Raw genomic sequence first — 112,384 nt, 5'->3', positions numbered from 1 at the left:
CGAGCACGTCCGCGTCTTCCCGCTGTCCAACTGGACCGAACTGGACGTCTGGCAGTACATCGCCCGCGAGGGCATCCAACTGCCGGAGATCTACTTCGCGCACGAGCGTGAGGTGTTCTCGCGCTCCGGCATGTGGCTGACTCCCGGCGAGTGGGGCGGCCCCAAGGACGGCGAGACGGTCGAGAAGCGCCTGGTGCGCTACCGGACCGTCGGCGACATGTCCTGCACCGGTGCCGTCGACTCGGACGCGGTGACGCTGGACGACGTCATCGTCGAGATCGCCGCGTCCCGGCTGACCGAGCGGGGCGCGACCCGCGCCGACGACAAGATGTCCGAGGCCGCGATGGAAGACCGTAAGCGCGAGGGGTACTTCTAAGCATGAGCACGACCACGGAACTCTCCGAGACCACGCTCCTGCGGTTCGCCACCGCCGGCTCCGTCGACGACGGCAAGTCCACGCTGGTGGGCCGGCTCCTGCACGACTCCAAGTCGGTCCTCACCGACCAGCTGGAGGCTGTGGAGCGCGCCTCCGCCTCGCGCGGCCAGGAAGGCCCGGACCTCGCACTGCTGACGGACGGCCTGCGCGCCGAGCGCGAGCAGGGCATCACGATCGACGTGGCGTACCGCTACTTCGCCACCGCCAAGCGCCGGTTCATCCTCGCGGACACCCCGGGGCACGTGCAGTACACCCGCAACATGGTGACGGGTGCCTCCACGGCCGAGCTGACGGTGATCCTGATCGACGCCCGCAACGGTGTCGTGGAGCAGACCCGCCGGCACGCCGCCCTCGCGGCGCTGCTGCGGGTGCCGCACGTGGTCCTCGCCGTGAACAAGATGGACCTGGTCGACTACCAGGAGTCCGTGTTCGCCGCGATCGCCGAGGAGTTCACGGCGTACGCGCTCGAACTGGGCGTCCCGGAGGTCACCGCGATCCCGATCTCGGCGCTCGCCGGTGACAACGTGGTGGAGCCGTCCGCGAACATGGACTGGTACGGCGGCCCCACCGTCCTGGAGCACCTGGAGACGGTCCCGGTCATCCACGACCTGAGCCACTGCCACGCGCGGCTGCCCGTGCAGTTCGTGATCCGTCCGCAGACCGCCGAGCACCCCGACTACCGCGGTTACGCCGGTCAGATCGCCGCCGGTTCGTTCCGTGTCGGCGAGTCGGTGACCGTGCTGCCCTCGGGCCGCAGCTCGAAGATCTCCGGCATCGACCTGCTCGGCGAGCCGGTCTCCATCGCCTGGACGACCCAGTCGGTGACGGTTCTCCTGGAGGACGACATCGACATCTCGCGCGGCGACCTGATCGTGCCCAGCAAGGACGCCCCGCCGACCACCCAGGACATCGAGGCGACCGTCTGCCATGTGGCCGACGCGCCGCTGACCGTCGGTCACCGGGTGCTGCTCAAGCACGGCACCCGCACGGTGAAGGCGATCGTCAAGGACATCCCGTCCCGTCTCACGCTCGACGACCTGTCCCTGCACCCGCACCCGGGACAGCTCGTCGCCAACGACATCGGCCGGGTGAAGGTCCGCACGGCGGAGCCCCTGCCGGTGGACTCCTACTCCGACTCCCGGCGTACCGGTTCGTTCATCCTGATCGACCCCAACGACGGCACCACGCTCACCGCGGGCATGGTCGGCGAGTCGTTCGCGTCCCCGGAACCCGTCAAGGACACGTCCGAGGACGACGGGTGGGACTTCTGACATGAACTCCACCGACTACTTCTCCACGTTCGCGAAGGAGGGCGGCCGCGTCGGCAGCGGCGCGCTCGGCAGCGGGCAGGGCGGAGTGGCGCGATGTGTGCGTTGACGTACGCGCACCGCTTGCGCGCCCCGTCCCCCCACCCGACGTCCCGGACGAGACGAAGACCTGCCGACCTCCCGGCCACGACCTGAGAGACCGTGACCGCCGGGCCTCCGAGAGGAACACCTCCCGTGCCTGCAAAATCCGCTCTTCGCCGCACCCTCGCGGTCATAGCCGCGCTCCCCCTTCTCACCCTCGCCGCCTGCGGCTACGGCTCCGACGCCAAGGACGACGACACCGCCAAGGTCGCCGCGGGGGCGAAGAAGATCGACGGTCTCGACTCCGTCAAGATCGGCTACTTCGGGAACCTGACCCACGCCACCGCGCTGGTCGGCAACCAGAAGGGCTACTTCCAGAAGGCGCTGGGCGCCACGGAAGCGAAGTACCAGGTGTTCAACGCCGGGCCCTCCGAGATCGAGGCGCTCAACTCCGGCTCCATCGACATCGGCTGGATCGGCCCGTCCCCGGCGATCAACGGCTACACCAAGTCCAAGGGCACCAACCTGCGCATCATCGGCGGTTCGGCGTCCGGCGGCGTGAAGCTCGTCGTCAACCCGAAGAAGATCAAGTCCCTGAAGGACGTCAAGGGCAAGAAGATCGCCACCCCGCAGTTGGGCAACACGCAGGACGTGGCGTTCCTCAACTGGATCTCGGACCAGGGCTGGAAGGTCGACGCCGAGAGCGGCAAGGGCGACGTGTCGGTGGTCCGTACCGACAACAAGGTCACCCCGGATGCCTACAAGTCCGGTTCCATCGACGGCGCCTGGGTGCCGGAGCCGACCGCGTCGAAGCTGGTCGCCGAGGGCGGCAAGGTGCTGCTCGACGAGGCGGACCTGTGGCCGGACAAGAAGTTCGTGATCACGAACATCATCGTGTCGCAGAAGTTCCTCAAGGAGCACCCGAAGGCCGTCGAGGCGGTCCTGAAGGCCTCGGTCGAGGCCAACAAGTGGATCAACGCCAACCCGGACGAGGCCAAGGCAGCGGCGAACAAGCAGCTGGAGGCCGACTCGGGCAAGGCACTCCCGGCGGACGTCCTGGACCCGGCGTGGAAGTCCATCCAGTTCACCAACGACCCGCTGGCCGCCACCCTCAACACCGAGGCGGAGCACGCGGTGAAGGCCGGTCTGCTGGAGGACCCGCTGCTGGACGGCATCTACGACCTCACGCTTCTGAACAAGGTCCTCAAGGCCGCGGGTGAGAGCACGGTCGACGACTCCGGTCTCGGCGTCAAGTAAGTCCTGACCCCCTAAGTCCCCAGGAGGTGACGACCATGGCCACCGCGGTTGCCAAGGCCGAGCAGGCCGAGTCAGTCGAGTACGCCGCCCGGATCGAGCATGTCTCGAAGTCCTTCGCCGGTCCCGCCGGGCAGCAGCTCGTCCTCGACGACATCACCCTCGATGTCGCACCGGGCGAGTTCGTCACCCTCCTGGGGGCCTCGGGCTGTGGCAAGTCCACGCTGCTCAACCTGGTCGCGGGTCTCGACGACCCGAGCGCGGGCAGCATCAAGACGGACGGGCGCCCGGCCCTGATGTTCCAGGAACACGCTCTGCTGCCGTGGCTGACGGCGGGCAGGAACATCGAACTCGCCCTCAAGCTCAGGGGAGTTCCGAAGAGCGAGCGGCGCGAGAAGGCGGAGTCGCTGCTCGAACTCGTGCGGCTGCAGGGCGCGTACGGCAAGCGCGTGCACGAGCTGTCGGGTGGTATGCGCCAGCGCGCGGCGCTGGCCCGGGCCCTCGGCCAGGAGAGCAGCCTGCTGCTGATGGACGAGCCGTTCTCGGCTCTCGACGCCATCACGCGGGACGTGCTGCACGACGAGCTCACGCGTATCTGGCAGGAGACCGGGGTCTCCGTCCTGTTCGTCACGCACAACGTGCGTGAGGCGGTGCGGCTCGCCCAGCGCGTGATCCTGCTGTCGTCGCGCCCTGGCCGGATCGCGCGCGAGTGGACGGTCGGCATCCCGCAGCCGCGCCGTATCGAGGACGCGCCGGTCGCCGAACTGTCCCTCGAGATCACCGATGTACTGCGTGGGGAGATCCGCCGTCATGGCCAGCACTGACACGACACCGGTCCAGGACACCGGGAGCGTAGAGGCGGGCCTCGACGCGCTGGACACCCAGGTCACGGGCCGGCCGCCGTTCCGGCAGACCTTCCGCGAGAAGATCTTTCCGCCGCTCGTCGCGACCGCCGTGGTCCTGGTGATCTGGCAGGCGCTGATCTCGCTCGACATCGTCACCGACCCGACCAAGCTGCCCTCGCCCGGCGAGGTGGCGACCGAGTTCAAGGACGCCTGGCTGGAGGGCAAGCTCCTCGGCTACATCTGGACCAGCGTCGAGCGCGGTCTGCTCGGCTTCCTGCTGGCGCTGGCGATCGGCACCCCGCTGGGTCTGATCGTGGCCCGGGTGAAGTTCGTGCGTGCGGCGATCGGACCGGTCCTGTCGGGCCTCCAGTCGCTGCCGTCGGTGGCGTGGGTGCCGCCGGCGGTCCTGTGGCTGGGCCTGAACAACTCGATGATGTACGCGGTGATCCTGCTCGGCGCGGTCCCGTCCATCGCCAACGGTCTGGTCTCCGGCATCGACCAGGTGCCGCCGCTGTTCCTGCGGGCGGGCCGCACGATGGGCGCGACCGGGTGGAAGGGCGCCTGGCACATCGTCCTGCCGGCCTCGCTGCCGGGCTATCTGGCCGGTCTGAAGCAGGGCTGGGCGTTCTCCTGGCGCTCGCTGATGGCGGCGGAGATCATCGCCTCCTCGCCCGATCTGGGCATCGGTCTCGGCGCGCTGCTGGAGAACGGCCGCAACGCCAGCTCCATGCCGATGATCTTCGAGGCCATCTTCCTGATCCTGTTCGTCGGTATCGCCGTCGATCTGCTGGTCTTCAGCCCCCTGGAGCGGCGGGTGCTGCGCAGTCGCGGTCTGCTGGTGAAGAGCTGAGGTTCGCATGTACAAGAAGCCGGTCCGCCCCGTCCTTTTGGTGATCGCCCACGGCAGCCGTGATCCACGGCACGCCGCGGCGGTGCACGCCCTGGTGCGCCGGGTGCGCTCCATGCGCCCCGGTGTACGGGTGGAGACCGGCTTCCTGGACTTCAACATCCCCTCCGTCCAAGGGGTGTTGGAGTCACTGGCGGCGGAGGGCGTCCGTGACGTCGTCGCCCTGCCGCTGCTGCTGACCCGCGCGTTCCACGCGAAGGCGGACATCCCCGCGGTCCTCAGGGACGCTCCGCCGCAGCTGCGGATCCGCCAGGCGGAGGTGCTGGGCCCGTCCCCGCTGCTCCTGTCGGCGCTGGAACGGCGGCTGTACGAGGCCGGGTTGACGCCGGCCGACAAGTCCTCGACCGGGGTCGTACTGGCCTCGGCGGGGTCCACGGACCCGGAGGCGATCGCAGTGATCGCAGCAATCGCGCGGGAGTGGCGGCGCACCGGTTGGTGTGCCGTGCGGCCTGCGTTCGCCTCCGCCGCGTTGCCCCGCACGGAGGACGCGGTACGGGAACTCCGTTTCCTGGGCTGTTCCCGGGTGGCCGTCGCGCCGTACGTGCTCGCCCCCGGCTTCCTGCCGGACCGGATCGCGCGGGGCGCGGCCGAAGCGGATGTGCTGGCCGATGTGCTCGGCCCGTCGCCGGAGGTGGCGCGGGTGTTGTTGGAGCGGTACGACGAGGCGCGGGTGCCCGCGCTGGCGGTCGTCGGCGCGTAGCCGTCCGCGGGCCGGTGAGGGCCGGCCGCGCCCACGCGGCGGAGCCGCAGATCGATACAGCCCCGCGCCCCTTGGGTGGGTGTCGTCCAGGCACCTTCAACGGCACAGGTCGTCCCCCAGCCGCGTCCTCGCGTACCGTACGACCCTCCCGTTGCGCGTCCTGCTGAGCAGTCCCGCGTCGTAGAGCACCGCCAGGTGCTGGCTCACCGCGCCCGGGGTGACGTTCAGGCGGTGGGCCAGCTCGGTCGTCGAAGCCGGTTCCGCCAGGAGCAGCAGGAGCCTGGCTCTGGGACGGCCCAGCAAGCGGGCCAGGGCGTCGTCGGTGACCGGGGGCGGTTCCTCGGAGAGGGTGGCACGGCCGCGGGCCGGGTAGACGAGCGTCGGCGGGCGGTCGGGGTCGATCAGGGGCTGGGCGCCGCGGGCGAACATGGTCGGCAGCAGTACGAGGCCGCGCCCCGCGATGCTGGTGTCACCCCACGGTGCCTGCTGCATGAAGTCCTGTGTGGACAGCCTCAGCCGGCCGTCGGTCCAGGAGAGCCGCCGGTCGAGGTCCTCGAACATCGCGCCGGCCCCCTGCTCCGCCAGCACCCGTCCGTAGTGGGCGAGATCGGCCTCCAGGATGCTCTGCACGCGCGGCCACCAGTCGCCGGCCAGGCAGGTGTGCCAGTAGGCGGCGAGTGCGTCCACGATCCGGGCGAGGAAGGCGTCCGGATCGGCGAGCCCCCGGGCGACGACGGGCGGTAGCGCGTCCCCCGTCCGGTAGGCGGCGCGGAAGTCGGCCTCCAGGACGTCCCAGGGCGTACGGCGGACCCGGTCCAGTTCGTCCGCGAAGGCGGGGCGGGCCCGGTCGGGGCGCGGGGTGAGGAAGTCCGGCACCCACAGCCAGGGGGTGGTGAGGGCGGTGAGGAGTTCGTGGTCGAGGGCTTCGAGGCGAGGGCGCATCCGGCGCAGCCACGGCCGGTGGTGCGGGTAGCGGGCCGGGTCGTGCAGACAGCGCAGCGAGAACACCGTCTCCTGGAGCGGGGAGTACGCGAAGGAGGTGGTGGCGAGGTCGCCGACCTCGAAGCGGAACTCGATCATTGAGCTCCACGCTAAATCATTGTCGGCGCGGGCCGGCCGCCGGGTGGGATGTCCGCATGACCACGACACCCACCGCCGTGCCCGCCTCCGCGGGCCAGGAGCTACGCCCCTCGCGCCTCCCCACCGACCCGACCCTGCGCCGCGCGGCCCTGCTCACCGCCGTCAACTCCCTCGGCAACGGCCTCTACTTCCCGCTCGGCGTCCTCTACTTCACTCGCATCGTCGGCCTCGACGCGACCTCGGTGGGGCTCGGGATGACGGGCGCCGGCCTGGTCGGGGTGGCAGCCGGGGTGCCGGCGGGGCGGGCCGCGGACCGGTGGGGCGCCCGGCAGGTGGGGGCATGGCTGTGGGCCGGGACGGGGGTGGCGACGGCCGCGTACGTCCTGGTGCAGTCGTACGTCGGGTTCCTCGTCGCGGTGGTCTGCGCAACGGGGCTGCAGATGGCGAGCCGCGGGGTGCAGGGCGCGATCTACGCCGATGTGCTGCCCGCGGCGACCCGGGTGGAGGCGCGGGCCTATCTGCGGATGGTGACGAACGTCTTCATGGGCGTGGGCGGCGTGTTCGGCGCGATCGCCCTCCAACTCGACACCCGCGGCGCCTATATGGCGGTGATCGTGGTCAACGCCCTGTCGTTCGCGGGCCCCGCCCTGCTGCTCCCCCGGCTGCCGCTGGCACCGCACGCCCTGGAGCGGACGGCCCACGCGCCCGACGCCCCGGCCGCCGACCGCTGGCGGGCGGTGCGCGACCTGCCGTTTCTCGCGGTGACCGTGCTCAACGCGATCCTCGTCGCGCAATACACGCTGAGCGAGGTCGGGTTGCCGCTGTGGATCGTCGAGCGGACCGAGGCGCCTCGCTGGACGGCGGCCCTGCTGATGATCCTCAACTGTGTGCTGGTGGCCCTGCTCCAGGTGCGGGTGGCCCGGCGCGCCTCCCAAGTCCCTTCCGCGGTGCGGGCGATGGGCTTCTCGGGGCTGCTGCTCGCGGCGGCCTGTGCGGTGTACGCGCTGTCGGCGGGCCTGTCGCCGGTGTGGGCGGTGCTCGCGCTGGGCGTCGGCGCGGTGGTGCAGGTCTTCGCCGAGGTGCTGTCGGCGGCGGGTGGCTGGACGCTCGGCTACGAACTCGCCGACTCCCGTGCCCACGGCGTGTACCAGGGGGTGTTCGGCGCGGGCATGTCGGCGGGCATGATGGCCGGCCCCGCGCTGGTCACGGTGACCGCGATCCAGCACGGTTCGGCGGGCTGGGTGGTGCTCGGCGTCCTGTTCGCGGCCGCGGGGCTGGCGGTGGCACCCGCCGTCCGCTGGGCGCAGCGCAACGGCGAGTGGCGCGGCGACAAGAGCTGACGTCCCTCTCCTGTCCGGGGCGAGGCGCCGGGCGGCACTGCCCCAGGTCGTCAGCGCTCCGTTGCGTCGGCCTGCCGCGTCAGCTCGGCCACCGGCATGGACCCGGCCGCCCGGCGCTCCCGGGCGAAGGTGTTGGCGAGGCGCTGGAGCAGGTCGTTGAGCGGGGTCGGGACGCCGTGGAGGCGGCCGAGGAGGGCGATCTCGCCGTTGAGGTAGTCGGCCTCGATGGTGCCGGTGCCGCGGGTGAGGGACTGCCAGGAGGAGCCGCCGCCGCGCGGGGTGCCGTGGAGCGGGACGAGGAAGACCTTGTCGCCGCGGACCGCCTTCTGCTCCTCGGTGCCCGCGTACGGGATCCCGGCGGCTGCGAGGACGGCCGCGCCCTCGGCCTTCACCCTCTCGAAGAGCGTCACCGCCTCCGTGCTCTCCATCGGCCCGGTGACGGCCTCCAGCGCGTTCCCGAGGTTGGCCAGCAGCTTGGCGTACTGCCAGCGCGCCACGTCCGGCGTGACCGGCGCCTCGAAGTGCGACTTCTCCAGGTCCGCGGCGACCAGCCGGGCGGTCTCGTCGGTGCCGTGCGGGTAACGGCCGAGGTGGAGGATGCCGGTGAGCGGACTGCCGGCGGCGCTGACGACGCCCGGTTCGACGTAGGTGCAGGGCAGCCAGACGCAGACGCCGTACACGGTGCGGAAGACCCGCAGGGCGAGCCGCTGGCTCTCCACACCGTTCTGGGCGCAGAGGAGCGGCAGCCGCTCGGCCGCCGTGCCGCCGCCCTCGACCGGTGCCGGGCCCCAGGTCTGGAGGGCGGCCGCGCTGTCCTGGGTCTTCACGGCGAGGACGAGGACGTCGTCGGCGCGCAGCTCGCCGAGCCCGGCGGGTCCCTCGACGACCCGCAGCCGGTAGGTCAGTTCGCCCTCCGGCACCCTGAGCCGTAGCCCGCCGTCCTCCAGCGCCGCGCGATGGGCTCCGCGCGCGACCAGGACCACCTCGTGCCCCGAGCCCGCGAGCCGCCCGCCGATCGTGCCGCCGACCGCCCCTGCTCCGATGATGATGTAGCGCATAGGACGAGCCTCGCACGCTTGACCTTGTCCTTGGGTAAAGGCCGAGACTCCCCGGCCATGGACAGTTATCTGCGACAGACCCCGTACCGCGACCCGGGGAACCTGGACGTCACCGGCCTGCCGTGCGATCCGGGTGAACTCGCCCATGCCGTAAGGGATCTGATCATTCATCGGCTGGAGGGCCCACGGTTCGGGTACACCGTCCCCGACCAACGGCTGCACGAGGACGCCGAATCGCGGTACGTCACCGAGATCCTGCGGATCCTGCGCGAGCGCCGGGACGCGCCGCTCACCGAGGCACGCGCGCCGCATGAGCGGTTCGTGGGCACCTGCCGGGACTTCTCCCTGCTGCTGTGCTCACTGCTGCGGGCGACGGGGACGCCCGCGCGGATCCGCGGCGGCTTCGCGACCTACTTCGTGACGGGGTTTCACGAAGACCACTGGGTCACCGAGTACCGGCTCCCGGACGGGAGTTGGCGGCTGGTCGACCCGCAGGTCACGCACCCGTCGTACGACATCCCCTTCGATCCGCTGGACGTGCCGCGCGACCGCTTCCTCCTGGCGGCGGACGCCTGGCGGGCGTGCCGCGACGGGACCGCCGATCCCGCGACGTTCGGGTTCTGGAGCGTCGCGGGGCTGAGGGGTCTGTGGCTCGTGCGGGCCCGGCTCCTTCAGGACCTGGCGGCGCTGAACGGAGTGGAGCCGCTCCCCTGGGACGGCTGGGGCCCGCGGCAGGTCATGGACGACGCGGATCTCACCGCCGGCGACCTCGCCCTGATGGACGCGGTCGCCGCCGGCGAGGTGCCCGACGGAATGTCGTCCGTGCCGGACACGGTGACCTCGTACACCGTGTACTCGGGCCCGCGGCAGGTCACTCTGCGGCGGTCATCTCCACCAGCTTGACGACGGTGTTCCAGTTGCGGGTGGTGGCGGTCAGGCCCTTGTTCACGCGTGGCTTGGCGAGTTGTTCGGCGAGCTTGGAGCGGCCCAGGCCGTTCGGGGCGTAGAGGTACAGGGCACGGTCGCCGAGCTTGAACTCCTCCGGGAGGAACGCGGGTTGGTCGATCGCCGCGAAGCGGTCCGCGTCGACCGGCTGCGAGAAGTAGGTGACGTGGAGCTGCTTGGCCTCCAGTTCGGCGGCCGGGAAGGGGCAGGCGTCGGCGATCGCGGCGAGATAGGCGTGGTCGCGGACGATCACGTCGACCGAGAAGCCGAAGTGCTTCTCGATCGCGGCCGTGAGCTCGGCGGCGAGGGACTCCTCGTCGCCGTGGCCGGCGGTGAAGACGGCCTGGCCGCTCTGGAGGTGGCTGCGCACGCCGGCGTGGCCCAGGCCTTCCATCAGTGTGCGCAGTTCCGCCATCGGGACCTTCCTGGCCCCGCCCACGTTGATCCCCCGCAACAGCGCCGCATACGTCGTCATGCGCACACCCTAGGGCGGCCTCCCCCCGATGGCCTCCCCGCAGAGCCACCGGTAGGTGTAAGGGTCACCCTCCTCCTCAGTGAGGAGGGTCCGGGGGGTCCGAGCGGACGATCCCGCCCACCTCACTTCACCAGGCAGAACGACGAGAAGGCTTTATCCGCGCCATACCTTCGAATCGAACGGTGTGCGGCACGGGTCGCCATCGTCCGGTGGCGGCAGGGGGCCGTCACCTCGATCAAGGGGGCAAGCCCGTCATGGGGAACGGAGAAACACGCGTGCGGGGCCTCGCGGCCCGGGCCGGCGGCTGGAGCGCCCGGCATCGCTGGGCGGCGGTCGGCATCTGGGTGCTGTTCGTGGTCCTGGCGATGGGACTCGGTTCGGCGGCGGGCCGGGTCGACGTCGACGAGAGCGAAGGCCTGAAGGGCGAGACGCACACCGCGGCGACGATCATCAAGGACGCCGACATCGATGAACCGGCCGGTGAGACGGTCCTCGTCCAGGCGAAGGGCAGCGGGCTGAAGGCGACGGACGCCGAGTTCCGGGCCGCCGTGGACGCGGTCGTCAAGGCCGTCGACGCGACCGGGAAGGTCACGGACGTCCAGTCGCCGTACACCGCCGACACGATCTCGAAGGACGGCCGCAGCGCACTGGTGCAGTTCGACATGCGCGGCGACGCGGAGACCGCGGCCGAGCGGGTCGAGCCGGTGCTGAACGCGGTCGAGAAGGTCCAGCGGGACCACTCCTCGGTGCGGATCGAGGAGATCGGCAGCGCCAGCATGCAGAAGACGTTCGACGACGCGTTCGGCGACGACTTCAAGAAGGCCGAGTACTCCGCTCTGCCCGTGGCCCTCGGCATTCTGCTCGTGGCCTTCGGTGCGCTGGTGGCGGCGCTGGTACCGGTGCTGCTGGCGATCACCGCGATCATGGCGACGATGGGTCTGATGGGCATCGTCAGCCATGTGATGCCGATGGGCGATGTCGCCAACTCGGTGATGCTCCTGGTCGGTCTGGCCGTCGGCGTCGACTACTGCCTGTTCTATCTGCGCCGTGAGCGCGAGGAGCGCGAGGCCGGCCGGGACGCCCAGACGGCCCTGCGCATAGCCGCCGCCACCAGTGGCCGCGCGATCATCGTCTCCGGTGTCACGGTGTGTGTGGCGATGGCCGGCATGCTCTTCACGGGGATCGCCGACTTCGAGGCGATGGGCCTGGCTTCGCTGATCGTCGTCGCCGTCGCCATGGTCGGCTCGGTGACCGTGCTGCCGGCGGTGCTGTCGCTGCTGGGCCACCGGGTCGAGATGGGCAAGATCCCCTTCCTCCACCCGGAGAGCCGCCTTCGCCGCAACCGCGGGCCCGTCAACCGGGAGAGCCGGTTCTGGACGGCCGTCCTCGGCGGTGTGCTGAAGCGTCCCATGGTCTCGGTGGTCGTCGCGGCCGGTGTGCTGCTCGCGATCGCGGCGCCCGCGGTCGGCATGAAGACCCAGAACCTCACGCTGGACCAGGAGTTCGGCGACTCGCTGCCGATCGTGCAGACCTACGACCGGGTCAACGAGGCCTTCCCGGGCGGCTCGGAGCCCGCCGAGGTGATCGTCAAGGCGGACGACATCAACGCCCCGGAGGTGACGAGCGCGCTGGCCGCCTTCAAGCAGGAGGCGATCGCCTCGGGTGCCTCGCGCGGCCCGGTGGAGATCAAGCTGCACGACGCGCAGAACCTCGCCTTCGTGTACGTCCCGCTGGTCGGCGGCTCCGACCTCGACAAGGCGGGCGAGAGCCTGGACAAGCTGCGGGACGAGGTGCGGCCCGCGACGCTCGGCAAGGTGGACGGCCTCGAGGCGCCGATCACCGGTCAGGTGGCTGGTTCGAACGACTTCAACGACCAGCTGACCGGCGCGGTCGTCCCGGTCTTCGCGTTCGTCGTGGTCTTCGCCTTCCTGCTGATGCTGCTGTCGTTCCGCTCGCTGACGATCGCGATCACCTCGATCGTGCTGAACCTGCTGTCGGTGGGTGCGGCGTACGGCATCCTCGTCGCCGTCTTCCAGCACGGCTGGGGCGCGTCCCTGGTGGGCGCGGAGGGCGTGGGCGCCATCATCAGCTGGCTGCCGCTGTTCCTCTTCGTGATCCTGTTCGGCCTGTCGATGGACTACCACGTGTTCGTGGTCTCCCGGATCCGCGAGGCCCGGCTGCGCGGCCGTACGACGAAGGACGCGATCCAGCACGGTGTGGTCACCACCGCCGGTGTCGTCACCAGTGCCGCGGTCATCATGGTCGCCGTGTTCGGGATCTTCGGCACGCTGTCCATGCAGTCCATGAAGCAGATGGGTGTGGGCCTGGCGGCCGCGGTGCTCATCGACGCGACGATCATCCGGGGTGTGCTGCTCCCGGCGGTCATGGCACTGCTCGGTGAGCGCAACTGGTATCTGCCGAAGTGGCTGAACCGGCTGCCGGACCTCACGCACGACGAGGCGCCCGAGGCCGTGGTGCAGTCGGCGCGGGACGACGAGGGCGATCGCGTCCCTGTCTGATTCCGCCTCTTGACCGAAGGCCCGTTGGTATCCCGGGGGAACCAACGGGCCTTCGCCTGCCCTCCGGTCGATCGACGTTGTCGTTCGCGGAGGTCTCGACGCCCTGAACTAGCCCTGGCGGTCGGGCAGTTCGGCCTCGATGAGGTCGGCTGCCCGCCGGGTGCCGCCCTCGTCGGCCATCCCGGCCTGGATGTCCTTGAGCTTCCGCGCGACCTCGGGGTCGTCCACGAGGGCGAGGGCGGTGGCCCTCAGGGTCTCGGCGGTGGCCTCCTCGGTGGGGATGTGCCGGGCGACGCCGAGCGCCTGGAGCATGTCGGCGTTGCCGAACTGGTCCACCGCCTGCGGTACGGCGATCATCGGTGTGGCGGTGCCCAGCCCCTCCTGGCTGCCACCGGCGCCGGCGTGGGTGACGAACAGGTCGGCCTGGCGCAGGATCGCCAACTGCGGTACCCACGAGCGCACTTCGACGTTCGCGGGGATGTCGCCCAGTTCGGTCGGGTCCACGCTCCTGCCGATCTGGAGCACCAGATACCAGCCCGACAGGTCACCGAAGGCCTTCAGGCACTCCCGGTAGAAGCCGGGCTGCTTGGTGAAGGACGACCCGAGCGACACGAGCGCCACCTTCTCGGCGTCCGCGGGCCGCTGCCAGTCGCCCTCCGCGCCGCGGTCGCCCTGGCAGGCGCCGACGAAGCTGTGGACGGTCTCGTCGACGCGGTCGGCGTGGGGCTGGAGCGCCTTGGGGATCAGGACGATGGAGCGAGAGGGCCGGCCGGCGAAGTCGTCGGGGTGCCGAGTGATCCCGTTCTCCTCCAGCCAGGCGTGGAAGCGGGCGTAATAGGCCTGTCCGCGCTCGGTCTTCTTCGGCTCCGCCCACATCGGCTCGGCGACCTCCTCCTCGTAGCCCTCCCAGGCGACGAGGTTCGGCGAGAGCGAGACGGCGGGCACGCCCCAGCGGTGGGCGAGGACGCGGGCCGGGTACGAGGCGATGTCGTGCAGGACGAGATCCGGCTCGTCCCCGTCGTACGCCTCGATCAGCTGCGGGAGCGCCTGGACGGCATCGGCGAGGAACGGCTCCACGTTGTCCAGCAGGGTGCTGCCCCATGCCTCCGGGTCGGCGCCGGGGCCGGGCAGGGTGGAGTTCCAGAGCCTGGGCTCGGCGCCGGTCTCGGCGACCTTCTCCGCGAAGACCGGCGGGATGGCGTACGTGACGCGGTGGCCGCGTGCGACGAGCTCCCGGATCACTTCCAGGCTCGGGTTCACGTGGCCGTGGGCGGCGATGGAGAACATGGCGATGTGTGCGGGAGTGGTCATGACGTCGACCGTAGGCGAGACGATACGTCTCGTGCAATGTATTTTCGTGAACCTCGCAGCTAGCGCTGATAGCGGGCGAGCACCAGATTGCCGTCCTTCTCCAGCCGCTCACGCAGCTCGTCGAGTCCGATCGCCCCGCTGTAGTACTCCTGGAAGGCGGGCGTGGCGACCTTGTCCTTCCACTCGGGATAGCCGCGCACGGACTGGGCGGGCGCCGAGCGCAGTCGGCCGGCGAGCGCGGTCCCCGTGGCCCAGTCGTTCTCACCCGTGCGCAGGGCCGGGTCCTTCAGTGCCTCGGTGCCGGTGGGCAGCATCCAGTCGCCCAGCGCGAGGCGCACCATGTTCTTCGGCCGGAGCAGAAAGTCGACGAACTCGACGGCCGCCTTCTTGTGGGGGCTGTCCTCGGCGACGGAGAGCGTCTGCGGGCTGACACCCTGACTGAGCCCGTCGGCGCCGGCCGGGGCGGGCAGCACCTGCCAGTCGAAGCCCTTCGGCGCCTGCTGGGCGATCTGCTGGCGGTAGGAGAAGCCGAGCGGGACCATCGCGTACCGGCCGCCGAAGAAGCCGGGCAGGGTGTCCGAGCCGCCGCTGCCGAGGGTGGTGGGCGAGGCGCTGCGGTCGGTGTTCGCCTGCTCGTGGATGGTGCGCGGCACGACCTCGTCGCCCTCCTCGAACCGGATCGTCACCTTGCCGTCCGAGCCCCGGTGGAAGAGCCGGCCGCCCGCCGACAGGGAGAGGTTGAGCGTGGCCGAGACGGGCTCCTTGAGCGGCCAGGCGACGCCGTACTTCCCGTCGCCGCTCAGCCGGTCGGTGATCTGCCGGAACTCCGGCCAGGTCCAGGGGTCCTCGGGTGTCGGGATCCGTACGCCGGACTCCTTCAGCCATGTGGCGTTGGCGATCAGCACCCGTGGTTCCTGGAGGAAGGGCACTCCGTAGACGCCGTCGCCGAAGGTCGTCGTGTCCCAGCTCCGCTGCGGGATGTCCGACGTGAGGCGGGCGGGCAGCAGGTCGGTCAGGTCGGCGAGATAGCCGCCGTACGCGAAGTCCGCCAGATCGTCGGAGGCGTCATGGATGATGTCCGGCGCCTCGCCGCCCTCGAAGGAGGTGAGGAGCTGGTCGTGGACGCTGTCCCAACTGCCCTGGACGTACTCGACCTTGACGTCCGGGTGGGTCGCGTTCCACTCCGCCACCAACTGCCGGTTCGCCTCGACGGACTCCTCCTGCCAGGCCAGGGACTGGAAGCGCAGGGTGACGGTGCCGTCGTCGCTGTCACCGCCACCGGTGCAGGAGGTGAGCAGCAGGGTCAGGCACAGGGCGACGATCCCTCGCGTACGCATCAGCTCTTCACCGCCCCGGTCAGCATGCCGCCCGTGATCCGCCGCTGGATGATCGCGAAGACGACCAGGGAGGGCAGGGTCGCCAGGAACGCGGCGGCGGCCAGCGGGCCCAGGTCGGCGACGCCCTCGGCGCCGATGAAGTGGGTGAGGACGACCGGCAGGGTCTGTTTCTCCGGGATCTTCAGCAGGACCAGCGCGAAGAAGAACTCGTTCCACGCCGTGATGAACGCGAACAGTGCCGTCGCCACGATCCCCGGCGCCAGGAGCGGCGCGGTCACCGACACCAGCGTCCGCAGCTTCCCGGCCCCGTCGACGGCCGCCGCCTCCTCCAGCTCGACGGGCACCGCCCGGACGTATCCGACGAGCATCCACAGCGCGAACGGCAGCGCCCACACCACGTACACCAGCACCAGTCCGAACAGCGAGTTGATCAGCCGAAGGTTCTTCAGCACCAGGAACAGCGGGATGATCACCAGCACCAGCGGGAACGCCTGACTCACCACCACCCAGCCGGTCGCCGCCCGCGCGAGCCGGGTGCGGTGCCGGGCCATGACATACGCCAGCGGGGTCGCGATCAGCACGGCGACGAGGGCGGCGCCGAGCGCGGCGAGCAGGGAGTTGCCCGCGGCGCGCAGCAGCGGCTCTTCGTCGAAGGCCTGCCGGAAGTTGTCGAGGGTGGGGTCCTCGGGGATCCAGGTCGGGTGCAGACTGCCCAGTTCCCGGGGCGACTTGAACGCGGTGGAGAGCAGCCAGAGGAACGGGAACGCGAGGAAGACGAGATACGCGAGCAGGGCGGCGTACTGTCCGACGCGGCCCGCGGTGCTGGTCCTCATGCCTCGTCACCTCCCCTGATCCGGCCCACCAGGAAGACGGCGAGAAGGAGGGAGATCACCGCGACCATCACGCATCCCATGGCCGCCGCGTACCCGAACTGCCCGTAGCGGAAGGCCTCCTCGTAGGCGAAGAGCATGGGCAGCCGGGTGCGGCCGCCGGGTCCGCCGCTGGTGAGCACGTACACGAGGGCGAAGGAGTTGAAGTTCCAGATCAGGTTGAGGGCGACCATGGCGAGCGCGACCGGTCTCAGGGCGGGCCAGGTGACCGTCCAAAAGCGCCGCCAGGCACCGGCTCCGTCGACCGCCGCCGCCTCGTGCAGTTCGCGCGGGGTGTTCTGCAGACCCGCGAGCAGCGCGACCGTGGTGGTCGGCATGCCGGCCCAGATGCCGACGACGATCACCGCCGGCAGGGCCGTGCCCAGGCCGCTGAGCCAGTCGCGGCCGTCACCGAGACCGAGGTCGCGCAGGGTCTCGTTGAGGACGCCGGCGTCCGGGTTGTAGACGAGGCGCCACATCACACCGACGACGACCTCGGGCATGGCCCACGGAATGATCGCCAGCGCACGGGCCAGCCATCTCAGCCGCAGATCCTGGTTGAGCAGCAGGGCGAGACCGAGGGCCAGCAGGAACTGCGGCACGGTCACCCCGACGGCCCACACCAGACCGATCCGGAACGACTCCCAGAACAGCGTGTCGTGGAGCAGGTCCTGGAAGTTGAGGGTGCCGATCCACTGCGTGGACCGGGTCCGGCCGGACTGGGAGTCCGTGAACGCCAGCAGGATGCCGTACAGCAGCGGGCCGACGCTCAGCACCAGGATCGGGATCAGCGCGGGCAGCACCAGGAACCAGGCCCCGCGGTCCACCGTCCGCCGGTCCCCGCCGGCGCGTGGCGCACCCCGCGTCGAGCGCTTGGTCACGGTCACCGTTGTCACGTGATCGGCTCCTTCGCACGGCTCGTGACGGGGACCGGTCAGGCCCCGCCCCCGGTGGGCCTCCGTCATGGTCGTGAAGGGGTTATGGGTCGTCAAGGCACCGTGCACACCGTCCGACCTGTACGAATGCGAGACTGGCCGACGGATGGCGGGAAGTCGACGCCGTGTGCACGAGCACATCGGCATATCCGGGACATCCGGCACGGGCAGGGCCGAGGAGACGGAGGCGGACGATGGACGAGGCACGGGCGCGGGACGTACTGGCCGCGGCGGGAGTGCTGCCCGGGCCGGCCGCCGAGGCGCGGCTGCTCGCGCTGGGCGAGAACGCCGTGTTCGCCGCCGGTGACCTGGTCGTCAAGGTGGGCCGGGACGCCGAACTCCTGGACCGGGCCCGCCGGGAGCTGGACATCGCGGCGTGGCTCGCCGAGGCGGAGGTGCCCGCGGTGCGGGCGGCCGAGCCGAAGGCGCTGCTCGTCGAGGGACACCCGGTGACGGTGTGGCACCGGCTGCCCGATCCCGTACGGCCCGCCGAGCCCCGGGATTTGGCCGAACTCCTACGGGTGGTCCACGCTCTCCCCTCCCCCGCCTTCACGCTCCCGCCCCGCGAGCTGCTGGGGGGTGTGGAACGCTGGCTGCGTCTCGCGGGTGACGCGATCGACCCCGCGGACGCGGCGTACCTCCGGCAGCGCCGGGACGGCTTCGCGGCGGCCGCGGCCGCGCTCACCCCGCAGCTGCCGCCCGGCCCCATCCACGGCGACGCCCTCCCCCGCAATGTGCACATCGGCCCCGACGGCCCGGTCCTGGTGGACCTGGAGACCTTCTCCGCCGACCTGCGCGAGCACGACCTGGTGGTGATGGCCCTGTCCCGCGACCGCTACGGGTTGCCCGCGGCGGCTTACGAGTCCTTCACCGAGGCGTACGGCTGGGACGTACGCGAGTGGGAGGGCTGCGGCGTGCTGCGGGGCGCCCGGGAGACGGCGAGCTGCGCCTGGGTGGCCCAGCACGCACCCGTCAACCCGGCGGCGCTGGCCGAGTTCGAGCGTCGGGTGGCGTCGTTGCGGGACGGGGACGAGACGGTGCGCTGGTATCCGTTCTGAGCGGTTCGCCCCGGAGGGTCAGACCGTTTCGTCCGCCAACTCGCGCAGCGGCCACGTCCCGTCGACCACCGCGTCCGTCTCGCCCTTGCGGCGCAGGAAGCTCTGGAAGTCCGCCGCCCACTCCGCGTACCACTCGATCTGGCGGCGGTGCAGTTCCGCCGGGCCGAGGGAGGCGATCTTGGGGTGGCGGTCGGCTATCGCGTGGGCGAGCCGGGCCGCGGCGAGGGCGTCCGCCGAGGCGTTGTGAGCGGCGTCGAGCGGGACTCCGTACTCCCCGCACACCGCTTCGAGGTTGCGCTTGCCGCGGCGGTATCGGTCGATGGACCGGTCGATCGTGTACGGGTCGACGACCGGGGCCGGATCGACGCCGCCCAGGCGGTCCCGCAGCGAGGGCAGGCTGTGGCGGCGCAGCTCCGCCGAGAGCAGGGTCAGGTCGAAGGCCGCGTTGTAGGCGACGACCGGGACCCCCGTCTTCCAGTAGGTCGCCAGGACGTCGGCGATGGCGTCCGCGACCTGGTCGGCCGGGCGGCCCTCGGCGGCCGCGCGTTCATTGCTGATCCCGTGGACCGCCACCGCGTCCGCGGGGATCTCCACGCCCGGGTCCGCCAGCCATTCGCGGTGCCCTATGGGCTGTCCCGCCCTGACCTCGATCACGGCCCCCGTGACGATGCGCGCCTCGCGCGGATCGGTTCCGGTCGTCTCCAGGTCGAAGCCGATCAGCAGCTCCTGGTGCCAGCCCATGCGGCGGCCCCCCTTCTTGGTGGTGCTTTCCCCCAGTGGTCTCCACGATCCCATGCGCCACTGACAATCAGAGGACCGCGTTCCGCTTACGGAACTTTCAGGACACCGGTCGCGAATCCACCCAAGACGTCTCGAACTCCTCGCGGTAGGTCGGGAAGAGTCCGCTGTCGTCGATCTCGCCCGGCTTGACGACCTTGTTCCCGTTGCGCAGCACCAGCACCGGCGCCTCCATGCCCCGCGACCGCCGCAGATAGGACTGCACGACGGCGACCCCGTCCGCGCCGTCCCCGTCGACGAGGTAGGCGGTGAAGCGCGGTGTCTCGTCGTAGACCTGGATCTCGAAGGCGCCCGGGTCGCGCAGCCGGGACCGCACCCGGCGCATGTGCAGGATGTTCATCTCGACGGCACGGCTCAACTCACCGCGCTTGATCCCGAGTTCGCGCTCGCGCCGCTTGACGGCACTGGACGCCGGGTTCAGGAACAGCAGCCGCGCCCGGCACCCGGCCTCGGCGAGGCGCAGCAACCGGCGGCCGGAGAAGTTCTGCACGAGCAGGTTGAGGCCGATGCCGACGGCGTCGAGACGGCGGGCGCCGCCGAAGATGTCCTCGGCGGGGAACTGGCGCAGCAGCCGTACCCGGTCGGCGTGGACGGCGACCACGTCCGCGTACCGGTCGCCGACGAGGTCCTCGACCGCGTCCACGGGCAGCCTGCGCGCGGACGGCACGTCGCCGCCGGCGCCGAGTATCTCCAGCAGTTTCGCCGAGGCCCGCTCGGCCTGGCCCAGGACGGCCTCGGACAGGGCCCGGTTGCGCGAGACGACGTTCCGGGTCACTTCCAGCTCGTCCAGGGCGAGTTCGACGTCCCGGCGCTCGTCGAAGTAGGGCTCGAAGCACGGCCAGTGCTGCACCATCAGCTCGCGCAGCTGCGGCAACGTCAGGAAGCTCAGGACGTTGTCGTCGGCCGGGTCGAGCAAGTAACCCTTGCGGCGGCTGACTTCGCGTACGGCGACCGCGCGCTGCACCCACTCCTGACCGGCCGGTCCCGCGGCGGCTACCACCCAGTCGTCGCCGTGGACGGGTTCGTAGATGGGACGCAGAACAGCGGCCACGACCGCGCGCAGCCGCTGTTCGACGAGGTTCAGCCAGATGTAGGCCCGGCCGGCTCGCTGGGCGCGCGTACGCACCTCACGCCAGGCGTCGGCGTCCCAGTCCAGCTCCGGCCCGATGGAACCGGCGGCGTCCATGGGCCGTGCCAGCGACACCGTGCCGGGCGGGACGTCTGCGGAGTTCCCCTCGTGACCCTCGTCACCAGGGGGCAACTCCAGCCCTCCCGAGCCCACCCGCGCACCGCCTTCCGCTCCCCCGAGCACTGCCCTTGCCAACGATCAAGGAAGGGTACTCCGGGAGCGGTCGGCGGTGCAGCCGGATGGACAGGGTCGTTTCTCAACTACCGCGGTTCCAGTCGCCGTTCTGCCCGGCGAGGGCGGCGGGAGTGAGCGGATTCATAGCCGTGACGTCGCGCGGGGCGATGGAGAAGCCCTGCCAGTGGACCGGCATCGGCTGCTGGTCCTCGTCCCGGGCTATGTGGTGGAACCCGATGTTCATCCAGACCACGGGGTGGGTGAGGGCCTGTCCGTTCACGAACTTGTCGACGGACGAGCCCGATCCGGTGGCGCAGCCGGGCTGGTTCTCACTGGCGTACTTCTCGCACTTCTTGTACTCGGTGAAGTACACGTCGTGCTGGGTGAAGGGGCGGCCGGAGTACTTGCTGGTGGGACCGGGGACGAGCTCGTAGGAGCGCGGGTGGCCGTCCTTGTTCTTGCCCGCCGAACTCACCACGCGCCACCAGCGCATGTTCTTGCTGTCGCCGGCCAGTTCCTTGGTCACCGCGGTGCGGGTGGTCTTGGCGGTCGGGCCGTTGCCGGCGCCGGCCGGGGCGGTGACCTTCGAGTCGTACTGCTCGACCTTCGCCTTGGAGGAGCCGTCGAGGGCGAAGTCGAGCTTCCAGAAGACGTTGTGGCTGTGGCTGTCCGCCTTGGCCGCCGCGCCCTTGCCGATCGGCCAGCTGCGGCCGTCACCGGCGTCGTAGTCGTACGGCGAAAGGCTGCCGGTCGCGCCGACGTTCATGTGGACGGTGCCGTCGTCCTGGAAGCGCCACTCGGTGATGTACTCGTACCAGTCGACCTTGTTGACCGTGTAGACGAGCAGGTCCTTGCCCTGCGCCTGGTAGACCGTGTTGTTCTGGTCGTAGTTCATGAGGCGGTAGGCGTGGCCGCGGGTCTTGGTGGTGGTGCACAGGCCCTTGATGTTCGGGTCCTGGTAGTACGAGGTGTTCTTGACCTTGACCGTCTTGATCGTGCCGCCGGGGCACTCCGCGGCGGTCATGTTCATCAGACCGTCGCCGAAGTTGTACGTCGTCAGGTCGTTGTACTCGCTCCTGCCGTCGTCGTACGGCACGTGGATCTGGGCGAGCCTGGCGCTGTTGAGGACCTTGATCGGCTTGGTCTCGCCGGGCGGCTGGTAGGAGATGTCCTCCAGGACGATCCCGGCCTTGCTCTCGAAGCGCCAGCACATCCGCCAGGTGGTGCCGGAGGCGAGCTTCTTCTCGATCTGGTACGCCGTGCTGCAGTCGGCGGCCGCGGCGGGGGCGGCCTTCGGCTGGGCGGTGGCCGGGCCCGCACCGGTGGTCATGCCGGCCGCCAGGGCCATGACGGCGACACCCAGGAGCGTCCGCCGGCGGGCACGGCTCATTCTGTTCACGCGCATGAAGAGATGACTCCCTTACAGGAGGTGCGAAGGGGAAAAGTGAACGGGCGGGCGGCTCAGCCGCGGACGATCTCGACGACCTTGCGGGTGCTCAGGTCGATGACCAGGTCCCGGGTGTCGATCCACGGTCCGTTCTTGACCTTCGGGGTCAGCGTCGCGCAGCGGTGCTCGCCGCAGGCGGTGAGCGCGGCGGGCCGGATCCCCGGGTTCGCCCGGAAGACCATGCTGTTCAGCTGGAGCTGGTCCGGCGAGGTGAGTTCCTTGCCGGTGGCGTCCTTGTAGTCGCCCTTCAGCCCCGCGGACAGCGGGTCGGCGAGCAGCAGCCGGGCCGCCTCGGCCGTCTCGGCCCGGCTCAGCGGCGGCTGTACGCCGTGACTGGTGGAGGTCCCCTCGACCTTGCCGGTGTCGAGATTGACGGTCCGGGTGACGAGGGTGTCGTCCTTGTAGTCGTAGTACGTCACGTCGGCGCGTCGCGGCGCGTCCGGGTCGTCCAGCTCGCTCGTCTCGGGGTCGGCGAGGTCGATGCCGAGCTGCTGGGGGCCGCGGTCCCCGTCGACGTCCTCACTGGCGTTGAACAGCTGCCGGTTGAGGGCGAGTTTCGCGACCCGCTCCATCTCGTCGTCGGTCAGCGGGTCGCGGCCCTTGCCCTTGTCGCCCTCGGCGGGGGCTTCCTCGACGACGCCCGGCGCGCCGGCCGAACCCTGTGTCTCCTGGTCCTGCTGCTGCCCGGCGGCGGCCTGGCCACCCCCCTTGGCGCCTCCCGTTTCGTCGGCCCCTGCCGTGCCCGGCAGGGTGATTCCGACCATCACGGCGGTCGAGGCCACCGCGATGGCCGCACCGGCCACCACCTTGCCAAGGTGGCGGCGCACTATTTCGCGCACGTCTTTCCCCCTGCTCCCCCCGGTCACGGGAGTATGTGATTGCCCCACAGGTCTGTGCACACCACGTATGCACCGGTCGATCGGTAAGAGGGGCGTAAGTCATGGGTGGTTCCATCACTTTCGGGGAGACTCGAGGTCAAGGCGCCCCGGCGGCGGGCACGAGCTGAAAGAGTCGTATCCATGCAGGTCTGGCCTGGAGAGGCATATCCACTCGGTGCCACGTACGACGGCGCCGGCACCAACTTCGCGGTCTTCACCGAGGCCGCGGACCGAGTAGAGCTGTGTCTGCTGCACGACGACGGCTCGGAAACGGCGGTGGAGCTGAGGGAGAGCGACGCGTTCGTCCGGCACGCGTATCTGCCCGGCGTGATGCCGGGCCAGCGCTACGGATTCAGGGTGCACGGCCCGTACGCCCCTGAGCGCGGACATCGCTGCAACTCCGCGAAGCTGCTCCTCGACCCGTACGCGCGCGCGATCAGCGGGGCGATCCAGTGGGGCGAGGAGGTCTACGGCTACCACTTCGACTCGCCCGACAAGCGCAACGACCTGGACTCGGCCCCGCACACCATGAGCTCGGTCGTGGTCAACCCGTACTTCGACTGGGGCGACGACCGCCGCCCCCGCACCGACTACCACCACACGGTGATCTACGAGGCCCATGTGAAGGGCCTCACCATGCGCCACCCGGGCCTGCCCGAGGAACTGCGCGGCACCTACGCCGCCCTCGCGCACCCGGCGATCATCGAGCACCTGACGGAACTGGGCGTCACCGCGCTGGAGCTGATGCCGGTCCACCAGTTCGTGAACGACCACCGGCTGGTCGACATGGGCCTGAACAACTACTGGGGCTACAACACCATCGGCTTCTTCGCCCCCCACAACGCCTACGCCTCCTGGGGCGACCGCGGCCAGCAGGTCCTGGAGTTCAAGTCGGCTGTGCGGGCCCTGCACGAGGCCAATATCGAGGTCATCCTCGACGTGGTCTACAACCACACCGCCGAGGGCAACCACCTGGGCCCGACGCTGTCCTTCCGGGGCCTGGACAACGCGTCGTACTACCGGCTCACCGACGATCCCCGCTACTACATGGACACCACGGGCACCGGCAACTCCCTGCTGATGCGCTCCCCGCACGTCCTCCAGCTGATCATGGACTCGCTGCGCTACTGGGTCACCGAGATGCATGTCGACGGGTTCCGCTTCGACCTCGCGGCGACGCTGGCCCGGCAGTTCCACGAGGTGGACCGGCTGTCGTCCTTCTTCGACCTGGTGCAGCAGGACCCGGTGGTCTCCCAGGTGAAGCTGATCGCCGAGCCGTGGGACGTCGGCGAGGGCGGCTATCAGGTGGGCAACTTCCCGCCGCTGTGGACCGAGTGGAACGGCAAGTACCGCGACACCGTGCGGGACCTGTGGCGCGGCGAGCGGCGGGCGGTCGCGGAGTTCGCGTCGCGGCTGACGGGCTCCTCCGACCTGTACCAGGACGACGGGCGGCGCCCGTTGGCCTCCATCAACTTCGTGACCTGCCACGACGGGTTCACGATGCACGACCTCGTCTCGTACAACGACAAGCACAACATGGCCAACGGGGAGGAGAACCGGGACGGCGAGAGCCACAACCGGTCGTGGAACTGCGGAGCCGAGGGCGACACCGACGACCCGCACGTGCTGGAGCTGCGCGCCCGGCAGATGCGGAACTTCATCGCCACCCTGATGCTGTCCCAGGGCGTGCCGATGCTCAGCCACGGCGACGAGTTCGCCCGCACGCAACGCGGCAACAACAACGCCTACTGCCAGGACAGCGAGCTGGCGTGGGTGCGGTGGCCGGAGGAGGGCGAGGTCTTCGGCGATCTGCTGGCCTTCACGCGCGCGATGGTGTGGCTGCGCCGGGACCATCCGGTCTTCCGCAGGCGGCGCTTCTTCCACGGGCGGCTTGTGGAGGGCACCCATGACGAGCTCTCGGACATCGCCTGGTTCACCCACGAGGGCCGGGAGATGACCCAACGGGACTGGGACCGGGCGCAGGCGTCGGCCATCTCGGTGTTCCTCAACGGCAACGCGATCTCCGAACCGGGGCCGCGCGGGGAGCGCATCGCCGACGACTCGTTCCTGCTGATGTTCAACCCCTCGCACCGGACGCTGGACTTCGTGGTGCCGGTCAACCACGGCCGGCAGTGGGAGGTCGTCGTCGACACCGCCCTCGCCGACGGCGTCCCGCCGGGCACCGGCCCCAAGGTGCAGGCCGGGGACCGGCTGACGCTGGTGGACCGGAGCATGACGGTGTTGCAGCGGCCGGTCTAGGAGCGGCCCGGTCTGCTGCCCGGTCCGGGGACTGCCGGTGGCACGCGCGCGTGGAGCGTGCTTCCGGTGTCCCGGACGTACGGCGTCGGCCTCGCCGTCAGTGCGATCGCACAGGCGAGCGCCGCCGCCGCGCTCGCCGCGCCGAAGGCCGCCGCGGGCCCGTACGACTCGGCGAGACGCCCCGTGCCGGCGATCGCGAGGGCCTGGCCGCCGACCAGGGCGCTCGTCGCGAAGGCCATCGCCTCGGCGAGCCGCGCCGGCGGCACCGCCCGCTCGATGAGCCCGAACACCGTGATGAGGTGCGGGGCGTAGGCGACACCGAGGACGGTGACGACCGCGTAGAGGGCGACCAGGCCGTCCGTCCACAGCAGGGGCAGGGAGAGTGCGAACGCGGCCGCGGTGGCCGTCCGCCAGCGTGTCGCGAGCGGGACGCGCGCGGGTACGGCGGCCATGGACAGACCCGCGACGGCGCTCATCACTCCCATGGCGGCGTAGACGAGCCCCGCCTGGTCGGGCTGTCCGAGGCGTTCGGTCAGCGCGGTGATGCCGGCCTGGCAGGCGCCGAACATGGCGCCCTGGAGGGCGAGGGCGGCGCGCAGGGCGTGCACGGAGCGGGGGACACGGGGGCGGGCGGCGGGGGTGGGTGACGTGGCTGCCGTGGTGGCCTCTCGCGTCGCCGTCGGATGCAGCGCGAAGCCGGTTCCGCACACGGCCACCGACACCGCGGCGGCGCCCAGCGCGTGGGCCGGGTGGGCCAGGACCGCGGCGAGGCCGACCAGGGCGGGGCCGAGCACGAAGGAGATCTCGTCCAGGGTGCTCTCGAAGGACAGGGCCGTGGCGACCGTGGTCTCGGGGGCGTCCGCCGGCGGGCCAGGGCGATCAGCCGGGCCCGGGCCAGGGGGCCGATCAGCGGCACGGTCGCCCCCGCCGTCGCGCCGAGGACCGCGAGGAGCGGTGTGGACAGGCCGCCCAGCGCTCCGCCGACCAGCGCCGTGATCGCCAGGGCGGTGACGAGGGAGAAGACGAGCACGACCGTCCGCTGACCGTGCCGGTCGGCGAGCCGGCCCACCAGCGGCCCGCACGCCACCTGGCCGAGCGCCAGCGCACCGCCGGTCAGCCCCGCGGCGGTCAGCGAGCCGCTGGTGCGGGCGACGAGCAGCACGCTGCCGAACTGGACGGTCGCCGTCGGCAGTCGGCCCAGGAAGGACACGACCGGCAGCAGTGGCCCGGTCAGGCCGATGACCTCGCGGTAGGCGCGTCCCATGGTCCCCATCGCTCGAAGTCAGCCACGCGCGCGAGGGGACGTGCACGGACCGATGACACGAAAGACGGTGGGGCGGGTACGTAGGTTTGCATGACACCTGAGCGACCCGACCCGGTGGTGCCCACCGCCACATACCGGCTCCAGCTCCAGCCCGAGTTCCCCTTCGACGCCGCGGCGGCCGCCGTGCCCTACCTGGCCGCGCTCGGCGTCTCGCATCTGCACCTGTCCCCCGTCCTGGAGGCGGTCCCCGGCTCCGCGCACGGCTACGACGTCGTCGACCACGCGCGCGTACGGGCCGAACTGGGCGGCGAGGAAGGTCTGCGCGCGCTGGCCCGCACCGCGCGGGAGCACGGGCTCGGCCTGGTCGTGGACATCGTGCCGAACCACATGGCCATGGCCCCGCGCCACAACCGGGCCCTGTGGGAGGTGCTCAGGGAGGGCCCCAAGTCGCCGTACGCGCGATGGTTCGACATCGACTGGGAGGCCCAGGGCGGACAGGTGCTGCTGCCGGTCCTGGGAGGTCCGCTCGGCTCGGTCATCGGTGACCTGCGGGTCGACGGCGACGTCCTGCGCTACCACGACCACGTCTTCCCGTTGCGCGAGGGCACCGGGGAACTGCCGCTGCCGCGGCTCCTGGACGCCCAGTGGTACCGGCCGGCGTGGTGGCGGCTGGCCCGTACCGAGCTCAACTACCGGCGTTTCTTCAGCATCTCGGAGCTCATCGGGGTGCGGGTGGAGGACCCGGAGGTGTTCGAGGCGACCCACGCCAAGATCCTCCAGCTGCTCCACGAGGGCGTCGTCGACGGGCTGCGGATCGACCACCCCGACGGTCTCGCCGACCCCGACGCGTATCTGCGCAGGCTGCACGAGGCGACCGGCGGCCGCTGGACGGTGGTGGAGAAGATCCTGGCGGACGGCGAGCCGCTGCCGGCGTCCTGGCCGGTCGCGGGCACCACCGGGTACGACGCCCTGCGGCACATCGACGGCGTGCTCACGGACCCGGCCGGATTCGGCGAACTCCTCGGCCGGTACCGGCGGTTCGCGGCCCCGCAGACGGACCGGGGCGGCGACTGGCAGGCGACGGTGCGGCGGGCGGCGTACAAGGTGCTCACGCACGAGCTGGCCGCCGAGACCGAGCGGCTGACCCGGGTGGCGGCCCGGCTGTGCGCCACGTCCCCGGAGCCCGCGCTGCGCGACCGCGCGCCGTGGGCGCTGCGCACCGCTCTGCAGGAGCTGCTGGTCCGCATGGAGGTCTACCGGCCCTACGGCTCCGTCGACGCGGCCTCCGTCGTCACCGAGGAGGCCGCGGAGGAGGCCCGGCAGGCGTTCGTGGTGCCGGAGGAGGCCGGCGCGGTGGACGTGGTCCGTGATCTGGTGCTGGGGCGGGCGGGCGAGGGGCCCGAGCACGTGGAGTTCGGGACCAGGTTCGCGCAGACCTCGTCGGCGCTGCGGGCCAAGTCCGTGGAGGACACGGCGTTCTACCGCTATGTGCCGTTGCTGTCGGCGACGGAGGTGGGCGGGAATCCGGGCGCACCCGCGGTGTCCCCGGACGACTTCCACGCGTACTGCGCGCGCGTGCAGCGCGACTGGCCGGCGACCGGCACGGCCGTGTCGACGCACGACACCAAGCGCAGCGCCGACGTACGAGCCGCGCTGGCCGTGCTCACCGAGTGCCCGCAGCGCTGGGCCGACGTCCTGGCCGAGGTGACCCGCACCGGCGAGGGGGTGCCGGACGCGCAGGTGGCGTGGGCGGCCTGGCAGACGGTGTTCGGGCTCGGCCCGGCGGACGCGGAGCGGGTGCAGCAGACGCTGCTGAAGCATGTGCGCGAGGCCGGGCTGTACACGAGCTGGACGGAGCAGGAGCCACCGTACGAGGAGGCGGTGGCGGCCTTCGTCGCGGCGGGGCCGACCGGGGCGCCGGGCGAGCACGTGGCCGCCTTCCGGAGCGCGCTGGAGCCGTCCGTCCGGGCGAACATGCTCGGCACGGCGCTGCTCCATCTGACCATGCCGGGGGTGCCCGACATCTACCAGGGCACGGAGGCCGAATACCGGGCCCTGGTGGATCCGGACAACCGCCGGCCCGTGCGGTTCCCGCCGGAGGAGCCAGGCGAGAAGGGCGCGCTCACCGCGGCGGCGCTGCGGCTGCGCGCCCGGCGCCCCGCCGCGTTCGGCGACTCGGCGACGTACGCCCCGCTGACCGCCGAGGGCCCGGCGGCGGCCCACTGCCTGGCGTTCGCCCGCTCCGGGGAGGTCGTCACCGCCGTGACCCGGCTGTCGCTGCGACTGGCGGAGGAGGGCGGCTGGCGCGAGACCCGGTTGCCGCTGCCACCGGGCCGATGGGCCGATGTCCTGTCTCCGGAAAGGGAGTTCACGGGGCATGTGCGCGTGGCGGAGCTCTTCGAGGGACTGCCGGTGGCGTTGCTGGAGCGGGTGGAAGGGAACCGCGACTGAAGCGGCCACCGCGAACTCGCCCTGGGCGTGGGCGTCTTCACCGCACGCCGTCGTACGGCCCGGCCTCCGGCTCGCGAGCGCGTGCGCTCCCGGAGCCCGGGCCGGGCGGCCGGCGCACGGCGACGGGCGGCGGTGCGCGCTCGGCCACGCCGTGAACGGCCACCGGAACCCGTCCGGACGTACGCGCCGGCGCCCGTGCCCCGACCCGTCCGGCCCCGGCACCCCCGCTGGCACCAACGGCCCATCCCCCTGGCGGTAAATGCATCTGGGCGCCCCCTGGAGGCTCCCCCGGTGCGCGCTTGACACTTCACAGAGGGCGTGGGGTACTGCGGATTGCGAAGCCGGGCGGATGTGTCGGGGGTGAGTCTCCTGCCGGAGCTGCGCTACCCCACAGTGACCGAAGTCCTCATGTCCGCGCGGGCGTTGGCCGCTCACCGTCCCGCTCTCTGCACCCTGCGCCAGGTCGGCCGGTCCCGGGCGGGCAGACCTCTGCATCTGCTGTCCGTGGGCCATGCCCGGCGTGCCGTGCTCGTCGTCGCCGGCGCCCACTCCAACGAGCCGACCGGCGGTGCGACCCTCCTCGATGTCGCCGGACGTGTGCTGAACGAAAGGGAGTTGCGGTTCGGAACGTCCTGGCACTTCCTGCTGTGCGCGGACCCCGACGGGGCGAGCCTGCACCGCACGCCCGCGCCACGGACCCTGTTCGACTACCACCTCGGCTTCTTCCGGCCCGCCGGCCACGAGCAGCCGGAGTGGTCCCCGGCGGTGCTGCCGCCGGACCGGCTGCCACCGGAGACCCGGGCCCTGACCGGCGTCATCGACGAGTTGCGCCCCTACCTCCAGGTGACCCTGCACGGCACCGACCTGGGCGGCAGCTGGGTGCAGTTGACGCAGGACATCCCGGGCCTCGCGGAGCCGTTCGCCAAGTCCGCGGCGGAGTTGAACATCCCGGTGGAGAGGGGCGCCTCGGACGCCGCGGGCTGGCCCGCGTCCGGGCCGGGGGTCCATGTGATGCCCGCGCCGGGGGCGGGGGCGGCGTACCCGAGCATGCCGGACGACGCGCGCAACAGCACCTGGTACCACGCGCACCGGTACGGCGGGCTGACCGCGATCGTCGAGGTGCCGATGTGGGCGAGCGACCTGGTCGACGACCCGGCACCGCATCCGGCCCCGGCCGTCGCGCTGCGACGCCTGGCGGGGCGGCTCTTGCAGGACACGCGGCAGGTGGAGCGGGTGCTCGCCGAGGCCACGCCGCGGCTGCCGGACGTCGAGGGGCCGCTGCTGCGGGCCTCCAGGTGGGGCCTGGAGCTGGTGCCGGGACTGGCCGCGGACTGGATGCACACCCCGCCCGCCGACAACACGCGCGCGTACGTGGGCAGTGTGGACGCGTTCGCGCGCCGGCTGCCGCTGCGGGCGGCGTCGATGCTGCTGCGGGTGCTGCTGGAGCACGACGATCCTGCGGCGCCCCGTCTGGAGCGGCTGGTGGCGTCCTGGAGCGAGGCCTTCGCGGACCGTTTCCGGGCCCGCTGGGTGCCGTTGGAGCACCAGATCGAGCATCAGTCCCGCACGGTGGTGGCGGCGGCGGTCCACGCGCGCGCGAGGGGAGCCTGAGCCCCGCCGCCACCGGCCGGACTCAGGTGGCGAGGCCGTCGAGCGCGAACACCGATCCGGTCCGCCCGGCCATCACGCAGCCGTTGGAGAAGGTCTGCGCGTAGTCGACCGGCCGCCCGTTCCACTGCCCGTGCGCGCGTGCGGTCACCGGGGCGTAGTGCATCGGGCAGTAGGTGTGCTTCGCCGGGAGGGCGGCGAGGTCGCCGGTCACCGCCTCCAGTTCCGCGCAGGCCTCGGCCGCTTTCCCGTGTCCCTGGGGCGGGTCGCACAGCAGCAGGGTGCCGCGGGTGTCGCTGGACCGTGCGTCGCCCTTGGTGACCGTGAGGAAGAGCCAGTTGTCGGTGCTGAGGTCCTCGGGCGCCGCCTGCGCGGGGGCCGTGGTGGCGACGAGGAGGGCGGCCGCGGCGAGCAGAGTGCCTCGTACCGCCTTCGATGCGGTGCAGTTCTTCATTCCAGATGCATCGGCACGGCGGCCTGGGATCCCCACCCCGGCTCACCCGAACGGGAGCCCACGCGCGTGTGCCGCCCGGCCAGCTCGAACACGGTCTGCACCACCCGCGCCTGGTACTCCACCTGGCGCTGGACGGGGATCCAGCGTGCCCCGCAGTCGTCGCGGTAGTCGGCGCACCACTCGTCGATGAGGCGGTCCAGCTCGGGCAGGGCGTCGGCCGGATCGGTCCCGGCGGCCCTCACGAGCTGGTGCAGCAGGCCCGCGGTGCGCAGCGTCAGACGGCGGCCGGAGATCCGCAGGGCGGCCAGGTGGCCGGTGCTGAGGGGCGGCAGCGGATGGGAGCCGTCGTCGACATCGGGGTCCCAGGAGTCCGCGATGCCGGGGCAGACCAGTAAATAGTCGTCGACCGGCGCGAGCAGGCGCTCCGCGTCCGGGGCGGCGGTGACGAACGGGCGGACGCGCGCGTAGAGGCGCGCCAGGCGCTGGGTGTCGTGGCGCAGGGTGCGGCTGACGCCGCGCAGTACGGCGGCCGCGTCCAGGGGCGGGGAGCCGTCCTCGACGGCGGTCACGCCCCACATGGGCGCCTCGACGATCGCGGTGACGGTGCCGTACCGGTGCGGGTGGTACCAGGTCGACTCGACGGCGGCCTCGGTGATGGCGGCGGCCAGGTCGCCCCGGCGCGGCGGCGGGATACGGAAGACGGCGGGCCCCAGGACCGGCCAGTACAGGGTGTCGTACGGGCCGAGTTCGCGCGGGATGCCGAGGCGGGCCGCGTGGTGGGCGACGCGGCCCGCGAGGCCCGGCAGGTCATGGGTCAGTTCGACGAAGCCGCCGCCCACGTCGACGCCGTGCAGGGAGCACTGGAGGAAGGGCCGCAGTTCGTCCTGGACGTCGAGCAGGGCGCGGGTCTCCGGCAGCGTGACGGCGTCGGCGCCGTCGGGCAGCCACTCGGGCTGTTCCAGGAAGCCGGGCCGGAAGAAGTTCCGGAAGTGCCGGCCGAGGGTGTAGGGGCCGTGCAGCCAGCCCTCGTTGCGGCGCAGGCCGTCGGGGTCGAGGCTGAGCAGCAGGTTCCAGGTGGCGTCGGCGCCCTCGGTGAGCAGGGGGTCGGCGAGGGCGCGTTCGGCGAGCCGCAGCACGGTGCCGCCGCCCACGGGTTCGTTGGCGTGCGGGCCGGCGACCACGAGGGCCTGGCGGGTGCCGTGGCCGACGGACAGCAGCCACAGCGGTGTGCCCGCGCGGGACGTGCCGACCGTGCGGAGTCTGGCGTCGCCGGGGTGGCGGGCGACGAGTGCGGACGCCCGGGCGGCCAGCTCGTCGACGGTCGGGTAGCGGAGGAGTGGCGGCAGGGCACACCTCCACAAATGTGGTGCCGTCGGTTCACCTGATGTGCATGGTGTACGCACAGTGAGTCACGACTTGTGGGGTACGTCAACACCGCGGTCGGCAAAGGGATCTGAGCCCTCGACAGCACGTAAACCCCAGGCCAGAGCTAAGGTTCGGCTCAGTTCACGGACGCCCGGGCTCAGTCGGCGGAGAGCCGGAACCACATCCGTCCGAAGCCGATCTGGTCGCCCTCACGGACCACGGCGGCCCCGATGACACGCCGCCCGTTCACCGTCGTGCCATTGGTCGAACCGAGGTCCCGCAGCACCCACATACCGCCCTGGCGGCTCAGCTCGGCGTGCACCCGGGACACCGTCTCGTGGGTCAGCCTCAGTCCGTTGGCGGGGTCGCGGCCGATCCGCAGCGGGTATCCGTTGCCGGGGTGCGGCAGCAGCAGCTTGGGCAGCCGCTCGGCCTGCCAGGCGCGGCGCAGCCGCTGGGTGAAGCCGGAGACCGCCTCCACGGAGCCGAACACCAGCCGGGAGAAGCGTCCCTCCGAGGGCAAGTCGGCGGTGAGCGCCGCGAGTTCGTCCGAGCGGCGGGCGGCGAGCGCCAGCTCCATGCGCCGGATGAACGTGTCGTGCGACAGCCGGCCCATCGCGACGCCGTCACGGAGCACGTTCAGCGCCTTGTCGCGCTCCGCGTCGGAGAGCCGCGCGGGGTACGTGTTGAACTCGAAGGACGACGTCACGTTCGTGATTGTCGGGCAGTGAACGCCGGGTGTCCAGAAAACGTGAGAACAGCCGCCACGCGCGCGCACCTGACGCCACCTGCCACGACACCGGCCGCAAAAGGAAAGATTCAAAAGCGGGCCGGTCCCGTTTGAAGCACCATGGACGGGCTACATCACGGTGAGCAGACGAAGGGGAACCGTCCGTGCAGTTCGAGGTGTGGGCACCGCAGGCCGACCGTGTGACGCTCCAGTGCGACGGCGCCACGCGCGCGTTGGAGCGCGATCCGGAACGGACCGGATGGTGGCGAGGTGAGGCAGAGGCACAGGACGGCTCCCGGTACGGCTTCGCGGTGGACGGCGGCCCCGTGCTGCCGGACCCGCGCTCGCGCCGCCAGCCGGACGGCCCGGACGGGTTGAGCGCGGTCGTCGACCATGGGCGGCACACGTGGCGCACGGAGTGGGGCGGACGGCCGCTGCCGGGCGCGGTCCTGTACGAGCTGCACGTGGGCACGTACACGCCCGAGGGCACCCTGGAGGCGGCCGCCGAGCGGCTCGGGCATCTCGCCGAACTGGGCGTCACCCACGTCGAGTTGATGCCCCTGTGTCCCTTCCCCGGCCGGCACGGCTGGGGGTACGAGGGCGTCTCCCTGTGGGCCGTGCACGAGCCGTACGGCGGGCCCGAGGGGCTGAAACGGTTCGTCGACCGGGCGCACGAGCTCGGCCTCGGGGTGGTCCTGGACGTCGTGCACAACCATCTGGGGCCGTCGGGCAATTACCTGCCCGCGTTCGGGCCGTACTTCACCGACACCCACCACACACCGTGGGGTTCCGCGGTGAATCTGGACGCGCCCGGGTCGGACGAGGTGCGGGCGTATCTGCTCGGCAGTGCGCTGGCGTGGCTGCGGGACTACCGGATCGACGGGCTGCGCCTGGACGCGGTGCACGCGCTGGCGGACACGCGCGCGTTCCACTTCCTGGAGGAACTGTCGACGGCGGTGGACACGCTCTCCGCCGAGGAGGGCCGGCCACTGTTCCTGATCGCCGAGTCCGACCTGAACGACCCGCGGCTGATCACCTCCCGCGCGGAGGGCGGATTCGGGCTGCACGCGCAGTGGAACGACGACTTCCACCACTGCCTGCACACCGCGCTGACCGGCGAGTCCCAGGGCTATTACGCCGACTTCGGCCGCGCCCCCCTCGCCGCGCTGGCGAAGACGCTCATGGGCGGGTACTTCCACGACGGCACGTACTCGAGTTTCCGCGGGCGCGTGCACGGGCGTCCGCTGGACCGTTCACGGGTGGCCGCGCACCGTCTGCTCGGCTACAGCCAGACCCACGACCAGGTGGGCAACCGCGCCCAGGGCGACCGGCTCGCCGCGTCCCTCTCCCCCGGTCTGCTGGCCTGCGCGGCGGCGCTGACGCTGACCGCGCCGTTCACGCCGATGCTGTTCATGGGCGAGGAGTGGGCGGCGGGAACGCCCTGGCAGTTCTTCACCGACCACACCGATCCCGAGCTGGCGGAGGCCGTACGGCGGGGCAGGCGGCGTGAGTTCGCCGAGCACGGCTGGAAGGAGGAGGACGTCCCCGATCCGCAGGACCCGGCGACCCGGGACCGCTCCTGCCTCGACTGGTCCGAGCCCGCCCGCGAGCCCCACGCGCGCGTACTGGACTGGTACCGCCGGCTCCTCGCACTGCGCCACGAACAGGCCGACCTCACCGACCCGGACCTCGCCGACACGAAGGTGGCGTACGACGAGCAGGGACGCTGGCTGGCCTTCCGGCGCGGGGACGTGCGGGTGGCGGTGAATCTGGCCGAGAGACCCGCCGCGATCCCTCTGGGCCCGCGCCGGGCGCGTGTACTGGCCGCCTGGGAGCCCGTGGAGGGGCCGGGGGCGGACGGGGTGCTGCATGTGCCCGGGGAGTCGTGCGTGGTGCTTCTGCAGGAGTGAGGGGCCCGGAGCGGGTGAGCGTCAGTGGCCCGGCGCGGGTGAGGGGCCCGGCGCGGCTACTCCTCCGCCTCGTCGCCGTCCCGCAGCTCCGTCACCCGCTCCAGCAGGATCGCCTCCCAGGCGTGCCCGAGCCGCACCCGTAGCTCCGCGAGCGGTGTGGCGCCGCGGCCCTCCAGGCGTTCGGCGAGGCGGACGACCGCGTCGCAGCGGGCGAGCCACAGGCCGCGCAGACAGGGGCGGGCGCCGTAGCCGGCGAGGGTGGCGGCGCGGACGGCGGCAGGGGAACCGACGGCGAGGGCCAGCCCCGCGATGTCCTCGGCGGGATCGCCGACGATCGCCTCGGCCCAGCCGAGCACACCGCGTACCCGGCCGTCGGCGCTGACCACGAGGTGGTCGCCGGTGAGCCCGTGGTGGACGAGGACGGCCGTGCCGGACTGGGCGGCGAGCTGGACGGCGGCCGCCGAGGTGAGCTGGTGGAGGCGGCCCGCGTCGAACTCGTCGGCGGCTGCGAGGCGTCGGGCCGAGCGTTCGGCGGCTCGGCGCAGCGCCTCCAGGGAGCGCGGGGCGGTGCGCGGAACGCCCAGGGTCTCGGCCTGCCGGGCGGGCACCTCGCGCAGACCCGTCAGCAGCGCGGCCAGGTCGGCCTCGCCGACGGCGGAGACGTCGTGCTCGCGCGCCGAGCCGCCGGGGAGCAGGGCGTCCAGCGTGTAGGTCAGCCCGGGCGTCCACTCGCCGTGGGCCACGCTCGTCGGGACGGCGGCCGGGACGTGCGGTCGGACGAGGTCGCGCAGCCGCAGCTCGCGGCGCTGGCGCTGGGCGGCCTCGCGGTCGGGGGCGAGGCGCAGCACATGGCGGCTGCCGACCCACCAGGTGGCGGGTTCGGCGCTCTCGGCGACGGGCCGGACGTCGGGTCCGGCGCCGGCCGAGGCGTCCTTGAGGAGGGAACGGACCAGCCGGCGGACGGTGTCCGCGGTGGGTGTCGGTGCCTGGGTCATGGTCGCGCCGTAGTCACTCGGGGGGTGTGCCGGGGCTCCTGATGGCTGCTCAGTCCACTATGACCATGTCGCGGGTGGTGTCGTTGAGGCGGCGGCCGCCGTCCTCGGTGACCGTGACGATGTCCTCGATGCGTACCCCGAAACGTCCCGGCAGATAGACGCCGGGCTCGACGGAGAAGCACATGCCGGGGACGAGGGGCTGCTGTTCGCCCTCGATCATGTACGGCGGCTCGTGCGTGGTGACGCCGATGCCGTGACCGGTGCGGTGGATGAAGTACTCGCCGTACCCGGCGTCGGCGATGACCTTGCGGGCCGCCCGGTCGACCTCCTGGCAGGCCACGCCGGGGCGTACCGCGCGGAAGCCCGCCTCCTGGGCCTCGCGCACGAGGTCGTGGACCCGGCGTTCCTCGTCGGTGGGTTCGCCGACGTGGACGCTGCGGGAGGTGTCGGAGCCGTAGCCGTCCTTGAGGCCGCCGAAGTCGAGGACGACCATGTCGCCGCGCTCGATGACCCGTTCGCCGATCTCATGGTGCGGGTTGGCGCCGTTCGGGCCCGAGGCGACGATGGTGAAGTCGACCTGGGAGTGCCCGAAGCGGCGCAGCAGACCGGCGAGGTCGGCGGCGACCTCGGACTCCCGGCGGCCGCCGAAGGGAACCTTGCGGATCTCCTCGAACGCCGCGTCGGCGGCGGCTCCCGCGGCCGCCAGCAGCTCCAGCTCCGCCGCGTCCTTGACGGCCCGCAGCATGGGCAGGGCGTCGGTGAGGGAGGCGTACGAGGTGCCGGGGAGCGTCTTCTGCAGGCCCAGCAGGTGCATCGCCCAGGCGTTGTCGCTGATGCCGAAGCGGCCGCCGGAGTCCAGGAGGGCGGCGGTGGCGGCGTAGGGGTCCTTGCCGTCGGTCCAGTCGCGCAGGGTCAGCGCGGGCGCGCCGGTGGCGTGGGCGGCGTCCGGGGCCTCCAGGGTGGGGACGACGAGGACGGGGTCCTGGCCGGCGGCGAGGACCAGCAGGGTGAGCCGCTCGGTGATCGCGGTCGGGGTGTAGCCGGTGAGCCAGACCAGATCCGGGCCGGGTGCCACGAGGAGTCCGGCCAGTCCGGCGTCGGCGGCCGCGCGGGCGGCGCGCTCCATGCGGGCCCGGTAGTCGTCGGCGGTGAAGGGCGCGAGCGTACTGCCGGTCATCCGGGCCTCCCTGGGCGGACAGTGGGACAACAGGGGCTACGGGCAGCATCCTGCCCGTACAGCGGGGGCCGCGCGAGCCGGTTCGCGGTGTTTTCCGAGGGTGCGGCGGATGTGTGCGGGGGTGCGCCGGCCATGGCGTCAGTTCTCCAGGGCCAGGCGGACACCGAGCAGGAGCAGCACACCTCCGGAGACCTGCTCCAGACGCCGGCGCACTCCGGCACGGGACAGCAGGGTGCGCATCCGGCCGACGAACCACACGTACAGACCGTAGTAGCCGACCTCGTAGACGGCCCAGAGCGCGGCGAGTCCCACCATCGTGGGCAGGTGCGGGGCGCCGTCCGGCACGAACTGCGGCAGGAAGGACATGGCGAAGACGGCCGCCTTGGGATTGGCCAGGTTGAGCAGCAGCCCGCCGCGGTAGGCGGCCCAGCCGCTCTTCGCACCGCCCGCCCAGCCCTCGTCCGCCCGGCCCGCCCTGCTCCGGCGGGCCTGCCACAGCGCCTGGACGCCGAAGGCGACGAGGACGACCGCGCCGACGACGCGCATGACGTCGTAGGCCACCTCGGAGGCCGTCAGCAGTGCGGTCAGGCCGAACGCGGCGACGAGGCCCCAGACGAACACGCCGGTCTCGTTGCCGAGCACGGTCAGGAAGCCGGAGCGTCTGCTGCGCAGCGACTGCTTGATGATCAGCACGGTGCTCGGTCCGGGTGAGGCGGCGACGAGGGTACAGGCCCCGAGGAAGGCGATGAGGGTGCTCGGCATGGGGCTCATCGTGGCCCGGGGTGTGGAGGCCGACCACCGATTTTCCCGCCCTAACGGTTATGGATTGCTCAAGCATTAGCACTAATGCTCAGATTCACATACGCCATTAGGGTCGATCTCAGGGGGCAGCGGACCGTGCTCGTACTCGCGCACATCAGCGATCTGCATCTGGACGGAAGCGAACGGGCAACGGAGCGCGCGGAGCGGGTGCGCGACCGGCTGTGGGGCCTGCCGGGGCGGGTGGACGCCCTGCTGGTGACGGGGGACATCGCGGATCACGGCGCGGAGGCGGAGTACGAGGAGGTCGCGCGGATCCTGGGCGACGCGCCGTTCCCGGTGCTGGCCTGCCCGGGCAACCACGACAGCCGCGCCCCGTACCGCAAGGCCCTGCTGGGGCTGCCGGCGGCGGACGGGCCGGTCAACAGTGTGCGGGTCTTCGACGACGCCGCGGTGCTGATGTGCGACTCCAGCGTCCCGGGCAAGGACGAGGGCGCCCTGGAGGAGGAGACGTACGACTGGATCGAGGCGACGCTGGACGGACTCGGCCAGGAGCGCCGCGCGCTGCTCGCCTTCCACCACCCCCCGGTGGCCCTGCATCATCCGCTACCCGACGCGTACCCGTTGCGGGAGCCCGACCGGCTGGCCGCGCTGCTCGAACGCCGCCCCGAGATCGCCGGGATCATCACCGGTCACGCCCACACGCCCGCCGCGACCACCTTCGCCGGGCGGCCGCTGGTGGTCGGCCCGGGGGTGACGTGGACGCTGCGGATGCCCTGGGAGGGCGAGCAGATCGCGGACCGGGACGCGCCGGTCGGGTTCGCGTTCCACGTCCTCGACGACGAGGGGCGGCTCACCAGCCACTTCCGGGTGGTCAGGTGACGATGCCGGGCACGGCGGTCAACTGCTGGTAACCGCCGCTCTGGTGACGGACCGTCAACGTGATCTCCTTGCCGGGGCGGGCTCCGGAGACGGCGCGGGCGAGGTCGGCGGCCGAGTCGACGCGGGCCTTGCCGACCTGGAGGAGTACGTCTCCCCGGACCAGGCCCGCCGCGAAGCCGGGGCCCGGCACATGGACGCCGGTGATCAGGGCGCCCGCCTTCTCGGCGTCGACGGCCTCCACGCCGAGGGCGGCCGTGGGCGGGGCGGGCGCGGGGGTGGGTGACGCGGAGGACGGCGAGGGCGACGACGGGGCGGAGCGGGTCGAGGAGGGCGGGGTCCGCTCCGTCTGCCGCTGCAACTCGGCCAGTCTGCTCATGCCGATCACCGTGGCGCCGACCGTGCCGAGACCGACGCCGGACAGGACCAGGACCGCTCCGACGAACAGTCCGAGCAGCAGGGTCCGCAGCTTCCGGCCGCGGCGGGGCGCGGCGTGCGGATGCCGGGCGGCACGGGGTTTGCTGCCGCCGGGCTCCTGGCCGGGCATCGGCTTCGGACGCAACGCGGTCTGTTCCATGGCTTGCCTCCGGCTGGGGGCACCGCCCACGCCCTTGGGGCAGTGGGGGAACGGGGTCGCTCCCGGCTGGTGCTCTACCCGGGACGGCCGCGCCGGACGAGCCACGAACGAGTGAGACTGACCGGCGGTCAGGAACGGGAAGCCATGGGTGTTCGGGCCGATCGACAACACACAGGTTCGAGCTCAACCCGTCAGCACGTCCGCCAGCGCCGCCGCCGCTCCCCGCAGCACCCCCGCGTGGACCAGTTCGGTGCGATGCACGACGCGCGGCTCCGTGACCGGGACCGCGACCGTGCCGGGAATTCCCGTCGCCGCCGAGCGGGGCAGCAGGGTCAGGCCTCGTCCCGCCGCGGCCAGGGCGGTGAGGGTACGGACGTCCGTCCCGTCGTAGCGCAGTGCGGGGCGGAACCCCGAACCGCCGTTCGCCGCGCGGAGGTGGGCCAGCGGCAGGCCCGCGTCCGGGGCGTCCAGCCAGCGGGCGTCGGCGAGATCGGCGATGCGCAGGCCGGGGCGGCGCGCGAGCGGATGCGCGTCGGGCAGCAGCACGCACACGGGCTCCTCGCCGGCGCCGCGCGTGGTCAGCGGTGCCACGTCGGGCAGCCGCAGCGGGTCGCTGGGGGCGGCCAGGCCGTCGACCAGGCCCAGGTCCGCCGTACCGGTGGCGACGGCCACCGGAACGACCTCGCGGGCGAGCACTCGCAGGGTCACGCCGGCGGCCGGGAGCGCGGTCAGCACTCGGGCCCCGAGCGCGGTCGGGGCGGCGGCGAGGGTCAGCCCGTACTCGGGGGCGGCCGCCATCCGTACGACGTCCGCGCGGGCCGCGTCCAGACGCAGCAGCAGGGGGCCCGCGTGTTCGAGGAGCCGCTCGCCGGCCGCGGTGGGCAGGACGGGACGGCGGGTCAGCAGCGGGGCGCCCAGGTCCTGTTCGAGGGCCTGGATGTGCTGGGACACGGCCGACTGGGTGTAGCCCAGCTCGCGGGCGGCCTCCGAGAAGGAGGCGAGACGGGCGACGGTGACATAGGTGCGCAGGAGGTGCGGGTCCATGCCCCCAGGGTCCCATCAGCTCTGCTTATCGGGAGTGCAGGAATCATCGTTGGACGCGATCCGACGGCCGCGCCCAGGATGAGGCCATGACGAACTCAGCAACCGTGACCGCCCGGATCGCCCTGGTCGGCGACCGCTCCCCCAGCGTCGTGTCCCACACCCGCATCCCCCTTCTGATGGACTCCCTCGCCGAACGCGACCGGCTCGTCCTCGACGCCTACTGGATCCCGTCCGAGGACGCCGAGAAGGAGGGCGCCGTCAGTGGGTTCGACGCGGTGTGGGTGGTCCCGGGCAGCCCGTACCGCAGCGAGGAGGGCGTGCTCGCGGCGATCCGCACCGCGCGCGTGGAGGGCATTCCGTTCCTCGGTACGTGCGCCGGGTTCCAGCACGCGCTGCTGGAGTACGCCCGTGACGTGTGCGGCCTCGTGCGCGTGGCGCACGCCGAGACCGACCCCGACGCCGAGGACCTGCTCATCGAGCCGCTGGCCTGCTCCCTCGTCGGCCACGAGGGCGTGGTGACCATCGAGCCGGGCTCGCTCGCCCAGTCCGTGATCGGATCGGAGCGCACGGTCGAGCGCTACTTCTGCGCCTACGGCGCGTCCCGCCACCTCGACACGCTGCGCGCGCACGGGCTGCGCTTCTCCGGGTACGACGAGGACGGACACGTCCGGGTCGCCGAACTGCCGGGCCACCCCTTCTTCCTGGCCTCGCTGTTCCAGCCCGAGCTGGCCGGCGACGGCTCGCGCCCGCACCCGATGGTCCGGGCGCTGGCGCGAGCCGCGGTGCAGCACGCCGTGCGGTGACCGGGGTCAGCCCGTGCGACCCTCCCGGTGCCCGCCGTGGTGGCCGCCGCCGCCGTGGTCGAACTTCAGGGCCTCGGGCGGCAGGACGACGAAGGGCCGCATCATGCCCATGTCCTCGTGCTCCAGGAAGTGGCAGTGGTACATGAACCGGCCGTACGCCCCGTCGAACCGGCCCATGATCCGCAGCATCTGGTTGCCCGGGACCCGGTAGACGTCCTTGTGGCCCCGTTCGTTGGGCGCCAGCGGGATCGTCCTGGCCCGGTCGTACGCGATCGGTGTGCGGGTGCCGCCCACCGCCTGGTCGAAGCCCGTCACCACGTACGGGTCCCGTCCCAGCGCCTGGAAGTCGGCCAGGTGGATGTGCATGGGGTGCGGAATCGGCGCGAGGTTGAGGAAGCTCCACAGTTCGTGGCTGCCCTCGGCGATGGTGAAGCCCAGGCCGTCGTTGAAGGTCCGCGCCGTGCGCCGGTAGGTCTTCGTGGTGCCGTCCGGACCGGTGACCTGGATGATCCCCTCGGCGGGGAACCGGATGCCGCTCGCGTCCTCGACCTCGGCCATCTCCCAGATCTCGGGATGTCCGCCCCCGCCCTTGGTGCCGGGCGGCGTGAGCACGATCAGCCGGTGGCCGTGCGCCACGTCGTGCGTGATCCGGCGGAAGGATCCCGAGAGCATCTCGGGCAGCTCGAAGGTGTCGGTCTCGCAGGACTCACGGACCCGGAACTCCATGACCGCCGGATAGCGCACATTGCCCACCGGGTCGGGCACGCCCACGGGCTGGTTGGGGCCCTTGTTGAGCAGCCGGAGCGTGCGGCCCGCGAGGCCGCGGAAGTCGACCAGCAGGTCGAAGCGCTCGGCCGGGGCGGCGGTCAGGGTGGGCAGCGCGCCGTCGAAGTCGATCGGCACGGGCCGCGGCAGCAGCCCGCCGTCGCTGCCGATCTGGTGCACGAGGCCCGGCACCGGGTTGTCGTCCTCGTCCACCAGGACCAGGTCGTAGATCCGCGCGTTCGACGCGTTCACCAGGCGGAAGCGGTACCAGGCGTCGTCCACGTCGGCGTACGGCCAGATGCGGCCGTTGACCGTGGTGTACGGGCCGAGGAACGGTGTCGTGACCGGCTTGCCCGTCTCCGGGTGGGACGGGTTCACCACGATCGTCTTGTGCAGCAGCCGGCCGTTGAGGAGGCCGTCCTCGTCGGTGTCGAGGTTGCGGTCGGCGAGCAGGAGCGGGATCTCCCGCTCCCCGTAGGGGAGATGGAGGGCGTCCTCCTCCTCGTCACGGACCAGGTAGGTGCCGTACAGGCCCGCCATCACGTTCCACCGCGTGATGTTCATGGCGTGGTCGTGGTACCACCACTGGACCGCCTGGTGGTCGTTCGGGTACTCGGAGAGCTGGGCGTCGCCGAAGCCCACGGCGTTGTCCGCCCAGCCGTCGTTGCCACCGCCCGTCTGGGCGCCGTGCAGATGGGTCACCGACCAGGCGGGCAGGGCGGCCACGTCCTCGTTGGGCTTGATGCCGTCGCGGCCGGGCTCGGTGGTGGCGGGCGGTGTGCCCGCCGGGCGGACCGGCACCTCGACGGCGGTGACCGGGTATTCGCTGCCCTGGGGAACGCGGTTGGTCCAGGCGATGCGGAGCCGCCGGCCGCGCCGCACCTCGATGGTGGGGCCGGGCACCAGGCCCTCGTACCCCCACATCAGGGTCGGCGGCAGCTGCGGGTGCAGCCGGACCCAGGTCGGCTGCACGGCGATCTCCGTCTCCCGCAGCACATCGCCGGTGGCGGGCCGCAGAACGGGCGGGACGGGCAACGGCGCGACATACGGCGCCAGTTCGCCCGGCGCCGCCTCCTGCTCCCCCTTGTCGCTCTCCGTGATCCTCTCGATGATGTCGGTCAAGGTCGAACACCCCCGTGTGTTCTGTGGTCTTGCTTCCTTCACCCCGACAGACTCCTGACGCATCGCCGAAGTTCCCTGAATATCCCCTTCCGCACGAGTAAGTCCGAAAACTGCGCATGGACGCGCGGGCCCCCTTTGCCGACGGCGGCCGTCACGTTCGGTGACATGACCCGGTCTCCAGGGAGCCGGGCGGCGGGTCAGCCGACGCGCGGCAGTGTCAGGGCCGGTGGCCGGTCCGGCAGGAAGCCGTGGGAGCGGCGGGACAGGTATCCGGCCTTGTAGCGGTCGACGGTGCGGTGCCAGTGCATGATGCCCGCCATCCAGTTCTGGAGGTCGACGACGTAGTTGCCCATGATCTCGCGCGCCTCGTCCGAGAGACCGAAGTCGTCGTAGACGATGGGCAGTTCATGCGCGGCGACATGCTGGAACTGCCGCATGCGCTGGGTCATCAGATCGTGGACGACGGCGAGCGCGGTCGGGTAGTCGACGCCGAAGAAGTTCTGCACGACGAGGATCGCGTTGTGGACCTCGCCCTCGTACTCGATCTCCTTCTGGTACGAGAAGACGTCGTTGATGAGCATGCCGTAGTCGATGGCCGCGTTCTCCAGCGAGCGGACCGGGCCGCTGCGGTAGACCTCCGGCGGGACGGCGGGGCCGTGGCCCATGCGGCACAGGCTCATCGTGAGGTCGGAGCCGAAGGTCGCGCGGCGCATCTCCAGATAGTCGACCGGGTCGGGGATCCGGTTCTGAACCTGGTTGGAGAGCTCCCAGACCCAGCTCTCGGTCATCACGTTCACGGAGTCCTTGAAGGAGCGGCGCTGCTCCGGCGTCATCCCCGCGGTCGTGCGCGGCCACAGGTCGATCAGGCCGCGCTCCATGCCGTTCAGGGGCACCGGGACCTGCTCGCCCGCCACGGGCATGCAGTCCGACAGACGCCGGGTGATCAGCCGGGCGGCGGCGAGGTCGCGGCGGTGGCCGAAGACCAGCGGGTAGTAGTCGTCGCCGTACGTCCCCCAGGCGAGCCACTGCGCGCTGAGGTCGAGGGCCTCGGGTGTCGCGTCGGGGTCGAGTCCCGCCGAGCACAGCGGCAGGTCGGCCGCGGCCAGCCTGTCCTCGTCCCAGACGCCCTCCTGGAGCATGCCCATCCGGTGCATCCACTCGGTGAGCCGGGGTCGGGCGGCGGGCAGATGCGGACTGAGTTCGACCTCGAAGGGCATGAAGAAGTCGGGGAGCCGGGAAGGACCGACCTTCTGGTAGGGCACATGTGTGTACGCCCGCAGCCGTTCCGCGCCGGCCGAGGCGAGCAGGGCGCCGATGTCGGCGGCGGAGGTACCCGGGCCGGTGAGACCGTGCCAGGGCGAGGTGGAGGTGGCGCCCTCGTTCATGTAGCGGCTGGAGCGCAGGTGCCACTCGTGCCCACCGGACTGCCAGTCCTGAAGTCCCTTGGTGTAGGCGGCGACCGCGGCGACCTCACCCGGGGAGAGACCTTTCTCCAGGGCGAGCGCGGGCACCTCGGTGAGGGCGGTGTGCTCGAACTGGTGGAGCCGGGAGGTGAGGATGTCGTTGACGGTGTCGGCGGCCTGCTGGGTGGTGCAGCCGAAGAAGGTCTCCAGGACCAGCACGCCGTTGCTGTTCTCGCCCTCGTCCTCGACCTCCCGCTGGTAGGAGAAGAGGTCGTTGCGCAGATGGACGGCGTCGGAGAACGTCTCCATCAGGACCCTCAGCGGCCTGGACCCCGCGACGGCCGCGGGCACTTCGGCGGTCGCGAACTCGACGAGCCCCGCCGACCAGGGGGCACCGCCCACCTTGCGGCGCATCTCGATGTACTCGACGGGGTTGGCGATGCGCCCCTCGTTGATGTTGGACAGTTCCCACAAGGACTCGTTGAGGAGGTGCTCGGTGGCGACGGCGAAGCGGTGGCGCCAGTCGGCCGACATGGCGGGCACGGTCCGCGTCCACAGGTCGGCGAGGCCCGCCTCGACGGGGTTCTCCGGCTCGGGCATCGGTGTGGCGAGGTCCATCGGCATGAACAGCGGCAGCCGGTCGAGGTAGGCCTTGCCGCCGGCGCGGTCCTGGGTGCGTTTGAAGATCTCCAGGAAGTGGTCGTCGAAGAAGAAGACCCACACGTACCAGTCGGTGATCAGCGACAGGGCGGGACCGTCGCAGTCGGGGTGGGTGTAGGCGCAGAGCAGACCGTAGTCATGGGCGTCGAGGTCGGACTGCTCCCAGACCCCGGATCCCTCCAGCATGCCCATGTCGCGTGCCCAGCGGCTCGAGTGGGCGCGTGCCTCGTCGAGGTGCGGGTTCAGCCGGGCGGGATACGGCATGTAGAAGTGCGGGAGTGCGAAGGGCTGCGTCATGGGCGGGGCCCTACCCAGGCCCTTCCGGGGGCATCCGCGGCACGGCACATGATCACACCATCGCGTGAATCGGGGCCGAACTCGGGAGTTCTCGACGGGTCTTGTGGCGATCATCTCTACACACGCAGACGTCACCCGCTCACGAGTCCCTCCTCACCACAGTCCCGATGGACCACGACCACAGAGCCCTCTCCCGCCGGACCGTCCGCTTCGCCACGCTCAACGCGTCCCTGAACCGCGGCACTCAGGGAGCGCTCGTCGCCGATCCGTCCACCCCGGACAACGTCCAGGCGCGCAACGCCGCGGAGACGATCCAGCGGGTCGACCACGTCCTGGACCACCGGCTGGTGTGGCAGGGCGTGCGGGGCGCCTGACCCGGGGCTAGGTGCCCCGTACCGCCCGGCCCACCTCCGCTCTGAGCGCCACGAACTCCGGGAGTCCCCGGGTCCCGATCTGCTCCCGCTTTCCCGGCAGTTCGACGGGCAGGTCGAGGACGACGTGGGAGCCGGGGCCCGGGGACAGGACGACGACGCGGTCGCCGACGTAGACGCTCTCGTCGATGTCGTGGGTGACGAACACGATGGTCGTGCCCTCGGTGCGGTGCACTTCCAGGAGGAGGTCCTCCAGGTCCTCGCGGGTCTGGGCGTCCAGGGAGCCGAAGGGTTCGTCCATGAGCAGCAGCGAGGGGCGGCAGACCAGGGCGCGGGCGATGGCGACGCGCTGTTGCATGCCCCCGGAGAGCTGCCAGGGGTGGCGTCCGGCGGCGCCGTCGAGGCCGACGCGTTCGAGGATGCCTTCGGCCTCGGCCCTTCGCTCGGCCCGGCCGAGGCCGCGGCGGCGCAGTGGGAGGGCGACGTTGTCGCGGACGGTGAGCCAGGGGTAGAGGGAGCGGCCGTAGTCCTGGAAGACGACCGCGAGCCGGTCGGGTACGCCGGTGACGGGGGTGCCGTCGACGGTGATCTCGCCCTCGCGGGCGGGCAGCAGTCCGGCGACGGTGCGCAGCAGGGTGGACTTGCCGCAGCCGGAGGGGCCGACCACGCACAGGAGTTGGCCGTCGGGGCATGATGACGCCCCGCTTGGCATGATCACTACACAAAAGCAAGCCAACCGTCCGCCCACGCCTCAACGGGCTCATGTCGCCGCCGATACAGGCCGGTTGAGCGCTAGGGACGTACCTGGATCAGCGCGTGCGTGCCCCCGGTCCGCCAGCGCTGCCCCTCCGCCGCCACCAGCGCGGCCTCCGTGGCCGGGGCGAGGCCGGTGATCACGTCGGACTTCAGGGTGCGCAGCGCGGCCACCGGCCCCGGGAACCAGTCCGTCACGTCGGCGAAGGGGGTCGTGGGAGGCCACATCCGATCGCCCACCAGGCGGCGGTAGTTGAGGTCGCCCTTGACGACGGTCAGCGCGGCTCCGGCGAACTCGGCGGCAAGGTCGTCCGGCATCGCCTCGTACGGCAGCGGGGCACAGGAGAAGGGGTGGGCGCGCACGGTGAGGCTGCCGTCGGCCATCGCCGACCACAGGTCGCGCCCGTGACCGGCCGCCGCGCCCGGCGCCCGGGTCAGCCGGCGCACGGCGTCGACGACATCGGCGGTCGTGGCGTCGGAGACGTAGTACGGATACGGCTTGACGTGCAGGATCGCCCGGCGGACGCGTCCCTGGGCAAGGAGGTGGGCGATCAGGAGCAGGTCCGGGACGAGTTCGCGGCCCGCGTTGTCGGCGACGAGACAGAGGGTGTCGGCGCCGTCGAGAAGCGACCAGAGGGCGGCGCTGTCGTCGGCGACCAGTCCCGGGACGGCGTCCCGGCCCTCGGCGTCGGCGTCGGACAGGCGGAAGCCGAGGTCCGCGCGGTTGCCCCACAGGGAGCCGTGCAGCAGGGCCGCGGCCTGTTCGTCGGCGGGCCTGCCGTCGAGGGCGTCGAGCGCGGCCAGTTCCTCGTCGGTCTCCGGGGCGTCGAGTTCGGCGAGCTTGAAGGGGCGGAAGGGGTCGATGCCCTGCCAGGGACCGGAGCCGAAGTAGCCGACGGCTTCCAGGAGTTGGCGGTAGAACCAACTCTCCGACCAGAGCCACGGCACATCGAACCAGGAGCGGCCGGTGTGCTCGTCCGCTCCCCAGGCCGCCCAGTCGGCGCGGTCCGGCGCGGCGGCGGGGAGCGGTTCGATGACGCCCTTGGTGCAGTTCTCCAGCAGCGCGTCGAGGGCGCGGTGCTGCTCGGGGCCGTAGGGGAAGGCCTCCCGGACCTGCCGGATGATCGCGGGATGCCGCTCGGCGAGCACGCTGTGCGGGAACGAGCCGGGTTCGTCGGCGAGGATCACGGACGGGATGTCGGGCATGGGCGCCACGGTACCGCGCGGATCACGCGGTTCTGAGCTCCCGCTCCAGGTGCGTGACCAGGCTCAGATACCTGGCGCGGCGGGGCACCGGCACCATGCCGCGGATCAGGATGTGCCACAGTCCGGCCAGTCGGCGGGGGTGGCGGGTGACGGGTTCGAGGGAGTGGCCCACGACCCGGGTGCCGACCAGGGACGCGACGAGGGAGTGCGCGGCGGCGTCGACATCGATGTCGGCATGCAGGTCGGACTCCATGACCGCGTCGTGGAGTCTGCGGGTGGCGAGGCCCAGGCACTGGGTGAAGGGGTGCGGAAGTTCGGGCGGCAGTTCCAGGCCGCCGGTGGCGAGCCGGAGGCCGGCGCTCGGCAGCGGCCCCTCCAGGGACAGCCGCGCCATGCCGAACGTGGAGCGGATCAGGGCCTCGAGCGCGGTACAGCCGCGGCTGTCCATCTCCTCCGAGAGCCGGTTCAGGTTCCTGTACTGGATCTCCATGATGGCGTGAGCGAGATCCTGCTTCGCCGCGAAATGGAAGTAGAGTGCGCCCTTCGTGACTTGGGCATGATCGACGATGTCGCTGAGACTCGTCGACTCGTATCCGCGCAGGTCGAACAGTTCCGCGGCGGCGGCGATGATCGCCGCGCGAGTCTGTTCGGCTCGTAACTGCCTGGCCATAGGCGAGTCTCTCCTGGGGGCGAGAGAGCATGCCCTGAAAAGAACAGGCCATGCCGTTTGTTTTTTACTCCCTGCACACGATAGCTCACCGTCCGACGGCCATCACCGGACACCCGAACTCCGTCCAGTTTCCAGGCCTCCCACAACTTGTAGATCACTTGTGCGCGTACCGCGGGCTCCGACAGGAGAAAACGGGCGGACGGCACGGAAAAGGCGGGCCGGCCGGTGCCCATCCGCACCGGCCGGCCCGCCTGCTCAGGGCGCGCTCGGAGAGTTCGAGCCCGTGAGGCTCAGAAGGTCAGCTTCCAGCTGTTGAGCGTGCCCGTGTCCTGCGCGGCGGTGTCCTGGACGCGCAGCTTCCAGGTGCCGTTGGCCGTCTCGCTCGAAGCGTTCACGGTGTACGTGGTGTTGACGTTGTCCGCGGAGTCCGAGGAGCTCGCGGCCTTCAGGGTGTACACCGTGCCGTCCGGGGCGACGAGGCTGACCACCAGGTCACCGCGGTAGGTGTGGGTGATGTCCACCGCGACCTGGAGGGCCGAGGGGGCGTTGCCGGTGCGGCCGGTGACCGCGATGGAGGACTCGATCGCCGAGCCGTTGTCCGGGATGGACGCGGCGGTGGTGTTGGAGAACGTCGTCCCCGTGCTCGTACCGCCGCTCACGGCCGCGACCGTCTTCGCCGCGTCCGCGAGACCCGCGCCGCAGCCGCCCGAGCAAGCACCCGGCAGCGCACGGGCGTTGTTCTTGATCGCGGTCTCGATCTGGGCCGGGGTCAGCGAGGAGTTGGCCGACTTCAGCAGCGCGGCGAGGCCCGCGATGTGCGGGGTGGCCATGCTGGTGCCCTGGTAGTAGGCGTAGCTCTCGGTGGACGCCGTCGTGGCGCCGGAGTTCAGCGTCGACAGGATGCCGTTGGCGGTGCCGGTGCTGGTCTGGCCGCCGGGGGCCGAGATGTCGACCAGGGAACCGTAGTTGGAGTACGACGCCTTGGCGCCGGTGCGGCTGGTCGCGGCGACGGATATGACGTTGTTGCAGTTGCCGGGCGAGTGGTTCGCCACGTTGTCGTTGTCGTTGCCCGCGGCGACGGCGACGACGGTGCCGCGGTTCACGGCGGCGGTGATGGCGCTCTGGGTCGCGGTGGTGCAGGCACCGTCGCCGCCCAGGCTCATGTTGATGACCTTGGCGACATTGGTGTTGGCGGGCACGCCGGAGACGGTGCCGCCGGACGCCCAGGTGATGGCGTCGATGATGTCGGAGTCGTAGCCGCCGCACTTGCCGAGGACGCGGACCGGGGAGATCTTCGCGCCGTAGGCGATGCCCGCGACGCCCTTGCTGTTGTTGGTGACGGCGGCGATGGTGCCGGCCACGTGCGTGCCGTGCCAGGAGGAGCTGGACGCGGGGATACCGGAGCCGCACTCGTTGGCCGCGTAGTAGTCACCGGGGTCGGCCGGGTTGCTGTCGCGGCCGTTGCCGTCGACGGAGACGGCAGTGTCGGCGATGAAGTCGTAACCGGCGACGATGTTCGCGGCGAGGTCGGTGTGGGCGACGTAGCCGGTGTCGATGACGGCGACGGTGACGCCGGAGCCGGTGGTGGTGTTCCAGGCGCCGGGGACGTTCATGCCGGCCGTGGACTCGAAGAGGTCCCACTGCTTGGCGTACTCGGTGTCGTTCGGGTCGGCCTGCGGCGTGTTCAGGCGGTCCGGTACGACGTAGGCGACCTGCGGGTCGGCCTTGTACTCGGCGACCACGTCGGCGACATCGGTGCGGGTCAGGTCCGCGCCCAGGTCGACGAGGGCGGCACCGGTGCCGAGGCGGCGCTGGAAGTCGACGTCCTCGCCGGTCTCCTTGCCCTTGGCGGCGGCGTCGGCCTCGGCGGCCTTGTTCGACTTGGCCTCGGTGGCACCGGACTTGTAGCCGACGATGAGGCGCTCGGCCGCGATGCCGGGGGCGGCCTCGGTCTGCGCGGTGGGGACGGCGGCGGCCTGCGGGGCGGACTCCTGGGCCACGGCCACGGTGGTACCGGCGGCCGAGAACAGCGCGGCGGAGACCGCGGCGACGGAGACCAGCTTCCGTCGCAGGGAGGGGGAGGTACGCAAGGGCTTGCCTTTCGTAGCCGTCTCCGGGCAGCGCGGAGCGGCGGTCTGATCGCTTCGTCGGTGAAGCGGCGGGGGGTAGATCGAAAAGCGGCGCGGGGGCCGGGCAGGGGGTGCCTGCCGGTCCACCGCGGAAGGAGGAGCGGCGTCCGGCACGCCGCGGGGGCCGGCAGACACCCCTGGGCGCGTGAGCCGAACTGTCGAAGGGGTTACCTGTGGTTCGGCTGTGGTCGAACGATAGGCAAAGGGAAGGTCATGTGAATACAGGGGAAACCCTCGATCCGGCGGGAAACACACCCTCGTCGTCGAGGAGTTGAGGGGGAATGAACCCTTTCACCCCCTGCTGTCCCGCACTGAACGCGCCGGGCCCGGTTTCCGTACTGCACGGGAGCAAACCGTTCCCGTGTCGGCCGAGGAGACGTTCCGGATGCCCCGGATGACCGCATACCGCACCGTTCTGGCGACCACCGCCGCCGCCCCGCTGCTGCTGACCGTCTGGGCGGCGGGTCCGGCGCAGGCGCACGGAGCGCCGACGGACCCGGTGAGCCGCGCCTACGCCTGCTCCCCCGAGGGCGGCGAACGTTCGGGCACGGCGGCGTGCCGCGCCGCCGTCGCCGCGAACGGCACTTCCTTCGCCGCCTGGGACAACCTGCGGATCGCGAACGTGAACGGCCGCGACCGGCAGACCGTTCCCGACGGCGAGCTGTGCAGTGGCGGCCTGCCGGCCTACAAGGGCCTCGACCTGACCCGCACCGACTGGCCGGCGACGCGCCTCACGCCGGGCGCGTCGATGACAATGACGTACGCCTCGACGATCCCGCACACCGGCACGTTCAAGATGTTCCTGACCAAGCCCGGCTACGACCCGTCGCAGCCGCTCACCTGGTCCGACCTGCCCTCGCAGCCCTTCGCCGAGGTCAAGGACCCGGCGTTGACGGGCGGCGCGTACCGCCTGCCGGCGAAGCTGCCCGCCGACCGGACCGGTCGCCATGTGCTGTACACGATCTGGCAGAACAGCAGTACGCCGGACACCTACTACTCGTGTTCCGACGTGGTGTTCCCGGCGGCCGCGAAGGAGAACGCGAAAGAAGAGAAGACGAAGGAGCCGAGTACGCCTTCGCCCTCGCCGTCCGTCACCGCGGGCGCGAAGACCTCCGCGAGCACCTCGCCGAGCGCCGAGCCCCGGACGGCGACACCTGCGCCGACGCCGTCGAAGGCGAGCCCCGACACCACTCCGGTGGCCTCCACTCCCACCGCGGACTCCGGCCCTTCGTCCCCGCTCGTGGCGGGCGGCGCCGCCGCGGTGCTGGTGATCACCGGGGGCGCCGCCCTGGCGCTGCGTCTGCGTCGACGCTGAACGCCGTGCGCGCGAAGGTCAGTTGACGAAGACCGCCGCGCCGTCGGAGGTGGCGACCGGGGCGTACTTCGCGGTCCAGAAGCCGCTGCTCGGGCAGAGCGAGGAGCCGGAGCTCCTGGTGAACTGCTGGTTGGCGAACTGGATGCTGTTGTCAGTGTTGGAGGCCGCGCCGGTCAGGCTGCCGTTCGTCGCCTGGTAGACACAGGTGACGCTGCCCAGCAGGGTCCGGAGCACGACGGTGGTCTGGATGGCCCCGGCACTCCCCGGCGCCACGGTGACGGTGCCGTCGGAGGCCACGGTGGTGGTGTACGTCAGGTTGTTGACCGTGACGCTGGTGACGCCGAGCACACCCACGTTGTTCGAGGTGCAGTTGCTGAAGGTGTGCCCGGTGAGCGACTCGGAGGCCGTACCGGGAGCGGCCGGGTTGCTGTCGACCGTCGCGGTGAACTGCGAGGTGGTGCAGGTGATGCCCGTGGTGCCGGTCGCGCTGGAGTAGAGCGTGGCCGTGGTACCGCTCGCCAGGGGTGCGGTGAGCGTGGCGCCGTCGGCGACGGCGTCGCCGGCCGCGGATCCGGTGGTGAGGACGTTGTCGGCGGCCGACGCCGGGGAGATCGCCGGGAGGGTGAAGGCGGCGAGGGCGGCGGTGAGGGTGAGCAGGGTTCGCGTACGCATGCGGGGGTGCCTCTTTTCCGAGGTGGGGGGTCTGAAAGGGGTGCGAGGACGCGATACGGCGTCCGCCGTCACCGGCCCGTCACGCCTTCTCCGTACGTGACGGACCGGCAACGGCAGCCGGCCGGTGAACGGCCGGAGAACCGTGGGGTGGCCTCCGGCCGGGCCGGGCGAAAAGGCACTCGGCACGGACCGAGGGGGGAAGTGACCGTGTGGGTGCCTGGGAGGAAGCGGGCACAGGAGGTGCCCGGAGCGGACAGGACGTCCGGGAGACGCGGGCAGTGCCGCGTGGCGGATCCGGCGCCACGGATCCGGGTGAGCAGTGAGAGTTGTAGACCTGATGGTCAGTCAACGTCAAGGAAAAACACGGCAGTTGACGATCGTTCAATGGCTTTGCCGGGACACTGGAATCCCTTGACGCACAGGTGGGGCACAACCGGCACCCTTTTTTCACAACTCCCTTGACCCTCGAAAGTAACCCCGGGTAACTTCCTCAGCGGCTACTGCGGAGTAGCGAGAAAGCCCTTGCGCCCGCCGGGAGTTGTGAGGGGGTCGCGCCGCATGCGCTGTCCGCGCCAGGACAACGTGCCAGTGAGATGCCAGACCGCACTTTCTATGCACCTGGGAGCAGACATGGCCTCGTCCTCGGACGTCTCGTCGTCCGCCGACAACACCCCCGAGAACCCGGAAAGCGGTTCCTCGCCCGACCCCGTCAGACGCGGACGGGTCCGGGCCCGCCGGGCCGCCGTGATGGCGGTGCCGGCCACGCTGGTCGCCGCGACGCTCGCGGTTCTCACCGCGGAGGGCGCGCTGGGCGTGCAGTTCGCGATCTCCGGGATGCCGTTCACGGTCACCGCCAAGGAGCTGAACGGCACCGGGTTCGAGCAGTTCGGCGGACTCGACAACATGGCGCCGGGCAGCCCCAACGAGGGTGACACCGGGGGGCAGGTGCTGGTCGTGACCTCCGCGATCAAGAGCGCGACCCTCGACAGCCTGTGCCAGAGCGTCGACCTCGGCGGCACCAACCTGCTCATCAAGGCGGGCAGCGGATCGCAGAAGGTGACGGCGACCGACCTGACCACCGACTCGACGGAGCTGACGGGCGACGCGTCCTTCACCAACATCGAGATCGGCAACGACGCCAGCACGCTCACCAAGGCCGGGGTCAAGGGCCCGATCGGCGTCTTCAGCCAGCAGTCCGACACCGTGCGCATCGCCAATCTGCGGCAGACCAACTACGCGACCACGGCAGCGGTGTTCAAGCTTCCCGGTCTCAAGCTCAGCTTCAGCAGCACGGGTTGCTGATGTCGGACACGTCAACTCCACGAACCGGAGTGCGGTCGGCCTTCCGTGCCTGGCGGGCCGACCGTCCGTTCTGGGGCGGGCTGTTGCTCACCCTGGGCGGCGCCTGGATCCTGCTCACCGAGAAGGCCTCGCTGAAGGTCATCATGCACATCGGCATGCAGGGGCTGGCCGGCTATCTTCTGCCGGCGCTCATGGTGGTGCTGGGTTTGCTCATCCTGTTCAACCCCACCCAGCGCCTCTTCTACTCGATCACCGGGGTTCTGCTCACCCTGGGCACCTGGCTCACCTCCAACCTGGGCGGCTTCTTCATCGGGCTCCTGCTCGGTGTCGTCGGCAGCTGCATGACCTTCGGCTGGCTGCCGGACCAGGAGCCGCGTGTGAGCCGCCGCAAGCGCCGCAAGGCCGCACGGGCGGCCGCGCTCCAGGGCACTGCCAAAGGGCAGCCCGCCTGACCCCGCTCCACCACCGACTCCCTCTGAGCCACCGGCTGTTCACCCCGACCACTTGATGCGCGGGACGAACAGCCGGTGTTTCAGGGGGAGTTCGTTCATGGAGGGCTGGTCGGCGGAACGTCCCGTGGTGGGGGTGCATCGCCTCCGCGGCACGCCGAGGCCGGCCGGCGCCGTACGGACCGGAAGGGCGGAGCCGCTCCGCGCGGGCGAGGCCCGATCCGGGCGGCACACACCGCGGGCCGCCGCTGGGACCGGCGCAGCGTCGCGGGTCGCTCACCGGCGCACCGCGGTAAGGGCATGCCGCACCTGGCAGTGGACATGCCGGGACGCCCGGAGGGGTCGGGCCGGTCCGTGCGGCGACACCGGCGCGGACCGTGATCCCGAGCGGCACGCGGTGGCGACCGCTCCCCGCGGCACCGCGCCGGGGCGCGACGGACCTGGCACTGGACCTGCCGGGTGGACCTCAGGGTGAGCTGGTTCGCGCGGGGTGAGGCGATCCTGGACCGGTACGTCGCCGTAGGCGGCGACGCTGCCCGGTGCGCCGCCGCAGGGGGGCCGGTGCCGGTCGGCGGTTGTCCGGGGGACGTCCCGGGTCAGGTCGTGGGGCCTGCCGCCTGCGGGCCGGCCGGTGACTCCGGGGCCGTGGTGTCGTCGTCCTTCAGCGCCTTCGCCTCGCTCTTGAGGATGCGCATGGACCTGCCGAGCGCTCGTGCGGTGTCGGGCAGCTTCTTCGAGCCGAACAGCACGATGACGACTATCGCCACGATCAGCAGGTGCCAGGGTTCCAGTCCGTTACGGAGCACGGCCGCGACCTCTTTCCTCGGCGTTCTCAACTCACTCTTACGTCGGTCGAGCACACTTGCCCCGGCCGCCCGTCGGATGACGGTTGCTGTGGTGCGCAACTGTACAACTCAGGGCGAACATGACAAACCCCCGCAATATGTAGCAATACGCAAGAGGGCGCGCATGACGATCACCAGCACGGGAAGGCCCGCACCCCCGCGGCACAGGCAGAGCGGCCGCCGCCGGTCCGCGCGTCGCCGGGGCCGCCGGATACGTCTCGCGCTGCTGGTCTGCCTCTCCGTGCTGGTGCTCGCGACCGCCGGTGCCGGCTGGCTCTATCTCAAGCTGAACGGCGACATCAGCACCTTCGACTCGGGCGGCCTCTCCGACCACCGCCCCGACGCGGCCTCCCAGAAGGGCGAGAACGTCCTGCTGATCGGCTCCGACGCCCGCACCGACGGCAACGACAAGCTCGGCGGCGGCGACAAGGACGACATCGGGCGCTCCGACACCACGTTCCTGCTGCACATCTACGCCGACCACCGGCACGCCCTCGCGGTCTCCATCCCCCGCGACACCCTGGTGGCCATCCCGCCGTGCAAGCTCCCCGACGGCAGCTGGACGAAGACACAGACCGACACCATGTTCAACGCCGCCTACTCCGTCGGCGACACCGCCAAGGGCAACCCGGCCTGCACCCAGAACACCGTCGAGCAGCTGACCGGGCTGCGCGTGGACCACACCGTCGTCGTCGACTTCAAGGGCTTCGCCCGGCTGACGGAGGTGGTGGGCGGGGTGAAGGTCTGCCTCCCCCAGGACGTCTACCAGAACGACCTCAACCCCCACCGCACGACTCCGGGCAAGCGGCTCTTCACGAAGGGCGAGCAAACCGTCTCCGGGCAGAAGGCGCTGGACTACGTCCGGATCCGGCACGGCATCGGGGACGGCTCCGACATCGGCCGCATCAAGCGCCAGCAGGCGTTCGTGGCCAGTCTGCTCAAGGAGGTGAAGAGCCGGGGCCTCACCCCGACCAGGCTGCTGCCGCTCGCCGACGCGGCCACGAAGTCGCTGACCGTCGACCCGGGACTGGGCACGGCCGACAAGCTCATCTCCTTCGCCATGGCACTGAAGGACATCGACCTGCACAACACCAAGTTCGTGACCGTGCCCTGGCGGTACGAGGGGTCGCGCGTCGCGGTCGTGCAGCCGGACGCGAGCGAGCTGTTCGCCACGCTCAAGGCGGACCGCACGATCGACGGCAAGAACGCGGGTGGGAAGCAGAAAGCGGCGACCGCCTCCGCCTCGCCCGTCTCCGGGGCCGGGATCGGCGTCTCCGTCTACAACGGCACCACGGTGACCGGCCTGGCCGCACGGGCCGCCGCGACGCTCACGTCGGACGGGTTCACGGTCACCGGTACGGCGACGGCGGCCACGCAGGACCACACCGGCACGTCGGTCGAGTACGGGCCCGGCGAGCTGTCCCGGGCCCGTACCGTCGCCGAGGCCTTCCCGGGTGCCGAGCTGGAGTCCGTCACGGGGTCCGGGATCAGCGTCGTACTCGGCCGGTCGTACGCCGCCGCCCCCACGGCGACACCGACGGCCGTACCCACCGAGGTCGCGGACGGCGCGCGGTCCGCGGACGACGATCCCTGCTCGAACCTGACGTACGGATGACGCCGCGGCCGGGGATCGAGGATGCGTCCCGTCGAAGGCACCGAGGACCGGGAATTCTCGCGCGGGCGCACAACTACCCTGCTTTTGATGGCAAGTTGAACCCTGAACTCGTATTCCTCGCGACAGGAGGGGCACATTGCCCGCCGACGGACGGCCCACCGACCGCATCGACACCGAGACCGCGCACGCCGCTCGGATCTACGACTACATCCTCGGCGGCAAGGACCACTACCCCGCCGACCGCGAGGCGGGCGACGCCATGTGCCGCGAGTGGCCCGCGCTGCCCGTGCACATGCGGGCCAACCGCGACTGGATGAACCGGGCCGTGCGGTGGCTCGCCGCGGAGGCGGGGATACGGCAGTTCCTGGACATCGGCTCCGGCATCCCCACCTCGCCGAACATCCATGAGATCGCCCAGTCGGCGGCCCCCGACGCACGCGTCGTCTACGTCGACAACGACCCCTTGGTCCTCGCGCTCTCCGAGGGCCTGCTGAACAGCGCACCGGAGGGCAGGACGTCGTACGTCGAGGCGGACATGCGCGACCCGGCGGCCATCCTCGACTCCCCGCAGTTCCGCGAGACCCTCGATCCCGGCGAGCCGGTCGCGCTGACGGTCATCGCGATCGTCCACTTCATGCTGGACGAGCACGACGCCGTGGGCATCGTCCGCCGGCTCCTCGAACCGCTGCCCTCCGGCAGCTACCTGGCCATGTCCATCGGCACCGCCGAGTTCGCCCCCGAGGAGGTCGGCCGCGTCGCCCGTGAGTACGCGGCCCGCGACATGCCGATGCGGCTGCGCACCCACCCCGAGGCCGCCGAGTTCTTCGCGGGCCTCGACCTCGTCGCCCCCGGGATCGTCCAGGTCCACAAGTGGCACCCGGACGCCACGGACACGGAGACGATCCGGGACGAGGACATCGCGATGTACGGGGCGGTGGGCCGCAAGCCGTGACCCCTTCCACGAACGGGCCGTGTCCCTTCGCCACAGAGTCCCCACGCTTTACGGCTGGTCCGCACCTGAACATCACGAAGCGGCACCGACAACTCACATAAAGTCGCTGCTCACTTGACTATCGACGGCCTCACGCGATTGGCTCCGGCGAGCGAGAGTCACCCGGACGGCGTACAACACTTCGAACGTTCACCGGGTGCTCCCTCTCGCCGTTCCTCCAGCTCGGCCGCACAGCGAGGTGCCGCACCATCATGATCACTCCTCCCCCACCTCCCGTCTCCCCCAGACGCGTTGCCGCCCTGGCCGCCGCCGTCTGTCTGCTCGCGGCCGGCTGCTCCGCATCCGGTGACACGTCGGACTCCGCCGGCAAGGCGGGCGGAGCCGGGCTCAGGATCGCCCTGATCACACACGCCCCCGAGGGCGACACCTTCTGGGACCTGGTGCAGAAGGGCGCCGAGGCGGCCGCCGCCAAGGACGGCATCGAGCTGACCTACGCCGGCGACCCCGACGCCGCCGGACAGGCCGAACTGGTGCGTGACGCGGTCCGCGAGAAGGTGGACGGCATCGCGCTGACCCTCGCCAAACCACAGGCGATGCGGGGACCCGTCGCCGCCGCCAAGGCGGCCGGTATCCCCGTGGTCGGCCTCAACTCCGGTATCGACTCCTGGCAGTCCGGCGGGCTGCTGGAGTTCTTCGGCCAGGACGAGAGCGTGGCCGGCCGGGCCGTCGGCGACAAGCTGGACGACCTCCACGCCCGACACGCGCTCTGTGTGATCCACGAGCGCGGCAACGTCGCCCTGGAGGCCCGCTGCGCCGGGGTGAAGAAGACCTTCGGCGGCGAGATGGAGAACCTCTATGTGGAGGGCACCGACACCAAGGCCGTCGCCGCCGCGATCACGGCCCAGCTGCGGCAGGACCCGACGGTCGACGAAGTCGTCACGAACGGCGCGCAGTTCGCGCTCACCGCGGTCGCGTCGGTGAAGGACGCGGGCAGCAAGGCGCGCGTCGCCACGTTCGATCTCAACAAGGACCTGGTGAAGGCGGTCGAGAGCGGTGCCGTGGAGTTCGCCGTGGACCAGCAGCCCTACCTCCAGGGGTACCTCGCGGTCGACTCGCTGTGGCTGTACCGGACCAACGGCAACGTCAGCGGCGGCGGGGTGGCCCCCGTCCTCACCGGTCCGGCGTTCGTGACGAAGGCGAACGTGGACGCGGTGGCGAGGTTCGCGGCCAACGGCACACGCTGACCGGCAGGAAATCTCACCTCCCCTTCCTTCTCCCGCCCCCCTCCCTGCTCATCGCCTAGGACGACGAATGTCTCCACGGACAGGTGCCCGGCGCCGTCTCGGCTCCATACGTCTCTCCCTGATCCTGCTGGCCCTGGTGCCCAGCGTCACGCTCACCGCCCTGTGGGGTGTGACGACGACGCAGATGTTCACCGAGGGCCTGCGGCTGCGCGGACAGACCGAGTTGAGCCAGTCGACCGGCGCCATGGGCACCGACGCGACGCTCGCCCTCCAGCGCGAACGCAGTCTGTCGGCGGCCCTGCTGGCCTCTCCTGGCGGCTCCCGGGTCGCGCTGGACGCGCAGCGCGCGGAGACGGACCGGGCGGTCGCCAAGCTGGTCGGGCAGTCCGACGCGATCGCCGAGGCGCCGTCGCGTATCTCGGACCAGCTGTACTCCGTGCTCGGATCGGTGGGCAGCCTGGAGTACTACCGGAACCAGGTCGACGACCCGACCGACATCACCCCCGCCCAGGTGCTGGACCAGTACAGCTCGATCATCGACGACCAGATCCACGCCTTCCAGGAGCTCTCCCAGGTCGACGACGGCGACCTCACCTCGCAGGCCGGACCGCTGGTCGCGCTGGAGCACGCGGCGGAACTGGTCTCGCAGGAGGACGCGCGGCTCACCCTGGCCTGGCCGACCGGGCATCTCGGCGAGAAGGAGTGGATCGGGTTCGCGCAGCTGGTCGACGCCCACCGGTGGCTCGTCGAGGACCAGATCGTCCCGCAGCTGAGCGGCAGCGCGAAGACACAGACCGAACGGATCCTGCAGAGCCCCGAGTGGCGGACCCTGACGGACATCGAGGACCAGGTGCTCGCCGCACGGACGAGGGCCACCGACGGCAAGGTCGTGCTGCCCGACGCGCAGAAGAAGTGGACCGCCGCGCTGGACGAGGTCGCCGCCGCGTACACCCGGCTGATCCAGGACCAGACGGCCGGGCTCCTCGACCGCAGCGCGGACAAGGCGGACAGTCTGCTGCTCACCGCCGCCTCGCTGAGTGCGGGCGGGCTGTTCGGACTGCTGGTGTGCGTCGGCATGTCCTGGCGGATCACCCGCTCCCTGTCCCGGCGGCTGCACGGCCTGCGGGAGGCCACGCTGAGCCTCGCCGAGGAACGGCTGCCCGACGTGGTGTCGCGGCTGGAGCGCGGTGAGAAGGTCGACGCGGATCTCGCGGCCCCGCCGTTGGACTACGGCGGGGACGAACTCGGCGCGGTGGCACGGGCGTTCAACAAGGCGCAGCGTACGGCGGTGCACACGGCGATCGAACTCGCCGACACCCGGCGCGGCTTCCAGAAGGTGATCCTCGGCATCGCCCGGCAGAGCCAGAACCTGGTCAACCTCCAGCTCACCAAGCTCGACGCCCTGGAGCGCCGGCACACCGACCCCGAGGTCCTCAAGGGACTGTACGAACTGGACTCCACGGCAAGCCAGTTGCGGCGGTACGAGGAGAATCTCGTCGTCATCAGCGGTGAGCGGCCGGGGCGCAGCTGGCAGGAGCCGGTCGCGCTGATCGACATCCTGCGCAGTGCGGTGGGCGAGGTCGCCGAGTACCAGCGGGTGGAGGTGCACACCGAGGAGGACGTGTATCTCGCGCCGCCCGCGGTGGCCGACGTGATCCATCTGCTGGCCGAGCTCATCGACAACGCGACCGTGTACTCGCCCGCGCCGGCACCGGTCACGGTGCAGGCCTCGTCGGTCGCCAAGGGCCTGGCCGTCGAGGTGGAGGACCGTGGCCTCGGCATGTCGGAGGAGGACTACGCCTCCCTCAACTCCCAGTTGGCGGTGCCCCCGAAGTTCGACGTGGTCGCCCTCGCCGACGACCTCCGTCTCGGCATGTTCGTCATCGGCCGCCTCGCCACCCGCCACGGCATAGCGGTCACCCTGCGCCCGTCGCCGTACGGTGGCACGACGGCGATCGTGCTGCTGCCGCAGGAGATCGTGGTACGCGACGTCCCGGGTACCGATGCGCCGGGTACGGGGGAGGCGACCGGGCCGGGCACGACCTGGGGCACGTCCGCGGGCCGGACCCGCATCGGGCCGGGAGGCCCGGTCCCCCACACCGACGGACCCGCCGCGGCGGGCCCTGAACCGACCCACGCCGACACGACAGTCGCTGTCCGGGGGGACACCGCTCTCATCGCCGAGCCCGGTACCGGGCAGGGTGCGACCGCGCAGGCTCCTGAACAGACGAACGCCGATGCCGATGGGTCACGGAGTACACCCTTGGGGGCGGCTGAACTGCCCGACTCCGACACCGGAATCGCCGCCCGGCACGGCAGCACAGAGGTCGGCACGCCCAGTGCGAAGCACGGTGCGGCCACGGAGGCTCCTGGGCAGGGGCGGGACGCCGAGACGCCTGTCCCGCCGTTGCCCGCGCGGCGACGAGGCGCACAGGACGACTCGGAGCACTCCCGCGCGGGTGAGACCGGTCGGCCGGGAGGGCTCAGGGTCCCCGGTGACGCGGGTCGTGCGGGCGAGGTCGGACACCCGGGGCGCCGCCCGGGCGTGGCCCCGCTTCCCCGCCGTGTCCCCCAGACCAGCCTCGCCGTCGAGCTCCGCGAGGACGCCGCGCCCGTCGAACAGGACGGCTCCGGTGAGGAGTTCACCGCGGAGCGCGCCGCCTCCTCACTCGCCGGCTTCCAGCGCGGCACGTTCCGCGCACGGGGCGAGGAGGCCGAGGCGCCGGACGGCCAGGATCCGGAAAACCCGCACCCCCGGCCCTCCGCCCTCACCGAAGCGCCGTACGGTCAGGAGGAAACAACCACACCGGACACCCCCGGCCCCCAGACCCCGGCCACCGGCACGGACGCCCCCGCCGACCGCTGACCTCCGCATCCCGACCGCCGCCCTGCCCACCCCGCCGCCGCCCCCGCCGACGAAGGACGTCCTCATGACACGCCCCACCCCCGCCACCCACACCCAGCTCGACCAGCTGCTGACCGGACTCGTGGAGCGGGTCGCCGAGGTGAACCACGCCGTCGTGCTGTCCGAGGACGGGCTGGTCGTCAGCAAGTCGACCGGGTTCCTGCGTGACGACGCCGAGCGGCTCGCCGCGACCGCGTCCGGGCTCATGAGTCTCAGCAAGGGCGTCAGCATGGACTTCCGCGGTGGCCCGGTGCGGCAGGCGCTGATCGAGATGGCGCACAGCTATCTGATCCTCACCTCCGCCGGCCCCGGCGCCCACCTCGTCGTCCTCACCAACCAGGGCGCCGACGTCGGTGTGGTCGCGTACCAGATGAACATGCTCGTGAAGAAGATCGGCGAGCACCTCAGCGCCGCACCGCGGGCAGGCGTCGGCCCCACCGCCGACTCCGGCGCGTGAGGTGAGCGGAGGCGATACGGCGGGCCGTCTCGTACGGCCGTTCGCCCTGACCGGCGGACGCACCCGCCCCAGCCGCGCCGACTTCACCCTCATCTCGACGGTGACCGCGGTGGACCCGCCACCGGTCCGGGCCCCTCGACCGCAGCCCGAGCACCAGCGCATCCTGCGCCGGTGTGCCGAGCCGATCGCCGTCGCGGAACTCGCCGCTCTGCTCGACCTTCCGATGAGCGTGATCGTCATCATGCTCTGCGACCTGCTGGAAGCGGGCCGCATCACGGTCCGCCCGCCGCATCCGGTCGCCGCCGGCGTCGACCCGGATCTGCTGCAGAAAGTGAGGGACGGTCTTGACCGACTCTGACACCATCGCCCGGCCGGCACCCGACACGGTCAAGATCCTGATCGCCGGAGGGTTCGGCGTCGGCAAGACCACCATGGTCGGCTCGGTCAGCGAGATCGCCCCGCTGCGCACCGAGGAGTCACTGACCGCGGCGGGCCTGGGCATCGACGACCTGCACGGTATCGAGGAGAAGCAGGCCACCACCGTGGCCCTGGACTTCGGCCGTATCACGATCAGCCGGGATCTGATCCTCTATCTCTTCGGGACCCCCGGCCAGCAGCGGTTCTGGTTCATGTGGAACGACCTGGCGCTGGGCGCCCTGGGTGCCGTCGTCCTCGTCGACGTCCGCCGCCCGGAGTCCAGCTTCGCCGCGATCGACTTCTTCGAACGCCGGGGCATCCCCTTCGTCGTCGGCGTCAACGGCTTCCACGGCGACCACCCCTACCCGCCCGACGAGATCCGCGACGCGCTCGCCCTGCCGGACCATGTCCAGGTCCTGCTCTGCGACGCGCGTGACCGCGAGTCCTCCCGGGACGTACTGATCGCTCTCATCGACCAGTTGATCGCCACCGCGGTCCCGTAGCGGGCTACGACTCCGCCGAAGGACAACGCGGGTGCCCTCCGTGTCGGAGGGCACCCGCGCCGGTTCGTCCGTGGTGTGCGAGGTGGGGCGTCAGGACAGTCCGGCCGACTTCAGCCAGGCCTGGGCGACGTCCAGCGGGTCCTTGTTGTCGAGCTGAACCTGGGAGTCGAGGTCCAGGAGCGTCTTTGTGTCCAGCTTGGCGGAGACCGCGTTGAGCGCGTCCACGCCCTCCTGGGTGAGGCCGGACTTGTAGGCCAGCGGAGTCACGTTCGCGAAGCCGAAGAGGTTCTCCGGGTCCTTCAGGACGACGAACTTCTCCTTGGTGATGGTCGGGTCGGTGGTGAAGATGTCCGCGGCCTGCACGGTGTTCTTCGTCAGCGCCGCCTGGGTCAGCGGGCCGCCCGCGTCGAGCGCCTTGAAGGACTTGAACTCCAGGCCGTACACGGACTTCAGGCCGAGCAGGCCCTGCTGCCGGGTCTGGAACTCGGGCGAACCGCCGATGACCAGCTCGGGCGCGGCGTCCTTGAGGTCGGCGAGTGTGGATTCCGCGGTGAGGTTGTACTTCTTCGCGGTCGCCGCGTTGACGCTGACGGAGTCCTTGTCCTCGGCGGGCGACGACTCCAGCAGCGTCAGCTTGCTGTCGAGCTTCGTCTTCACCGCGGCGTTCACCGCCTCGGCCGTCTTCTGCTCGGCCTTGGGGTCGAGGTAGGACAGCAGGGAACCGTTGTACTCGGGCAGGACGGTGATGGAGCCGTTCTTCAGCAGGCCGTAAGTGGTCTCGCGGCTGCCGATGTTGGGCTTGTAGCTGACCTTGATGCCCTTGGCCTTGAGGGCCTCGCCGTAGATGTCGGCGAGGAGGATGCTCTCGGCGAAGTTGTTGGAGCCGACGACGACGGTGTCGCCGCTGCCGCCCCCCTTGTCCTCCTTGAGCGGGTCGGAGGTGTCGTCGGAGGAGCCGCATCCCGCCAGCAGGGCCGCGGCGGCGGCGAGCGCTACGGCGGCTACGCCGGGATGCTTCCGGATGGACCTGCTGCGTGGGGCGTTGGAAGTCACGATTCCCGTTCCGGGCTGTGTGGGCTGATGAGAAACAAGCTCTGACCTGATCCAATCCAGCCAGTTCTCACTCAGTCAAGTGCAGCCTGGTCACCAATTGGCGTCAATGCCCGACCGGTTGTGAAAAGGCGCCCGTGGCCCGTCACCCAGGCGCCGTCCCGTTGTAACGGATTCTTGACTCAGGGTGGCATGATCGATCTTCCGAAGAGACGGTAGTCTCCGGGTCGTTGGCGTTCGGACACACTGGCGTGCCGGTGCCCCATTGGTGCATTTCGACACCTTCCGACACGATCAGAATCGGTCACGTGACGTCTTCGCGCGCCGTCATCCCCCATGAAGGAGGCCTGGTGTCCACGAGCGAGTCGGCCCCGCCTTCGGCCCCGGGTGGCATACGAGGCTTCGCCGATCGCCGGCCGTTCCGGCACAAGCTGAACGTGCTGGTCGGCGTCCCGCTGACGGTGGTCGCGGTACTGCTCGCCTACCTCATCACCGACCAGGTCCAGCAGTCCTCGGAGGCGGCCGACGCGGCACGGCTCGTGCGCACCAGCACTGAGGTCGCCACGCTGGTGGACCGGCTGGAGGCCGAGCACCAGCAGGCCATCCTGCTCTCCGTTCGGCACGAGGCCACCAACGACGGCGGCACCCCCTCCCAGGCCCCGTACCGCAAGGCGCAGGTGGCGGTGGACGACCAGGTCGAGGAGGTCCGCGAGGCCTTCGGTGACCGGCTCCCCGCCGACGAGGCCCGGGCACTGCGGGAGATCGAGGGCCTGGAGAGCCTGCGCAACACCATCGAGCAGGCGTATCTGCCCGCCGACAACATCGACCCCGCCTACGCCAGTGCCGCCAAGGGCCTGATCGACGGCCTCGGCCTGGACCGCAACACGGCCCTGGCGACCACCTTCACCGGCAACCTGCTCGACTCCCTGCTGCGCGCCGACGCCGCCCACAGTGCCTTCGAGACCGGTGTGTTCTCCGCGACGACCGGTGACTCGAACGCGCTCATCGAGTTCATCGGCGCGATCGGCTCCTACGACGAGTACACCCACCAGGCCGACCGGTTCGCGCGGTTCGCCACCGAGGAGCAGACGGAGCAGCTCGCCAAGATCGAGCACAACAGTCCGCAGGCCGCGATCAACCGGCAGTTCGCCGAGCTCCAGATCGACCCCAGCTCCCTGCAGGCCGACTCCCCCGCCGAGATCCGCCGGAAGTTCGAGACGTCGCTCGATTCGTACCCCTCCTACCGCAAGCAGGCCGCGATCCGGCTGGGGATCACCACCTCGCTGATCGACCAGATCGCCGACCGCGCCGACCGCGCCTCCGACGAGGCGCTGCGCAACGCCGTCCTGCTGCTGGGCCTCGCCCTGCTCGGCTTCGTCATCTGGCTCGCGTTCTCGGTGGTCGTACGCCGCTCCGTGGTCCGCCCGGTCCAGGCCCTCACGCACGCCGCGCAGCAGGTCGCCGAGGACGCCGAGCGCGAGCTCGCCCGGGTGGCCGACGACGACGCCGAGGACGACCGCCCGGCGCGGCTGCGGGAGATGCCGGCCACGGCACGCGACGAGATCGGCGATCTCGCCGAGGCCTTCAACCACGTGCAGACCACCGCGGTCGCACTCCTGGAGCGTCAGGTGCTCAGCCGCCGCAACGTCGCCGAGATGTTCGGCAACGTCGGCCGCCGGGTCAGCAACCTGACCACCCGGCAGCTGGCCCTGATCGACGCGGTGGAGCGCGGCGAGACCGACCCGGAACTCCTCGAACGCCTCTACAGCATCGACCACATCGCCGTCCGGCTCCGCCGCAACGCCGACAGCCTGATGCTCCTCGCCGGCATCCGCGAGACCGTCCTGGACGCCGGGCCGATCGCGCTGACCAACGTCGTACGGGCCGCGCTCGGCCAGATCGAGGGTTTCCAGCGGGTCCAGCTGCTCGCGCGGACCGAGGTCGCGGTGGCGCCCGACATCATCGGCGACCTGACCCTGATGGTGGCCGAACTCGTGGAGAACGCCGTGGCGTTCTCGCCCGCGGACAGCCCCGTCGAGGTGTTCGTGCAGAACTCGGCCGAGGGCGCGGCGATCGTGGTCGCGGACCACGGCCTGGGCATGGACCCCGAGCGGCTCGACGAGGAGAACGCCCGTATCGTCCGCCGTGAGCGTCTGGACCTGGTGCCCTCGAAGGTGCTCGGCCTCTTCGTGGTCGGCTCGCTGGCGCGCCGCTGGGACATCGACGTCGCCCTGTCCCGCACCCCGGGCGGCGGTGTCACGGCCGAGGTGACCCTCCCGCAGTCGCTGCTGCTGACGGCGGCCGCGGTGCGGGCGGCGGCACCGACCACACCGGCGGCGGCCACGGACGACTCCGGCCCCCGCCCGCCGGTCCCCGCCGACGAGCACGACGGGCCCCTCCCCCGCCGGGTGCGCCGCGAGGGGGACCCGGCCGCTCCGGAGGACGGCCTGCCCTTCATCCCCAAGGCCCGCGCCGAGGAACCGGCACCCGCCGACGACGCCCCCGGCGCCGCCCGCCCCCTGCGCCGCCGCGTCCGCGGAGCCACCCTGCGCACCACGGCCGACGCGGCCCCCACGAGCACCCGCCAGGCACCTCGCCCCGCCGACGCGGACGCCGTCCGCAGCGCCCTCGAGGAGTTCGAGGCCGCCGTGGAACGCGCCCACCGCGACAGCGACACGGAACCGCACCAGACCCCCCGCAAGCACGACCAGAACCACCTCCCGGAAGGAGCGGAGCAGTGAGTACGTCGACAGGTGATACTCCGACGGGAAACACACCGGCCGAACTGAAGGCCGCGGCAGCCGACTTCACCTGGCTGTTGAATCGTTTCGCCACCGAGACCGCGGGCGTCGTGGACGCCATCGCCGTCTCCTCGGACGGACTGCTCATCGCGGTCTCCGAACTGCGTGAGCACGCGGACTCCGAGCGCCTCGCGGCGATCGTCTCCGGCATCACCAGCCTGGCCGCCGGCGCGTCCGGCAACTACGGCCTGGGCGGCCTCAACAAGGTCATCATCGACCTGGAGGGCGGCCACGTCCTGGTCTCCGCCATCGGCAGCGGCGCCGTCCTCGGCGTGGTCACCGACAAGGAGGCCAAGCTGGGCAACATCGCCTACGAGATGACGCTGTTCGCCAATCGGGCGGGCAGCGCGCTCAGTCCCCAACTGGTGCTGGCGCTGAAGAACAGCGTCGGCTCCCCGTCGGCGCTCTGACCGGGACCGGGACGGACACGCCATGGCGGACGGCTCCTCAGCCCCGGGGCAGGACCCGGTCGGGCCCGCCTCCGCCGTGCGGCCGTTCCTGGTCACCGCCGGCCGGGTGGCGCCCGGCGGAGCCGGCCGGCCGATGCCCGTCGAGACCCAGGTGGTGGCCACCGTCGAGGGTCTCGAGGCGCTCGGCGGGCTCTCCTTCGAGCAGCACGACATCGTCGCCGCCTGCCGCCGGCCGCAGTCCATCGCGGAACTCGCGGCCCGGCTGCGGCTGCACCTCAACGTGGTGCGGGTGCTCGCCGAGGACCTGCGCACGGAGGGGCAGTTGACGGTGCACGTGCCCGACTCCGACGACACGCACGACGCTTCCGTCCTGCGAAGAGTGATCGATGGCCTGCGCGCCATCCCCGACTCCCGAGGGGTACTCCGTGACTCCGACTGAACCGGCCACCCTCGACGGGTCCGGTCCGGCCGCCGCCGTGCGGCCGCCGCTCCCGGTCAAGATGGTGATCGCGGGCGGCTTCGGCGTGGGCAAGACCACCGCCGTCGGCGCCATCTCCGAGATCGAGCCGCTGACCACCGAGGCGGCCATCACGGAGGTCGCGGCGGGCGTGGACGACCTCACGCACACCCCGCGCAAGACCACGACGACGGTCGCGATGGACTTCGGCTGCATCACCATCGACCCGACCCTGAAGCTGTATCTGTTCGGCACGCCCGGGCAGGAGCGGTTCGGCTTCATGTGGGACGACATCGTCGAGGGCGCGCTGGGCGGCCTGGTCATCGTGGACACCCGCCGTCTCGACGACTGCTACGCCGCGGTCGACTACTTCGAGCACCGGCAGATCCCGTTCGCGGTGGCCGCGAACGCGTTCGACGGCAAGGTCGAGCACACGCTGGAGGAGGTGCGCTGGGCCCTCGACGTCGCGGACCACGTCCCGGTCGTCATCTTCGACGCCCGCGAGCGCGGCTCGGTCCGGGACGCGCTGCTCGTCGTCCTCGAACTGGCCCTGGCCCGTACGGAGAGCTGACGCGGGCACGGAATGGGCGGGAGCGAGCGGCAGTTGTGGCCTGACATGAGCCACGACGAGCGCACCATCACCAATCCGCCCGCCCTGCACGACCCGACGCCCTTCGGCTACAGCCACGCCGTCTCGGCGCCCGGCGAACTCGTCTTCGTCGCCGGGCAGTACGCCTCCGACGCCACCGGCGCCCCGGTGCCGGGCGACTTCGCGGCACAGGTGGAGCTCGCCTTCGACCGGCTGCGTGCGGCTCTGGAGGGCGTCGGCCTCGGCTTCGAGCACGTCGTCCGGCTGGGCTCGTTCGTCGTCGACCACGACCTCGCCAAGCTGGAGATCCTCGGCAAGGTCCTGCACGCCCGCTTCGGCGACCGGCTCCCGGCCCAGACACTCAGCGGGGTCGCCGCCCTCGCCCTGCCGGGCATGCTCTTCGAGGTGGACGCGGTGGCCGTCCGGCCGGTCCGCTGAGGGCTCCGCCGGAAGTGCCGCGACGGGGTGCGGTTCTGCGGCGCCGTCGTGGCTGGTCGCGCCCCGCGGCGGAGCCGCATTTTGATACAGCCCCGCGCCCCTTCAGGGTGCTGCCGAACCGTGGTCGACTCCGCCCGGACCGCTCAAGCGCTCCGGCGCACTCCCCTGGACACGGCGGCCCTTCCCACCGCCCAGAACAGCGCGAGGGTGAGCAGGGCCAGTCCCGCGACCAGCGTGGCGCCGCCGACGACCTTCTCGTAGTTGCGCTGGTAGAGCCCGTCCACGATGTAGCGGCCGAGGCCGCCGAGGCTGACGTAGGCCGCGATGGTCGCCGTGGAGACGATCTGGATGGCTCCGGAGCGCAGGCCGCTGAGGATCAGCGGGAGCGCGGCCGGGAGTTCGACGTGGAAGAGAACCCCGGACTCGCTCATGCCCATGCCCCGCGCGGCGTCCACCGAGGAGGGGTCGACGGTGCGCATCGCCTCGTACGTGGTGACCAGGATCGGTGGGATGGCGAGGATGACGAGCGGGGTCATCACGTTGACCAGGCCGAACCCCACCAGCAGGGTGAGCAGGACCAGCAGGCCGAAGGTGGGCAGGGCCCGCCCCGCGGTGGCGATCAGGGAGAGGACGGTCCCGCCGCGCCCGTAGTGGCCGGTGACCAGTCCGACCGGCAGGGCGATCGCGGCGGCGATGAGCAACGCCTCCAGGGTGTACTGGAGGTGCTCCGCCACCCGTGTGGGGATGCCGTCATAGCCCTGCCACTGGGCGCTGTCGTTGAAGAAGTTGCTGATGTGGGTGAGCAGGTTCACCGTGCTGCCTCTTCCAGGACGGGGGCGGCCTTCCGCTTCCCGCGCTGCGGGCGCGGCATCCACGGCGTCAGCAGACGGCGCAGGAGCACCAGCGCGGCGTCGGCGAGGATCGCGAGGGCGGCCATGGACAGCACGGCGTTCACGGCGAGTTCCGGCCGGTTGTAGATGTTGGCGTCGTTGAGCAGGTTGCCGAGGGCGCCCTGGTTGCCGATGAGGGTGCCGACGCTGACGAGGCTGACGCTGGACACGGTGGCGACCCGCAGTCCCGCGATGATCGCGGGCACGGCGATGGGCAACTGGACCTGGACGTACCGGCGTACGGGTCCCAGGCCCATGGCCTTCGCGGCCGCGAGGGTCTCCTGCGGGACCGAGCGGACGGCGTCGACGACGGCCGGGACCAGGACGACGAGGCTGTAGACGGTGAGCGGGATCATCACCGTCAGCTCGGTCATGCCGGTGTAGTCGATGAGCAGCACGAAGAAGGCCAGTGAGGGGATGGCGTAGAGCACGGTCGTCACCCACAGCACCGGCGGGTACAGCCAGCGGAAGCGCACGCACAGCTGGGCCAGCGGCAGCGAGATCAGCAGTCCGGCGAGCACCGGCAGCAGCGCCTCGCGCAGATGCAGCCCGACCAGGCCCAGCCAGCTGTGCTGGAGGTCGCTGGGGATGTCGAACATACGGTCCCAGTTCATCCGGCGACCTTCGCGTCCGTACGCCCCTGCGCGTGGGCGCCGCGGATGGCCTCCGCGATGGTCTGCTGGGAGACGACTCCGGCGACCTTCCCGTCGGCGTCCACGGCGACCGCCCACCCGGTGGGTGAGAGCACCGCACAGTCCAGCGCGGCCCGCAGCGAGTCGGTACCGGCGACGAACGGCCGTCCGTGCGACAGGAGTCGGCCGACCTCGACCTCGCCCGCCGTCAGGTGCCGCGGCTCGCTCCAGCCGAGGGGCTTGCCGTCGGCGTCCGTGACGAGGAGGTAGGGGGCGTCCGCGCTGTCGCGCACCCGCTCGGCGAGCTGCTCGGCGGTGGCGTCGACCGCGACGACCGGGCCGGTCGACAGCTCCAGCCCCGCGGACGGGAAGAAGGAGAGCCGGCGGATACCGCGGTCGGCGCCGAGGAAGTCCTCGACGAACGCGTCGGCCGGGCTCGTCAGCAGTTCGGCGGGCGGCGCGTACTGGGCGAGCCTGCCTCCGGTGCGCATCACGGCGACCATCGTGCCGATCTTGACGGCCTCGTCGATGTCATGGGTGACGAAGACGATCGTCTTGCCCAACTCCTCCTGGATGCGCAGGAGTTCGTCCTGGAGTCCCTTGCGGACCACAGGGTCGACGGCGGAGAACGGCTCGTCCATGAGGAGTACCGGCGGGTCGGCGGCGAGCGCCCGGGCCACGCCGACGCGCTGCTGCTGGCCGCCGGAGAGCTGGTAGGGGTACCGCTTGGCGAGCGCGGCGTCGAGTCCGACCCGCTCCATCAGCTCGCGGGCCCGCTCCCGAGCCTTGTCCTTGCTCCAGCCGAGGAGACGGGGCACGGTGGCGATGTTGTCGATGATGGTGCGGTGCTGGAAGAGGCCGGCGTTCTGGATGACGTACCCCATGGACCGGCGCAGGGTGTTGACCGGCTGCCGCATGATGTCCTGGCCGTCCAGGAGGATCGTGCCCTCGGTGGGTTCGACCATGCGGTTGATCATCCGCAGGGTGGTCGTCTTGCCGCAGCCCGAGGGGCCGACGAGGACGGTGATCGAGCGGTCGGGTATCTCCAACGAGAGCCGGTCGACCGCCACCGTGCCGTCCGGGTACCGCTTGGTGACTGAATCTATCCGTATCAAAACGCCGAATACCCTTCGGGTCTGGCCGAGGTGGACCGCTTTCGGCCGTGGTGGGGCGGGCCGTTGCGGGTGAGTCTAGACGGCTCGTGTTGACGCACGTCAGCGGGCACGATCCGGTGGGGCGGCCGGAAAGCACTGTTGACCGGGCAGGGCGCGCGTACTGTCATGGAGTTCGCACGCATCCGACCGTCCATGACGAGGAGCGCGACGTGAGTGACCGGCGCAGCCACGCGGTGCGGTGCCCCGTCGCGCGTCCGCCGCACGTCAGTGACCGAAACGATTCGTATGTGACCGTCTCCGTCCGCCGGGCCCGGTGACCGGCCGTGGCCTCCGGCGGATCGGCCGCGGGCGGCGGTCCCCGACTCCCCTCCTCCCTTCCCGGCCGGCCCGGGTTCGACCCGGCGGTGCTGGCCCGGGGACGGCTGCTGCTGGCGCTCGCCGACGACGCCCGGGGACGTGACGCGGCCGACGAGGCGCGGACGCTGGCGCTGCGGGCGGCGGCGGACTTCGAGAGCGGCGTACGGCTCGACGGTCGGCACAGCGCCCCCTCCGCCGTGCGCTGCCGGGCCCTGCTGGACCTGGCCGAGGCCCGTGCCGTGGCCGCCGGTGACACCGGGCACCCGGGGGTCCTGGAGGCGCTGGAGCGGGCGGTGGAGGCGGTCCGCGACCAGGGGCCCGCGTTACGTGTGCCGGCCCTGCGCCGGCTGGCCGAGGCGCACACGGCCCGCTACCGGCACACTGCCGAGTCCGCCGAACTCGTCGCCGCCGACGGGTACTTCACCCAGGCCGAGGCCCTGCTGGGCCGGGACGACCCGGAGCGTGCGGAGCTGCTCGCGGGCCGTGGCGAGGTGCTGGTCGCCCGGGCCGAACGGGGCGGCGAGCTGACGGTGGCCACCGATGCCGTACGGGTGCTGCGCGCGGCGCTGGCGCTGACGGCCGACAGTGATCCCCATCTGGCCGACCGGCGGCTTCTGTTCGGGCGGGCGCTGCGACATCATCACGGCGCGGGCGGAACGCCGACCGATCTGCACGAGGCCGAGTGGGTGCTGGCCCGCGCGGCACGGGGCGCGCGCGACGACCGTACGGCGGCGCTGGCGTGGCTGGAGCGCGGCGACGTCCTGCTGACGCTGGCCGGGGACGCCGGGGCGCCCGAGTGGCTGGACCTGGCGGCCGATTCGTACCACCACGGTGTACGCAGCGCGGAGCGGGCCGGTGAGCCGCTGCTGGCCGCTCGGGCCCATCACCAGCGCGGAGCGGTCCTGGAGCGGACGGCGGGACCGGAGCACGCGCTGGAGTCGTACCGGACCGCCTGGGCGCTGTGGCAGCGGGCCGGGGCGGCTCAGGGGCCGCAGGCCCGGTCGACCTTCGAGCGCATGACCGCGCTCGCCGGAACAGGGAGACGGTGAAGGGGAGTGTGCAGGGTGACGGAGCCGACCGGACGGGACGGACATACGGGGACCCCGCTCCCCGATTACCGGGGCGTCGATCTGGCCGCGCTCCGCGCCCGGGTCGACCACCCCGTGCTGGGCGCGGTGCTGGCCACCCTGCTGGCCCGGTCGTGCGACGCCGACGGCGGCCTCGTGGCGTATCACGAGGACTCCCCGGGGGTAGAACGGTAGCGGCGGCACCGGGCCGCCCAGGGGGAGGCGACGCTGTGCAGACCGCTTCGGACGACAGCTTACGGATCGCCCGGGACCGGGAGTTCGCGCCGTGGCCGCACGCCGAGCTGGATGTGGCGGCCCTCAGACGTGCCGGACAACGCCCCTTTCCCTTCCGCCAGTTCGTCCTGAAGGTGCACAGTCGCTGCAATCTCGACTGCACCTACTGCGTCATCTACCAGGGTGAGGACGCCAGTTGGCGGGGCCGGCCGGCACGGGTGTCGCCGGGGGTGATGCGGCAGACGGCCCGGCGGATCGCCGAACACGCCGTCACCCACGGGCTGTCCGAGGTGCGGATCGACCTGCACGGCGGGGAGCCGCTGCTGTCCGGCGCCGACACCGCCCTGCAGTACACGGCCGCCGTACGCCGGGCGCTGCCGGCCGGCGTCGCGCTGCGGGCCACCGTGCAGAGCAACGGCACGCTGATCACCGACCGGACCCTGGACCTGCTCGCCGACGCGAACATCCGGGTCGGGCTGAGCCTGGACGGCGGCACCGCGCACCTGAACGCCCGCCGCGTGGACCATGCCGGGCGGCCGTCCTGGCCGGCGGCGGAGCGGGCCGCGCGGCTGCTGGCGGACCGGCCGGAGCTGTACGCCGGGATCCTGTGCGCCATCGACGTCACCAGCGACCCCGGGGAGGTGTACTCCTCGCTCGCCGAGCTGCGCCCGCCCCGCCTCGACCTGCTGCTGCCGCACGCGAACTGGTCGAGCCCGCCGCCGGGCCTGCCCGCCCGCGCCCCGGGGGCGTGGCCGGCCGTGCCCACCCCCTACGGCGACTGGCTGGCCGCCGCCTTCGACCTGTGGTGGGACGGCGCGCCCGACGGCTCCCAGCCCCGGGTGCGGCTGTTCACGGAGGTCGTGGCGCTGCTGCTCGGGGTGCCCAGCACCACCGAGTCGATCGGGCTCTCGCCGACCTGCGCGGTGGTCGTGCACACCGACGGCTCGGTGGAGCAGATCGACTCCCTCAATCTCGCCTACGACCACGCGACCGCCACCGGCCTCGACGTGTTCGGGCACGCTTTCGACGAGGCGCTGGACCATCCGGGGATCGTCGCCCGCCAGCTGGGCGTGGCAGGTCTCGCGGACGAGTGCCGGGCGTGCCCGGTGGGCCGGGTCTGCGGGGGCGGCAACTACGGCCACCGCTACTCCCGCGGTACGGGCTTTCGGCACCCGTCCGTGTTCTGCTCCGACCTGGAACGCCTCGTGCGGCACGCGGCCGGGCGGTTGAGCGCGGTGATGCCCCCGGATTGAGTGACGTATCGCATAAAGTGCCAGCGAAACCGACAAAAATCGTCATTCTATTGATTTCGGTGTAAGGGGAGACGTTCGGATGGCCGACAGGTCCAAGGGCGCCGAGTCCCACGAGCACTTCACCATCAGCTACGCGGGATTCAACCGGCCCTGGGCGACGTGGATCGCGCACCAGCTGGAGCAGCTGGGCCACGAGACGACCCTGCTGCGCTGGGACCCTCCGCTGCGGATGCCGCTCACCGAGGCGTTGCGCAATCTGCTCAAGGCGCCGGGCCGGGTGCTGCTGGTCCTGGACGACTGGTACTTCTCGCTGGGCCCCCGCTCGGACGCCGAGTGGACGGAGGCGCTGCACGAGGTGGTGCCGGCCCATGTGGACCGGTTCTCCGCGGTCAGCGTGGCGACGAGGGCGCTGCCCGCGACGGCCGCCCCGCTGCGCCCGGTCGACCTGCGCGACCTGGACTCGCGCGAGGCCCGCCGCCGTATCCTGCGCCGTCTGGACTTCGAGGCGTCCGCCGAGCCCGCCGCCCCGTCCGGCACCGCCGCCCCCCGCTTCCCCAACGACCCGCCGTCGGTGTGGAACGTGCCGCGCCGCAACGTCCGCTTCACCGGCCGCGACGCGATCCTGGAGGAGCTGCACACCCGCTTCGAGCGCGGCGGCCGCAGCGGTGCGCGGGTGGCGCTGCGGGGCATCTCCGGTGTCGGCAAGAGCCAGATCGCCAACGAGTACTCGCACCGCTTCGGCAACGACTACGACATCGTGTGGTGGGTCGGCGCCCGCTTCCGCGCGCCCGCGCGCGAGCAGTTCGCCCAGCTCGCCCCGCGTCTGGAACTGCCGGTCGGCCAGGAGCTGGGCGAGCGGATCCGCGCGGTCCACGAGGCGCTGCGGACCGGGACTCCGTACAAGAGATGGTTGCTGATCCTTGACTCCGCGGACGACATGGAACAGATCGAGGACCTGCTCCCGGAGGGCAACGGCCATGTCCTGATCACCACCCTCACCCAGGACTGGGCGGCCTCCGGCAATGTCACCGAGATCGAGGTGCTGCCCTTCCGGCGGCCCGAGTCCGTGGCCTACGTCCGCCGGCGCGCCCAGCGGCTGAACGACACCGAGGCCGACCAGCTCGCCGACTCCGTGCAGGACCTGCCACTGCTGCTGGCGCAGACCGCTGCCTGGCTCGACGCCAACGCGATGCCCGCCAAGGACTACATCTCGATGATCCGGCGCGGCGAGGCCAGCCAGATCGGCATCCGGATCTCCTCCGACTACCCGATGGGCTTCCAGACCAGCTGGTCGATAACTCTCAACACGCTCCAGGAGAACAACCCCGAGGCCGTGGAGCTCCTCCACCTGTTCGCGCTGTTCTCCCCTGACGCCATCCCGGTCCGGCTGATGCAGGCCGCCCACCCCTCCGACCTGCCCGACCACCTCGCGGCCCTGGCGGGCGACCCGATCCGCTGGCACACCGCTTTGCGCCGGCTGTCGGAGTCGACCGCGGTCCGTCTGGACTACGTCGAGTCCTCCGACGCCGAACCGGCCGTGGACCGCGTCTCCATGCACCGCCTCTACCACAGCTTCCTGGTCAGCACCCTGACCGAGGACCGCCGCGAGGCACTGTCGACGATCGCCTGCACCCTGCTGGCCGGCGCGGACCCGCGCCGCCCCATCGACACCCGCGAGTGGACGCGCTACGCCGAGCTCATCCCGCACCTGGAGACCGCGGGGGCACTGGACAGCCCCGACCCGGTGGTGCGCCAACTCGTCCTGAACTGCATCGAGTACATGCGGGTCCGGGGCGAGAACCGGGCCGCCCTCAGACTGTGCGAGCAGGCCGTCACCCGCTGGCGGACCCGGCTCGGTCCCGACGACCGGGACATGCTGATCCTGATCCACGACCACGCCAACATGCTGCGCCGCAGCGGCCGTTACCGGGAGGCCGAGGCCGTCGGACGCTCCGTCCTGGACCAGCTCACGGAGACCCGGGCCGACGACGACCCCGACCTGCTGCGCGCCAAGAACGGCCTCGGCGGCACCCTGGTGTCGCTGGGCCGCTACGACGAGGCGCACGACATGTTCAAGGAGTGCGTGCAGGCGTACACCAGCACCCTGGGCGCCGACGCCCCGCGCGCACTCCAGGACCGCGGCAACCTCGCCGTGGTCACCAGTCTGCTGGGCCGCTACAAGGAGTCCCTGGAGCTGCACCGCGACATCCTGCTGATCCGGGAGCGGCTGCTGACCCCGCGGCACCATCTCACCCTGCGCTCGGGCATGTTCTACGCCTGGATGCTGCGCCTTCTCGGCCGCTACGACGAGGCGACCTCGCGCCAGGAGCTCAACGTCCGCGCCCACCGCAGCACCATGGACCGCTACACCCCCCAAACCCTGTTCGCCGAGCACAACTTGGCGCTGTGCATGCGACGCAAGGGCGATCTGCTCGGCGCCGAGTCGCTGATGCGCAGCGTGGTCGAGCGGTTCGTACAGCGGCAGGGCCCGCACCACCCCGACTCCCTGCTGGTGCAGGCCGACTTCGCCACGTTCAACCGCGAGCACGGCAACCTGGAGCAAGCCCGGGAGTCGGCGGCGGGGGTCGCCGAGCAGTACGCCAGACTCGTCGGCCCGCGGCACCCCTACGCGGTGGGGACGGCGGGCAATGTGGCGCTGGCCCTGTGGGAGTACGGGGAGCGCGACGAGGCGCTCCGGATCGCGGAACGGGCGCTCACGGACATGCGTGCTGCGGTCGGTCCGTCCCATCCCTGGACCCTGGGTGCCGGACTCAACGCCGGGGGCGCCCGCAGCCTCGCCGGCGACGAGGAAGGCGCGGCCGAACTGACCCGCTCCGTCCTGGAGTCGGCACGCACGGCCCTGGGCGAGACCCATCCGCTGACCCTCTCCTGCAAGGCGGCCCTCGCCTCCGACCTGCGGATACTGCGACGCGGGCAGGAGGCGTCCAAGCTGGAGCACGAGGCCCTCCAGCAGCTCTCCGACACCCTGGGCGCCCAGCACCCCCACACCCTCTCGATCCGCCGCCGGGAACGGCCCTACTGGGACTTCGAGCCGCTCCCGACCTGACGCATAGCCAGACCCCAGCGACCGCTGCCAACTTGAGACCTGGACAACAGCCCGGTGCGGACATTTCCGGACCGCCGCGCCATTAGGCTGGGCCGGGCCGTGTGTCAAGAGGCCGGTTCGGCCGTTTTGGAGAGGTTTGAGCGTGCGGGGTACAGAAGGGGACAGGCCTCCCTTGCGTGGAGTGCGGGAGCCGGGCGGCGCGCTGCCCGACCTCACCGATCTCGACCTGCTGGCGCTGTCCCGTGAGTCATCGCATCCGGTGCTCGCGGCGGTCGCCACGGGCCTGCTGCCCCGCAAGCTGCGCGGCGGCCCCGCGATGGCGTTCTACGAGGACGGTCCGTATCAACTGTGACCGCGCGGTGGCCTCTTGAGACCCTGGACGTCGCCGGATTACGGCGGTCCGGGGTACGGGCCGTGCCCTTCCGGCAGTTCGTCCTGAAGGTCCACAGCCGCTGCAACCTGGCCTGCGGCTACTGCTACGTCTACGAGGGCGCCGACAGCAGCTGGCGGGACCGTCCGACAGCGGTGTCCGCCGGGGTGGTCCGGCGTACCGCGGCACGGATCGCCGAGCACACCGCGGCCCACGGGCTGTCCTCCTTACAGCTCAACCTGCATGGCGGAGAGCCCCTGTTGGCCGGGGTGGACACCCTGGTCGGCTATGTCACCGCCGTGCGGGAGGCCGTCGGCACGGGCTGCCGGGTGGACGCCAGCGTGCAGACGAACGGCACGCTGCTCACCGAGGACCGGGTGCGCCGGCTGGCCGACGCCGGGATCGGCATCGGGGTGAGCGTGGACGGCGGCACCCCGTGGCTGAACCGGCACCGCGTCAACCACGCCGGGCGCTCGTCCTGGCCGGCGGTCTCGGCCGGGCTCGAGGTGCTGCGGCGGCATCCGCGGGCGTACGCCGGGATCCTGAGCGTGATCGACCCGGATTCCGACCCCGTCGAGGTGTACACCTCCCTCACCGCCCTCGACCCGCCCTCCATGGATCTGCTGCTGCCGCACGCCAACTGGGCGCATCCCCCGGCCGCGACAGGACCCCACCCCTACGCCGACTGGCTGATCCAGGTCTTCGACCTCTGGTTCGATTCCGCCGGACAAGCCGTCCCGATCCGGCTGTTCCGCGAGATCATCGGGCTGCTGCTCGGCCTGGACGGCGGGGCCGAGGCCGTGGGGAACTCCCCGATGGTCGCCGTGGTCGTCGACACCGACGGGGCGATCGAACAGGTGGACTCGCTCAAGACGGCCTACGAGGGCGCACCGGCCACCGGCCGCGACGTCTTCCGGCACTCCTTCGACGACGTCCTGGACCATCCCGGCGTCGTCGCACGGCAGTTGGGCCGTCGCGCGCTGTCCCCCGAGTGCCTGGTGTGTCCGCTGGCGGCCGTGTGCGGCGGGGGCAACTACGCCCACCGCTACCGCGCCGACGAGGGCTTTCTCAACCCCTCGGTGTACTGCGCCGACCTGGACCGGCTGATCCGGCACATCGCCGACCGGGTACGCCGTGCCGCCGACCTCGGGACGCCCTCGGTGACGGCCGACAACGCCTGAGCACAAGGCTGTTGAGCGAGCCGGGAACGGGGAAGGAAAGCACAGGGATCCGGCTCGCAGGACGGGGGAGTGCTGCATGACGATCGTGACAGGGGTGGCGGCGGACGGCCGGGACGGGCCGGTGTACGTCGAGGTGGACGGTGCTCCGGCCGCGGGCGGCGTCGACGACGTGTACCGGGGGATCGACACCCGGGGCCCCGCCGACCGGGTGCTGGAGGTGGCGCGTGACGTCTACGCCGACGGTCTCGACCTGGCCCGGCGGTGCGCGCGGCAGGCGGCGGAACAGCTGCACGACCTCGGCGAGGGGCTGAAGCCCGACGAGGTGGAACTCCAGCTGTCGATCAAGCTGGACGCCGAACTCGGCGCGGTGCTGGTGAAGTCCGGGGCGGAGGCACAGCTTCAGGTCACGTTCCGCTGGAACACGGGCGGCGCCTCGTGACCGGTGGGACCGCCGGCTCCGGGATCCACATCCTGCCGTACAGCTATGTGGTCGGACAGTCCGAGCTGAAGCTCGCGCTCGAACTGAACTACATCGCGCCGCGGATCGGGGGCGTCCTCGTCAGCGGGCAGCGCGGGACCGCCAAGTCCACGGTGGTGCGGGCGTTCTCGCTGCTGAGCCGGGGAGAGCTGCCGGTCACCCTGCCGATCAACGCCACGGACGACCGGGTGCTGGGCGGGTGGGAGCTCGACGCGCTGATGCAGGGGGTGGCCCGGACGCAGCCGGGGCTGCTCGAGGAGGCCGGCGAGAAGGGGATGCTGTACATCGACGAGGTCAACCTGCTGGACGACCACATCGTCAACATCATCCTCGACGTCGTCTCCACCGGGGTGCTGTCGGTGCAGCGGGAGGCCATCGACACCGTGCGCAGCGTCAGCTTCGGTCTGGTCGGGACGATGAACCCCGAGGAGGGCGGTCTGCGGCCCCAGCTGCTCGACCGCTTCGGGCTGATGGTCGCCGTGTCCGAATTGGACCAGGAGGCGCGGCGGGCGATGGTGCTGGCCGTGCTCCGCTTCGACGACGAGGCCGGGACGGAGTCCTCCTGGCTGGCGGACGGGCTCGCCTCGGACGAGGCGCTGCGCGAGCGGCTGAACGCGGCGCGGGCGGCCGTGCAGGACGTACGGCTGAGCGAGGACATCGCCAAGCTCTGCGCCGACGTCGCCACGCAGTTGCGGGCGGTGGGACACCGCGGTGAGGTGGTCACCGCCTGGGCCGCCCGAGCGCTGGCCGCCTTCGAGGGCACGGACGAGGTCACCCCCCACCACGTACGCAAGGTGGCCCCCCTCTCCCTCCGCCATCGCCGCCCCGAAGCGGCCCACGGCGGCCCCGTCGAATGGACACCGGAGGAGTCGGACCTCCTCGACGGGCTGCTGGGATGACGACGAGACGGGGGCGCACGACCGGACCGCGTCCGGTGCGGATACCGGTGTGCTCCGGGCCCGGGCGGGTGACCTCGGCGCGCGGGCCTGCCCTGCGGACAGCAGCATCCCCCGCGCCCGAGCGCGGTGCCGCGATGGCGGGCCCCGTGTGCCGGCAGGCGGTCGGCCGGAGTGGGGGGCCGCGGTGACGGCGGAGATGAACGGGCGGGTGGCCGGGCCGCGGCAGCGGCTGTTGCAGGTGCTGGCGTGTTCCGCGTTGGGGCCTGGGCTGGACGGAGTGCTGCTGTTCGATCTGGAGCCGGAGATGGTGGCGCCGGTGACGGACGCGTTCGCCCGGGTTCTCGGGCTGCGCAGCGGGCGGCCGGTGCGGCGGGCGATGCTCGGCTCGGTCACCGGAGACGACGAACTGTGGCTGCGGCCCACCCTGCGGCACGAGGGCGCCGGGATGAACTTCTCGCTCGCCCCGGGCCCGTTGGTCGACATCGACCCGGAGGCGTCGACGCTGGTCGTGGTCCCCGATCTGGTCCGGCTGAGCCTGCCCGGCATGCGGGCCGCGGTACAGCTCCTGGGTGCCGACGTCGCCGCGGTCGAGCGCTCCGGCTTCCGCGCCCGCTGGCGCCCCCGGGCCCGCTGGCTGGCCGCGTGCCGCGAGTCGGAAGTGGGCCGTCTCTCCCCCCACCTCCTCGACCGCTTCCCGATCCGCCTCAACGCGTCGGGACTGGAACCCGACCGGCTGCTCGACGTACTGGACCGGCCGCGACAGAGCCGTGGCCCCGGAGAGTCCGACGCCCTCCCCGGGTCCGGCCACGGGGTACAGGCCACGTCCGACGGACCCGAAAGCGCCGGACTCCCCCCGCGTCTCGCCCCGGCCCCCGCGCCGAGCCTCGGACGACAGGATCCAAGCGGCGCCTCCCCGCTCGGCTCCGCCACGTCGAAGCCCGACGAGCCGGGCCCGCCCGACGCCCCGGACTCCCCACCCGGACGCGGCGAATCCGACGCCCTCGATGCCCGGGAGCCCACGCCGAGCCCCGGCGCCCCGTTCTCCCACCTCGCCGCCGATGACCCCGGCCCTCTCGACAGCCCCCGGCGCGGCCTCGTTCTCGGTGAGCTTCCCGAAGCCTGGCGGGGGGTGCTGGCGGCGGGGCGGCGGGTGGGGTGTGCGATGGACGAGGAGGCCGCCGCTCGGGTCGTGGCGTTGTTCGACGGGGAGCGGGGCAGTCGGCGGGCTCTGGGGCTCGCGCGGCTGGCTCGGGCGCTGGCCGTGTTCGGGGGTGACGACAGGTGTGGCGCCGAGCGGGTCGACGAGGCCGCTCGGCTGATCGGCGTCGCCGCGCGGCCACCCGTGCCGCCGGGCTCCGGGCTGCCCGCCGACCGCGGTCCCGTCACCCACGACGGCGACGGCGAGCGGCGGCCCGTACCCGAGCCCGCCAAGCCGGACCCGGTCGGTGACGAAGGTCCCGCGGACCGGATACCCGGCGCCTCCGTCGCCGTGCCCGCCGGACCCGCCGAGGCCCTGGACACCTTCGCCGCCGATACCGGGGACGGCGTAGGCTCGCCCTTCCCCGAGGACGACGCCCGGTTCCTGCGGGAGTTCGCCCCGCTGCGGATCCCCTGGCAGCGGCGCCCGGAGCCGAGTTCGGCGCGCGGTCCCGTGATCGGCGTACGGTCGGCCACCACCCTGCGCGACCTCGCCTTCGTCGCCACCGCCATCGAGGCCGCCAAGCACCAGAACCTCCCCGGCCGCCGCGCCCTGCGCACGGACGGCGACGGCCGTCTCGTGGTGCTGCCCGGCGACTTCCGCAGCTACGCCCGGCTCCCCGTCGCGGAACGCATGCTGGTGCTGCTGCTCGACCACACCTGCCGCCGCGGCTGGGACTGGCAGCCCGCCCTCGCCCCGTACCTGCAATGGGCGTACACCGGACGGGCCTCCATCTGCGTGGTCGAGGTCGGCAACCGGGACGCGGCACACGAGCTGAAGGCCGACCACTTCGTGGCCCGCAGCGTCCTCGACCCCCGCGTCGGCCGCGCCCTGCACCGCCCGCCCGGGCGCAGCAGTCCCCTCGCCCACGGCCTGGCGATGACCGACCAGTTGCTGCGCCGCGCCTTCCAGCAGCGCTCCAACCTCGTCGAGGCGTGGCTGGTGGTCGTCTCCGACGGTCGTGGCAACGTTCCGCTCGACACCGGCACGGGCGACCGGCTGCCCGGCCCGGTGCGGCGCACCGGCATCGAGGACGCGCTCTCGGCGGCCGGCCGGATCGGCGCGATGGGGCGGATGCGGCTGCACTCCGTGGTCGTGGACGCCGCCCGCCAGCCGTACCCGGACCTGACGTTCCAGCTCGCCGACGCGCTCGGCGGAGTGACCGTCGCCGGACGCACCGCACGGGGGGTGACCGGTGTCCGCTGAACCGTCCGGCCCCCGCGGTCTCGGCGGGGCGATCCCGCTGGGGCCCGGCATGCCCGCCCGGCCGCCGGCGCCCGAGCCGCTGGCCGCGCCACGCCCCGCCGCCGTACCGGAGCATGTGGCCGAGCCCCCCGAAGCCGTACGGCTGCCCGCCGCACCCGTCGATCCGGACGCCCGGCTGCCCGCCGGGTTCGCGAAGCTCTCGGTGCAGCGGGCCTACGGTGAGCCGGGGCAGGACGCGTTCTGGCTGACTGGGCACAGCGGTGAGCTGGAGAGCCGCCTCGACTCCGAGTACACCCGGCTGCGCCCGGACGACCTGGTGCTGCACAACCTGCGGCCGGGCAGTTCGATGCCGCCGAGCGAGATCCTCCTGGGGCTGGCCGAATGGTCCCAGGGCCAGGAACCCCTGGTCCGCTGGATCAATGTGCTGCGGGCCCGGCACGGTACGGAACTGCAGCTGGTGGTCTGGGACGACACGGACTACGACATCCCCTGGGAGCTGCTGCATCTGACGGGCGACCGGGAACACGGGCTGGTCTCCGGGATCCTGGGCGCGCTGGTGACGGTGGTGCGCTGGACCACCGTCCGCGAGGCCGGAACCACCCCCTTCGGGACTCCGGCGTCCTGCTCGGGCCATGTCCTGGGCTACTACGCCGAGCAGATGCGGCGGGACGTCGAGGTGTTCGAGGAGTATGTGCACCGCGCGCACATCGGCACCCCGCGGACCTTCCTCACCGAACTCACCCGGCCCGACCTCGGCGCCGGCCTCGTGTACATGGGGTGCCACGCCGAGTACGGCGCCCGTGCCCACGAGGTCAGGATCGCCTCCGTCAGCTGGAGCGACCTCAACCGGCAGGCCATGCCCGCGCTCCGGGACGGGTCCACCCTGGTCTGCCTCAACGCCTGTGAGTCCGGGCGCCTGTTCGACAACCGTGGGCGTGGGGAGAACGCCCTGCGGGGCTTCGCCGAGCTGTTCCTGCGCAAGGGGGCCGGCGGCTGTATCGCCACGTCCGGGAAGGTCGGCGACGACATCGCCCATCTGCTGATCAAGGAGCTGGTGGGCCGGGTGTGCGCCGACCCGGACCTGCCCGTCGCCCGTGCCCTGCGCGAGTTCCGGGCCAGTGCCGTGGCCCGATTACCCGACCCGCTGTCGTGGCTCGACGTCGGCAGCCGCGCCTACACCGAGCGGCAGCAGGAGATCCTGCTGGTGCTCTACAGCTTCATGTTCCTCTACTTCGGACATCCGCTCACCACGCTCCGGCTGCGGGTGCGCGCCCAGGAGGTGAGGGCATGACCGGCGACGCCTCCTCCCTGCTGGTCGAGCCCCTGGTCGGCTGGCCCCGCAAGGCGCAGGCCGGGCAGAGCTATCTCGTCACCGTCGACCTCAACGGGCCGACGGGGGACGAGGACTGGCCCTACGAGGAGGAGGAGTTCGACTTCGGGGTGGCGCTGGACGGCGCCCCGCACTTCGTGTGCGAGGCGCTGAGCGAGCCCAGTGTGGTCCTGCACCGGTTCGGCGGCACGTACGGACCGGCGCGTTTCGTGGTGACCGCCGACCGCACGCCCGGGCCCGGCACGATCTGGCTCACGATCACCAACCGCTGGGGGGTGCCGGTCCGTACGGTCGAGCTGCCCAGCGAGATCGTCGCCGGGGCGGTGCCCACGGGACCGGGACAGATCGTGGTGCCCTCGGCGAACGGCCGCCCCGCCACCCGCCCCGGCACGCTCCCCGCCCCCCGCCCCTCCGACTCCTGGTCCCCCGAGCACGTCACCATCAGCTACGCGGGCAGTCACCGTGCCTGGGCCACCTGGACCGCGCACCAGCTGGCGCGGCACGGCTGCCGTACCGACCTGCTGCGCTGGGACCCGCCCCCCGGGGTGCCGCTGGACTGGCTGCTGAGCGAGCTGCTCGGTGCCCCGGGCCGCATTCTGCTGCTCCTGGACGAGGGGTATCTGCGGCTCGGCCACCGCACCGAGGCCGAGTGGGCCGGGGCGCTGGCCGACGTGGTCGCCCCGCGTCTCGACCGGTTCGCGGCGGTCGACCTGTCCACCCGTGCCCTGCCCGCCGCGGCCGCCGTACTGGGCCCGCCCGCCCTCAGGGACCTGGACCCGGCGGAGGCGCTGCGCCGGCTGCTGGCGGCGCTCGGTCTGGAGCACACCGAGCCGGACGCCGAGGAGGACGTCCCCGTCGCGCCGCGCTTCCCGGACGCGCCGCCTGCCGTGTGGAACGTGCCGCGCCGCAACTTCCGCTTCACGGGCCGCGATCCGGTCCTGGAGGAGCTGCGCGCCCTGTTCGAGAGCGGCGGTCCGGCCGGGGCGCGGGTGGCGCTGCGCGGGATCTCGGGGGTGGGCAAGAGCCAGATCGTGATCGAGTACGCGCACCGGTTCGCCAACGAGTACGACGTGGTCTGGTGGATCAGCGCGAGTTTCCGGGCCACCGCCCGCCAGCAGTTCGCCGACCTCGCCGACCGGCTCCAACTCACCGACGCCCGGGCGCTGGGCGAGCGGGTGCGCGCGGTGCGGGAGGCCTTGCGCACCGGTCGCAGGCGCTGGCTGCTCATCGTGGACAGCGCCGACGACATGGAACAGGTCGACGACCTGCTCCCCGAGAGCGGCGGCCATGTCGCGATCACCACCCTCACCCGCGGCTGGGCGGCCTCGGGCGGGGTCGCGGAGATCCAGGTGGACCGGTTCACCCGGGCGGAGAGCGTCAGCTACGCCCGTCGGCACGTGGAGCGGCTCACCGAGGAGGAGGCCGATCAACTCGCCGAGGCGGTGGAGGACTTCCCGCTGCTGCTCGGGCAGACCGCGGCCTGGCTGGAGGCCAACAGCCCGGTGCCGGCCGCCGATTACATCGCCCGGCTGCGCGGGGCCGACGCGGACGTCATCGGCATCCAGGTCTCCTCCGACTACCCGATCGGCTTCCGGACCAGCTGGGCCATCACCCTCGACTCCCTCGAGCAGGACAACCCCAAGACGACGGAACTGCTGCGCCTGTTCGCCATGTTCTCGCCCGGCTCGATCCCGGTGCGCCAGCTCCAGCACGCCCGCCCCGGCGATCTGCCGCCCCATCTGGCGGAGCTGGCCGCCGACCCGGTGCGCTGGCAGAACGCGCTGGCCCGGCTGGCCGAGTCCACCGCCGTCCGCAGGGACTTCGTGCAGACCTCGGACGGCGAGACCTATGTCGACAGCGTGGAGATGCACCGCCTCTACCACCGCTTCCTGCGCCGTACGCTCTCCCCCGCCGACCGGGACGAACTGTCCGCGGTCGCCTGCCGGGTGCTGGTCTCGGCCGATCCGCAGCGCCCCTCGGACGTGCGCGCCTGGCCGACGTACGCCGGACTGCTGCCGCATCTGTATCCGTCCGGCGCGCTGGAGAGTGCCGAGGACTCGGTGCGCGAACTCGTCCTGAACTGCATCGAGTACCTGCGGCTGCGGGACGAGGAGAGCACCGGGCTCACGCTGTGCGAACAGGTGCTGGCGCGCTGGCGGGTACGGCTGCCGCCGACCCATCCGTCGATGCTGGTCCTGGTCCACCAGCACGCCAACATGCTGCGGCGCTGCGGGCGTTACCGGGAGGCGGAGGCCGTCGGGCGGGCCGTCGTGGAACAGCTGGAGTACGAGCGGGCGGCCGACGACGCGGACCTGCTGCGGGCCCAGGTCGGGCTCGGCGGGACCTTGATGGCGCTGGGCCTGTTCGAGGAGGCGCACCAGCTCTGCGACCGGGTGTGGCGCGCGTACGACGCTTTGGAGGGCCCGGAGGCGCCGCACACCCAGGGGTCGCTGCACAATCTCGGGGTGGCCCTCGGGCTGCTGGGCCGCTATCTGGAGGCGGCCGCCGTCCACCGCGAACTGCTGGCCCTGCGGGAGCGGTTGCTGCCCCGCAACCATCGGCTGACCCTGCTCACCGGTCTCACCTACGCCCGTTCGCTCAGGCTCCTGGGACGCCACCAGGAGGCCGCGGCGCTTCAGGACACCAACACCCGGCTGCACCGCGAGACCATGGGCGAGTACCACACCCAGACCTTGCTGGCCCTGCACAACCAGGCTCTGTGCCTGCGCCGTTCGGGCGACTACGAGAGCGCCGGTGATTTGTTGCGCGGTCTTGTGGAGCAGTGCCGGCAGTTGCAGGGCGCACGGCATCCGATGACGTTGATGATCCAGTCGGACCGCGCGTCCTTCCTGCGCTCCCACGGTGACCCGGTCGAGTCCGCCGATCTCACGCTCCAGGTCTGCGAGGACTACCGGCATCTGCTCGGTGACGACCATCCGAACACGCTGGGCGTGCTGGGCAATCTGGGGTTGGTGTACTGGCGCCTGGGCAACCACGACGACGCCCGGAGTCTGATCGAGCAGGCGCTGCGCGGGATGCGGACCGCGGTGGGCGCCGACCATCCCTGGTCCTTGGGCTGTGCCCTGAACGTGGCGGCGGTGCGCCATCTCTCGGGCCGGCAGGAGGAGGCCGCCGGGCTGCGCGAGGACACCCTGCGGCGGGCCCGGCAGGTCGTCGACGAGGGGCATCCGCTGCTGCTGGCGTGCACGCGGGCCCTGACGACGGCGGCCGACGATCCCCCGGACTCCGACTTCGAGCCGCAGCCCATCTGAACTGCCTTTCCGGAGGCGAGCCTTGGGCTCGGGCGTGGGTCTTCCATGAGCAACCTGTGAGTCCGCTGATTCTCACTGTTCCCTCAGCGACGGCTCAGGGTTCCCCCAGGCACCGCCCCGATCGTCACTGCCAGGGCGCCCGCCCCGCACATCGCCCCGGACCACCTGGAGTACGCGTCATGACGACTCTCGCCCCGCCGCCCGTCCACGAGGCCCGGCACCGGGCCGAGCCGCCCGCCGCGCGCGGCCGTGTGCGCGGGCTGTTCACCGGCGCCCCCGAGGACCCCCGCTGGGCCCGGCCCGCCCTGTGGGCGATCCTGGTGCTGGCCACGGCCCTGTACGCCTGGAACCTGTCATCGGTCACCGGCAACACCTTCTACAACGCGGCCGTCTACTCCGGCACCAAGAGCTGGAAGGCCTTCTTCTTCGGCGCGTTGGACTCCGGCAGCTTCATCACCGTCGACAAACCGCCGTTCGCCCTGTGGGTGATGGGGCTCTCGGCCCGCGTTCTCGGCTACGGCACCTGGCAGTTGGCGCTGCCGATGGTGGCGCTCGGCACCGGGTCGGTGGCCCTGCTGTACCGCATGGTGAAGCGGGACTTCGGCGCGGTGGCGGCGACGATCGCCGCGCTGACGCTGACGCTGACCCCGATCACCGTCGCCATCAACCGGGACACCAACCCGGACCCGGTCCTCGTCTTCCTGATGCTGCTCGGGGCGGCCGCCCTGATGAGGGCCGTGCGCACGGGCCGGCTGATGCCGCTGGTGTGGTCCGGGGTCGCGATCGGTTTCGCGTTCAACACGAAGATGATGCAGGCGTACGTGGTGCTGCCGGCGTTCTTCCTGGTCTATCTGTGGGCCGCGAACGCGCCGCTGGGCCGCCGTGTCCGCAATCTCGCCGTCGGCACGGCCGCCCTGGTGGCCGGTTCGGCGTGGTGGATGGTGGTCGTCGATCTCATTCCCGCCTCCTCCCGCCCCTACATCGGTGGCTCCACGGACAACACGGTCTGGGACCTCGTCATCGGCTACAACGGCTTCGGCCGGATCTTCGGGGCGAGTTCGTCGGTGGGCTCGCAGGGCAACGGGGCGAGCTTCGGCGGCGAGGCGGGCCTGTACCGGTTGTTCAACAGCATCATGGGCGGCCAGATCTCCTGGCTGATCCCGTTCGCGCTGATCGCCCTCGTCGGCGGGCTGGTGCTGCGGGGCCGGGCGCCGCGGACCGACGCCAGGCGGGCGGCGCTGCTGCTGTGGGGCGGCTGGTTCGTCCTGCACTATCTGACGTTCGCGCTCGCCGAGGGCACGTTCCACCCGTACTACGTCACCGCCATGGCACCCGGTGTCGCGGCGCTGGCCGGTATCGGCGCGGTGCAGCTGTACCGGGCCTTCGTGGAGGGTTCGGCGGCGAAGTGGGGCTGGGTGCTGCCGGCCGCGGTCGCGGTGAGCACGGTGTGGGCGGTCGTGTTGCTCCAGCGGGTGTCGGGTTCCGGGACGCTGTACACGGTGGCGGAGGTCGTGGCCGGCGTGGCCGGTGCGGTCGCGGTCATCGGTCTGCTGCTCGGGCGGTTCACCGGGCGGCAGCGGCTGACCGGGATCGCGGCGCTGACGGCCGTGGTCGCCCTGCTGGCCGGTCCCGCGGCGTACTCGGTGTCGGCGGCCGCTTCCAGCACGAACGGCACCAACCCGACGGCAGGCCCGAGCACCGGTGGCGGCATGGGCGGTGGCGGCGGCATGGGCGGCGGCCAGCGTCCCAGCGGCGGCCCTGGCGGCAGCACCGGTCAGAGCGGTTCGGACGGGCAGTCCGCGGGGCAGCCGTCGTCCGGCACGGAAAGCGGCGGCACCGAGGCCGGCAGCGCGTCCCGGACCGGTGGATCCGCCGGAGGCATGGGCGGCGGCACGCAGGTCTCGTCCGCGATGATCACGTATCTGAAGAAGAACCAGGACGGTGCCACCTGGCTGGTCGCGGTGGCCACCGACCAGACGGCCTCCTCGATCATCCTGGAGTCCGGGGAGCCGGTCATCTCGATGGGCGGGTGGTCCGGCAGCGACGACGCGATGACGCTCGCCAAGCTCAAGAGCCTGGTGAAGGCGGGCAAGCTGCACTACATCGTGATCAGCGACAGCGGCCAGGGTTCCTCGAACACCGAGATCTCCACCTGGGTCAAGAAGAACGGCACGGCGGTCCCCGACTACAGCGGCCTCTACCGCCTGGACGCCTCCGACGTCAGCTGACCGCTCTCCCCGCTGGACGGGCCACCGGACTCCCCTGCCGGTGGCCCGTCCCCCGTACGCGCTGAAACCGCGCTGAAACCACGCTGAAGGCGGTCCCCCGCACACTCCCCGCCATGACCCTCCACCTCACGCCCGACCTCGTCCAGAACCCCCTCGGCGCCTACGCGGACCTCCGCTCCCGCCCCGGCCTCGGCCATGTCGTCCTCCCCGGCCTGAGCACGCCGGTACGGCTCGTCACCCGCCACAAGGACGTGACGGCCGCGCTCACCGAACCCCGGCTGGTCCGGGACCGGTCTACGGTCGCCGACTCCGACATGCCGGATCCGCAGGCCGAGTTGCTGGCATCGGGCCTGGAGGGCCTCCCCGAGGAGTACGTGCCGTACCTCTCCGGACATCTGGCCCTCTTCGACGGCGACGAGCACACCCGTCGCCGTACGCCGCTCACCCGCGCCTTCACCGCCCGCCGGGTGGCCGCGCTGCGCCCCTTCGTGGAGAAGACCGCGCAGGAGCTGGCCGACGCCCTCGCCGGACGCGAACGGGCCGATCTGCTGGGCGAGTTCGCCTATCCGCTCAGCACGGCCCTGATCTGCGAGCTGGTCGGCGTGGACGCGGCCGACCGGGACAGGGTGTGCGGCTGGATCCGGGACTTCGCGTACGGCGACGGCAGCGGCGTCCTGGACGGGCTCGGCGGGATCGTCGCGTACACGAAGGACCTGGTGGCCCGGCGCCGCGCCGAGCCCGCCGACGACCTGGTGTCGGCGCTGCTGGCGGACGGCGGCATGACCGACGACGAGATCGTCACCGTCTTCTTCCTCCTCATCAACACCGGCATCACCCCGCCCGCCCTCTTCCTCGCCCATGCCGTCCTCGCCCTCCTCGACCACCCCGAGCAGCTTCAACTCCTGCGTGGCGAACCGGAGTTGCTCGGCCGGGCGGTGCCCGAGCTGCTGCGCCACGTCACGCTGGTCCGCATGGGCGCCACGCTCTACGCCACCGAGGAGTTCGTGTTCGCCGGCACCCGGCTGAGGAAGGGCGAGGCGGTGACGGTCGCCCTGTTCGCCGCCGACCACGACCCGGCCGCCTACGACCACCCCGAACGCCTCGACGTGACCCGGGAGTTCGGGCGCGGCGACGGCCATCTGGCCTTCGGCCACGGCCCGCACTACTGCATCGGCGCGGCGCTCGGCCGGCTGGTGACGGGCGTGGTGCTGGAGCAGCTCGTCGTACGGCGGCCGGCGGCACCGGAGTTGGCGGTGGACCGCGCCGACGTGCTGTTCGGTCACTGGCCCGGCGACGGCTTCCACCTGCTGGGCCTGCCGGTCAGACTGTGACCCGCACCAGCCCCAGGGCGGCCTCCCTGAGCCCCCGCGGGTCCAGGGCGGCATAGGTGGTCACCGCGTCCTCGTAGGCCGCTCTGTCGGCGTTCCGGGCGGCCTCGCGGGCGAGTGCCGAGGACATCGTGGGCTGGAAGTTGCGCAGCACCCGGAAGCGTTCGGCGAGGGCGGTCAGCCGGGCCCCGCGCGCGCCGTCGCCGTCGGCCAGGGCGATCGTGCCCAGGGCGAGCAGCAGGGCGCCGCACACCGGGAAGTCGACGGTCACATACCGCGGGGTGGCCGCCGGGCGGGTCAGCAGGGTGGTGAGGCGGTCAGGCAGCGCGGCGGCGAGGGGCGCGACGAGGTGGGTGCGGCCATGCCGGGCGTGGGCGGTGAGGGCGGCGCACTGGAGCTCCAGCACCCAGCCCTGGATGACGAGTTCCTCGCCGGGGGCCGGGCTCGCCGCGTGCTCCAGGCGCTCCACGGCCCGGCGCCACAGCCCGAGCCCGGTCTCGACGTCGCCGCGGGCCAGCGCCATCTCGGCGCGGGCGCCCAGGTCGGGGGTGAAGGCGTCCGGGGCGGTGGACTCCGGCTCGTGGCGCAGCGCCTCCTCCAGCCAGTGCTCGGCCGCGTCGAGGTCGCCGGTCTGGAGGTTGGCGAGCATCAGACCCCACCGCATACCGATGGTGTCGCTCCACTCGCCCAGGTTCTCCAGGGCGTCCAGCGCGGCCCGCATGTGCACCAGTGCCTCGCCGCCGCGCTCGGTCTGGAGACAGAGTTCGGCGAGCCGGGAGGCGGGCCAGATCCGCAGCACCGGGATGTCCCCGTCGCCGAGCGCCTCGACCATGCGGCGGGCGGCGGCCAGGGCGAGGTCCGGCCGGTGCTCGCTCTCCCACACGTAGCTGGCGACGTAGTTGGCCACGCCCGCGAGCAGCGGCTTGTCGCTGCGGCACAGACCGTCCAGCTCCTCGTGGTCCGCGAGCACGTGGGGGAAGCGCACAGCACCGCCGCGATGGCCCGCACCATCGAGTCCGGCTCGGCGGGCGGCAGCCGGCGCAGGGTGACCAGGGTGCGCACGGCGCCCGGGCCGACGCCCAGGAACAGGTTGGCGGTCAGCAGCGTGGCCGCGGTGCGGGTCGGTTCGACGTACTCGGCGGTGGGCCGGTAGTGGGACAGGGGCCGGGCGGTGTCCTCCAGGAGGGTGATCATCCGCAGGAAGTTGGTCTCCGTGCTCCACAGGGCGCCGAGGACGGCGGTGACCGTGGCGACGGTGGCGAGGTCCGCACGGGCGAGCGCGAGCCGCAGCGCCTGGACGAGGTTGTCCTGCTCGGCGCGGATCAGCTGCCAGGAGGCGAACGGGTCGGTGCCGAAGGGAGCGTCGTGATAGGAGGCGCCGAACTCCCGTGCCCAGTGCAGGAATCGGTCGGTGACCGCGTCCTCGCGGTCCACGGCGGCGAACTCGCGGACCGTCTCCAGCATGCTGAAGCGCGCACCGTACGGTGTGTCGGTGACCTTCAGCAGGGACTGGTCGACGAGGTCCTCCAGGAACTCCCAGGCGTCGTCGACGAGTTGACCGGCCGCTTCGGCCGTGAACCCGGCCGGGAAGACGGACAGGGCGCGGAGCGCCGCCTGTGCCGGTTCCTCCAGGAGGTTCCAGCTCCAGTCGACCACGGCGTGCAGGGTGCGGTGGCGTTGCGGGGCGTCCCGGGGGCCGCCCCGCAGCAGGGTGAACCGGTCCTCCAGACGCCGGGCTATCTCCGCGACCGACATCACCCGGACCCGGGCGGCGGCGAGTTCGACGGCGAGCGGCAGCCCGTCGAGGCGGCGGCACAGGGTGGCCACGGCGTCGGCGGGCAGGTCGACGCCGGGGCGGGCGGCGCGGGCGCGCTGCGTGAACAGCTCGACGGTGGTGGCCGGGTCCAGCTCGGGCAGCGGGTGGACGGTCTCCGAGGACAGCCCGAGAGGGGCCCGGCTGGTGGTGAGGATCCGCAGGTCCCGGGTGCGTGACACGAGGGCCTGCACGAGGTCGGCGACGCCGCGCACCACCTGTTCGCAGTTGTCCAGGACGAGCAGGCCGGGTCCGGTACCGAGGGCGCCGACCACGGCGGTGACCGGGTCGGGCCCGGCGGCGTCCAGGGCGGAGGCCACCTCGGCGGCGACGTCGCAGTCCTCCCGGACGCCGGCGAGCGGCACCAGGTGCACGATCCGCTGCCCGGCGTCGCGGGCGACGGCGCTCGCGAGGCGGGTCTTGCCGAGGCCGCCGGGGCCGACGACCGAGGTGACCCGGGAGCCGTGCAGCAGCCGGGTCACCTCGGCGACGTCGGCGTCCCGGCCGAGCAGCGGGTTCGGCTCGTGCGGTACGCCGCGCCGGACGACGGGTGCCTCGCCGCGCAGCAGTTCCTGGTGGAGTTCCTGGAGGGCGGGGCCGGGGTCGGTGCCGAGTTCGTCGCGCAGGCGGCGGCGGTGGCGGTCGTACGTCGCGAGCGCGTCCGGGGCGCCTGCGGTGGCCGTCTGGCAGCGCATCAGCTCCAGGAGGAGTTCCTCGTCGCGCGGGTGGGCGGCGGCCAGGGCGGTGAGCGGTCCGACGGCTTCCTCGCGGCGGCCGGTGCGGGCCAGGGCGAGGGCCCGGGAGCGGACGAGGGTGTGGTGGGCGGTGGCGCGTTCGGCGCGCAGCGCGCCCAGGGGGTCGCCGGGAACGGCCTCGTCGTCGGGCGCCTCGGCGCCGTCCCAGAGCGCGAGTCCGGCCTCGGCCTCGGCGAGGGCGCCCGCGTGGTCCTGGGCGCGGGACTTCTCGGTGGCGGCCGCGGTGTGCAGGAGGACGGCGCAGGCGTCGACCTGGTCCTCGCGCAGGGTGAGCCGGTATCCGGTGGGGGTGCTGGCGATGGCCTCGGTGCCGAGCTGCCGCCGGGCCCGGGAGACCAGGATCTGCAGCGCCTTCGCGGGATTCTCCGGCTGCTCCTCCGGCCACAGCCCCGCCATGAGCCGCCCGGCACCGCACCCCGTGCGCAACTCCCCCGCCAGCAGCGCGAGCAGCCCCCGCAGCCGGGGCGCGGTGATCTCCCGCCCCTGATGGGCCACGGCCGTCAGCAACGTCAACTCGATGGTCACCGCGCCAGGTTAGTCAGCCGGTCGCACGACCGCCCCTGGTGGGGAACACGAGGGGCTGCCGGGAACACCACGGCATGCGGACCGAACTCGCCCGCCCCGCACCCGGTTTCGTCACGATCTCACGCCGCCGTGGACCGCTCCCGTGCCGTGGGGAACCCCGGCGTCCGCAGCACCCGGCGCTCGGCGTCCACCGCGAAGACCTCGCAGCCCGGCAGCCCCGCCGCCCAGTCGACGCCCTCGGCGCCCATGGCGAAGGCGGCCGTGGCGACCGAGTCGGCCTCGGTCAGGGTCCCGGCCACCACTGTGAGGCTGAGCAGGCCCGTGGCCGGGCGGCCGGTGCGGCCGTCGATGATGTGGTCACCGCGCTCGTAGCGGGCGGAGGTGGCGACCGCGCCGTCCGTGAGCTCCAGGACCGTGCACAGTCGGTCGGCGTGTTCGGGGTGGCGTACGCCCACCCGCCAGGGCCCGCCGGCGGCGACCACGTCACCGCCGGCGTTGAGGACGAAGCGCCGGGCGCCGGCCGCCGTCAGGAGCTCGGCGGCGCGCTGCACCGACCAGCCCTTGACCACCGCGCAGGGGTCGAGGCCCCGGCCCGGCAGCCGTATGTCGAACGCGCCGGCCGTCGCGACCCGGTAGTGCTCGCACAGGTCGAGCACGGTCCGCAGGTCCGCGCTCACCGCCCCCTCGGCGAGCTCGCCCCGGCCCAGCCGCGACACCTCGCTGTCGGGCTTGAACGGGCTGAACCGGGCGTCGACCTCGCGCAGCCACGCGAAGACGGCGTCCGCGGTCTCCTCGCCCACGTGCGCGTCGTCGACCCGCAGCGAGACCGGGAACCCCATGACGTGTTCGACCCTGTGCATGGTCAGCCCTTCGCGTCGATCGCGGCCTGGAGGGACTCCTTGTAGCCGTCGCTGGTGATCGTCGCACCGGACACCGTGTCGATGTCCGCGCTCTGCGCCTCCAGCGTCTCCGCGATCAGCTTCGGCACCGCGGCCGTCGTCTGCGGGTGGTTCGGCTGCTGGAGCATCTTCACCGCGGAGATCTTGTCGCCGTCGAAGGTCACCTGGACCTGCACGGTGCCCTTCTCGGTGTTCACCGCCGAGCCGTCGACGGTCCGCGCCGCCGAGGCGGTGGAGGCCGCGGCGGACGGCGAGGGCGAGGCGGCGGCCGCCTCGGCGTTCGCGTCGATCGCGGCCTGGAGGGACTCCTTGTAGCCCTCGGTGGTGATCGTCGCACCGGACACCGTGTCGATGTCCGCGCTCTGCGCCTCCAGCGTCTCCGCGATCAGCTTCGGCACCGCGGCCGTCGTCTGCGGGTGATTCGGCTGCTGGAGCATCTTCACCGCGGTGATCCTGTCGCCCTCGAAGGTCACCTGGACCTGCACAGGGCCCTTCTCGGTGGTGACCGTCGTGCCCTTGACGACGGTGCCCGACGACGAACCCGACCCCGATGACGAGGCCGAGGAGGACGCCGACGGCGTCGAGGCCGCCTCCGTGGTGGACGTGCTGCCGCCGAGGGACGGCTCGTAGCGCCAGATGGGGACCAGGCCCGCGATGCTGAGGACGACTACAGGTATGGCTCGCTTCACGATCTCTTCCTCATCCCGCCAGGCTGAAGCGCTCGAAGTGGGTCTGCGCCTTGGGCACGTTCAGCTCACGGAGGCTGCCGAGCACGGCGTTCATCATCGGGGGCGGTCCGCACAGGAAGACGTCCCGGTCGGTGATGTCGGGGACCAGCCGGAGCAGCTCGGCCGGGGCCAGCTTGTCGGGCACCGGCGGGCCGGTCACCAGGTGCAGCTCGGCGCCCTTGGCGTGGGCGAGCTCCCGCAGCTCCTCGTACAGGACGGCGTCCCGGTCGGTGGCGACGCGGTAGATGACGACCGCGTGGCCGTGCAGCTCCTCCAGGAGCGCCCGGATCGGAGTGACGCCGACGCCGCCGGCGATGAGGACGGCCTCGGGGCGGGTGCGGTGCAGCGCGGTGAAGGCGCCGTAGGGGCCCTCGGCGAAGACGCGCGTGCCGGGCTTCAGGTGGCGCAGGGCGGCGGTGCCGTCACCGGCGACCTTCGCGGTGAGCCGCAGGGTGCGGCCGTCGGGGGCCGCCGACAGGGAGAAGGGGTTCGCCTGCCACCAGCGGTCCTTGGTCAGGAAGCGCCACAGGAAGAACTGGCCGGCCTGGGCGGGCAGCTTGTCCAGGTCACGGCCGGTGACATAGATCGAGACGACGTTGTCGGACTCGGGGACGACGGCCTGGATACGGAACTGGTGGCGCAGGTTGCGCCACAGCGGCAGCACCATGCGGCCCAGGACCACCGAGCCGAGGGCGACGGTCCACAGTCCGTACCAGTACGTCTTCGCGGCGTTCGACGAGGTGAAGGTCGTACCGACCGCGACCTGGTGGGTGAAGGCCAGCAGCACCGCGACGTAGGTGTAGAGGTGGATGAAGTGCCAGGTCTCGTAGGCCAGCCGGCGGCGGGCGTAGCGGGCCGAGACACAGCCCACCACGAGGATGATCGCGAAGGCGGTGAGCGCGCGGAGCACGCCCTCGGTGGTCTCGGCGAGGTCGACGACCGTGCCGATCGGGCCCACCTCGGTGCCCTCGGCGTAGCCGAAGGCGATGAACACGAGGTGCGCGAGGAGCGTCCACAGGATGCCGAAGCCGGTCCAGCGGTGCCAGGAGGTCAGCCGGTCCATGCCGATGCGGCGGTCGAGCCACGGCAGGCGGGCCACCAGGAGCAGCTGGAAGGCCATGAACAGGGCGCCGTAGAGACCGGCGAGCCGGCCGATCACGATCAGTGCGTTGGAGGCGAACCCGGCCTGGGCGAAGAAGAGGGCGACCACGGCCGCGTTCGCGGCGATCACGGCGTACAGGCCCGTGCGGGCCACCACTTTGGGCCGTATCGCCGTGGGGGGCGCGGTGGGCGGTTTGACGGTCGTCGTCACGGACGGAGCTCCTTGATCGGGGCCTGGGTTATCGAGCTTCGCCTGAGCGACCTGTCGATTTACTGTCGTGCAACTTTCAAGTGGTTATCGATGTGGCCGCGAGGAAGCATCGGCCCTGGAGTCGGGGCCCGCGTGACGCACTATGAACGGGTGGAAAAAGTACGCCTCCTCGTCGTGGACGACGACCCGCCCATCGCCGACCTCGTGGCGACCGTCGCCCGGTACGAGGGCTGGGACGCGGTGACGGCGAACTCCGGGGAGGAGGCGCTGAGCCGTGCCGCGTCGTTCCGTCCGGACATCGTGGTCCTCGATCTCATGCTGCCCGACATCGACGGCTTCGGCGTCCTGGAGCGGTTGCGCAGCTCGGGCACGATGGTGCCCGTGGTGTTCCTCACCGCCCGGGACGCGGTCGCCGACCGGGTGGCGGGGCTGACCCGGGGCGGCGACGACTATCTGGTGAAGCCGTTCGCGGTGGAGGAGCTGATGGCCCGGCTGCGGACCGTGCTGCGGCGCTCCGCGGGGCCCGGCTTCCAGCGGTCGGTGCTGCGGGTGGCCGATCTGACGATGGACGAGGACACCCGCGAGGTGCGCCGCGGCGACAGACTGCTCACGCTCACCCCGACCGAGTACGAGGTGCTGCGCTACCTCATGCGCAAGTCACCGACCGTGCTCACCAAGGCGCAGATCCTCGACCATGTGTGGGAGTACGGCTTCGGCGGCCGTTCCAACGTCGTCGAGCTGGTCGTCAGCCGGCTGCGCCGCAAGCTGGACGACACGGGTGATCCGCTGATCCACACCGTCCGGGGCTTCGGCTATGTGATCCGACAGGCGGCGGAGTGATCCGGCGGCTCCGTCAGGCGTATCGCAGGCTCCGGCTCGGCACCCGGCTGGCGCTCGGCCTCGGCGTGCTGGCGCTGCTGGTGTTCGGCGTCGTGGGCACCGCGCTGACCACGTACATGCGGGACTATCTGTCGGCCCAGCTCAACGAGCAGCTCCAGATCGCCCAGGTCGCCCAGTCCAAGAGCATCGCGGACCACGGCTCGCTGGCGGGCAAGAAGTACTACCGCTGGTACTACGCCGTGTACGACGTGAAGGACGGCACCGCCGAGCTCCGTACCCCTGAGGACGCCACCGACCTGCCGGAGGACGTCGACGACTTCACGTCCCTGGCACAGGCGCAGACCACCGCCGGCACCGAACTGCTGCGCACCGAACACCTCGGGGGCGCGGGCGACTACCGGCTGCGGGCCTGTGAGGTCGAGCCCGGTGTGGTCCTGGTCAGCGCGGCGCCCATGGACGAGATCAACGAGACCGTGGGGCAGCTGATCACGATCCAGGTCGTCACGTTCGGCCTCGCGCTGCTGGCGCTGGTGCTGTTCGGGCGGAAGGTGCTGCGCAAGGGCCTGAAACCGCTGAGCGACATGGCGACCACCGCACACGGCATCTCCTCGCACAACCTCACCGACCCGGAGGCCCGGCTGCCGCTGCGCGCGGACCGCAAGGGCGGCGGCCCGGAGGTCGAGGAGCTGCGCACCGCGTTCAACACGATGCTGGAGCACATCGACGACTCGCTCGCGGTGCGCGCGGAGGCCGAGCAGCGGCTGCGCCGGTTCGTCGCGGACGCCTCGCACGAACTCCGTACGCCTCTGATGTCCGTACGGGGTTATGCGGACCTCTTCCAGTACGCCGCCGCGAACGAGCCCGAGGAGCGGGACCGGCATCTGGCGAGACTGCGCGCGGAGGCGGCCCGGATGGGTGTCCTGCTGGACGACCTGCTGATGCTCGCCCGGCTCGACGCCGCCGAGGTGGACACCCCGCTGCGGCCCAAGGACACGGACCTGGTGGAACTGGTCCACGACGCGGCCGACGCCTTCCGCGCCGCGCACCCGGACCGCCCGTTGACGCTGACGGAGGGCCCGTGGTCCTTGATGCTGCGCCTGGACCCGCACCGCATCCGCCAGGTCCTGGACAACCTCCTCACCAACGCGGCCGTGCACACTCCGGCCGGCACCCCGGTGTCGGTGGCGGTCTCGGTCGTCTCCGCCCGGGTCCTGGTCCGTGTGACGGACGCGGGCCCCGGTATCCCGCCCGCCGACCAGGAGAAGGTCTTCGACCGCTTCTACCGCGTCGACAAGGCCCGCAGTCGCGACCGCGGCGGCAGCGGCCTGGGCCTGGCGGTGGCCCGCGCCCTGGTATGGGCCCACGGCGGCACGGTGGAGGTGAGCAGCGAGCCGGGCCGGACGGTGTTCACGGTGTCACTGCCGCTGGGGCAGGGCGGCGCGGCGGACGGCTGACCGGACCGGGCCGGGCCCGCGGGCGGCGAAATGTCACCGGACGGGCAAGTCTCGTTTGCGGTAGCCAAGTTGGCGGGCCCGGCTCTCCATGAACGGCTGGACAGATCTTCCGGGCTCCCCCAGGATGGCAGTCGCCGGGCTGTGGAGTCCGTGCCCTGGGAGGCAACCCCCGTGGTCACCTGCGCGGAGAGGCGATGCGGTCCGATCCCCAACGTTTGCTTGCCACGGCAGTTCGCCGCATCGCCCGCGCCGAGGACCGTGCGGAGGTCGTCCACGAACTCTGTGCGGTGGGCGTGGAGCACTTCGCGGACGCGGTTCTCGTCTACCTCGCGCCCGGCCCCGGTCCCTCGTACGAACCGGAAACGGTCCCCGGCCAACTCCACCTGACCGCGAGCCGGTTCCTGGAAGGCGGACAGGACCTGGCCGACGCTATCGGCGCACCGGTGCCGGCTCTCGCCTCGGTGGCGCGCTCCGGTGACCTGGCCGAAGTCCTGCGTGCGGGTGAGACGTTGAGCCGGATCTCCCCCGCGATCGACCCGGCGCTTCGCGAACTGCTGGGCCCGGCTCCCGTTCTGCCGGAGGGGCATCGCGTCCTCCTCGCCCCCCTGTCCGACGCGCGGGGCGTGCTCGGCGCGGCCGTGTTCCTCCGCCGCCCCGACCGCGAGGCCTTCGACGCCGACGACGTGCTGACGGCCGGCCGGCTCTCGGCGCAGGCCGCACTCGGCGTGAGCGAGGCGGCAGCCTCACCCCCGACGACCACCTCACCCTCCGCGAGCGCCTCGACCGACGCGGCTGACTCACCGCCCACGGCCTCCGCACCCTCCACGGCCGCCTCACTTTCCACGGCCGCCTCACCACCCCCCACCGCTGGGACGCACACGCCGTCCCCGACCTCCACAACCACCCCCACACCCATGCACCGCGAGGGCGACCGGTTGCGCTTCGCCGGCGCGGCGACCCGCCGGATCGCTCGCGGTATCGACCTGGACGAGATCGTGATCGGGCTGTGCCGGGCCAGCGTGCCGACCTTCTCGGACGCGATCCTCGTGTACCTCCGCGAACCGCTGCCGGTCGGCGACGAACGTCCCGTCGAACCGCTCGTCCTGCGGCTGCACCGGACCGACCGGATCCCGCACGGGGAGGACGGCCTCCGGCCCATGGACGACCCACGGCCCAGGCCACCGGCGCTGGACGAGCTCGTCGCCGAGCGCTGCACCGTGCCGGGCGGTGGCGCGCTCGCCGAGGTGCTGCGCGGCGTACGCCCCGTCTTCACCGACTCTCCGGCGGCCCGGGCCGCCCTGCCCGAACTCCTCGGCAAGGGCAGCGAGTCGGTCACCCCCGCCGGACAGCACGCCATCCTCGCCCCGCTGCGCGGCCGCCGCCGCGTCATCGGCGCCGCCCTCTTCCTGCGCAGCCCCGAACGCCCCGCCTTCGCACAGGACGACCTCCTGCTCGCCGCCCAGCTCGCCACCCCCAGCGCCCTCGGCATCGACAAGGCGGCCCTGTACGGCCGTGAGGCCTACATCGCCGACGAACTCCAGCGCGCCATGCTCCCCGAGACCCTGCCCCGCCCGACCGGCGTCCGGCTGGCGTCCCGCTATCTCCCGGCCGCCGAGACCGCCCGTGTCGGCGGCGACTGGTACGACGCGATCCCCCTGCCGGGCAGCCGCGTCGCGCTGGTCGTCGGCGATGTCATGGGCCACTCCATGACCTCCGCCGCGGTGATGGGCCAGCTGCGGACGACGGCCCAGACGCTCGCCGGTCTCGACATGCCGCCGCAGGAGGTGCTGCACCACCTGGACGAGCAGGCCCAGCGCCTGGGCGCCGACCGCATGGCGACCTGTCTCTACGCCGTCTACGACCCGGTGGCGCACCGCATCACCATCGCCAACGCCGGCCACCCCCCGCCCATCCTGGTGCACCTGGGCGGCCGCACCGAGGTGCTGCGGGTGCCCCCGGGCGCGCCCATCGGAGTCGGTGGCGTCGCCTTCGAAGCCGTGGAGCTGGACGCCCCGGCCGACGCCACCCTGCTCCTCTACACGGACGGGCTCGTCGAGTCACGCCTGCGGGACGTGTGGACCGGTATCGAGCAGCTGCGCGAGAAGCTCGCCGCGACCGCGCGGCTGACCGGCCCCGAGCGTCCGCCACCGCTGGAGGAGCTGTGCGACGAGGTGCTCGACATGCTCGGCCCTGGCGACCGGGACGACGACATCGCGCTGCTCGCCGCCCGCTTCGAGGGGATCGCGCCGAGCGACGTGGCGTACTGGTTCCTGGAGCCGTCGGAGGCGACACCCGGCCGGGCCCGCCGGCTGGTCCGGCGCACGCTGTCCCGCTGGGGACTGGAGGAGCTGAGCGACTCCGCGGAGCTGCTGGTCAGCGAGATCGTCACCAATGCCGTGCGGTACGCGTCCCGGCCCATCACCGTGCGGCTGCTGCGCACCCACGTCCTGCGCTGCGAGGTCACCGACGACGAGCCCCGGCTCCCGGTGCTCGGGCAGGCGCGGGCCACGGACGAGGGCGGGCGGGGCCTGTACCTGGTGAACAGGGTGGCCCGGCACTGGGGAGCGTCCCGGCTGAGCACCGGCAAGATCGTCTGGTTCGAGCTCGACCGGCCGTGACCGGTTCCGTCACGGCAACGCCAGCTCCGTCCAGATGATCTTCCCCTCGGGGGTGTGGCGCGTCCCCCACCGCTCGGTGAGCTGGGCGACGAGGAACAGCCCGCGGCCGCCCTCGTCCTCGTTCTTCGCACGGCGCAGTCGCGGGGAGGTACTGCTGCCGTCGGAGACCTCGCAGATCAGGGCGCGGTCGCGGAGCAGCCGGAGCCGGACCGGGCCGGTGGCGTGCCGGATGGCGTTGGTGACCAGTTCGCTGGCGACGAGTTCGACGGTGAACGACAGCTCCTCCAGGCCCCAGGCCGTGAGCTGTTCGGTGACCGCCGCGCGGAAGCGGGAGACGGCCGCCGGGTCGCTGGGCACGTCCCACTGGGCGACCCGGTCGGAGTCCAGGGCGTGCGTACGGGCCACCAGCAGGGCCACGTCATCGCTCGGCCGGGCCGGCAGCAGTGCGTCCAGGACCGCCTCGCAGGTCTCCTCCGGCGGCCGCCCGGCCTGGGCGAGGACGGCGCCCAGCCGCTGCATCCCGGCGTCGATGTCCCGGTGCCGGTCCTCGATCAACCCGTCGGTGTAGAGCACCAGTTGGCTGCCCTCCGCCAGCTCCAGCTCGACGGTCTCGAAGGGCATCCCGCCGAGCCCGAGCGGCGGCGCGGACGGCAGGTCGACGAAGGTCACGGTGCCGTCGGGGTCGACGACCGCGGGCAGCGGGTGCCCGGCGCGGGTCAGGGTGCAGCGCCGGGACACCGGGTCGTAGACGGCGTAGAGACAGGTCGCCCCGACGATCCCGGAGTCCGGGCTGCTCTCCGCTGCCCAGCCCTCGCCGCGGTCGAGGCGGCCGACGAGGTCGTCGAGGTGGGTGAGGAGGTCGTCGGGCGGCAGGTCGAGGGAGCAGAAGTTGTGGACGGCGGTGCGCAGCCGGCCCATCGTGGCGGCCGCGTGCAGTCCGTGGCCCACGACGTCCCCGACCACGAGCGCGACCCGCGCGCCGGAGAGCGGGATGACGTCGAACCAGTCGCCGCCGACGCCGGCCTGGGCGGGCAGATAGCGGTAGGCGACCTCGACGGCGCTCTGCTCGGACCGGCCCCGCGGCAGCAGGCTGCGCTGGAGGGCGAGCGCGGTGTTGTGCTCGCGGGTGTAGCGGCGGGCGTTGTCGATGCAGATCGCCGCGCGGCCGGCCAGTTCCTGGGCGAGGGCGAGGTCGTCGTCCTCGAAGGGGGCGGTCTTCTCGGCTCGGTAGAAGCTCACCAGGCCGAGCGTCTCGCCGCGGGCCCGCAGCGGCACCGTGACCAGGGAGTGGATGCCGGCCGCGAGGATCCGCTCGCCCGCGGCCGGATCGTGGTCCGGCCGGCCCCCGGCGGCGGCGCGCACGGGTTCGAGCATCGACTGCCGCGCCTCCAGACCGCGGGCCTGCGGAGTGGACGCGGGGTACCGGACGAGGTCGCCGACCGTGTGCAGATGCGATTCCTCGTGTACGGCGCCCAGGGCGACCCGGCGCAGCGGGGTGTCCGCGCCCAGCGGCCCCGGCTCCTCGCCGAGCAGCACCCCGTCCGGCAGGTCCACGGCGACGAAGTCGGCGAACCGGGGGACGGTCACCTCCGCGAGTTCCTCCGCGGTGCGGGTGACGTCGAGGGTGGTACCGATCCGCACGCCCGCGTCGTGCAGGAACTCCAGTCGGCGGCGCGCGAGCAGGGCCAGCCGTCCGACACCGGGCTCACCGAGGAGAAGGAGCCGGGCGTCGACACCGGGGGCGTCGCTGCCGCGCTCGGTGGCGACGGACGGGAGCGCCCCGACACTCGCGGCGGACACCGGGGGCTCACCCTGCGCGCCCCACTGCACTTCGGCGGGTGTCGGTACGACCGTCCGCAGCGCGGCGGATCTCACCGCGGGCCGGGCCGGTGCCGGGGAGGGGGCCGGCGCCGGCCCGGACGGGACGGCCGGCTGCGGGAGGGCCCGGTCCGGGGTGACCGGGGCGGCCGGCGCGCTGAGGCAGACCTGGCGCACGTGCGGGCTGCCGACGATGCGGGCCTCGACGACGACGCCCGTCTCGCCCGCCGCGCCCCGGACCTGACGGCGCAGCAGGGTGGCGGTGCGGCCGCCGGAGAGGGTCACCTCGTCGAGGGTGCGGTGCGGGGAGGCGAGGAGTTCCTCGGCCTTCTCGCGCAGCACGGCCCGGTCGACGGGGCCGAGTTCGTCCCCGTCCGGGCGCCCCGGCTGCCGCCACTGTGCCGACGCGTGGGCGGTGGCCCTGCGGTACGCGGCGAGGAGGGCCCGCTCGCGTTCCGTGGCCACCTCCAGCATCCGCGCCTCGATGGCGCGGGCGGCCTCACCGACCAGCCGCAGCATGGCGGGGTCGCCCTCGTCGCGCAGACAGGTGAGGTCGAGGACGGCCTCGATGCGTCCGCTGAGCGGGTTGCGGACGGGCGCGCCGGCGCAGGCGAAGGGCTGGAGGCAGTCGGCGAAGTGCTCACGGCCGACGACGTAGACGGGGTTGCGTTCGGCGAGCGCGGTGCCGACGCCGTTGGTGCCCACGACCCGTTCGGAGGCGTCGAAGCCGGGGGCGAAGTTCACCTCGTCGAGGCGGTCGCACAGCTGTCGTCCGCCGCCGAGCCGCTGGACCATGCGGCCCTGTCCGTCGCACAGCGCGATGGTCATGCCGGCCTCGGAGAGCGAGGTGGCGAGGTTCTTCAGGACCGGCTCGGCCGCGTGCAGAAGCGGGTCGTCCAGGGTGAGGTCCGGCGCGTAGGCGGCCTGGAGGCGGTCCGGTTCCAGCCCTACGGACCTGCACCGTTTCCAGGAGTCGAGCACGGAGCCCCGGACGTCCGCGTCCACTCGGGCACCGGCCAGAAATCGTTCGTGGGCATCGACGAGCCCGCCGATGTCGTCCCAGGCGACGGACAACAGGATCACTTCCCTACCCGGCGACGGACCCGGTGGCGCGCCGCCGTTCGGCTCGCCCCCCCGGCGGAGTCCTCCCAGTCGTTTGTCACCCTAGACCCTTTGTGATACCGATCACAACAAAGTCCTGAAGTGCCCCGGAGACACCTTTCGTCCCCATGTTCGACCGTGGTCCTCGCCGTTCGATCAGGGGCCTGTCGAAGAGATGAGTCGGGCTGTCAGCCGCGCGGCGGTCGGCCGCAGCTGCGGCGGACGATGACCTCGACGGGGATCAGCGGCTCGACCCGCTCCTCGGTCCGCCCGTCGATCCGGTCCAGCAGAAGCCGCAGCGAACGCCTGCCGATCGCGGCGAAGTCGGTGCGGACGGTGGTGAGCGGCGGCAGCAGATGGGCCGCCTCGGGGATGTCGTCGTACCCGACGACGCTCACGTCCTCGGGGACCCGGCGCCCCGCCTCATGGAGGGCGTGCAGCAGACCGAGGGCCATCTGGTCGTTGGAGGCGAACACGGCGGTGACGTCCGGACGCCGGGCCAGCCGCCGGCCCAGTTCGTACCCGGAGTCCGCGCTCCAGTCGCCGATGAGCAGCTCGGGCACCTCGGCGCCCGCCGCCCGCAGGGTGTCCTGCCAGCTGATGAGGCGCTGGTCGGCGGAGGTCCAGCCGGTGGGCCCGGCGATGTGCCACACGGTGGGGTGTCCGAGGCGCAGCAGGTGCTCGACGGCCTTGCGGGCGCCGTTGCGGGAGTCGGCGGTGACCAGCTGGGTGCCGCCCCTGGTCTCGTTCTCCAGGACCACCAGCGGGGTGTCGAGGTGGGTGTCGGCCAGTGCCTGCCCCACCCGGTGCTGGGGTGCGATGGCGATGACACCGTCCGCCCCCTCGGCCGACAGCCGGTCCACGGCCTCGGCGACCGTGGCGTGATCGGCGGTGTCGTCCAGGGCCATGGAGCTCAGCAGGTAACCGGCCTTCTGGGCGGCGGTGTTGATGGCGGTCAGGGTGCTGGCGGGCCCGTAGCGGGCGGCGTCGAAGGAGATGACCCCGAGCATCCGCGTCCGCCCGCTGGCCAGCGACCGCGCACTGCGGCTGGGCCGGTAGCCGAGGCTCCGCATGGCGGCCTGCACGACTTCACGCGTCTCGGGACGGACGGCCGGGTTGTCGTTCAGCACCCGTGAAACGGTCTGCTTGGACACCCCGGCCAGCCGCGCCACGTCGTCCATGACCGGCCGCGCACCCGCGAAGTTGCGTCGGCTGCGCCCCTTGGGGGCGGGAGCGTCGGCGGCGCGAGGGGTCATCGCGGGTGCTTCCTCAACATCTCTTCGGGGGCGCGGGTGGGCCCCAGCATAGGTCCAGGCCCGGCCCGTGCCCCCAGGGGCGCGGGGCTGTGTCGATCCGCGGCTACCGCCGCGTGGGCGCGACCAGCCCCCACGCGCTCGCGGCCGTCACGTCACCCCACAGTCCTACGGCGCACAGTCACCAGCTCCACCCGCTCGACATCCGCCCTCCCCCAGCCGTCCCCGGCCTCCGGCGGAACGTACACGTCGGCGCCCTCGGAACCGGGAAGCACCCGCAGCCGCAGCGGCCCCGCCGGGATCCGGTCCAGCCCGATGTCCCACACCCGCCCCGAGAAGAACTGGTCGGCGACAAGGGTGTCCCCCACGTAGGCGCGCCCCACGTCCCCGGTCCAGTGGATACGCAGCAGCGTCCCCGGCGGCAGCTCGTCCGGCAGGTCGACCCGGTACTCGGCGGCCGCCGTGTCGAAGTACTTGCCGTCCGGCGCACTGGCCCGTCCCTGCACCCCGGTGGCGGGCTCGGGCGCGGAACCGGCGGGTCTGAGGAGCGTGACCGACGCCGCCCCGGCACCGGTGCCGTCCGCCGGCAGGGTGTACCGGGTGAACACCCCGTCCGGCTCCCCCTTCCGGACGGGCGGCGCGGGGAACACGGCGTACGAGGGCCGCTCCACGGCGCTGTGCAGCCGTACCTCACCCCGGTCGAAGACCACCCCGGCGTCGGCCAGCACCAGCCGCTCGGCACCCCGCATCTCCCCCCGGTAGGCGGTCCGTGCCGTGGCCGCGTCCAGCACCAGCAGCCCGACACGGCCGCCCGTCGCCGTCTCCACCTCGACCAGGGCGTCGGTACCGGGCCGCAGCCCGGTGACCAGTACCCGGCCGCCGGTGTGCGCGACCTCCCCGGACGGGGTGCTCAGTGAGCCCACCGTGCCCTCGTCCAGGGCGAGTTCGGGAGCGATCCCCGCCACCGCGGCGAGCACCAGCACGGTACGACCGCCGTCCTGGACGGTGCACACCGGCTGCGCCGTCGCCCACTCCACGCGCAGCCCGGCCACGTCGAGCCGCAGCGGCCAGCAGAAGGTGGCCCCCGAGGGGACGGTCACGGGAGCGCTCGGGAGGCTCACCGGGCCGCCCTCGGAGAACTCCACCGTGAAGGAGGTCCCCGGGTGATCCGGCAACGGCTCGTGGGGCTGGTGGTTGTTGACGAACAGGAATCCCGAACCGCCGTCACCGCGCACGGCCCAGCGCAGTGTGTCCCGGTCGTCCTGCCCCCGCGGCCGCGTCGAGGGCAGTACCGACTCCATCGGCGCGATCACCTGCCCGAAGTCGGCCAACAGCAGGTGCTGGAGCCGGAGTTCGTCGTACGTGGCCCGGTACTGCCCGTACTCACCGAGCGGTGCCTGGAAGTCGTACGTCAGGACAGGCAGGTCGTTCGGGTAGCCGGTGGCGTGGGACTCCTGGAGCGAGGTCAGTTCACCCGCGGGATTCGTGCCGCCGTGGAACATGTAGTACCCCTGCCACGCCGAGCCGCACCCGATCTTGGTGAGCCCGAGCGCGGCGATGTCGGCGGCGTCGACGCGCGGGCGCCGGTGGTAGGAGACCGCCATGCCGCCGCCCAACTCGCAGGTGGCCCAGGGGAATCGGTCCGCGCCGGTGTCCGGGGCGCTGCCGCGGACGTGCACCGGGCGCAGGTCGGATCCGATGCCCTCGTCGTCGCGTTGGTGGGTGAAGAAGAAGTGCTTGCGGCAGGTGTCGGGCCAGCCGCCGTCGGCCTCGGTCCAGAAGGTCTCGGTGTAGCCGCCGTACAGCGGAAGCAGTTCGTCGGGCGGGAGTTGGACACCGCCCCAGGCGGTCGACGTCCACAGGGGGGCGCTCAGTCCGGCCTGCTGGGCCATGCGCTTGAGCGTGAGCAGGTGGCCGGGCTGGTCGTAGAGCTCGTTCTCGATCTGCACGGCGACGATCGGGCCGCCGTGCGCCCGGTCGAGTCCCCGCAGCTGCTCGGCGACGGCCTCGAACCAGGCGCCGACCGCCTCCAGATAGACCGGGTCGTCGGTGCGCGGCACGCAGTCGCGGGCCGACACCCAGTCCGGCAGGCCGCCGTTGCGGACCTCGGCGTGCACCCAGGGGCCGATACGGGGGATGAAGTCCAGACCGTGGCGGGCGCAGAGTTCGGCGAAGCGGCGCAGGTCGCGGTCGCCGTCGAAGCGGACGCGGCCCTCGATCTCCTCGTGGTGGATCCAGATGACGTAGCTGGCGACGACGGTGACACCGCCGGCCTTCATCTTGAGGAGCTCCTCCTCCCACTCCCCGGCCGGGTAGCGGGTGTAGTGGAACTCTCCGGAGACCGGGAACCAGGGACGGCCGCCGCGGGTGAGACAGCGGCTGGTCACCTCGATCGGGTCGGGCACGCCCGGCGCGTCGGCGAAGGGCAGGTGGCCGGTGAGGGGTGGGCCGGAGGGCGCGGGAACGCGCAGATGGTGGGGCATCAGGAGATCTCCGGTCCGAGGTCGGGGGTGTCGGTGAGCCGGGCGGTCGTGCCGGTGGTGGCGTGCAGTTCGAACAGGACCAGTTCGTTGGTGCCGGGGCGCAGGACCGGTGCGGGCACGTACAGGGTGTGCTGGGGGCCGCGGTTCCAGTAGCGGCCGAGGTGGAAGCCGTTGACCCAGGCCTGGCCCTTGGTCCAGCCGGGCAGGGCGAGGAAGGCGTCGGCCGGCTCCACCACCTCGAAGGTGCCGCGGTGGAAGGCGGGTACGGCGTCCGTGGTGGCGTCCGACGGGGTGAAGGGCACGGCCGAGAGGTCGGTCAGGGGCAGCGGGTGGTTGTCCCAGCCGCGCAGGACGGTGCCGTTGAAGGAGACCTGGCCGAGCAGTCCCTTGGGGGCGCCGATGCGGGGGCCGTAGTTGACGCCGCCCATGTTCTCCACGAGCACCTCCAGCGTGGCGCCGGGGCGGGGCACGAGCACGGGCAGGACCTCGTCGTGGTGGCGGCGTTCGAGTACGCCGACGGGGGCGCCGTCCAGGAAGACCTGAGCGCGGTCGCCGACGCCGCCCGCGAAGTGCAGCAGGCCCTGGCCGGCCGTGGGGACGGTGGTCCGGTAGAGCGCGTATCCGGAGCTGAGGCCCAGCTCGTCCATCATCGCGGGGTCTTCGGTGCGCAGCGGGTCGGCGAGGGTGCCGGCGTGCGGGAGCAGGGCGGCGCGCTGGGTCAACTCGACCGGGGTCGGCGGGAGTTTGGGGCCCGGGGCCAGGACCGGCTCGTCGGGGACGGACGCGTGGCGGGCGATGACCTCGCGGAAGGCGTGGTACTTGGGGCCGGGGTCGCCGGACTCGGTGAGCGGGGCGTCGTAGTCGTAGGACGTGACGGTGGGTTCGTAGGCGTGCTTGTGGTTGGCGCCGTTGCTGAAGCCGAAGTTGGTGCCGCCGTGGAACATGTAGATGTTGACGGAGGCGCCCGCGGAGAGCAGCCGGTCCAGGTCGGCGGCGGCGTCGGCCGCGTCCCGGGTGTGGTGCGGGCCGCCCCAGTGGTCGAACCAGCCGATCCAGAACTCCGCGCACATCAGCGGGGCTTCGGGCCGGTGCGCACGGTACTGGTCCAGCGCGGCGTCGATCCGTCCGCCGAAGGTGCCGGCGGCCAGGACCCCGGGAAGGCTGCCGGCGGCCAGGTGCTCGGGGTCGGCCTGGTCGCAGGTGAAGAGGAACTCCTCGACTCCCCTGGTGCGGAAGGCCTGTTCGAGGTGTTTCAGGTAAGCGCCGTCGTCGCCGTAGGCGCCGTACTCGTTCTCCACCTGGACGGCGATGACGGGACCGCCCGCCTCGGCCATGTGGGGCAGCAGCGGGGGCAGCAGCAGGTCGAGGTAGCGGTCGACGGCGCCGGTGAAGCGGGGGTCGGAGCTGCGCAGCCGGATGTCCGGGTCCGAGGTGAGCCAGCCGGGCAGACCGCCGCCGTCCCACTCGGCGCAGATGAACGGGCCGGGCCGCAGCAGGACGTGCAGCCCCTCCTCCTTGGCGAGGCTCAGATAGCGGGGCAGGTCGAGGAGGCCGTCCAGGACCAGCCCGCCCTGCGGATCGGGCTGGTGGAAGTTCCACGGCACATAGGTCTCGACGGTGTTGAGGCCCATCAGGCGGGCCTTGCGCAGCCGGTCGGCCCACTGGTCGGGGTGGACGCGGAAGTAGTGCATGGCGCCGGACAGGATGCGGAACGGCCTGCCGTGCAGCAGGAAACCGTCGGTCGTCGTCGTCAGTGCGGGCATGCGGGTGTTCCCCTTCGATGTGAGCGGGATGGAGTACTGCGGATCAGCCACAGGGTCGCGGCCAGGCAAAGCGCCGAGACCCCTGCGAGCAGCAGCGGTACGGCCTTGATGCCGGACCACTCGATGACCTTGCCGAGGGCCGGCCCGGCCACCACACCGCCGGCCATCGAGGCCGCGATGACCAGGGCTCCGGCCCGCCGGGCCCGCGGGGCGGCCCGGTGGAGCCAGGGCAGTCCGGTGGGGAAGATCGGCGCGATGAACAGACCGACGCCGGCATAGGCGTAGGGCGCCAACTCGGTTATGGACGCGAGAAGGAGACAGACCGTCATTCCGGCGCACGAGACCGTGATGATCGTCTGCGCCGAGAAGCGCAGCGCGAGGGGCGCGGCCAGGAATCGGCCCACGGTCATCATCAGCCAGTACGCGGAGGTGGCGGTGGCGGCGACCCCGGCGCCGTAGCCGACGGTCTCCAGGTGGGTGGGCTCCCAGCCGCCGACGCCGGCCTCGATGCCGACGTGCAGGACGTATAGCGCGACGAACACGGCGAGCACCGAGCCGAGGCTGCGGCCGAGGACGCCATCGGAGCCGGGTGCCGTGCCGGACGGCTGCGGCGCCTTGTCCCGGACGCCTTTCAGGCACCACAGCAGCGGCAGGTCGACGAGCGCGAAGGCGAGGAAGACGGCCGGGTAGTGCTCGGCGCCGACCGCGCCGATCACGGCCGGTCCGAGGATCGCGCCGATGCCGAAGTGGGCGTTGAGGATGTTCAGCATCGCCGTCGAGCGATGTCCGAAGCCGACGGCGAACAGCTGGTTGAGCCCGTAGTCGATACCGCCGAAGCCGAGGCCGGCCAGCAGGGCGGCGGCGAGCGCGAGCGGCCAGTCGGGGGCGAGCGCGAAGCCCGCCGCGCCGACGGCCATAAGGAGGTACGAGGCGCCGAGGATCCGCCGGTTGCCGATCCGCCCGAACCACCGGTCGAAGAGCAGCACTCCGGCCACCCCACCGACGAAGTGGGCGCTCAGCCCCAGCCCGGCGGCCGACGGGGACAGCCCGAACTCCTCGCGGAAGGCGGGGACGGCGGGCCCGTAGAAGGCCTGGAGCGCACCGATCAGAACGAAGCCGACGCACGAGGCGACGACGGCGGCCGGGCTGAACACCGGCGCTTCGACTGCACGGGATTCTCGGAGCACGACAGGAAATGTTACCGGTAACATCCCGCCCGTCAAGATTACCGACAGTGGCATCATTGAATGATTCAATCAGCATCAATAGACTCCGCCGGTGGATGAATTCACCTTGCGTTCGAGACTCTCCAGGAGATCGGCGGGGGTGGCCGCCGTGCTGCTGATGGCCGCCGGTCTCACCACCCCGTCCCTCTCACCGGCGTCGGCCGCACCCCGGCACCACACCCCCGAGGTCTGGCCGAAACCCCAGAGCACGCAGACCGGGCCCGGCCGGTTCACGGTCCCCGACCGGGTCGTGGAGGTCGTCGGCCCGGACACGGACACCTCGGCCCGCGAGGTCGTCGAGTCCGCCCTGCGCGAGGCCGGCGCCGACCGGATCGTGACGGTCGACAAGCCCCCCGCGTCGGCCGCCTTCACGGTCTACCTCGACGGCCCCGGCACCGCTGCCGCACTGAAACGCCTGGGCGCCCGCTCCCCGGCCGGACTCCCTTCCGGCGGTTACACCCTGGCGTCCGGGCGCCGGGACGGCCGTACCCTTCTCGCCCTCTCCGGATCCGACGCGACCGGCACCTTCTACGCCGCCCAGACCCTGCGCCAACTCCTCGGCACCTCGGGCAAGTTGCCCGACACCAGGATCCGCGACTGGCCCACCGCCGCGCTGCGCGGAGTCGTCGAGGGCTTCTACGGCACTCCCTGGACGCATGCCGAGCGCCTGAGCCAGCTCGACTTCTACGGCCGCACCAAGCAGAACGTGTACGTCTACTCCCCCAAGGACGACCCCTATCTGCGCGACCGGTGGCGGGACGAGTACCCGTCCGCG

General features: G+C 72.0%; 87 protein-coding genes and 3 pseudogenes (1 of these 90 running past the window's edge). 49 read left to right on the top strand and 41 right to left on the bottom strand.

The genetic code is table 11. From position 1 onward, the window contains the following. From ACIOHP_RS37580 to ACIOHP_RS37555, 6 genes are all read left to right on the top strand, one after another. Positions 1-376, top strand: a 376-nt coding sequence (locus ACIOHP_RS37580; protein WP_401894440.1) for a phosphoadenosine phosphosulfate reductase family protein, incomplete at its 5' end; no start/stop codon positions are given. Between the two features lie 2 nt (positions 377-378). Next, on the top strand, positions 379-1,707 hold the full coding sequence (locus ACIOHP_RS37575; protein WP_361548274.1) for a GTP-binding protein: 1,329 nt from the start codon (positions 379-381) through the stop codon (positions 1,705-1,707). A 231-nt stretch (positions 1,708-1,938) separates the two neighbouring features. Then, complete coding sequence (locus ACIOHP_RS37570) at positions 1,939-3,042, top strand: aliphatic sulfonate ABC transporter substrate-binding protein (RefSeq protein WP_361548271.1); 1,104 nt, start codon at positions 1,939-1,941, stop codon at positions 3,040-3,042. Positions 3,043-3,077: 35 nt separating this feature from the next. Further along, positions 3,078-3,863, top strand: a complete 786-nt coding sequence (locus tag ACIOHP_RS37565; RefSeq protein WP_361548268.1) for an ABC transporter ATP-binding protein — start codon at positions 3,078-3,080, stop codon at positions 3,861-3,863. Continuing rightward, entirely contained in the window at positions 3,850-4,734 is an 885-nt protein-coding gene (locus tag ACIOHP_RS37560; protein ID WP_401894436.1) for an ABC transporter permease, read from the top strand. Before ACIOHP_RS37565 ends, ACIOHP_RS37560 begins: the two co-directional genes overlap by 14 nt. Positions 4,735-4,741: 7 nt before the next feature. Next, positions 4,742-5,491, top strand: a complete 750-nt coding sequence (locus ACIOHP_RS37555) for a sirohydrochlorin chelatase (protein WP_401894433.1) — start codon at positions 4,742-4,744, stop codon at positions 5,489-5,491. Positions 5,492-5,587: 96 nt separating this feature from the next. Here ACIOHP_RS37555 and ACIOHP_RS37550 read toward each other — a convergent pair whose 3' ends face one another. Continuing rightward, positions 5,588-6,571 (bottom strand): DUF5937 family protein, encoded by a 984-nt coding sequence (locus ACIOHP_RS37550; protein ID WP_401894431.1) that lies wholly within the window; start codon positions 6,569-6,571, stop codon positions 5,588-5,590. Positions 6,572-6,627: 56 nt separating this feature from the next. Between ACIOHP_RS37550 and ACIOHP_RS37545 the strand changes: the two genes are divergently transcribed. Beyond that, positions 6,628-7,911, top strand: coding sequence for an MFS transporter (locus ACIOHP_RS37545; protein WP_401894430.1), 1,284 nt, complete (start codon positions 6,628-6,630; stop codon positions 7,909-7,911). Between the two features lie 50 nt (positions 7,912-7,961). On the opposite strand, the gene ACIOHP_RS37540 is transcribed toward ACIOHP_RS37545, so the two are convergent. After that, the gene (locus ACIOHP_RS37540; RefSeq protein WP_401894428.1) at positions 7,962-8,969 is read right to left on the bottom strand and encodes a ketopantoate reductase family protein; all 1,008 of its coding nucleotides are present in this window, start codon (positions 8,967-8,969) and stop codon (positions 7,962-7,964) included. A 57-nt stretch (positions 8,970-9,026) separates the two neighbouring features. Between ACIOHP_RS37540 and ACIOHP_RS37535 the strand changes: the two genes are divergently transcribed. Continuing rightward, entirely contained in the window at positions 9,027-9,872 is an 846-nt protein-coding gene (locus tag ACIOHP_RS37535; protein ID WP_401894426.1) for a transglutaminase-like domain-containing protein, read from the top strand. Here the strand turns inward: ACIOHP_RS37535 and ACIOHP_RS37530 are convergent. Further along, positions 9,841-10,389 carry a DUF1697 domain-containing protein gene (locus ACIOHP_RS37530; RefSeq protein ID WP_401894424.1) on the bottom strand — a complete coding sequence of 183 codons (549 nt, stop codon included), beginning with the start codon at positions 10,387-10,389 and terminating at the stop codon, positions 9,841-9,843. The two genes, ACIOHP_RS37535 and ACIOHP_RS37530, sit on opposite strands and share 32 nt — an antisense overlap. A 254-nt stretch (positions 10,390-10,643) precedes the next feature. Between ACIOHP_RS37530 and ACIOHP_RS37525 the strand changes: the two genes are divergently transcribed. Next, positions 10,644-12,908, top strand: coding sequence for an MMPL family transporter (locus ACIOHP_RS37525; RefSeq protein ID WP_401894421.1), 2,265 nt, complete (start codon positions 10,644-10,646; stop codon positions 12,906-12,908). 108 nt (positions 12,909-13,016) lie between these two features. Here the strand turns inward: ACIOHP_RS37525 and mgt are convergent. From mgt to ACIOHP_RS37505, 4 genes and pseudogenes are all read right to left on the bottom strand, one after another. After that, positions 13,017-14,256 (bottom strand): annotated as a pseudogene (gene mgt / locus ACIOHP_RS37520) (macrolide-inactivating glycosyltransferase). Between the two features lie 22 nt (positions 14,257-14,278). After that, complete coding sequence (locus ACIOHP_RS37515) at positions 14,279-15,556, bottom strand: ABC transporter substrate-binding protein (RefSeq protein ID WP_401894420.1); 1,278 nt, start codon at positions 15,554-15,556, stop codon at positions 14,279-14,281. Continuing rightward, positions 15,556-16,389, bottom strand: coding sequence for a carbohydrate ABC transporter permease (locus ACIOHP_RS37510; RefSeq protein ID WP_401894417.1), 834 nt, complete (start codon positions 16,387-16,389; stop codon positions 15,556-15,558). The genes ACIOHP_RS37515 and ACIOHP_RS37510 overlap by 1 nt, the downstream gene beginning before the upstream one ends. Then, positions 16,386-17,321, bottom strand: a complete 936-nt coding sequence (locus ACIOHP_RS37505; protein ID WP_361548238.1) for a sugar ABC transporter permease — start codon at positions 17,319-17,321, stop codon at positions 16,386-16,388. Before ACIOHP_RS37505 ends, ACIOHP_RS37510 begins: the two co-directional genes overlap by 4 nt. A gap of 233 nt (positions 17,322-17,554) precedes the next feature. Between ACIOHP_RS37505 and ACIOHP_RS37500 the strand changes: the two genes are divergently transcribed. Further along, the gene (locus ACIOHP_RS37500) at positions 17,555-18,418 is read left to right on the top strand and encodes an aminoglycoside phosphotransferase family protein (RefSeq protein WP_361548235.1); all 864 of its coding nucleotides are present in this window, start codon (positions 17,555-17,557) and stop codon (positions 18,416-18,418) included. An 18-nt stretch (positions 18,419-18,436) separates the two neighbouring features. Here the strand turns inward: ACIOHP_RS37500 and ACIOHP_RS37495 are convergent, their stop codons facing one another. From ACIOHP_RS37495 to ACIOHP_RS37480, 4 genes are all read right to left on the bottom strand, one after another. Further along, positions 18,437-19,159: a 3'-5' exonuclease gene (locus ACIOHP_RS37495; protein WP_361548232.1), complete on the bottom strand. Its 723-nt coding sequence runs from the start codon at positions 19,157-19,159 to the stop codon at positions 18,437-18,439. Positions 19,160-19,256: 97 nt separating this feature from the next. Further along, positions 19,257-20,528 (bottom strand): SAV2148 family HEPN domain-containing protein, encoded by a 1,272-nt coding sequence (locus tag ACIOHP_RS37490; protein WP_401894455.1) that lies wholly within the window; start codon positions 20,526-20,528, stop codon positions 19,257-19,259. A gap of 73 nt (positions 20,529-20,601) precedes the next feature. Continuing rightward, positions 20,602-21,924: a copper amine oxidase gene (locus ACIOHP_RS37485; protein WP_401894414.1), complete on the bottom strand. Its 1,323-nt coding sequence runs from the start codon at positions 21,922-21,924 to the stop codon at positions 20,602-20,604. A 56-nt stretch (positions 21,925-21,980) separates the two neighbouring features. Further along, positions 21,981-22,805 carry a Tat pathway signal sequence domain protein gene (locus ACIOHP_RS37480; protein ID WP_401894412.1) on the bottom strand — a complete coding sequence of 275 codons (825 nt, stop codon included), beginning with the start codon at positions 22,803-22,805 and terminating at the stop codon, positions 21,981-21,983. Positions 22,806-22,985: 180 nt separating this feature from the next. Between ACIOHP_RS37480 and glgX the strand changes: the two genes are divergently transcribed. Further along, complete coding sequence (gene glgX, locus ACIOHP_RS37475; protein WP_401894409.1) at positions 22,986-25,103, top strand: glycogen debranching protein GlgX; 2,118 nt, start codon at positions 22,986-22,988, stop codon at positions 25,101-25,103. On the opposite strand, the gene ACIOHP_RS37470 is transcribed toward glgX, so the two are convergent. Continuing rightward, positions 25,100-25,897, bottom strand: a complete 798-nt coding sequence (locus tag ACIOHP_RS37470; RefSeq protein ID WP_401894407.1) for a hypothetical protein — start codon at positions 25,895-25,897, stop codon at positions 25,100-25,102. The genes glgX and ACIOHP_RS37470 overlap by 4 nt on opposite strands. Positions 25,898-26,457: 560 nt before the next feature. Here ACIOHP_RS37470 and treY point away from each other — a divergent pair. Continuing rightward, entirely contained in the window at positions 26,458-28,818 is a 2,361-nt protein-coding gene (treY, locus tag ACIOHP_RS37465; protein ID WP_401894404.1) for a malto-oligosyltrehalose synthase, read from the top strand. Positions 28,819-29,178: 360 nt separating this feature from the next. Further along, positions 29,179-30,429, top strand: a complete 1,251-nt coding sequence (locus ACIOHP_RS37460) for a M14 family zinc carboxypeptidase (protein WP_401894401.1) — start codon at positions 29,179-29,181, stop codon at positions 30,427-30,429. 22 nt (positions 30,430-30,451) lie between these two features. On the opposite strand, the gene ACIOHP_RS37455 is transcribed toward ACIOHP_RS37460, so the two are convergent. The 3 genes from ACIOHP_RS37455 to ACIOHP_RS37445 form a co-directional block, all read right to left on the bottom strand. After that, positions 30,452-30,880, bottom strand: coding sequence for an SSI family serine proteinase inhibitor (locus tag ACIOHP_RS37455; RefSeq protein WP_401894400.1), 429 nt, complete (start codon positions 30,878-30,880; stop codon positions 30,452-30,454). After that, on the bottom strand, positions 30,877-32,241 hold the full coding sequence (locus tag ACIOHP_RS37450) for a M14 family zinc carboxypeptidase (protein ID WP_401894397.1): 1,365 nt from the start codon (positions 32,239-32,241) through the stop codon (positions 30,877-30,879). The genes ACIOHP_RS37455 and ACIOHP_RS37450 overlap by 4 nt, the downstream gene beginning before the upstream one ends. A 161-nt stretch (positions 32,242-32,402) precedes the next feature. Then, complete coding sequence (locus ACIOHP_RS37445; RefSeq protein ID WP_046260753.1) at positions 32,403-32,954, bottom strand: FHA domain-containing protein; 552 nt, start codon at positions 32,952-32,954, stop codon at positions 32,403-32,405. Positions 32,955-33,139: 185 nt separating this feature from the next. Between ACIOHP_RS37445 and treZ the strand changes: the two genes are divergently transcribed. Beyond that, positions 33,140-34,885 (top strand): malto-oligosyltrehalose trehalohydrolase, encoded by a 1,746-nt coding sequence (gene treZ / locus ACIOHP_RS37440; protein WP_401894394.1) that lies wholly within the window; start codon positions 33,140-33,142, stop codon positions 34,883-34,885. Between the two features lie 56 nt (positions 34,886-34,941). Here the strand turns inward: treZ and ACIOHP_RS37435 are convergent, their stop codons facing one another. From ACIOHP_RS37435 to ACIOHP_RS37425, 3 genes are all read right to left on the bottom strand, one after another. After that, positions 34,942-35,880 carry an aminoglycoside phosphotransferase family protein gene (locus ACIOHP_RS37435; RefSeq protein WP_401894392.1) on the bottom strand — a complete coding sequence of 313 codons (939 nt, stop codon included), beginning with the start codon at positions 35,878-35,880 and terminating at the stop codon, positions 34,942-34,944. Between the two features lie 49 nt (positions 35,881-35,929). After that, the gene (locus ACIOHP_RS37430) at positions 35,930-37,057 is read right to left on the bottom strand and encodes an aminopeptidase P family protein (RefSeq protein ID WP_401894389.1); all 1,128 of its coding nucleotides are present in this window, start codon (positions 37,055-37,057) and stop codon (positions 35,930-35,932) included. Positions 37,058-37,195: 138 nt separating this feature from the next. Then, positions 37,196-37,819, bottom strand: a complete 624-nt coding sequence (locus ACIOHP_RS37425; RefSeq protein WP_401894386.1) for a LysE family translocator — start codon at positions 37,817-37,819, stop codon at positions 37,196-37,198. Positions 37,820-37,954: 135 nt separating this feature from the next. Here ACIOHP_RS37425 and ACIOHP_RS37420 point away from each other — a divergent pair, with 135 nt between their 5' ends. Beyond that, positions 37,955-38,698: a phosphodiesterase gene (locus tag ACIOHP_RS37420; RefSeq protein WP_401894383.1), complete on the top strand. Its 744-nt coding sequence runs from the start codon at positions 37,955-37,957 to the stop codon at positions 38,696-38,698. On the opposite strand, the gene ACIOHP_RS37415 is transcribed toward ACIOHP_RS37420, so the two are convergent. Continuing rightward, positions 38,691-39,272 (bottom strand): PDZ domain-containing protein, encoded by a 582-nt coding sequence (locus ACIOHP_RS37415; protein WP_401894380.1) that lies wholly within the window; start codon positions 39,270-39,272, stop codon positions 38,691-38,693. The genes ACIOHP_RS37420 and ACIOHP_RS37415 overlap by 8 nt on opposite strands. Positions 39,273-39,455: 183 nt before the next feature. Then, positions 39,456-40,316 (bottom strand): LysR family transcriptional regulator, encoded by an 861-nt coding sequence (locus ACIOHP_RS37410; RefSeq protein ID WP_401894377.1) that lies wholly within the window; start codon positions 40,314-40,316, stop codon positions 39,456-39,458. 86 nt (positions 40,317-40,402) lie between these two features. On the opposite strand from ACIOHP_RS37410, the gene ACIOHP_RS37405 reads away from it, so the two are divergent. Beyond that, positions 40,403-41,119, top strand: coding sequence for a hypothetical protein (locus tag ACIOHP_RS37405; protein ID WP_401894375.1), 717 nt, complete (start codon positions 40,403-40,405; stop codon positions 41,117-41,119). 6 nt (positions 41,120-41,125) lie between these two features. Here ACIOHP_RS37405 and phsA read toward each other — a convergent pair whose 3' ends face one another. Beyond that, positions 41,126-43,006, bottom strand: a complete 1,881-nt coding sequence (gene phsA / locus ACIOHP_RS37400; RefSeq protein WP_401894373.1) for an O-aminophenol oxidase PhsA — start codon at positions 43,004-43,006, stop codon at positions 41,126-41,128. 197 nt (positions 43,007-43,203) lie between these two features. Next, positions 43,204-45,366, bottom strand: coding sequence for a germacradienol/geosmin synthase Cyc2 (cyc2, locus tag ACIOHP_RS37395; RefSeq protein WP_401894371.1), 2,163 nt, complete (start codon positions 45,364-45,366; stop codon positions 43,204-43,206). Between the two features lie 167 nt (positions 45,367-45,533). Here cyc2 and ACIOHP_RS37390 point away from each other — a divergent pair, with 167 nt between their 5' ends. Continuing rightward, positions 45,534-45,740 carry a hypothetical protein gene (locus ACIOHP_RS37390; RefSeq protein ID WP_401894369.1) on the top strand — a complete coding sequence of 69 codons (207 nt, stop codon included), beginning with the start codon at positions 45,534-45,536 and terminating at the stop codon, positions 45,738-45,740. A gap of 7 nt (positions 45,741-45,747) precedes the next feature. On the opposite strand, the pseudogene ACIOHP_RS37385 reads toward ACIOHP_RS37390, so the two are convergent. From ACIOHP_RS37385 to ACIOHP_RS37370, 4 genes and pseudogenes are all read right to left on the bottom strand, one after another. Beyond that, positions 45,748-46,425, bottom strand: a pseudogene (locus ACIOHP_RS37385) (ABC transporter ATP-binding protein); the annotation flags it as partial. Between the two features lie 104 nt (positions 46,426-46,529). Then, entirely contained in the window at positions 46,530-47,696 is a 1,167-nt protein-coding gene (locus ACIOHP_RS37380; protein WP_401894366.1) for a damage-control phosphatase ARMT1 family protein, read from the bottom strand. A gap of 22 nt (positions 47,697-47,718) precedes the next feature. Continuing rightward, positions 47,719-48,366 (bottom strand): ScbR family autoregulator-binding transcription factor, encoded by a 648-nt coding sequence (locus tag ACIOHP_RS37375; RefSeq protein WP_401894363.1) that lies wholly within the window; start codon positions 48,364-48,366, stop codon positions 47,719-47,721. Positions 48,367-48,656: 290 nt separating this feature from the next. Further along, a complete protein-coding gene (locus ACIOHP_RS37370) occupies positions 48,657-50,456 on the bottom strand; it encodes a S8 family peptidase (RefSeq protein ID WP_401894360.1) in 1,800 nt (599 codons plus the stop codon). Between the two features lie 424 nt (positions 50,457-50,880). On the opposite strand from ACIOHP_RS37370, the gene ACIOHP_RS37365 reads away from it, so the two are divergent. Then, positions 50,881-51,810 carry a lytic polysaccharide monooxygenase gene (locus ACIOHP_RS37365; RefSeq protein WP_401894358.1) on the top strand — a complete coding sequence of 310 codons (930 nt, stop codon included), beginning with the start codon at positions 50,881-50,883 and terminating at the stop codon, positions 51,808-51,810. Positions 51,811-51,828: 18 nt separating this feature from the next. Here ACIOHP_RS37365 and ACIOHP_RS37360 read toward each other — a convergent pair whose 3' ends face one another. Next, complete coding sequence (locus tag ACIOHP_RS37360) at positions 51,829-52,482, bottom strand: Tat pathway signal sequence domain protein (protein WP_361548151.1); 654 nt, start codon at positions 52,480-52,482, stop codon at positions 51,829-51,831. 630 nt (positions 52,483-53,112) lie between these two features. Here ACIOHP_RS37360 and ACIOHP_RS37355 point away from each other — a divergent pair. Together ACIOHP_RS37355 and ACIOHP_RS37350 are read left to right on the top strand one after the other, a co-directional pair. Then, on the top strand, positions 53,113-53,784 hold the full coding sequence (locus tag ACIOHP_RS37355) for a DUF6230 family protein (protein ID WP_351678028.1): 672 nt from the start codon (positions 53,113-53,115) through the stop codon (positions 53,782-53,784). After that, positions 53,784-54,236: a DUF6114 domain-containing protein gene (locus tag ACIOHP_RS37350; protein ID WP_361548145.1), complete on the top strand. Its 453-nt coding sequence runs from the start codon at positions 53,784-53,786 to the stop codon at positions 54,234-54,236. Before ACIOHP_RS37355 ends, ACIOHP_RS37350 begins: the two co-directional genes overlap by 1 nt. Positions 54,237-54,829: 593 nt before the next feature. Here ACIOHP_RS37350 and tatA read toward each other — a convergent pair. Beyond that, entirely contained in the window at positions 54,830-55,039 is a 210-nt protein-coding gene (gene tatA, locus ACIOHP_RS37345; RefSeq protein ID WP_401894356.1) for a Sec-independent protein translocase subunit TatA, read from the bottom strand. 163 nt (positions 55,040-55,202) lie between these two features. Here tatA and ACIOHP_RS37340 point away from each other — a divergent pair, with 163 nt between their 5' ends. The 7 genes from ACIOHP_RS37340 (at position 55,203) to ACIOHP_RS37310 (ending at position 63,171) form a co-directional block, all read left to right on the top strand. Continuing rightward, positions 55,203-56,693, top strand: a complete 1,491-nt coding sequence (locus ACIOHP_RS37340) for an LCP family protein (protein ID WP_401894355.1) — start codon at positions 55,203-55,205, stop codon at positions 56,691-56,693. Positions 56,694-56,829: 136 nt separating this feature from the next. Beyond that, positions 56,830-57,645, top strand: coding sequence for an SAM-dependent methyltransferase (locus tag ACIOHP_RS37335; protein ID WP_401894353.1), 816 nt, complete (start codon positions 56,830-56,832; stop codon positions 57,643-57,645). A 251-nt stretch (positions 57,646-57,896) separates the two neighbouring features. Continuing rightward, entirely contained in the window at positions 57,897-58,889 is a 993-nt protein-coding gene (locus ACIOHP_RS37330) for a substrate-binding domain-containing protein (protein WP_401894351.1), read from the top strand. Between the two features lie 67 nt (positions 58,890-58,956). Next, on the top strand, positions 58,957-61,755 hold the full coding sequence (locus ACIOHP_RS37325; RefSeq protein ID WP_401894349.1) for a nitrate- and nitrite sensing domain-containing protein: 2,799 nt from the start codon (positions 58,957-58,959) through the stop codon (positions 61,753-61,755). Positions 61,756-61,819: 64 nt separating this feature from the next. Further along, complete coding sequence (locus ACIOHP_RS37320; protein WP_046263356.1) at positions 61,820-62,251, top strand: roadblock/LC7 domain-containing protein; 432 nt, start codon at positions 61,820-61,822, stop codon at positions 62,249-62,251. A gap of 1 nt (position 62,252) precedes the next feature. Continuing rightward, positions 62,253-62,609, top strand: coding sequence for a DUF742 domain-containing protein (locus ACIOHP_RS37315; RefSeq protein WP_361548126.1), 357 nt, complete (start codon positions 62,253-62,255; stop codon positions 62,607-62,609). Next, the gene (locus ACIOHP_RS37310) at positions 62,596-63,171 is read left to right on the top strand and encodes a GTP-binding protein (RefSeq protein WP_401894345.1); all 576 of its coding nucleotides are present in this window, start codon (positions 62,596-62,598) and stop codon (positions 63,169-63,171) included. The genes ACIOHP_RS37315 and ACIOHP_RS37310 overlap by 14 nt, the downstream gene beginning before the upstream one ends. Before the next feature lie 90 nt (positions 63,172-63,261). Here the strand turns inward: ACIOHP_RS37310 and ACIOHP_RS37305 are convergent, their stop codons facing one another. Continuing rightward, positions 63,262-64,224, bottom strand: coding sequence for an ABC transporter substrate-binding protein (locus ACIOHP_RS37305; RefSeq protein WP_361548120.1), 963 nt, complete (start codon positions 64,222-64,224; stop codon positions 63,262-63,264). 347 nt (positions 64,225-64,571) lie between these two features. On the opposite strand from ACIOHP_RS37305, the gene ACIOHP_RS37300 reads away from it, so the two are divergent. The 5 genes from ACIOHP_RS37300 to ACIOHP_RS37280 are packed head-to-tail and all read left to right on the top strand — an operon-like array spanning position 64,572 to position 68,916. Next, positions 64,572-66,962 (top strand): ATP-binding protein, encoded by a 2,391-nt coding sequence (locus ACIOHP_RS37300; protein ID WP_401894343.1) that lies wholly within the window; start codon positions 64,572-64,574, stop codon positions 66,960-66,962. Continuing rightward, complete coding sequence (locus ACIOHP_RS37295; protein ID WP_046263351.1) at positions 66,959-67,432, top strand: roadblock/LC7 domain-containing protein; 474 nt, start codon at positions 66,959-66,961, stop codon at positions 67,430-67,432. The genes ACIOHP_RS37300 and ACIOHP_RS37295 overlap by 4 nt, the downstream gene beginning before the upstream one ends. Positions 67,433-67,454: 22 nt before the next feature. Next, positions 67,455-67,871: a DUF742 domain-containing protein gene (locus ACIOHP_RS37290; RefSeq protein WP_351678058.1), complete on the top strand. Its 417-nt coding sequence runs from the start codon at positions 67,455-67,457 to the stop codon at positions 67,869-67,871. Beyond that, positions 67,858-68,460: an ATP/GTP-binding protein gene (locus tag ACIOHP_RS37285; RefSeq protein WP_046263349.1), complete on the top strand. Its 603-nt coding sequence runs from the start codon at positions 67,858-67,860 to the stop codon at positions 68,458-68,460. The genes ACIOHP_RS37290 and ACIOHP_RS37285 overlap by 14 nt, the downstream gene beginning before the upstream one ends. Before the next feature lie 45 nt (positions 68,461-68,505). Next, on the top strand, positions 68,506-68,916 hold the full coding sequence (locus tag ACIOHP_RS37280; RefSeq protein ID WP_401894339.1) for a RidA family protein: 411 nt from the start codon (positions 68,506-68,508) through the stop codon (positions 68,914-68,916). 143 nt (positions 68,917-69,059) lie between these two features. On the opposite strand, the gene ACIOHP_RS37275 is transcribed toward ACIOHP_RS37280, so the two are convergent. From ACIOHP_RS37275 to ACIOHP_RS37265, 3 genes are read right to left on the bottom strand one after another with little or no spacing between them, the layout of a single operon-like run. Further along, complete coding sequence (locus ACIOHP_RS37275; protein WP_401894336.1) at positions 69,060-69,728, bottom strand: ABC transporter permease; 669 nt, start codon at positions 69,726-69,728, stop codon at positions 69,060-69,062. Further along, the gene (locus ACIOHP_RS37270; RefSeq protein WP_266821106.1) at positions 69,725-70,420 is read right to left on the bottom strand and encodes an ABC transporter permease; all 696 of its coding nucleotides are present in this window, start codon (positions 70,418-70,420) and stop codon (positions 69,725-69,727) included. Before ACIOHP_RS37270 ends, ACIOHP_RS37275 begins: the two co-directional genes overlap by 4 nt. Next, positions 70,417-71,553, bottom strand: a complete 1,137-nt coding sequence (locus tag ACIOHP_RS37265) for an ABC transporter ATP-binding protein (RefSeq protein WP_361548106.1) — start codon at positions 71,551-71,553, stop codon at positions 70,417-70,419. Before ACIOHP_RS37265 ends, ACIOHP_RS37270 begins: the two co-directional genes overlap by 4 nt. 323 nt (positions 71,554-71,876) lie before the next feature. Here ACIOHP_RS37265 and ACIOHP_RS37260 point away from each other — a divergent pair, with 323 nt between their 5' ends. The 13 genes from ACIOHP_RS37260 to ACIOHP_RS37200 all read left to right on the top strand — a co-directional run bounded on the left by ACIOHP_RS37260 (position 71,877) and on the right by ACIOHP_RS37200 (position 91,024). After that, positions 71,877-72,959 (top strand): hypothetical protein, encoded by a 1,083-nt coding sequence (locus ACIOHP_RS37260; protein ID WP_401894333.1) that lies wholly within the window; start codon positions 71,877-71,879, stop codon positions 72,957-72,959. Between the two features lie 15 nt (positions 72,960-72,974). Beyond that, positions 72,975-73,172 (top strand): YxD-tail cyclophane-containing RiPP peptide, encoded by a 198-nt coding sequence (locus ACIOHP_RS37255; RefSeq protein WP_266821109.1) that lies wholly within the window; start codon positions 72,975-72,977, stop codon positions 73,170-73,172. A 35-nt stretch (positions 73,173-73,207) separates the two neighbouring features. Next, positions 73,208-74,464 (top strand): FxsB family cyclophane-forming radical SAM/SPASM peptide maturase, encoded by a 1,257-nt coding sequence (locus ACIOHP_RS37250; RefSeq protein WP_361548100.1) that lies wholly within the window; start codon positions 73,208-73,210, stop codon positions 74,462-74,464. Positions 74,465-74,543: 79 nt separating this feature from the next. Next, positions 74,544-77,531, top strand: coding sequence for an FxSxx-COOH system tetratricopeptide repeat protein (gene fxsT / locus ACIOHP_RS37245; protein WP_401894329.1), 2,988 nt, complete (start codon positions 74,544-74,546; stop codon positions 77,529-77,531). A gap of 181 nt (positions 77,532-77,712) precedes the next feature. Continuing rightward, on the top strand, positions 77,713-77,883 hold the full coding sequence (locus ACIOHP_RS37240) for a YxD-tail cyclophane-containing RiPP peptide (RefSeq protein ID WP_307037131.1): 171 nt from the start codon (positions 77,713-77,715) through the stop codon (positions 77,881-77,883). 62 nt (positions 77,884-77,945) lie between these two features. Then, positions 77,946-79,082, top strand: a complete 1,137-nt coding sequence (locus tag ACIOHP_RS37235) for an FxsB family cyclophane-forming radical SAM/SPASM peptide maturase (RefSeq protein WP_401894327.1) — start codon at positions 77,946-77,948, stop codon at positions 79,080-79,082. 76 nt (positions 79,083-79,158) lie between these two features. Further along, positions 79,159-79,521 carry a CU044_2847 family protein gene (locus ACIOHP_RS37230; RefSeq protein WP_361482487.1) on the top strand — a complete coding sequence of 121 codons (363 nt, stop codon included), beginning with the start codon at positions 79,159-79,161 and terminating at the stop codon, positions 79,519-79,521. After that, the gene (locus ACIOHP_RS37225; RefSeq protein ID WP_401894324.1) at positions 79,518-80,459 is read left to right on the top strand and encodes an AAA family ATPase; all 942 of its coding nucleotides are present in this window, start codon (positions 79,518-79,520) and stop codon (positions 80,457-80,459) included. The genes ACIOHP_RS37230 and ACIOHP_RS37225 overlap by 4 nt, the downstream gene beginning before the upstream one ends. A 184-nt stretch (positions 80,460-80,643) precedes the next feature. Further along, positions 80,644-82,863, top strand: coding sequence for a hypothetical protein (locus ACIOHP_RS37220; protein ID WP_401894322.1), 2,220 nt, complete (start codon positions 80,644-80,646; stop codon positions 82,861-82,863). Then, positions 82,853-84,154 carry a CHAT domain-containing protein gene (locus ACIOHP_RS37215; protein WP_401894319.1) on the top strand — a complete coding sequence of 434 codons (1,302 nt, stop codon included), beginning with the start codon at positions 82,853-82,855 and terminating at the stop codon, positions 84,152-84,154. Before ACIOHP_RS37220 ends, ACIOHP_RS37215 begins: the two co-directional genes overlap by 11 nt. Next, on the top strand, positions 84,151-87,465 hold the full coding sequence (gene fxsT, locus ACIOHP_RS37210) for an FxSxx-COOH system tetratricopeptide repeat protein (protein ID WP_401894317.1): 3,315 nt from the start codon (positions 84,151-84,153) through the stop codon (positions 87,463-87,465). Before ACIOHP_RS37215 ends, fxsT (ACIOHP_RS37210) begins: the two co-directional genes overlap by 4 nt. Positions 87,466-87,644: 179 nt before the next feature. After that, positions 87,645-89,693: an ArnT family glycosyltransferase gene (locus ACIOHP_RS37205; RefSeq protein WP_401894314.1), complete on the top strand. Its 2,049-nt coding sequence runs from the start codon at positions 87,645-87,647 to the stop codon at positions 89,691-89,693. 113 nt (positions 89,694-89,806) lie between these two features. Further along, positions 89,807-91,024 (top strand): cytochrome P450, encoded by a 1,218-nt coding sequence (locus tag ACIOHP_RS37200; protein WP_401894312.1) that lies wholly within the window; start codon positions 89,807-89,809, stop codon positions 91,022-91,024. Here ACIOHP_RS37200 and ACIOHP_RS37195 read toward each other — a convergent pair. The 4 genes and pseudogenes from ACIOHP_RS37195 to ACIOHP_RS37180 form a co-directional block, all read right to left on the bottom strand. Further along, positions 91,014-94,114 (bottom strand): annotated as a pseudogene (locus tag ACIOHP_RS37195) (ATP-binding protein). The gene ACIOHP_RS37200 and the pseudogene ACIOHP_RS37195 overlap by 11 nt on opposite strands. Before the next feature lie 119 nt (positions 94,115-94,233). Next, positions 94,234-94,974 carry an FAD:protein FMN transferase gene (locus tag ACIOHP_RS37190; protein ID WP_401894311.1) on the bottom strand — a complete coding sequence of 247 codons (741 nt, stop codon included), beginning with the start codon at positions 94,972-94,974 and terminating at the stop codon, positions 94,234-94,236. 2 nt (positions 94,975-94,976) lie between these two features. Further along, on the bottom strand, positions 94,977-95,702 hold the full coding sequence (locus ACIOHP_RS37185; RefSeq protein ID WP_401894308.1) for an FMN-binding protein: 726 nt from the start codon (positions 95,700-95,702) through the stop codon (positions 94,977-94,979). 10 nt (positions 95,703-95,712) lie between these two features. Further along, on the bottom strand, positions 95,713-97,053 hold the full coding sequence (locus ACIOHP_RS37180) for a ferredoxin reductase family protein (protein WP_361548064.1): 1,341 nt from the start codon (positions 97,051-97,053) through the stop codon (positions 95,713-95,715). Between the two features lie 150 nt (positions 97,054-97,203). On the opposite strand from ACIOHP_RS37180, the gene ACIOHP_RS37175 reads away from it, so the two are divergent. From ACIOHP_RS37175 to ACIOHP_RS37165, 3 genes are all read left to right on the top strand, one after another. Continuing rightward, entirely contained in the window at positions 97,204-97,893 is a 690-nt protein-coding gene (locus tag ACIOHP_RS37175; protein WP_361548061.1) for a response regulator transcription factor, read from the top strand. After that, positions 97,890-99,347 (top strand): sensor histidine kinase, encoded by a 1,458-nt coding sequence (locus tag ACIOHP_RS37170; RefSeq protein ID WP_401894304.1) that lies wholly within the window; start codon positions 97,890-97,892, stop codon positions 99,345-99,347. The genes ACIOHP_RS37175 and ACIOHP_RS37170 overlap by 4 nt, the downstream gene beginning before the upstream one ends. 215 nt (positions 99,348-99,562) lie before the next feature. Next, complete coding sequence (locus ACIOHP_RS37165; RefSeq protein WP_401894302.1) at positions 99,563-101,965, top strand: SpoIIE family protein phosphatase; 2,403 nt, start codon at positions 99,563-99,565, stop codon at positions 101,963-101,965. 9 nt (positions 101,966-101,974) lie between these two features. Here the strand turns inward: ACIOHP_RS37165 and ACIOHP_RS37160 are convergent, their stop codons facing one another. From ACIOHP_RS37160 to ACIOHP_RS37140, 5 genes are all read right to left on the bottom strand, one after another. After that, complete coding sequence (locus tag ACIOHP_RS37160; protein ID WP_401894300.1) at positions 101,975-104,866, bottom strand: SpoIIE family protein phosphatase; 2,892 nt, start codon at positions 104,864-104,866, stop codon at positions 101,975-101,977. A gap of 206 nt (positions 104,867-105,072) precedes the next feature. Then, positions 105,073-106,140: a LacI family DNA-binding transcriptional regulator gene (locus tag ACIOHP_RS37155; RefSeq protein ID WP_361548052.1), complete on the bottom strand. Its 1,068-nt coding sequence runs from the start codon at positions 106,138-106,140 to the stop codon at positions 105,073-105,075. 152 nt (positions 106,141-106,292) lie between these two features. Further along, a complete protein-coding gene (locus tag ACIOHP_RS37150) occupies positions 106,293-108,620 on the bottom strand; it encodes a beta-galactosidase (RefSeq protein WP_401894298.1) in 2,328 nt (775 codons plus the stop codon). Next, positions 108,620-110,383 (bottom strand): beta-galactosidase, encoded by a 1,764-nt coding sequence (locus ACIOHP_RS37145; RefSeq protein WP_401894296.1) that lies wholly within the window; start codon positions 110,381-110,383, stop codon positions 108,620-108,622. The genes ACIOHP_RS37150 and ACIOHP_RS37145 overlap by 1 nt, the downstream gene beginning before the upstream one ends. Further along, complete coding sequence (locus ACIOHP_RS37140; RefSeq protein WP_401894294.1) at positions 110,371-111,594, bottom strand: MFS transporter; 1,224 nt, start codon at positions 111,592-111,594, stop codon at positions 110,371-110,373. Before ACIOHP_RS37140 ends, ACIOHP_RS37145 begins: the two co-directional genes overlap by 13 nt. A 133-nt stretch (positions 111,595-111,727) precedes the next feature. On the opposite strand from ACIOHP_RS37140, the gene ACIOHP_RS37135 reads away from it, so the two are divergent. Beyond that, a protein-coding gene (locus ACIOHP_RS37135) for a beta-N-acetylglucosaminidase domain-containing protein (protein ID WP_401894452.1) crosses the window boundary here: on the top strand, positions 111,728-112,384 show its 5' portion. 2,364 nt of this gene lie beyond the right edge of the window; 657 of the gene's 3,021 nt are visible here — the first part of the coding sequence; the start codon lies at positions 111,728-111,730; its stop codon lies off the right edge, out of view.

It is taken from the genome of Streptomyces sp. NPDC087859 (genome assembly GCF_044742595.1).
Classification (GTDB): domain Bacteria; phylum Actinomycetota; class Actinomycetes; order Streptomycetales; family Streptomycetaceae; genus Streptomyces; species Streptomyces canus_F.
This window is presented reverse-complemented; position numbering and strand designations above follow the sequence as displayed.

Bases quoted from the DNA above. Each gene is read 5' to 3' on its own strand.
- ACIOHP_RS37575 (WP_361548274.1), top strand. From the start codon at position 379: ATGAGCACGACCACGGAACTCTCCGAGACCACGCTCCTGCGGTTCGCC.
- ACIOHP_RS37565 (WP_361548268.1), top strand. From the start codon at position 3,078: ATGGCCACCGCGGTTGCCAAGGCCGAGCAGGCCGAGTCAGTCGAGTAC.
- ACIOHP_RS37560 (WP_401894436.1), top strand. From the start codon at position 3,850: ATGGCCAGCACTGACACGACACCGGTCCAGGACACCGGGAGCGTAGAG.
- ACIOHP_RS37555 (WP_401894433.1), top strand. From the start codon at position 4,742: ATGTACAAGAAGCCGGTCCGCCCCGTCCTTTTGGTGATCGCCCACGGC.
- ACIOHP_RS37550 (WP_401894431.1), bottom strand. From the start codon at position 6,571: ATGATCGAGTTCCGCTTCGAGGTCGGCGACCTCGCCACCACCTCCTTC.
- ACIOHP_RS37545 (WP_401894430.1), top strand. From the start codon at position 6,628: ATGACCACGACACCCACCGCCGTGCCCGCCTCCGCGGGCCAGGAGCTA.
- ACIOHP_RS37540 (WP_401894428.1), bottom strand. From the start codon at position 8,969: ATGCGCTACATCATCATCGGAGCAGGGGCGGTCGGCGGCACGATCGGC.
- ACIOHP_RS37535 (WP_401894426.1), top strand. From the start codon at position 9,027: ATGGACAGTTATCTGCGACAGACCCCGTACCGCGACCCGGGGAACCTG.
- ACIOHP_RS37530 (WP_401894424.1), bottom strand. From the start codon at position 10,389: ATGACGACGTATGCGGCGCTGTTGCGGGGGATCAACGTGGGCGGGGCC.
- ACIOHP_RS37525 (WP_401894421.1), top strand. From the start codon at position 10,644: ATGGGGAACGGAGAAACACGCGTGCGGGGCCTCGCGGCCCGGGCCGGC.
- ACIOHP_RS37515 (WP_401894420.1), bottom strand. From the start codon at position 15,556: ATGCGTACGCGAGGGATCGTCGCCCTGTGCCTGACCCTGCTGCTCACC.
- ACIOHP_RS37510 (WP_401894417.1), bottom strand. From the start codon at position 16,389: ATGAGGACCAGCACCGCGGGCCGCGTCGGACAGTACGCCGCCCTGCTC.
- ACIOHP_RS37500 (WP_361548235.1), top strand. From the start codon at position 17,555: ATGGACGAGGCACGGGCGCGGGACGTACTGGCCGCGGCGGGAGTGCTG.
- ACIOHP_RS37495 (WP_361548232.1), bottom strand. From the start codon at position 19,159: ATGGGCTGGCACCAGGAGCTGCTGATCGGCTTCGACCTGGAGACGACC.
- ACIOHP_RS37485 (WP_401894414.1), bottom strand. From the start codon at position 21,924: ATGCGCGTGAACAGAATGAGCCGTGCCCGCCGGCGGACGCTCCTGGGT.
- glgX (WP_401894409.1), top strand. From the start codon at position 22,986: ATGCAGGTCTGGCCTGGAGAGGCATATCCACTCGGTGCCACGTACGAC.
- treY (WP_401894404.1), top strand. From the start codon at position 26,458: ATGACACCTGAGCGACCCGACCCGGTGGTGCCCACCGCCACATACCGG.
- ACIOHP_RS37455 (WP_401894400.1), bottom strand. From the start codon at position 30,880: ATGAAGAACTGCACCGCATCGAAGGCGGTACGAGGCACTCTGCTCGCC.
- ACIOHP_RS37435 (WP_401894392.1), bottom strand. From the start codon at position 35,880: ATGACCCAGGCACCGACACCCACCGCGGACACCGTCCGCCGGCTGGTC.
- ACIOHP_RS37430 (WP_401894389.1), bottom strand. From the start codon at position 37,057: ATGACCGGCAGTACGCTCGCGCCCTTCACCGCCGACGACTACCGGGCC.
- ACIOHP_RS37425 (WP_401894386.1), bottom strand. From the start codon at position 37,819: ATGCCGAGCACCCTCATCGCCTTCCTCGGGGCCTGTACCCTCGTCGCC.
- ACIOHP_RS37415 (WP_401894380.1), bottom strand. From the start codon at position 39,272: ATGGAACAGACCGCGTTGCGTCCGAAGCCGATGCCCGGCCAGGAGCCC.
- ACIOHP_RS37410 (WP_401894377.1), bottom strand. From the start codon at position 40,316: ATGGACCCGCACCTCCTGCGCACCTATGTCACCGTCGCCCGTCTCGCC.
- ACIOHP_RS37405 (WP_401894375.1), top strand. From the start codon at position 40,403: ATGACGAACTCAGCAACCGTGACCGCCCGGATCGCCCTGGTCGGCGAC.
- cyc2 (WP_401894371.1), bottom strand. From the start codon at position 45,366: ATGACGCAGCCCTTCGCACTCCCGCACTTCTACATGCCGTATCCCGCC.
- ACIOHP_RS37390 (WP_401894369.1), top strand. From the start codon at position 45,534: ATGGACCACGACCACAGAGCCCTCTCCCGCCGGACCGTCCGCTTCGCC.
- ACIOHP_RS37380 (WP_401894366.1), bottom strand. From the start codon at position 47,696: ATGCCCGACATCCCGTCCGTGATCCTCGCCGACGAACCCGGCTCGTTC.
- ACIOHP_RS37375 (WP_401894363.1), bottom strand. From the start codon at position 48,366: ATGGCCAGGCAGTTACGAGCCGAACAGACTCGCGCGGCGATCATCGCC.
- ACIOHP_RS37365 (WP_401894358.1), top strand. From the start codon at position 50,881: ATGCCCCGGATGACCGCATACCGCACCGTTCTGGCGACCACCGCCGCC.
- ACIOHP_RS37360 (WP_361548151.1), bottom strand. From the start codon at position 52,482: ATGCGTACGCGAACCCTGCTCACCCTCACCGCCGCCCTCGCCGCCTTC.
- ACIOHP_RS37355 (WP_351678028.1), top strand. From the start codon at position 53,113: ATGGCCTCGTCCTCGGACGTCTCGTCGTCCGCCGACAACACCCCCGAG.
- ACIOHP_RS37350 (WP_361548145.1), top strand. From the start codon at position 53,784: ATGTCGGACACGTCAACTCCACGAACCGGAGTGCGGTCGGCCTTCCGT.
- ACIOHP_RS37340 (WP_401894355.1), top strand. From the start codon at position 55,203: ATGACGATCACCAGCACGGGAAGGCCCGCACCCCCGCGGCACAGGCAG.
- ACIOHP_RS37330 (WP_401894351.1), top strand. From the start codon at position 57,897: ATGATCACTCCTCCCCCACCTCCCGTCTCCCCCAGACGCGTTGCCGCC.
- ACIOHP_RS37325 (WP_401894349.1), top strand. From the start codon at position 58,957: ATGTCTCCACGGACAGGTGCCCGGCGCCGTCTCGGCTCCATACGTCTC.
- ACIOHP_RS37320 (WP_046263356.1), top strand. From the start codon at position 61,820: ATGACACGCCCCACCCCCGCCACCCACACCCAGCTCGACCAGCTGCTG.
- ACIOHP_RS37290 (WP_351678058.1), top strand. From the start codon at position 67,455: ATGGCGGACGGCTCCTCAGCCCCGGGGCAGGACCCGGTCGGGCCCGCC.
- ACIOHP_RS37280 (WP_401894339.1), top strand. From the start codon at position 68,506: ATGAGCCACGACGAGCGCACCATCACCAATCCGCCCGCCCTGCACGAC.
- ACIOHP_RS37270 (WP_266821106.1), bottom strand. From the start codon at position 70,420: ATGAACTGGGACCGTATGTTCGACATCCCCAGCGACCTCCAGCACAGC.
- fxsT (WP_401894329.1), top strand. From the start codon at position 74,544: ATGGCCGACAGGTCCAAGGGCGCCGAGTCCCACGAGCACTTCACCATC.
- ACIOHP_RS37230 (WP_361482487.1), top strand. From the start codon at position 79,159: ATGACGATCGTGACAGGGGTGGCGGCGGACGGCCGGGACGGGCCGGTG.
- fxsT (WP_401894317.1), top strand. From the start codon at position 84,151: ATGACCGGCGACGCCTCCTCCCTGCTGGTCGAGCCCCTGGTCGGCTGG.
- ACIOHP_RS37205 (WP_401894314.1), top strand. From the start codon at position 87,645: ATGACGACTCTCGCCCCGCCGCCCGTCCACGAGGCCCGGCACCGGGCC.
- ACIOHP_RS37200 (WP_401894312.1), top strand. From the start codon at position 89,807: ATGACCCTCCACCTCACGCCCGACCTCGTCCAGAACCCCCTCGGCGCC.
- ACIOHP_RS37190 (WP_401894311.1), bottom strand. From the start codon at position 94,974: ATGCACAGGGTCGAACACGTCATGGGGTTCCCGGTCTCGCTGCGGGTC.
- ACIOHP_RS37155 (WP_361548052.1), bottom strand. From the start codon at position 106,140: ATGACCCCTCGCGCCGCCGACGCTCCCGCCCCCAAGGGGCGCAGCCGA.
- ACIOHP_RS37150 (WP_401894298.1), bottom strand. From the start codon at position 108,620: ATGCCCCACCATCTGCGCGTTCCCGCGCCCTCCGGCCCACCCCTCACC.
- ACIOHP_RS37145 (WP_401894296.1), bottom strand. From the start codon at position 110,383: ATGCCCGCACTGACGACGACGACCGACGGTTTCCTGCTGCACGGCAGG.
- ACIOHP_RS37140 (WP_401894294.1), bottom strand. From the start codon at position 111,594: ATGTTACCGGTAACATTTCCTGTCGTGCTCCGAGAATCCCGTGCAGTC.